The 114,678-nt window shown below is 62.6% G+C and carries 101 protein-coding genes, 1 tRNA gene, 3 pseudogenes and 1 riboswitch (1 of these 106 only partly in view); of the genes and pseudogenes, 45 read left to right on the top strand and 60 right to left on the bottom strand.

Annotated elements, in window-relative coordinates; translation table 11 throughout:
- Window positions 1-174, bottom strand: the 5' portion of a protein-coding gene (locus tag CN933_RS23195; protein ID WP_018098384.1) for a RidA family protein. 216 nt of this gene lie to the left of the window's left edge; only the first 174 of its 390 coding nucleotides appear in the window; the start codon lies at window positions 172-174; its stop codon lies off the left edge, out of view.
- Between the two features lie 116 nt (window positions 175-290).
- Here CN933_RS23195 and CN933_RS23190 point away from each other — a divergent pair, with 116 nt between their 5' ends.
- The 10 genes from CN933_RS23190 to exoP all read left to right on the top strand — a co-directional run bounded on the left by CN933_RS23190 (window position 291) and on the right by exoP (window position 12,301).
- Entirely contained in the window at window positions 291-782 is a 492-nt protein-coding gene (locus CN933_RS23190) for a hypothetical protein (protein ID WP_102762523.1), read from the top strand.
- 22 nt (window positions 783-804) lie between these two features.
- Window positions 805-2,277 (top strand): M81 family metallopeptidase, encoded by a 1,473-nt coding sequence (locus CN933_RS23185; protein ID WP_180980791.1) that lies wholly within the window; start codon window positions 805-807, stop codon window positions 2,275-2,277.
- 507 nt (window positions 2,278-2,784) lie between these two features.
- The gene (gene exoH / locus CN933_RS23175; RefSeq protein WP_018098382.1) at window positions 2,785-3,897 is read left to right on the top strand and encodes a succinoglycan biosynthesis protein ExoH; all 1,113 of its coding nucleotides are present in this window, start codon (window positions 2,785-2,787) and stop codon (window positions 3,895-3,897) included.
- 5 nt (window positions 3,898-3,902) lie between these two features.
- The gene (gene exoK, locus CN933_RS23170) at window positions 3,903-4,712 is read left to right on the top strand and encodes an endo-1,3-1,4-beta-glycanase ExoK (RefSeq protein ID WP_102762521.1); all 810 of its coding nucleotides are present in this window, start codon (window positions 3,903-3,905) and stop codon (window positions 4,710-4,712) included.
- A 95-nt stretch (window positions 4,713-4,807) separates the two neighbouring features.
- Window positions 4,808-6,019 (top strand): succinoglycan biosynthesis glycosyltransferase ExoL, encoded by a 1,212-nt coding sequence (gene exoL, locus CN933_RS23165; protein WP_102762520.1) that lies wholly within the window; start codon window positions 4,808-4,810, stop codon window positions 6,017-6,019.
- Window positions 6,016-7,008 (top strand): succinoglycan biosynthesis glycosyltransferase ExoA, encoded by a 993-nt coding sequence (exoA, locus tag CN933_RS23160; protein ID WP_102762519.1) that lies wholly within the window; start codon window positions 6,016-6,018, stop codon window positions 7,006-7,008. The genes exoL and exoA overlap by 4 nt, the downstream gene beginning before the upstream one ends.
- Window positions 7,008-7,937: a succinoglycan biosynthesis glycosyltransferase ExoM gene (gene exoM, locus CN933_RS23155; RefSeq protein WP_102762518.1), complete on the top strand. Its 930-nt coding sequence runs from the start codon at window positions 7,008-7,010 to the stop codon at window positions 7,935-7,937. Before exoA ends, exoM begins: the two co-directional genes overlap by 1 nt.
- Window positions 7,934-8,965 carry a succinoglycan biosynthesis glycosyltransferase ExoO gene (gene exoO, locus CN933_RS23150; protein ID WP_102762517.1) on the top strand — a complete coding sequence of 344 codons (1,032 nt, stop codon included), beginning with the start codon at window positions 7,934-7,936 and terminating at the stop codon, window positions 8,963-8,965. Before exoM ends, exoO begins: the two co-directional genes overlap by 4 nt.
- A gap of 15 nt (window positions 8,966-8,980) precedes the next feature.
- Entirely contained in the window at window positions 8,981-9,886 is a 906-nt protein-coding gene (locus tag CN933_RS23145) for a UTP--glucose-1-phosphate uridylyltransferase (protein WP_018098446.1), read from the top strand.
- Window positions 9,887-9,940: 54 nt separating this feature from the next.
- Window positions 9,941-12,301: a succinoglycan biosynthesis transport protein ExoP gene (gene exoP / locus CN933_RS23140; protein WP_102762516.1), complete on the top strand. Its 2,361-nt coding sequence runs from the start codon at window positions 9,941-9,943 to the stop codon at window positions 12,299-12,301.
- A gap of 48 nt (window positions 12,302-12,349) precedes the next feature.
- Here the strand turns inward: exoP and CN933_RS23135 are convergent, their stop codons facing one another.
- Window positions 12,350-12,556, bottom strand: a complete 207-nt coding sequence (locus tag CN933_RS23135) for a hypothetical protein (protein ID WP_180980790.1) — start codon at window positions 12,554-12,556, stop codon at window positions 12,350-12,352.
- Between the two features lie 103 nt (window positions 12,557-12,659).
- Window positions 12,660-13,460: a bifunctional hydroxymethylpyrimidine kinase/phosphomethylpyrimidine kinase gene (gene thiD, locus CN933_RS23130; RefSeq protein WP_102762514.1), complete on the bottom strand. Its 801-nt coding sequence runs from the start codon at window positions 13,458-13,460 to the stop codon at window positions 12,660-12,662.
- Between the two features lie 127 nt (window positions 13,461-13,587).
- Window positions 13,588-13,690, bottom strand: a riboswitch (TPP riboswitch).
- 212 nt (window positions 13,691-13,902) lie between these two features.
- Between thiD and CN933_RS23125 the strand changes: the two genes are divergently transcribed.
- A complete protein-coding gene (locus CN933_RS23125) occupies window positions 13,903-14,562 on the top strand; it encodes a peroxiredoxin (RefSeq protein ID WP_018098374.1) in 660 nt (219 codons plus the stop codon).
- Window positions 14,563-14,678: 116 nt separating this feature from the next.
- Here CN933_RS23125 and CN933_RS23120 read toward each other — a convergent pair whose 3' ends face one another.
- The 17 genes and pseudogenes from CN933_RS23120 to CN933_RS23040 form a co-directional block, all read right to left on the bottom strand.
- Window positions 14,679-15,683 (bottom strand): serine hydrolase domain-containing protein, encoded by a 1,005-nt coding sequence (locus CN933_RS23120; RefSeq protein ID WP_102762513.1) that lies wholly within the window; start codon window positions 15,681-15,683, stop codon window positions 14,679-14,681.
- A gap of 102 nt (window positions 15,684-15,785) precedes the next feature.
- On the bottom strand, window positions 15,786-17,798 hold the full coding sequence (locus tag CN933_RS23115) for a beta-galactosidase (RefSeq protein ID WP_180980789.1): 2,013 nt from the start codon (window positions 17,796-17,798) through the stop codon (window positions 15,786-15,788).
- Window positions 17,799-17,919: 121 nt separating this feature from the next.
- The gene (locus tag CN933_RS23110) at window positions 17,920-18,954 is read right to left on the bottom strand and encodes a LacI family DNA-binding transcriptional regulator (RefSeq protein ID WP_102762512.1); all 1,035 of its coding nucleotides are present in this window, start codon (window positions 18,952-18,954) and stop codon (window positions 17,920-17,922) included.
- 15 nt (window positions 18,955-18,969) lie between these two features.
- Window positions 18,970-20,673: an amylo-alpha-1,6-glucosidase gene (locus CN933_RS23105; RefSeq protein ID WP_102762511.1), complete on the bottom strand. Its 1,704-nt coding sequence runs from the start codon at window positions 20,671-20,673 to the stop codon at window positions 18,970-18,972.
- A gap of 3 nt (window positions 20,674-20,676) precedes the next feature.
- The gene (locus CN933_RS23100; RefSeq protein ID WP_102762627.1) at window positions 20,677-21,489 is read right to left on the bottom strand and encodes a carbohydrate ABC transporter permease; all 813 of its coding nucleotides are present in this window, start codon (window positions 21,487-21,489) and stop codon (window positions 20,677-20,679) included.
- Window positions 21,482-22,441 carry a carbohydrate ABC transporter permease gene (locus tag CN933_RS23095; RefSeq protein WP_102762510.1) on the bottom strand — a complete coding sequence of 320 codons (960 nt, stop codon included), beginning with the start codon at window positions 22,439-22,441 and terminating at the stop codon, window positions 21,482-21,484. The genes CN933_RS23100 and CN933_RS23095 overlap by 8 nt, the downstream gene beginning before the upstream one ends.
- 12 nt (window positions 22,442-22,453) lie before the next feature.
- Window positions 22,454-23,686 carry an ABC transporter substrate-binding protein gene (locus tag CN933_RS23090; protein WP_102762509.1) on the bottom strand — a complete coding sequence of 411 codons (1,233 nt, stop codon included), beginning with the start codon at window positions 23,684-23,686 and terminating at the stop codon, window positions 22,454-22,456.
- Entirely contained in the window at window positions 23,679-24,854 is a 1,176-nt protein-coding gene (locus tag CN933_RS23085) for an ABC transporter ATP-binding protein (RefSeq protein WP_102762508.1), read from the bottom strand. The genes CN933_RS23090 and CN933_RS23085 overlap by 8 nt, the downstream gene beginning before the upstream one ends.
- A 105-nt stretch (window positions 24,855-24,959) precedes the next feature.
- Window positions 24,960-27,986, bottom strand: coding sequence for an aminotransferase class III-fold pyridoxal phosphate-dependent enzyme (locus CN933_RS23080; RefSeq protein WP_102762507.1), 3,027 nt, complete (start codon window positions 27,984-27,986; stop codon window positions 24,960-24,962).
- Between the two features lie 13 nt (window positions 27,987-27,999).
- A complete protein-coding gene (locus CN933_RS23075; RefSeq protein WP_102762506.1) occupies window positions 28,000-28,668 on the bottom strand; it encodes an SDR family oxidoreductase in 669 nt (222 codons plus the stop codon).
- A gap of 25 nt (window positions 28,669-28,693) precedes the next feature.
- Window positions 28,694-30,343 (bottom strand): amino acid ABC transporter permease, encoded by a 1,650-nt coding sequence (locus tag CN933_RS23070; RefSeq protein ID WP_102762505.1) that lies wholly within the window; start codon window positions 30,341-30,343, stop codon window positions 28,694-28,696.
- Window positions 30,344-30,415: 72 nt separating this feature from the next.
- The gene (locus CN933_RS23065) at window positions 30,416-31,162 is read right to left on the bottom strand and encodes a transporter substrate-binding domain-containing protein (protein WP_102762504.1); all 747 of its coding nucleotides are present in this window, start codon (window positions 31,160-31,162) and stop codon (window positions 30,416-30,418) included.
- 30 nt (window positions 31,163-31,192) lie between these two features.
- Window positions 31,193-32,261, bottom strand: a pseudogene (locus CN933_RS23060) (LacI family DNA-binding transcriptional regulator).
- A 241-nt stretch (window positions 32,262-32,502) separates the two neighbouring features.
- A complete protein-coding gene (locus tag CN933_RS23055; RefSeq protein ID WP_018098360.1) occupies window positions 32,503-33,054 on the bottom strand; it encodes a MaoC family dehydratase in 552 nt (183 codons plus the stop codon).
- An 86-nt stretch (window positions 33,055-33,140) separates the two neighbouring features.
- Window positions 33,141-34,454, bottom strand: coding sequence for a TRAP transporter large permease (locus tag CN933_RS23050; protein ID WP_102762503.1), 1,314 nt, complete (start codon window positions 34,452-34,454; stop codon window positions 33,141-33,143).
- Window positions 34,451-34,963 (bottom strand): TRAP transporter small permease, encoded by a 513-nt coding sequence (locus CN933_RS23045; protein ID WP_102762626.1) that lies wholly within the window; start codon window positions 34,961-34,963, stop codon window positions 34,451-34,453. Before CN933_RS23045 ends, CN933_RS23050 begins: the two co-directional genes overlap by 4 nt.
- 171 nt (window positions 34,964-35,134) lie before the next feature.
- Window positions 35,135-36,112: a C4-dicarboxylate TRAP transporter substrate-binding protein gene (locus tag CN933_RS23040; protein ID WP_102762502.1), complete on the bottom strand. Its 978-nt coding sequence runs from the start codon at window positions 36,110-36,112 to the stop codon at window positions 35,135-35,137.
- Window positions 36,113-36,847: 735 nt separating this feature from the next.
- Here CN933_RS23040 and nirB point away from each other — a divergent pair.
- The 4 genes from nirB to CN933_RS23010 are packed head-to-tail and all read left to right on the top strand — an operon-like array spanning window position 36,848 to window position 43,417.
- Window positions 36,848-39,310: a nitrite reductase large subunit NirB gene (gene nirB / locus CN933_RS23025; RefSeq protein WP_018098356.1), complete on the top strand. Its 2,463-nt coding sequence runs from the start codon at window positions 36,848-36,850 to the stop codon at window positions 39,308-39,310.
- 3 nt (window positions 39,311-39,313) lie between these two features.
- Entirely contained in the window at window positions 39,314-39,652 is a 339-nt protein-coding gene (gene nirD / locus CN933_RS23020; RefSeq protein WP_102762501.1) for a nitrite reductase small subunit NirD, read from the top strand.
- 2 nt (window positions 39,653-39,654) lie between these two features.
- A complete protein-coding gene (locus CN933_RS23015) occupies window positions 39,655-42,312 on the top strand; it encodes a nitrate reductase (RefSeq protein ID WP_102762500.1) in 2,658 nt (885 codons plus the stop codon).
- Complete coding sequence (locus CN933_RS23010; protein ID WP_180980788.1) at window positions 42,284-43,417, top strand: siroheme synthase family protein; 1,134 nt, start codon at window positions 42,284-42,286, stop codon at window positions 43,415-43,417. Before CN933_RS23015 ends, CN933_RS23010 begins: the two co-directional genes overlap by 29 nt.
- A 24-nt stretch (window positions 43,418-43,441) precedes the next feature.
- Here the strand turns inward: CN933_RS23010 and CN933_RS23005 are convergent, their stop codons facing one another.
- The 5 genes from CN933_RS23005 to CN933_RS22985 form a co-directional block, all read right to left on the bottom strand.
- On the bottom strand, window positions 43,442-43,927 hold the full coding sequence (locus CN933_RS23005) for an NUDIX hydrolase (protein WP_102762625.1): 486 nt from the start codon (window positions 43,925-43,927) through the stop codon (window positions 43,442-43,444).
- Between the two features lie 274 nt (window positions 43,928-44,201).
- A complete protein-coding gene (locus tag CN933_RS23000; RefSeq protein WP_100670122.1) occupies window positions 44,202-44,972 on the bottom strand; it encodes a slipin family protein in 771 nt (256 codons plus the stop codon).
- A 76-nt stretch (window positions 44,973-45,048) separates the two neighbouring features.
- Window positions 45,049-46,416, bottom strand: coding sequence for an NfeD family protein (locus CN933_RS22995; RefSeq protein ID WP_102762498.1), 1,368 nt, complete (start codon window positions 46,414-46,416; stop codon window positions 45,049-45,051).
- A 177-nt stretch (window positions 46,417-46,593) separates the two neighbouring features.
- The gene (locus tag CN933_RS22990; RefSeq protein ID WP_102762624.1) at window positions 46,594-48,057 is read right to left on the bottom strand and encodes an FAD/NAD(P)-binding protein; all 1,464 of its coding nucleotides are present in this window, start codon (window positions 48,055-48,057) and stop codon (window positions 46,594-46,596) included.
- Between the two features lie 133 nt (window positions 48,058-48,190).
- Window positions 48,191-49,594 (bottom strand): FAD/NAD(P)-binding protein, encoded by a 1,404-nt coding sequence (locus CN933_RS22985; RefSeq protein WP_102762497.1) that lies wholly within the window; start codon window positions 49,592-49,594, stop codon window positions 48,191-48,193.
- Between the two features lie 562 nt (window positions 49,595-50,156).
- Here CN933_RS22985 and CN933_RS22975 point away from each other — a divergent pair.
- Window positions 50,157-51,353 (top strand): SfnB family sulfur acquisition oxidoreductase, encoded by a 1,197-nt coding sequence (locus tag CN933_RS22975; protein ID WP_102762496.1) that lies wholly within the window; start codon window positions 50,157-50,159, stop codon window positions 51,351-51,353.
- A gap of 72 nt (window positions 51,354-51,425) precedes the next feature.
- On the opposite strand, the gene CN933_RS22970 is transcribed toward CN933_RS22975, so the two are convergent.
- The 4 genes from CN933_RS22970 to CN933_RS22955 all read right to left on the bottom strand — a co-directional run bounded on the left by CN933_RS22970 (window position 51,426) and on the right by CN933_RS22955 (window position 55,094).
- The gene (locus CN933_RS22970; protein WP_033047739.1) at window positions 51,426-51,881 is read right to left on the bottom strand and encodes an RrF2 family transcriptional regulator; all 456 of its coding nucleotides are present in this window, start codon (window positions 51,879-51,881) and stop codon (window positions 51,426-51,428) included.
- Window positions 51,882-52,205: 324 nt separating this feature from the next.
- The gene (gene der / locus CN933_RS22965) at window positions 52,206-53,636 is read right to left on the bottom strand and encodes a ribosome biogenesis GTPase Der (RefSeq protein WP_018098345.1); all 1,431 of its coding nucleotides are present in this window, start codon (window positions 53,634-53,636) and stop codon (window positions 52,206-52,208) included.
- Window positions 53,637-53,754: 118 nt separating this feature from the next.
- On the bottom strand, window positions 53,755-54,423 hold the full coding sequence (locus CN933_RS22960; protein ID WP_102762495.1) for a tetratricopeptide repeat protein: 669 nt from the start codon (window positions 54,421-54,423) through the stop codon (window positions 53,755-53,757).
- A gap of 86 nt (window positions 54,424-54,509) precedes the next feature.
- Window positions 54,510-55,094, bottom strand: coding sequence for an NnrU family protein (locus tag CN933_RS22955; RefSeq protein ID WP_102762494.1), 585 nt, complete (start codon window positions 55,092-55,094; stop codon window positions 54,510-54,512).
- 159 nt (window positions 55,095-55,253) lie between these two features.
- Here CN933_RS22955 and CN933_RS22950 point away from each other — a divergent pair, with 159 nt between their 5' ends.
- On the top strand, window positions 55,254-56,258 hold the full coding sequence (locus CN933_RS22950; protein ID WP_102762493.1) for a polysaccharide deacetylase family protein: 1,005 nt from the start codon (window positions 55,254-55,256) through the stop codon (window positions 56,256-56,258).
- Between the two features lie 8 nt (window positions 56,259-56,266).
- Here the strand turns inward: CN933_RS22950 and bacA are convergent, their stop codons facing one another.
- The 10 genes from bacA to glpK all read right to left on the bottom strand — a co-directional run bounded on the left by bacA (window position 56,267) and on the right by glpK (window position 64,831).
- Window positions 56,267-57,529: a bacteroid development protein BacA gene (gene bacA, locus CN933_RS22945; protein ID WP_033047727.1), complete on the bottom strand. Its 1,263-nt coding sequence runs from the start codon at window positions 57,527-57,529 to the stop codon at window positions 56,267-56,269.
- Window positions 57,530-57,681: 152 nt separating this feature from the next.
- Entirely contained in the window at window positions 57,682-58,947 is a 1,266-nt protein-coding gene (locus CN933_RS22940; RefSeq protein WP_180980787.1) for an MFS transporter, read from the bottom strand.
- Window positions 58,948-59,116: 169 nt separating this feature from the next.
- Complete coding sequence (gene map / locus CN933_RS22930; RefSeq protein WP_102762492.1) at window positions 59,117-59,866, bottom strand: type I methionyl aminopeptidase; 750 nt, start codon at window positions 59,864-59,866, stop codon at window positions 59,117-59,119.
- A gap of 72 nt (window positions 59,867-59,938) precedes the next feature.
- Entirely contained in the window at window positions 59,939-60,982 is a 1,044-nt protein-coding gene (locus CN933_RS22925; RefSeq protein ID WP_102762491.1) for an LLM class flavin-dependent oxidoreductase, read from the bottom strand.
- Between the two features lie 173 nt (window positions 60,983-61,155).
- A complete protein-coding gene (locus CN933_RS22920; protein WP_018098337.1) occupies window positions 61,156-61,587 on the bottom strand; it encodes a DUF1801 domain-containing protein in 432 nt (143 codons plus the stop codon).
- Between the two features lie 27 nt (window positions 61,588-61,614).
- Window positions 61,615-62,082: a DUF1801 domain-containing protein gene (locus CN933_RS22915; RefSeq protein ID WP_102762622.1), complete on the bottom strand. Its 468-nt coding sequence runs from the start codon at window positions 62,080-62,082 to the stop codon at window positions 61,615-61,617.
- 10 nt (window positions 62,083-62,092) lie between these two features.
- A complete protein-coding gene (locus tag CN933_RS22910) occupies window positions 62,093-62,314 on the bottom strand; it encodes a hypothetical protein (protein ID WP_100670110.1) in 222 nt (73 codons plus the stop codon).
- A 56-nt stretch (window positions 62,315-62,370) separates the two neighbouring features.
- The gene (locus tag CN933_RS22905) at window positions 62,371-62,802 is read right to left on the bottom strand and encodes an SRPBCC family protein (protein WP_018098334.1); all 432 of its coding nucleotides are present in this window, start codon (window positions 62,800-62,802) and stop codon (window positions 62,371-62,373) included.
- Window positions 62,799-63,122 carry an ArsR/SmtB family transcription factor gene (locus CN933_RS22900; RefSeq protein WP_102762490.1) on the bottom strand — a complete coding sequence of 108 codons (324 nt, stop codon included), beginning with the start codon at window positions 63,120-63,122 and terminating at the stop codon, window positions 62,799-62,801. The genes CN933_RS22905 and CN933_RS22900 overlap by 4 nt, the downstream gene beginning before the upstream one ends.
- 215 nt (window positions 63,123-63,337) lie before the next feature.
- Entirely contained in the window at window positions 63,338-64,831 is a 1,494-nt protein-coding gene (gene glpK, locus CN933_RS22895) for a glycerol kinase GlpK (protein ID WP_102762489.1), read from the bottom strand.
- A gap of 297 nt (window positions 64,832-65,128) precedes the next feature.
- Between glpK and CN933_RS22890 the strand changes: the two genes are divergently transcribed.
- The 7 genes from CN933_RS22890 (at window position 65,129) to CN933_RS22855 (ending at window position 75,056) form a co-directional block, all read left to right on the top strand.
- Entirely contained in the window at window positions 65,129-65,905 is a 777-nt protein-coding gene (locus CN933_RS22890; protein WP_018098332.1) for a 3-hydroxybutyrate dehydrogenase, read from the top strand.
- 27 nt (window positions 65,906-65,932) lie between these two features.
- The gene (xdhA, locus tag CN933_RS22885; RefSeq protein ID WP_102762488.1) at window positions 65,933-67,420 is read left to right on the top strand and encodes a xanthine dehydrogenase small subunit; all 1,488 of its coding nucleotides are present in this window, start codon (window positions 65,933-65,935) and stop codon (window positions 67,418-67,420) included.
- 192 nt (window positions 67,421-67,612) lie between these two features.
- Window positions 67,613-69,946, top strand: coding sequence for a xanthine dehydrogenase molybdopterin binding subunit (xdhB, locus tag CN933_RS22880; RefSeq protein WP_102762487.1), 2,334 nt, complete (start codon window positions 67,613-67,615; stop codon window positions 69,944-69,946).
- A gap of 327 nt (window positions 69,947-70,273) precedes the next feature.
- The gene (locus tag CN933_RS22870) at window positions 70,274-71,173 is read left to right on the top strand and encodes a LysR substrate-binding domain-containing protein (RefSeq protein WP_164866828.1); all 900 of its coding nucleotides are present in this window, start codon (window positions 70,274-70,276) and stop codon (window positions 71,171-71,173) included.
- Window positions 71,174-71,260: 87 nt separating this feature from the next.
- Complete coding sequence (locus CN933_RS22865) at window positions 71,261-72,493, top strand: urate hydroxylase PuuD (protein ID WP_102762485.1); 1,233 nt, start codon at window positions 71,261-71,263, stop codon at window positions 72,491-72,493.
- Window positions 72,490-73,806 carry a guanine deaminase gene (gene guaD / locus CN933_RS22860; protein ID WP_102762484.1) on the top strand — a complete coding sequence of 439 codons (1,317 nt, stop codon included), beginning with the start codon at window positions 72,490-72,492 and terminating at the stop codon, window positions 73,804-73,806. The genes CN933_RS22865 and guaD overlap by 4 nt, the downstream gene beginning before the upstream one ends.
- A gap of 113 nt (window positions 73,807-73,919) precedes the next feature.
- Window positions 73,920-75,056, top strand: a complete 1,137-nt coding sequence (locus CN933_RS22855) for an alpha-hydroxy acid oxidase (RefSeq protein WP_102762483.1) — start codon at window positions 73,920-73,922, stop codon at window positions 75,054-75,056.
- Between the two features lie 290 nt (window positions 75,057-75,346).
- Here CN933_RS22855 and uraH read toward each other — a convergent pair whose 3' ends face one another.
- The 6 genes from uraH to CN933_RS22825 form a co-directional block, all read right to left on the bottom strand.
- Window positions 75,347-75,709, bottom strand: coding sequence for a hydroxyisourate hydrolase (uraH, locus tag CN933_RS22850; protein WP_102762482.1), 363 nt, complete (start codon window positions 75,707-75,709; stop codon window positions 75,347-75,349).
- A 5-nt stretch (window positions 75,710-75,714) separates the two neighbouring features.
- Window positions 75,715-76,218 carry an ureidoglycolate lyase gene (locus CN933_RS22845; RefSeq protein WP_102762481.1) on the bottom strand — a complete coding sequence of 168 codons (504 nt, stop codon included), beginning with the start codon at window positions 76,216-76,218 and terminating at the stop codon, window positions 75,715-75,717.
- 96 nt (window positions 76,219-76,314) lie between these two features.
- Entirely contained in the window at window positions 76,315-76,818 is a 504-nt protein-coding gene (gene uraD / locus CN933_RS22840) for a 2-oxo-4-hydroxy-4-carboxy-5-ureidoimidazoline decarboxylase (RefSeq protein ID WP_102762480.1), read from the bottom strand.
- Window positions 76,818-77,747, bottom strand: coding sequence for an allantoinase PuuE (gene puuE, locus CN933_RS22835; RefSeq protein WP_102762479.1), 930 nt, complete (start codon window positions 77,745-77,747; stop codon window positions 76,818-76,820). The genes uraD and puuE overlap by 1 nt, the downstream gene beginning before the upstream one ends.
- A 78-nt stretch (window positions 77,748-77,825) precedes the next feature.
- Complete coding sequence (locus CN933_RS22830; RefSeq protein ID WP_102762478.1) at window positions 77,826-78,623, bottom strand: DUF1045 domain-containing protein; 798 nt, start codon at window positions 78,621-78,623, stop codon at window positions 77,826-77,828.
- Between the two features lie 135 nt (window positions 78,624-78,758).
- Entirely contained in the window at window positions 78,759-79,889 is a 1,131-nt protein-coding gene (locus CN933_RS22825; RefSeq protein WP_102762477.1) for an NAD(P)/FAD-dependent oxidoreductase, read from the bottom strand.
- A 39-nt stretch (window positions 79,890-79,928) separates the two neighbouring features.
- On the opposite strand from CN933_RS22825, the gene mnmC2 reads away from it, so the two are divergent.
- Window positions 79,929-80,648, top strand: a complete 720-nt coding sequence (gene mnmC2 / locus CN933_RS22820; RefSeq protein WP_102762476.1) for a tRNA (5-methylaminomethyl-2-thiouridine)(34)-methyltransferase MnmC2 — start codon at window positions 79,929-79,931, stop codon at window positions 80,646-80,648.
- A 21-nt stretch (window positions 80,649-80,669) separates the two neighbouring features.
- Here mnmC2 and CN933_RS22815 read toward each other — a convergent pair whose 3' ends face one another.
- On the bottom strand, window positions 80,670-81,122 hold the full coding sequence (locus CN933_RS22815; RefSeq protein ID WP_102762475.1) for a host attachment protein: 453 nt from the start codon (window positions 81,120-81,122) through the stop codon (window positions 80,670-80,672).
- A gap of 597 nt (window positions 81,123-81,719) precedes the next feature.
- Here CN933_RS22815 and CN933_RS22810 point away from each other — a divergent pair.
- Window positions 81,720-83,234, top strand: coding sequence for a DEAD/DEAH box helicase (locus tag CN933_RS22810; protein WP_102762474.1), 1,515 nt, complete (start codon window positions 81,720-81,722; stop codon window positions 83,232-83,234).
- A 140-nt stretch (window positions 83,235-83,374) separates the two neighbouring features.
- Here the strand turns inward: CN933_RS22810 and CN933_RS22805 are convergent, their stop codons facing one another.
- The 3 genes and pseudogenes from CN933_RS22805 to CN933_RS22800 form a co-directional block, all read right to left on the bottom strand.
- On the bottom strand, window positions 83,375-83,830 hold the full coding sequence (locus CN933_RS22805) for a DUF411 domain-containing protein (RefSeq protein WP_100670080.1): 456 nt from the start codon (window positions 83,828-83,830) through the stop codon (window positions 83,375-83,377).
- Window positions 83,827-84,024, bottom strand: a pseudogene (locus CN933_RS31340) (efflux RND transporter permease subunit); the annotation flags it as partial. The gene CN933_RS22805 and the pseudogene CN933_RS31340, both read right to left, overlap by 4 nt.
- A gap of 97 nt (window positions 84,025-84,121) precedes the next feature.
- On the bottom strand, window positions 84,122-85,042 hold the full coding sequence (locus tag CN933_RS22800) for a DMT family transporter (protein ID WP_102762473.1): 921 nt from the start codon (window positions 85,040-85,042) through the stop codon (window positions 84,122-84,124).
- Between CN933_RS22800 and CN933_RS31605 the strand changes: the two genes are divergently transcribed.
- The 4 genes from CN933_RS31605 to CN933_RS22785 all read left to right on the top strand — a co-directional run bounded on the left by CN933_RS31605 (window position 85,041) and on the right by CN933_RS22785 (window position 88,598).
- Window positions 85,041-85,214 carry a hypothetical protein gene (locus CN933_RS31605; RefSeq protein ID WP_018098312.1) on the top strand — a complete coding sequence of 58 codons (174 nt, stop codon included), beginning with the start codon at window positions 85,041-85,043 and terminating at the stop codon, window positions 85,212-85,214. The genes CN933_RS22800 and CN933_RS31605 overlap by 2 nt on opposite strands.
- A 208-nt stretch (window positions 85,215-85,422) precedes the next feature.
- Window positions 85,423-86,817 (top strand): circularly permuted type 2 ATP-grasp protein, encoded by a 1,395-nt coding sequence (locus CN933_RS22795; RefSeq protein ID WP_164866842.1) that lies wholly within the window; start codon window positions 85,423-85,425, stop codon window positions 86,815-86,817.
- Between the two features lie 4 nt (window positions 86,818-86,821).
- Window positions 86,822-87,763, top strand: a complete 942-nt coding sequence (locus tag CN933_RS22790) for an alpha-E domain-containing protein (protein WP_102762471.1) — start codon at window positions 86,822-86,824, stop codon at window positions 87,761-87,763.
- A gap of 16 nt (window positions 87,764-87,779) precedes the next feature.
- Entirely contained in the window at window positions 87,780-88,598 is an 819-nt protein-coding gene (locus CN933_RS22785; protein ID WP_102762470.1) for a transglutaminase family protein, read from the top strand.
- Window positions 88,599-89,035: 437 nt separating this feature from the next.
- Here CN933_RS22785 and araD read toward each other — a convergent pair whose 3' ends face one another.
- The 6 genes from araD to chvE all read right to left on the bottom strand — a co-directional run bounded on the left by araD (window position 89,036) and on the right by chvE (window position 97,489).
- Window positions 89,036-90,775, bottom strand: coding sequence for an L-arabinonate dehydratase (araD, locus tag CN933_RS22780; RefSeq protein WP_018098306.1), 1,740 nt, complete (start codon window positions 90,773-90,775; stop codon window positions 89,036-89,038).
- 57 nt (window positions 90,776-90,832) lie between these two features.
- Complete coding sequence (locus tag CN933_RS22775; protein WP_102762469.1) at window positions 90,833-92,266, bottom strand: aldehyde dehydrogenase family protein; 1,434 nt, start codon at window positions 92,264-92,266, stop codon at window positions 90,833-90,835.
- Window positions 92,267-92,338: 72 nt separating this feature from the next.
- Window positions 92,339-93,334, bottom strand: a complete 996-nt coding sequence (gene araD1 / locus CN933_RS22770; RefSeq protein ID WP_102762621.1) for an AraD1 family protein — start codon at window positions 93,332-93,334, stop codon at window positions 92,339-92,341.
- Between the two features lie 146 nt (window positions 93,335-93,480).
- On the bottom strand, window positions 93,481-94,695 hold the full coding sequence (gene mmsB / locus CN933_RS22765; protein ID WP_018098303.1) for a multiple monosaccharide ABC transporter permease: 1,215 nt from the start codon (window positions 94,693-94,695) through the stop codon (window positions 93,481-93,483).
- Complete coding sequence (gene mmsA, locus CN933_RS22760) at window positions 94,695-96,230, bottom strand: multiple monosaccharide ABC transporter ATP-binding protein (RefSeq protein ID WP_018098302.1); 1,536 nt, start codon at window positions 96,228-96,230, stop codon at window positions 94,695-94,697. Before mmsA ends, mmsB begins: the two co-directional genes overlap by 1 nt.
- 191 nt (window positions 96,231-96,421) lie before the next feature.
- Complete coding sequence (gene chvE, locus CN933_RS22755) at window positions 96,422-97,489, bottom strand: multiple monosaccharide ABC transporter substrate-binding protein (protein WP_100670072.1); 1,068 nt, start codon at window positions 97,487-97,489, stop codon at window positions 96,422-96,424.
- A gap of 272 nt (window positions 97,490-97,761) precedes the next feature.
- Between chvE and CN933_RS22750 the strand changes: the two genes are divergently transcribed.
- Both CN933_RS22750 and CN933_RS22745 read left to right on the top strand, forming a co-directional pair.
- Entirely contained in the window at window positions 97,762-98,742 is a 981-nt protein-coding gene (locus tag CN933_RS22750; RefSeq protein WP_100670719.1) for a LysR family transcriptional regulator, read from the top strand.
- A 64-nt stretch (window positions 98,743-98,806) separates the two neighbouring features.
- On the top strand, window positions 98,807-99,259 hold the full coding sequence (locus CN933_RS22745) for a hypothetical protein (protein WP_102762468.1): 453 nt from the start codon (window positions 98,807-98,809) through the stop codon (window positions 99,257-99,259).
- Window positions 99,260-99,262: 3 nt separating this feature from the next.
- Here CN933_RS22745 and CN933_RS22740 read toward each other — a convergent pair whose 3' ends face one another.
- Complete coding sequence (locus tag CN933_RS22740) at window positions 99,263-99,505, bottom strand: hypothetical protein (protein ID WP_026168958.1); 243 nt, start codon at window positions 99,503-99,505, stop codon at window positions 99,263-99,265.
- A 214-nt stretch (window positions 99,506-99,719) separates the two neighbouring features.
- On the opposite strand from CN933_RS22740, the gene CN933_RS22735 reads away from it, so the two are divergent.
- The 3 genes from CN933_RS22735 to iolG all read left to right on the top strand — a co-directional run bounded on the left by CN933_RS22735 (window position 99,720) and on the right by iolG (window position 101,656).
- Window positions 99,720-99,974 (top strand): type II toxin-antitoxin system Phd/YefM family antitoxin, encoded by a 255-nt coding sequence (locus tag CN933_RS22735; protein ID WP_018098297.1) that lies wholly within the window; start codon window positions 99,720-99,722, stop codon window positions 99,972-99,974.
- A complete protein-coding gene (locus CN933_RS22730; RefSeq protein ID WP_102762467.1) occupies window positions 99,974-100,381 on the top strand; it encodes a type II toxin-antitoxin system VapC family toxin in 408 nt (135 codons plus the stop codon). Before CN933_RS22735 ends, CN933_RS22730 begins: the two co-directional genes overlap by 1 nt.
- A gap of 282 nt (window positions 100,382-100,663) precedes the next feature.
- A complete protein-coding gene (iolG, locus tag CN933_RS22725; RefSeq protein WP_102762466.1) occupies window positions 100,664-101,656 on the top strand; it encodes an inositol 2-dehydrogenase in 993 nt (330 codons plus the stop codon).
- 64 nt (window positions 101,657-101,720) lie between these two features.
- Here the strand turns inward: iolG and CN933_RS22720 are convergent, their stop codons facing one another.
- Window positions 101,721-104,084 carry a bifunctional diguanylate cyclase/phosphodiesterase gene (locus tag CN933_RS22720; RefSeq protein ID WP_102762465.1) on the bottom strand — a complete coding sequence of 788 codons (2,364 nt, stop codon included), beginning with the start codon at window positions 104,082-104,084 and terminating at the stop codon, window positions 101,721-101,723.
- Window positions 104,085-104,203: 119 nt separating this feature from the next.
- Entirely contained in the window at window positions 104,204-105,415 is a 1,212-nt protein-coding gene (locus tag CN933_RS22715; protein ID WP_102762464.1) for an ROK family transcriptional regulator, read from the bottom strand.
- A 385-nt stretch (window positions 105,416-105,800) separates the two neighbouring features.
- Between CN933_RS22715 and xylF the strand changes: the two genes are divergently transcribed.
- The 5 genes from xylF (at window position 105,801) to CN933_RS22680 (ending at window position 110,547) form a co-directional block, all read left to right on the top strand.
- Window positions 105,801-106,838, top strand: coding sequence for a D-xylose ABC transporter substrate-binding protein (gene xylF / locus CN933_RS22705; protein ID WP_102762463.1), 1,038 nt, complete (start codon window positions 105,801-105,803; stop codon window positions 106,836-106,838).
- A gap of 115 nt (window positions 106,839-106,953) precedes the next feature.
- A complete protein-coding gene (locus CN933_RS22700) occupies window positions 106,954-108,315 on the top strand; it encodes a sugar ABC transporter permease (protein ID WP_080636707.1) in 1,362 nt (453 codons plus the stop codon).
- 14 nt (window positions 108,316-108,329) lie between these two features.
- On the top strand, window positions 108,330-109,115 hold the full coding sequence (locus CN933_RS22695; protein WP_102762462.1) for an ATP-binding cassette domain-containing protein: 786 nt from the start codon (window positions 108,330-108,332) through the stop codon (window positions 109,113-109,115).
- A 181-nt stretch (window positions 109,116-109,296) separates the two neighbouring features.
- Window positions 109,297-109,373: transfer RNA gene (locus CN933_RS22690), tRNA-Arg, on the top strand.
- 916 nt (window positions 109,374-110,289) lie between these two features.
- Window positions 110,290-110,547 carry a hypothetical protein gene (locus CN933_RS22680; RefSeq protein WP_234841214.1) on the top strand — a complete coding sequence of 86 codons (258 nt, stop codon included), beginning with the start codon at window positions 110,290-110,292 and terminating at the stop codon, window positions 110,545-110,547.
- 47 nt (window positions 110,548-110,594) lie between these two features.
- Here CN933_RS22680 and CN933_RS22675 read toward each other — a convergent pair whose 3' ends face one another.
- The gene (locus CN933_RS22675) at window positions 110,595-110,873 is read right to left on the bottom strand and encodes a hypothetical protein (protein WP_102762460.1); all 279 of its coding nucleotides are present in this window, start codon (window positions 110,871-110,873) and stop codon (window positions 110,595-110,597) included.
- Between the two features lie 119 nt (window positions 110,874-110,992).
- Here CN933_RS22675 and CN933_RS32590 point away from each other — a divergent pair.
- From CN933_RS32590 to CN933_RS32270, 5 genes and pseudogenes are all read left to right on the top strand, one after another.
- Window positions 110,993-111,381: pseudogene (locus CN933_RS32590) on the top strand (DUF6065 family protein).
- Entirely contained in the window at window positions 111,320-111,787 is a 468-nt protein-coding gene (locus CN933_RS31335) for an amidohydrolase family protein (RefSeq protein ID WP_127709502.1), read from the top strand. Before CN933_RS32590 ends, CN933_RS31335 begins: the two are co-directional and overlap by 62 nt.
- A 259-nt stretch (window positions 111,788-112,046) precedes the next feature.
- On the top strand, window positions 112,047-112,349 hold the full coding sequence (locus CN933_RS31965; RefSeq protein WP_245425136.1) for an IS110 family transposase: 303 nt from the start codon (window positions 112,047-112,049) through the stop codon (window positions 112,347-112,349).
- Between the two features lie 70 nt (window positions 112,350-112,419).
- On the top strand, window positions 112,420-112,803 hold the full coding sequence (locus tag CN933_RS32275; RefSeq protein ID WP_280951617.1) for a transposase: 384 nt from the start codon (window positions 112,420-112,422) through the stop codon (window positions 112,801-112,803).
- A gap of 29 nt (window positions 112,804-112,832) precedes the next feature.
- Window positions 112,833-112,937, top strand: coding sequence for a transposase (locus CN933_RS32270; protein ID WP_280951616.1), 105 nt, complete (start codon window positions 112,833-112,835; stop codon window positions 112,935-112,937).
- Between the two features lie 403 nt (window positions 112,938-113,340).
- Here CN933_RS32270 and CN933_RS22655 read toward each other — a convergent pair whose 3' ends face one another.
- Window positions 113,341-114,471 (bottom strand): Fic family protein, encoded by a 1,131-nt coding sequence (locus tag CN933_RS22655; RefSeq protein ID WP_102762459.1) that lies wholly within the window; start codon window positions 114,469-114,471, stop codon window positions 113,341-113,343.
- Window positions 114,472-114,678: the final 207 nt, after the last annotated feature.

The raw sequence follows: 114,678 nt of genomic DNA, 5'->3' as shown, positions 1-114,678 counted from the left end.
ATTGCCGATCGCCTTGTGAGTCTGAGCGACGATGTTGCCGCCGACGATCTCGCCGTTTTCCATCGCCACCTGACCCGAGACGTGAAGCCAGCCGCCCGCCTCGACGGCACGTGCGAAAGGCAATGTTTTTCCGCCTGCGCCAACCTGTTCGGCACCATAGCGCTTGATCGACATCGAGGACCCGCTCTGCAAATTATTTTCTTTATCCGTTGACAAATGACCATGGAATGCGGAATTTGACCAGTGAAAATCATCATTTATGAAAAGAATTTCAATCCAGGCAAAAATACATGCGGAATCCCTTCCAGAATCCGTTTCCAGAAAGCGACACGGCCCGCCACTCCATATGGGAGATGCTGGTCACCCGCGATATCGACGCGTTCCTGGCCGCCGATTGGTCGATGGTAGCCGACGATTTCGTCGAAGAGAGCTTCATCGGCATCGACGGACGGCGGGAGGCGAACCCGGACAAATGGCGGCTCACCTTTCCCTCGCTCGCCGTCTATCGGGACGAATGGCTGCGTCAGGCGCGGGACTTCGCCGGGCAGTCCTTTGCCGAGGATCCGCGGGAAGCGATCTTCGCCACCACGACCCTGGAAGACATCGAGGTCGACGGAGAGCTTGCCCTTGCGCGCAAGAAATTCGACGGGGGGCTGAAGAAAGCGGACGGCACGTTCGATATAATGAAGTGGCAAACGGTTTACTATTGCCGCCTCCACCGGGGCCGGTGGAAAATCTGCGGCTTCACCGGCTATCTCCCCAATCCGATGGGGTCGAACTGAGTTGAGGGACAAGGCGAAGCCATTGCGCATCTTCACGGCGGCGCTCGCGACCGAGACGAATACTTTCTCTCCCATCTGCATCGACAGGCGTGCATTCGAGGCATCGCTTTACGCTCCGCCAGGAAAGCACCCCGAAACACCGACGCTCTGCACGGCGCCGATCACGGTCGGGCGCCGCGTGACCGCACAAAAAGGCTGGAAATTGATCGAAGGCACCGCCGCCTGGGCTGATCCTGCCGGTCTCGTCAATCGGCAGACCTATGAGGATCTGCGTGACGAGATTCTCGGCCAATTGCGTGCCGCCCTGCCCGTCGATGCCGTCGTTCTCGGCCTGCATGGGGCAATGGTCGCGGACGGCTGCGAGGATACCGAAGGCGACCTGCTTCAGCGCGTGCGCGAAATCGTCGGTCCGGACGTGCTCGTCTGCGCCGAACTCGACCCGCACAGCCACCTCACTGCAAGGAGAGCGGCGGCCGCGGATTTCTTCGTCTTCTTCAAGGAGTTCCCGCACACCGATTTCGTCGAGCGCGCCGAAGATCTCTGGCGGATCGCGATCGATAAGCTCGAGGGCCGCGTAGAGCCGGTGATGTCCATTTTCGACTGCCGGATGATAGACGTATTCCCCACCTCGCGCGAGCCCATGCGCAGCTTCGTCGACAAACTGATACAGATCGAACGGGACGACGCCGATGTGCTGTCATTGTCCGTCGTGCATGGCTTCATGGCCGGCGACGTGGCGGAAATGGGCACCAAGATGCTGGTCGTGACCAACGGCAAGGCGGAGAAAGGCGAGGCACTCGCCCGTGAGCTGGGTCTGGAGCTCTTCTCCCGGCGCGGCACCTATCGCATGCCGGAGATCGACGAGCGCCAGGCGGTGGCACAGGCGCTGGCGGCTCCGGCCGGGCCTGTGGTGATTGCCGATATGTGGGATAATCCAGGCGGCGGCACGGCGGGCGATGCGACGGTCGTGCTGGAGGAACTCATTGCGAAGGACGCGACCGACACGGCGATCGGCACGATCTGGGATCCAATGGCCGTGCAGATCTGCATGGCGGCCGGCGAAGGCGCCGAGATCCCCTTGCGCTTCGGCGCGAAATCCGCGCCCGGGACGGGGCGGCCGATCGATGGCATCGTCAAGGTCGTCAAGCTGGTGCGCAATGCTGAAATGCGCTTCGGCGAGAGCTTCGCTCCCTTCGGCGACGCCGTTCACATACGCGTCCACGGCATCGACATCATCCTGAACACGACGCGCGCCCAGAGCTTCGACCCGAGCCTTTTCTCCGTGATGGGCATCGACCCCACGTCGAAAAAGATCCTCGTGATCAAATCCACGAACCACTTCTTCGCCTCATTCTCCAGGATCGCATCCGAGATCCTCTATTGCTCTGCCGGAACACCCTACCCCAACGACCCGGCGAGGACTCCCTATCGGCGCGCAAGGCGCGACATCTGGCCGATGGTCACCGACCCGCACGGGTTGGAAACGACGGCCTGAGCCGAGCGCCATCACTGGAGCGGGATTCAGCCCAGGGACATGGTCTGGCTGGTGGACGAGCACAGCGATGAGGACATCAAACAAGCCGCGGCGGGTATCCCGAATCTGAGCGGGCCTCACCCCCCGACATGCGCCCCAACCTTGCCGCATTTCGCCCGGAGCCTGCCTCAATCGCGGTCAGTCCTTCAGGAAAACGCTCCCAACTTTGAAAATTCACAGTTGCGTCGTTCAACCGGCGATTGTCCCAAAATATTGCGGGGCGCAATTTCTGCAACATGCCGCGAAACCGGGATTTTTCAGGAAAGCGGGCCGCCGGCCGGCGGCCGTCTTCTTTGCGCGAGCTCGCGGCTTAGGTGCGCTGCAGCATGATTCTGTTCGCTTTTCTGCTGCAACGCCATATTTTTTCTTCGGGAGTGCCCTAGTTTCTCATCCTGCGGGCTGAGGTCTGCTCTGTTGAAACGGCTGCCGCGAGGCGCTGCCCGATAGGGAGTGACTGATATCGTGAGTATGGACGCGAATGTCTCGGCGCGCATCAACCTGATGCGTATTCTGCTGATCTCCGGCATCGTATTCGTGCACGTCCCGTACAATCCGCAGTGGAGTCCCTTTCTGGGCAACTACGGCATGTTGGACTGGATTCGCGTCTTTCTCGGCGACAGCCTCTTCCGGATCGGTGTGCCCTGCCTCAGCGCGATCTCCGGCTATCTTCTCTTTCGCAGGGGCCTTGCCGGCTTCGACTATTGGAAGACGCTGAAGACCAAGGCGCGGACCGTTCTCCTGCCGTTCCTTATCTGGAGCGGCTCCTTCTTTGTGGTGGTCTACGCCATCCAGCGCCAGGGCCTCGGTTTCGGCTATCTGCCCGACACGATCAATGCGACCCCGCGCCAGTGGCTGAGCATGGCCTTCGCGATCGAGGCAACGCCGGTCAATCTGCCCCTGTATTTCCTGCGCGACCTGATGCTCTGTATCCTGCTGTCGCCGCTTCTGGCATTGCTGGTGAGCCGTTATCCGCGCGTGACGCTCCTTGCACTGCTCGCCTATGCGATACTGCCGCTGCCAAACGGCATATTTCTCAAGAAGTCCATCCTGTTCGGCTTCTCGGCTGGAATCTGTGCGAGCCTGCATGGCGTGAACATCAAAATGCTCGATCGCTTCGCCGCACCGATCGCGGCCGGGTTCCTGGCGATCGCAGTCGTGATCGCCGTCGGCCTCTATTACACCGGCCCGGATTTCCCGCTTTGGCTCGACATGGCACTTCGCCTGACGTCGATCGCTGGCATCATCGGCTCCTGGGCGATCTCGGAGCTGCTCGTGCGCACCCGCTTCGGTGAAAGATTTGGCCGCGGGAGTGGACTGAGCTTCTGGATCTTCTGCGGCCACTATCCGCTGCTCGTGTTGTTCTGGATGATCTGGAACCGCACCGGGCTCAGCTATTACCCGCTCTTCTATTTCACCGCGCCGTTCATCGCCATTGCGATCCTCGTCGCGTCCCACAATCTCGTAGGGCGCTTGGCGCCGGATCTGCTTGGAGTGCTTACCGGCAGCCGAACAGGTACGAAACGAATGGCCACGCAGCCGCCGCAAGGCGCGCAGGCAGGCTATTCGCCCCAGCAAAGGTAACGACAATGACAATCGATCGCTACGGACGCTTTGCCCGTCTCGTTTTCATCGCAACGCTCCCTCTCGCCGGCCTTGCAGACGCTGCGGCCGCGCAGGAAGGCGCCAACGGTACCTCCTTCAAGGACGACTTCGACACTCTCGACACCCGCGTCTGGTTCGTCTCGGATGGATGGAACAATGGCGGGCATCAGAATTGCACCTGGTCGAAGAAGCAGGTGAAGACCGTCGACGGCATTCTGGAACTGACCTTCGAGGAGAAGAAGGTAAAGGAGCGCAACTTCGCCTGCGGGGAAATCCAGACGCGCAAGCGCTTCGGCTACGGCACCTACGAGGCGCGGATAAAGGCGGCCGACGGTTCCGGGCTGAACTCGGCCTTCTTCACCTATATCGGTCCGACCGACAAGAAGCCGCATGACGAGATCGATTTCGAGGTTCTCGGAAAGAACACGGCGAAGGTCCAGATCAACCAGTATGTATCGGCAAAGGGCGGCAACGAATTTCTCGCCGACGTTCCGGGCGGCGCCAACCAGGGTTTCAACGACTACGCCTTCGTCTGGGAAAAGAACCGCATCCGCTACTACGTCAATGGCGAACTGGTTCACGAAGTGACCGATCCGGCGAAGATTCCGGTAAACGCCCAGAAGATCTTCTTCAGCCTCTGGGGGACGGACACGCTCACCGACTGGATGGGCACCTTCTCCTACAAGGAGCCGACAAAGCTCCAGGTCGATCGCGTCGCCTTCACGGCCGCCGGTGACGAGTGCCAGTTCGCCGAGTCGGTAGCGTGCCAGCTGGAGCGGGCGCAATCCGAGTGAATGGCGCGTAACTGAGTCATTTATCCATTTTGTTGCAGTGCACAAAGAATTGAACTAAGCTCGGCCCCGGGCTGGGCAGGAAAACGGACGTTTTCATGCTGCAGATACTCTATCTGGCACAGGATCTTGCCGATCCCGCAGTGCGCCGGAGAACCCTGACGCTCGTCGCGGGCGGCGCACGCGTGACGCTCGCCGGATTTCGCCGCGGCGACAATCCTCTGGCCGCTATCGACGGCGTCGAGCCGATCGAACTCGGAACCACCGCCGACGGCCGTTTCGCCCAGCGAGTCGGTGCCGTCGCTCGCGCCTGCTTGTCGCTGCAACGCCAGCTCGGCCAAATCCGCAAGCCGGATGTGATCATCGCGCGCAATCTGGAGATGCTTGCCGTGGCGAGGAGAGCGGTCGCGCTCTTCGGCGGTACCGTTCCCATCGTCTACGAATGCCTCGATATCCACCGCCTCATGTTGCGCAAGGACATCGTCGGGCGGATGCTGCGCGCGGCCGAAAGCCAACTCGGCAAGAATGCGCGCCTGTTGATCACCAGCTCCCCCGCCTTCATCGAGCATTACTTCCGGCCCCTTTCCGGCATCGGCGCTCCGCCGATGCTTCTGGAAAACAAGGTGCTCGAAATCGACGGCACGGTCGAGCGGCGGACGGCCTCACCGGCCGAATGCCCGCCGCCCGGCGCACCCTGGAAGATCGGCTGGTTCGGAGCACTGCGCTGCCGCAGGTCGCTCGCCCTTCTTGCCGAATTCTCGCGAAAGATGGAGGGCCGCTTCGAGATCGTTCTGCGCGGCAGGCCCGCCTATTCCGAATTCGACGATTTCGACGGCTTCGTTCGCAACGAGCCCTTCATGCGGTTCGAAGGCGCCTATCGCAATCCTGAAGACCTGGCGGAAATCTATGGCGAGGTCCACTTCACCTGGGCGATCGACTTCTTCGAGGAGGGCCAGAATTCTGCCTGGCTGCTGCCGAACAGGCTTTATGAAGGCTGCCGCCACGGCCGAATTCCGATCGCCATGAAGGGGACGGAAACCGCTCGTTTCCTGTCCGTGCGGAACATCGGCTTCGTTCTCGAGGGAGCCGATGCCGGGAGCCTCGCCACAACTCTCGGCTCGCTGACGCCAAATTGCTATGCCGACGCCGCAGAGCGTATCAGCCGCTGCAATCCGGGATCCTGGGTGTTCGACCGGGCGGATTGCGAAACCCTGGTGCGGCAGCTGACAGCGCTCACGCTCCAGGCGCCTCAGACTGTTCCCGTAGTCGCGATGGCCGGTTCCAGCCACAACGAAGGTGGATTTCTATGAGCTCCGATGAACTGACGTCCACGTCGAGCCTTATCGTCATACCCTGCCTCAACGAGGCCTCGCATATCGAGGCACTGATCGAAAAGCTGCGCCCGTCGCTCACGCCTTTGAACGCGCGGGTAGTCATTGCCGACGGCGGCAGCACGGACGGAACTCGGGAGATCGCCCGTCGCCTTGCCGCTGAGGATCCGCGGGTGCTCTTCCTCGACAATCCGAAGCGCATACAAAGCGCGGCGGTCAATCGCGCCGTCGCCGAACTCGGCGCCGGCAGCGACTACCTGATCCGCATCGACGCCCACGGGACCTATCCGGACGATTATTGCGAGCGGCTTGTCGAGGACGCGCTGGCGACCGGCGCGGATTCGGTCGTGGTCGCCATGCAGACCGTCGGTTTCAGCACCTTCCAGAAGGCAACGGCCTTCGCGCAGAACTCCAAGCTCGGCAATGGCGGCTCGAAGCACCGCACCGGTGCCGTCGGGCACTGGGCCGAGCACGGTCATCATGCATTGATGCGCATCGAAGCCTTCGAGGCTGTCGGAGGCTATGACGAGAGCTTCAGCCACAACGAGGACGCCGAACTCGACTATCGCCTCGGAAAGGCGGGCTACCGGATCTGGATGACCGACAAGACGCGCATGGTCTACTATCCCCGTGCCAAGCTCGTCCCGCTGTTTTGGCAGTATTTCGGCTACGGCCGCGGCCGGGCAAAGAACTTCCTCAAGCACCGGGCAATGCCGGGGCTCAGGCAGATGCTGCCGCTTGCGGTGGCACCGATCGCTTTCGGCGCGCTTCTCGCGATCGTCAACTGGATGGCCGTGGTGCCGGTGGGGGTTTGGGCTGCCGCGTGCCTCGGCTATGGCGTCTGGATGGCGCTCGGCCAGCGTAATCCTTACGGACCGCTCGCAGCCGTTGCTGCCATGGTCATGCACCTTGCCTGGTCCGCCGGGTTCTGGCGGGAACTCCTCGACTTCCGCCGCAGGGTGGCCTGATGCCGAACGAAACGCTTCACATCGACATCGGCGTCTGCACGTACCGCCGGCCGGAGCTTGCCGAAACGCTTCGCTCGCTGGCTGCGATGAACGTGCCGGAGCGCGCCAGCTTGCGCGTCATCGTCGCCGACAACGACGCGGAACCGAGCGCCAGGGCTCTAGTCGAAGGGCTTCGGCCGCAGATGCCGTTCGACATCCTCTACGTTCACTGCCCGCACTCGAATATCTCGATCGCCCGCAATTGCTGCCTCGACAACAGCACCGGCGACTTCCTTGCCTTCCTCGATGACGACGAGACCGTTTCAGGCGACTGGCTGATCCGCCTTCTGGAAACGGCGCGCATCACGGGAGCCGCCGCCGTGCTCGGCCCCGTCAGGGCGCATTACGGGCCTACGGCTCCCGGCTGGATGCGCAACGGCGATTTCCACTCGACACTGCCGGTCTGGGTAAAGGGAGAAATCCGGACCGGATACACCTGCAATGCGCTGCTCAGGCGCGATGCGGCCTCGCTACATGGCCGGCGCTTCAAGCTTTCACTCGGCAAGAGCGGCGGCGAGGACACGGATTTCTTCGCCGGAATGCACAGCGCCGGCGGAATGATCGCCTTTTCGCCGGAAGCCTGGGTGCATGAGCCGGTACCGGAAAACAGGACTTCGCTTGCCTGGCTCGCGAAGCGCCGTTTCCGCTCCGGACAGACCCATGGACGCCTTCTCGCCGAGAAAGCCAATGGCTTGCGTCAGGCCTGGAATGTCGCCCTTGCCGGCGCAAAGTCCGGCTTTTGTGCAGCTGCCGCGGTCCTCTGCATTCCTTCGGCCGCAAGGCGGAACCGCTTTGCGCTACGCGCCGTACTGCATGCCGGCGTCATCAGCGGCCTGCTGGGGTTGAAGGAAATCGAACAATACGGAGCCCGCGAGGTGACCTCGGCATGAACCCTCCGGCGATCGATAAGGTCCCCGACGTCACATTCGTCGTGGCCGCCTATAATTCCGCGGATACGATCGTGCGCGCGATCGAAAGCGCACTGGCGCAGGAAGGCGTGACCGTCGAGGTCGTCGTCGTCGACGATCGCTCGGCAGATGCGACGCCCGCGCTCGTGGCGGCAATCCCGGATCCCCGGGTCCGCCTGATCGCCCTCGATCGCAACCGCGGTCCGGGCGGCGCGCGCAATGCCGGCATCGGCGCGGCGCGCGGCCGGTGGATCGCCGTTCTCGATTCGGACGACACGATCCGGGCGGACCGGCTCAGGCGGATGATCGAACGAGCGGACGCCGCCGGGGCGCAGATCGCCGTCGACAATCTCGACGTCGTCTCGCTGGACGGGCGCAGTCTCAGGATGTTCTCCGAAGCCGAACTCGCCCGGCTGCCGCAGCTCACGCTTCCCGCCTTCATCGAATCCAACGTCCTCTTTCGATCCGAGCACAATTTCGGCTACATGAAACCGATCTTCGAGCGCCGCTTCCTGGAAAACCAGCAGCTTCGCTTCGACGAGACGCTGCGCATCGGCGAGGACTACATCCTGCTGGCATCGGCGCTTGCCTGTGGCGGGCGCTGCGCGGTCGAGCCGTCCGCCGGCTATATCTATCATATCCGCGAGGGTTCCATCTCGCGTGTGTTGAGGCTCGATCATATAGACGCGATGATCGCCGCCGACGAAGCCTTCCTGCGCCGCTACCCGCTCGACGGCCTGGCGCAGAAAATGCAGCGCAGGCGCATGCGCGGCTTCCGCGAAGCTCGCTCGTTTCTGGTCCTCGTCGAGCAGTTGAAAAAGAGATCGTTGGCCGGCGCGCTCAAGACCGCGCTGGCCGACCCGCTTGCGCTCCGGCATCTCAGCATGCCGATCGCTGCCCGATTGCGCCGCCTTGCCGCGCGATTCGTGCATCCCTCCTCCCATTCGGCCCCCCGTGCCCCCATGACGGCGGCGGCTGAACGATCCCCGCTGGGCAACGACCCCCAATAAGCAAAGGATGATAAAATGGACCGTGTCAGGACCGTCAGAAAAGCAGTAATCCCGGTTGCCGGAAACGGAACGAGGTTCCTCCCGGCGACAAAGGCAGTGCCCAAGGAGATGTTGACGATCGTCGACCGGCCAGTCGTTCAATATGCCGTGGACGAGGCCCGCCAGGCCGGAATCGAGCATATCGTCTTCGTCACCAGCCGGAACAAGCAGGTGATCGAGGACCATTTCGACGACGCACCGGAACTCATCTCGTCGCTTACACGCTCTGGCAAAAGCGCGCAGATTTCCGAACTCGAGGCCATGTTGCCGGCAGCCGGCTCGGTCAGCTTTACCCGCCAGCAGGCCCCCCTCGGCCTCGGGCACGCGGTATGGTGTGCGCGTGACCTGATCGGCGACGAGCCGTTCGCGCTTCTGCTGCCCGACATGGTCTCCTTCGGCGCGCGCGGTTGCATGGCCGGCCTCATGGATCTCTATAACGAGGTTGGCGGCAACGTCGTCGGCGTCGAGCAATGCGCCCCCGAGGAAGCATCGAAATACGGCATCGTCGGCAAGGGCGAGACGGTCCGGCACGGTTTCTCCGTGACCGAGATGGTCGAAAAGCCCGCCGCAGGAAAGGCGCCCTCCAACTACTATCTCAACGGTCGCTACATTCTTCAGCCGGAAATCTTCTCGATCCTGGCCCACCAGACGCGCGGCGCCGGCAATGAGATCCAGTTGACCGATGGCATGCTGACGCTTTCGCAATCCCAGTCCTTCCACGCGCATCCCTATGAGGGCCGCACCTTCGACTGCGGTTCGAAGCAGGGCTTCATCGAAGCCAATGTCGCCTTCGCGCTCGCCCGTGCGGACATCGGCGATATCGTTTTCGAATCCGTCCGCGACATGGTTCTGTCTCACGAAAGCCGCATCCGGGCGGCATAAGCGGCGGCTTCCGGCAGTCCTTCGGGACTGCCGGAACAAGGACCGGAGAAGAAGATGAACAGAACGGCCCCCATGAAACAAAGAAGCGTTCCATTGAGCAGCATCATGCCCAGCGAAGACCAGTCAGACGGCTTTATCGACCTCGACCGACTTGTCGCCGCAGTCTTTCGTCGTGCCCGGCTCGTGGCCGCATTCGTCCTGCTCTTCATTGCGCTGGGGGTCGCTTATCTCCTGTTTGCCACGCCCTATTACACGTCGATGACGCAGATCCTTCTCGACGAAAACCTGTCCAAATACGCCGAGGAGGAACCTACCCCGGTAAACAGCCAGATGCTCGACACGCAGATTGCGAGTGCGGTCGAGATCCTGAAATCCGGCGAACTCGCATTGCGCGTCGTCGACAAGCTCAAACTCGACGAAAACGATACGATACTCAATCCGCCGCAGTCGCCCGTTGCCGTCGTCAAGGACTGGTTGAAATCGGCAACCGGGCTTTTTTCCGGCGGTCCCGACGTTACGGAAGAACAGGCGCGCAACGGACGGCGGCAGAAGGCAGCCGCGATCATACAGCAATCGCTCGCGGTCGAACGTGTTTCGCGCAGCTCGGTCGTGGCCGTTGCCTTTCGCTCAAGCGACCCCTTGCTTGCGGCGACCATCGCGCGCGGTTACGCAAGTGCCTATCTGACAGATCAGTTGAACGCCAATTTCGAGGCGACCGAGCGCGCTTCCGTCTGGCTGCAGGAACGGCTTACGGATCTTCAGCAGCGCTCGCAGGCCGCCGCGCTCGAAGTCGCGCATTTCAGGGCCGAGAACGGTCTGACGGCTGCACGGGGCGAGCTGATGTCCGAGCAGCAGATGGCCGATCTCAACAGCCAGCTCATCGTCGCCCAGGCCGATACGGCAAGTGCGTCGGCCCGTTACAACCAGTACAAGTCGATCGTCGACCAGGGACCGGAGAACGCGGTCAAGAACGCCACCATTTCCTCAAAGGAGGGTGACAATTCGGTGATCCGTGACCTTCGGACCCGCTATCTCACCGTCGGCAAGCGCGAGCGGGAAGTCTCGGATAATTTCGGCGCCGACCACCCGCAGGCCGTATCGCTCCGCGCCGAGCAGGAGGATGTCGCGCGGCAGATCTACCAGGAACTGCAGCAACTCACTGCAAGCTACAAGAACGAATACGAGGTCGCGCAGTCGCGCGAGGCATCGCTCAGGAAGAGCATTCAGGGCATTGCCGGCAAGACCTCCGACGCCAGCGAGCAACTCGTTCAATTAAGGGAGCTCGAACAGAAGGCAGCGGCTCTGAAGACGCTCTACGAATCCTATCTCGGCCGCTACGAACAGGCGACGCAGCAGCAATCCTTCCCGATCGCCAAGGCGCGCGTCATCTCCGAGGCCGGCGTGCCCGTATCGCCGTCGAGCCCCAAGAAAACCATGACTCTCGCTCTCTCGGCCGTGCTCGGCATGATGGTCGGCGGGGCTTACGCGGCCTTCCTCGAATTCCGCGAACGGACTTTCCGCCTGGAAGGCGACATCCGCTCGCTCCTCGGCCATCGCTCGCTCGGCTACGTCCCGCTGCTCGGAACGCGCATGAAGAAGAAGGCACAACTGGTCCATGCGCATTTCGGCTCGGTAAAAAGACACGACGAAGCTGTGGACGACACGATGCCGTTCCAACGACTTTCGCGCATCGTCGTCGATGCGCCGCGTTCGACCTTTGCGGAGACCTTCCGCAACGCCAAGCTTGCCTGCGACCAGATGCTCGCCGGCAGCGAAAGCCGCGTGATCGCCATTGCATCGGCCCTTCCGGACGAGGGAAAGTCGATCATTGCCGCGAACTTCGCCGCACTTCTGGCGGCGAGCGGCAAGCGGACCCTGCTCATCGATGCCGATATACGCAAGCCGGGACTGACTCAGATGATCACGCCCGCCCCGCGCACCGGGCTCGTCGAAACGCTGACCGGAGAAGCCACCTGGCCCGCCGGAATCAAGGTGGACCAGCGCACCAAGCTCGCAATCCTTCCGGCCGGCGGCGCATCGCATCAGCGGCATCAGAGCAATGAACTGCTCGCCTCCCCGGCCATGGCGAACCTCATCGAGAACGCCCGCAACGCCTTCGACTACGTCGTCGTCGATCTTGCCGCACTCGCCCCCGTCGTCGACGCCAAGGCTTTCGCGCCGCTTGCCGACGGTATTCTCTTCGTGGTCGAGTGGGGAAGGACGCCTTCGCGGCTCGTACGCGATCTGCTCAACTCGGAACCATTGATCAACTCGAAGGTGCTGGGCGTCATCCTCAACAAGACGGACATGAACGAACTCGGCAAATACAGCGACTTCGACGGGGCGGAGAAATACCGCCACCGCTACGGCAAATATTACGTCGAGAATACGATTACGGAAAACAACGCCGCTTGAGGCGACCGCGGCCGTGCCATCTGTGCGCGGCCTTTTCGCCCTTCGCCGTCAGACCTTGCGGCTATCGACGATCCAAGCGGCTGCCATTAGCGCGATGACCGCCGTAAGGGCAACGAGTGCCAGCGCATAGAAAAGCGAATATTCGACCAGCGACGGCAGCATCGAAAGACAACGCCGCACCCTGCCAGGCGACCGCCGCCAATCCGGCAGGTCGTCACGGTTGAAAGCCTCCAGCCGGCGGGTAAGAAAATGCATATCGCGAGAACCGATTGCCAATCGAAGCCATGGACGCGGTCATGCTGCTGAACAACAGTGGCGATAGCGAGGCACTTCAGCTCCCCGAGCCGTCACCCGGCAGTCAATCTTCCCACCACCGGTGGAAATGATGGACCGGACCGCGCCCCTGACCTATCTCCAGGCGGTCGGCCGCGAAGATTGCGGCATGCAGATAGGACTTGGCGGCACTCACCGCTTCGACCAGCGGCAAGCCTTTCGCAAGGCCGGCGGCAATGGCTGCCGACAGCGTGCAGCCGGTGCCGTGGTCGTTGCGCGTCTCGATCCGCGCGGCGGGAAGGCGGACAAGAGTGTCGCCGTCGAAGAAGAGGTCTGTGGCCTCCCGGGCCTTCAGGTGCCCGCCCTTGACCAGAACCGCATATGCGCCGGTCCGCATGATCGCTTCCGCCTGGCGCGCCATCTCCGCCTCGTCCTCGGCGATTGCGCGCCCGGTCATCAGCGCGGCCTCGGCAAGATTGGGCGTGGCGACGAGCGCCAGCGGCAACAGCTCTTCGATGAGCGCCGTAACGGCATCCGGCCGAAGCAACGCGTCGCCGGAGGTCGCAACCATGACCGGATCCACGACCGCCCGTTTTCCGGACCGGCGCAATCCATCGGCAATGGCGGCGATCGTTTCCCGACGCGAGACCATGCCGATCTTGACGGCCTTCACGTCGAGATCGGAGAAGACGGCGTCCATCTGCGCCGACACGATTTCAGCGGAGACATCCTCGACGGCCGTCACACCCCTGGTGTTCTGGGCCGTGATCGCAGTGATGACGCTGGCGCCGTAAACGCCGAGCGCCGAAAACGTCTTGAGGTCCGCCTGAATACCGGCGCCGCCGCCGGAGTCCGAGCCGGCGATGGTGAGTGCAATCGCCGTCATGCCCCGTCCTCCTTCGCACGAGGGCGGATGATGCTTGCGAGCGGTACGGCAGTGGACGTCATCGATCGATCTCCAGGCGGAACATCACGGAGATCCAGGAAAGGCGATGAAAAGGAGAACTTGCCGCTGGCGGCCTTCTTTCCGTTCCTACGCCGGCATGACCCGGATCAGGTTCAAGGGTCCGGCTCAACGCCATCTCAGCACCGTCTGGTGCTCCCCTCGGAATGCGCTATCTATGCGGCTGTGGCAAAGCGATGTCAACGCGCCCGCGCAAAGGCTTGTAAGACCTGGCTTTTAGGCCGGCCGGCAAAAATATACCCGCAGCCTGGCCACCTATGATGCAGTCATTCCTTCTGCCGCCGTCAATCGCTCGTTTCCTCCTCGAAAACGGCGGCGATTGCGTTATTCTTAGCAAATTTCGTCGTACAGGAGGGAGCACGCCATGAGTCTGCGCATCAACGATACCGCCCCTGATTTCACCGCCGAGACAACGCAGGGCACGATCAATTTCCATGAATGGATCGGCGACGGCTGGGCTGTCCTTTTCTCCCATCCGAAGAACTTTACTCCCGTCTGCACGACGGAACTCGGCGCCATGGCCGGCATCGAGCCGGAGTTCCGCAAGCGCGGCGTCAAGATCATCGGCATTTCGGTCGACCCGGTCGAAAGTCACACCAAGTGGAAGAACGACATCAAGGTCGCGACCGGCTTCGAGGTCGACTACCCGCTGATCGGCGACCGCGATCTGAAGGTGGCAAAGCTTTACGACATGCTGCCGGCCGGCGCCGGAGAGACGTCGGAGGGCCGGACGCCTGCGGATAACGCCACCGTGCGTTCGGTCTACGTCATCGGCCCCGACAAGAAGATCAAGCTGATCCTCACCTATCCGATGACCACCGGCCGCAACTTCAACGAGATCCTGCGCGCCATCGACTCGATCCAGCTCACCGCCAAGCATCAGGTGGCAACACCCGCGAACTGGCAGCAGGGCGAGGACGTCATCATCACGGCCGCCGTCTCCAACGAGGACGCCGTGCAGCGTTTCGGGTCGTTCGACACCGTGCTTCCCTATCTCCGGAAGACGAAGCAGCCAACGGCCTAAGCAAACCCGCTGCGAAGAGTCAGTCGATCGGGCGCGTCAATTCATCAAGGTCGACGCGCCCTTGGCGCTTTTTGCTAACATGGTTGTTTAACGCGCACAGAGCAGAACCATCTGCCTCAATCCGCTTTGGCGATGGAGATGATCTCCGCCAGAACCCCGTGCAGAGCGTCGCGATAGCCGTTGCGTGCCGAGGGGCCGCTTTCATCCGACGTCATGACCACGGTCAGGTCTAGGGACGGCACTATATAGAGCATCTGGCCGCCATAGCCCCAAGCGTAATACACATCCTCGCCGCCGATCCGGCGCGTGAACCAGCCATATCCGTAGCCGTCGCCGGTAAAACGGGAGGCCGTGCGCGGCTGCCAGGAAAGCTCCACCCAATCGGCCGGGACGACCTGCCGTCCGTCCGCGGTGCGGCCGCGGTTGCGATAGAGCTCACCGAAGGCAAGCAGCGATCGCGCGCTCATCGCCATCTGGTTGCCGCCGAGATAGATGCCCTGGGGATCCCGCTCCCAGGCACCGATCCGGAAACCTTCGACCGGATCGAGCCATTCGCGCGCAAGCGCCAGTGTCGACTTGCCGCCGACCTTGGTCAGTATTGCCGAGAGCAGATGGGTCGAGGCGGTCGAATAAAGCATCCGACCTCCGGGCTCGTCGTCGAAGGGCTGTGCCAGTGCGAAACGAACCCAGTTGCGGCTCGACACCCAGCGGCCGTAATTCGGTCCGGACATGCGCCCCAGTCCCGCTTGCATCGAAAGCAGGTTGCCGATGGTGATGTCGTTGATCCGGGGGTCGGCCTGCGACGGGAGGTCTTCCTTCAGGAGCGGCGCGATCTTCTGCTCCGGGCCGTCGAGCAGACCCTTGTCGATCGCAATGCCCACAAGTGCGGATACGATCGATTTCGACGCCGACTTGATGTTGGTCGACTCCGAGGGAGTGTGGCCGCGATAACCCTTCTCGGCAATCGTCTCCCCGTCCCTGGCAACGACCACGGTCTTCAGCGGGTTCAACTCTTCTCTGGTCGCCAGGGCCGTCAGCAAGGTGGTGACGGACTGATCCTGCGCGGCTGCCGCCGAGTGGAAACCGAAGAGCGCAAGGAACGTAACAACGAGCATAGTCATGCGTTCGACCTAGGGCGAATGGCACGACAAGTCATCAAGTGCAGTCCAAGCTCACGACGATGTGACCTTGCCTGAAGGTCGGCTACATCGATGCTCCGGGGTTCATTCCCTCCAGATCGCAACATCGACGGGTTTCAGCGTGCGGCCCCCCAGGTAGAACTCGGCCGACGGCCCTGCGGGCACCTCCGCGGAGGTCCGGCCGAAATTGAAGGCGAAACGGAGATTGCCGCGGCGCGTCACGCGAAGATCGCCGAGGTCGGGCAGGCTTTCCTGTCCAGCCCAGCCGAGCGCATCGCCGATCACCTTGTCGAGCAATGCGCCGTTGGCCGCAACGGCCAGATAGCGTGCCTTGTCGTTGCCGACGAGCGCCGGAGCGCCGTTACGATACTCCCCGTCGAAGCTTGCGAGAACGGTCTCGTTCGTCCTGACCGTCTCGCGCCAGCCGGCCGCCTGATAAGCCTCGTTGCCGTAGAGAACGGTCTCGCTATGAAACTCCGGCAACGACTCGACCCGCGAGACGCTGACATCGATGAGCTTCGCCAGCGGTCCCGGCGGCAATCCCTCGGGGATGTGCATGTCCTTCGTCTTGCTGCCGCTGCGCGCGCCGAAGACCACCTTGGCGTCCGCTCGCGCGAGCCGCTCGACGAAAGCCTCCTCGGCAATGACGAGATCCGGCGCGAGGATCAGCTTGTATCCGTCGAGGTCCGAGTGCTGGCCTATGAAATCCACATCGACGCCCAGACGCGCCGCCGTCGAATACCAATCGAGCGCAACCGCCGAAGCGGAATAGCTCCGCCCCTGCGGCAGGACGCGTGTCGCCCAGCGCGATTCGTAGTCGAGAAGGATCGCGACTTGCGCCTTGCCACGCACCTCTCCCTCGGGCAGGCGCTTCATTTCCGCGACGACTTCGGCGACTTCAAGATAGCCCTGATCCGCCTCGCTGTTTGGAAGAAGGAGGCCCGCGTGAAACTGTTCCTGCGCGAAAGGCGCCTGGCGCCAGCGGAAATAAGAGACCATGTCGACCCCATGGGCATAGGCGAGCCAGGTCCAGAGCCGAACCATGCCGTCGGCCGGCGACTGGTTGTGCGCCGCCCAGTTCACGGGCCCCGGCTGCTGCTCCATGACCCAGACGCGGCCGCGGCCGACGGCTCGGTAGAGGTCGTGGTTGAAGGCCGGCTGGTCGGGATCCCCCACCCGGAGATAATGCTCCTTGTCCTTCGCTGCGAGCCGCCCGTTGAGCAGGCCGCCCATCGGGTAGACGTCCCAGGAGGCAATGTCGATGTCCTCGCCGACGGAGTAATGGTCGAAATCGGTATTCTGCGACATGAAGTTATGCGTCACCGGACGGCCGGGGGAATGCGCCCGGATAATGTCGACCTGGGCCTTGTTGAAGCTCTTCACCTGATCGGAAGAGAAGCGGATGAAATCAACACCGTGGGTCGGGCTCGGCTCCTCCACCAGGCTGTTCGGCAGATCGATTTCCTCAAAGCTGTTGTAGTTCATCGACCAGAACGAGGTGCCCCAGGCGCGGTTCAGTTCCTCGATCGAGCCGTAGCGTTCGGCCAGCCACAGGCGGAACGCCCTGACCGCTTCGGCGGAATAGCTGTAGATCGTGTCGTGGTCGCCATATTCATTGTCCGTCTGCCAGGCATGGACATAGATGTGTTCGCCATAGCGGCGCGCCATCGCCTCGGTGATGCGCGCCGCCTCGGAGCGGTAGCGCCGGCTCGAGAAGCAATAGTGGCGTCGCGCGCCGAATTTGCGGACCGCCCCCGTCGCGTCCACCGGCAGAATGTCGGGATAGCGGTCCACGAGCCATTTCGGCGGGGCCGCCGTCGGCGTGCCGAGGATGACCTTGAGGCCGGCCTTGCCCAGAACGTCGATCGCTTCGTCCAGCCATTCCCAATGAAATTCGCCCGACCGCGGCTCTATCTTCGCCCAGGCGAATTCGCCGATGCGAACCCAGGAGAGGCCGAGCTCGACCATCCGCCCGGCGTCTTCCGCCCATTTTTCGCGCGGCCATTGTTCGGGATAGTAGCACACGCCGAGTTCGAGCCTGTCAGGCGTCCGAAAGTCGGAGTTGAAGCGATTGGGGCTCGTCAGCGGCATGTGCAAGGTAAAGTCCTTTGTGGTTTTTCTGGATTGGCGGCGGACGCACGTGGCGAGCAGGCGCGACGGGGCCGGATCGAACTTAAACGTTTATATTAACCGGCGACCTCGATGGAGGATTGGTCGCTCATAGCTTCGGCCTCAGTCGGTCGTCCGAGCGCTCGATGAGATCCGGCATCAGGAGCGTCTGCAGGGCCTCGGGTGGTTCTCCCTCCATCCGCCGCAGGATGAATTTGCCGAGCAGCGCGCTCGGCTCGCCGATCGGCAGGTAGTAGCTCGTGATCGGCGGTGCGAAATACTGGCTGACGTTCAGGTCGTCGGTCGCATTGATGACCGCGTCATGCCCATGCACCAGCCCGCGCGCGTGGAAGCCGGAAAAGGCGCCGAGCGCAGTGGCTTCGTTGGCACAGATATAGGCGGTGGGCGGATCGGCGAGCGCAGACATGGCCACCACATTCTCCCTGCCGAATGCGGGCGTCAGCCGACCATGGGCGACGAGCGCGGCATCGTAGGACAGGCCTGCCTCTTCGAGCGCTTTGCGGTAGCTTTCCAGGCGAACGACACCGTAGGTGAACTGCTCTTTCGGATTGAGCAGCGCGATGCGCCTGTGGCCACGCTCGATCAGCCGCGCCATGGACAGGCGGATCATCTGTGCGTTGTCGGCGTCGACATAGGCGTGCGGCGCATTGTGGATGCTCATGCCGTAGGTCACGAAGGGGAACTCCGCTTCCTGCATCAACCGGATACGCGGATCGTCGGCGCGCGTGCCCGAAATGATGATGCCGTCGGCCTTCTTCATCGCAACGATCTGCCTGATCGTTTCCTGGCTTTCCTCGAAGTCGCGCACGGCGTAGAGCGAGACGCGATAGGGGCTTTCTTCCAGCGCCCAGGAAATACCGCTGAGGAGCTGCGCATATTCCACGCCCTCCCATTCGTTTTCCTTCGGGCCCGGCGCCGTCATGATGGCGGCAACCTGATAAGTCTTGCCGGTGCGCAGCTGCACGCCATGAAGATTGAGCTCGTAGCCCACGCGCTCGGCCGCATCGAGCACGATGGCCCTCGTCTCCGGGCGAACCTGCGGAGAATGCTTCAGAGCCTTGGAGACCGTCGCAATCGACAGTCCCGTCTCCCGCGCTATCGTCTTTATGGTCGGTCGCTGCATGACGGCTTCAACTCTTCACCGGTTTTCGTCGCGGAGGGATTGCGCCAGCAGCAGGTAGACTGCGGACGTCCAGGCGAATGCCCGATCCCGAAGGCCCCTGCCCGAGCGCGCGTCGAAGTTTTCGGCCATACCGTGTGCATTGGCAAGTGCACAGAACCTCTGCGCGATTTCCCGGGCCAATGCACGCTCCCCCTGGCGGCGCAGTCCGTCCCAAAGGAGATAGGTCGTCGGCGCCCAGATAGGCCCGCGCCAATAGCCATCGTCCTCGTAATAGGAACTCCGAGGGCTCTCCGTCGCCGGGCCCCAATCGGTGATGAATGCGCCTTCCACCAGCCGGGCGACGAGCTGGCGGCACATCGCTGCCGGCAAGCGGGAGCCCAGCAGCAGCGGCATGAACTGGATCAGACTATCCCCAGGGAGAATTCGTTCTGGGTCGGCGGCAAGACGCGCGGCAAAAGTCTCGCCGGTCCAGAGCGTGCCGACGAGGAGCGCTTGAAGTTCGTCTGCGGTGCGAAGCCAGCGGGCTGCCTTTTCCGGATCGTCCTCCAGCAGGTTGGCAAGCGCCTCGCAGGCCAGGATGAGGAAGACCGGAAGGTCGGGTGACAGAACCGGGCCGCCTTCGGCAAAAAAACTCGCGTTGTCCCAGCCGCTGTCATTGCCGTGGAAGTAGCTCGGCAGCACGCCGCCGCCCGCGCGGCCGTGGGTCAGCCAGTAGGAGACCTGCCTGCCGATCGCATCGCGCAGATAGGCCCGTCGCTCCGGTGTCAGGAAGGCGGGATTTTCGCGCGCCAGGCAGGACACGGCCCAGCCGTGAACCGGGGGCTTGGTGAAGGCGAAGAGCGCTTCGCGGTCGTTCACGTAGTCCGGCAGCAGGCCGGAAGCGTCCTGATGGTCGAAGATCGCTGCGAACTGGTCGAAGGCGAGCTCTTCGTCGAAGGCGGCCACGCCAAGTGCCGAGAAGGCATTGTCCCAGCTCCAGATGTTGATCATGGCGTTTTTCGACATGTAGATCGCCGGTCGGGTCAGCACGCCTTCGGCCGGCACGGTATTTGCCCAGAGGAGATAGGCCGCGAGCCGTTGCGCTTCCTCCTGTCCGGGGACACCCGCCGGGATCGATCGATACCAGGCGCCGAACTTGGCTGCGACGGTTGCATGCGCCTCCTCGAAGCTGCCGGGGCCTTTCGGCGGCGGGAGGGCGCGAAAGAAATCGACATTGCCCTCGAATGTCCCCTCGCCCGAGAGCGTGAAGGAAACGTCGGTGGACCGGTCCCTGTCCCATTTGCCGGAAACCGCCAGATCACCGAGACAGGCCCGCGGAATGAGTTTCACGTTCTCGCTTGCTGCCACGAGACAGTATTCGCCGCCGGGCGTGCGGTAGACATAATCGTAACGCGATCCTTCGACATGGAAACGCACGCCTGCATTTTCGCCGCGAATGTGCAAGCGTTCGCCGTCTCCGATGACGAAGCGGACGATGCCCTCGCCGGTCCGCGCCACAAGCTGGTCCGGCGACAGTTCGAAGCGCGCCGCCGCCGGTCGGCCGTTCCCGTCCAGCAACTCGACCCGACACAGTCGTCCAAGCGAAGGACGCTCGTCGCCGCCGCTGACGCGTCTGAGATAAAGCGCACGCTCGCCGTCGCGCCCGGGAACACGCATCGTCGACAGCGTCAGGAAGCGCCCCTTTCGGCTGAAAGGAACATGGTCGATATCGAACAGCATCGCCTATCCCTTCACCGAAGAGCCGACGGCTCCATCCATGATATAGCGCTGCGCCAGGAAGAAGAGGGCGAGCGGCGGCAGGCAAAGGATGACGGTGATCGCCGCGATCGAGGTGACGTCGATCTCATGCAGGCCCTTGAACATCGAAAGCCCGAGGGTGAGCGTGTATTTCGACTGATCGTTGAGGAAGATCAATGGCCCCAGATAGTCGTTCCACGCATTCATGAAATGGAAGGTACCGACCAGCACCAGGGCCGGCAGCATCAGAGGCAGATGGATGCGCCAGTAGATGTCGAAACTGTTGGCACCGTCCATGCGGGCAGCCTCGTCGATCTCCATCGGTATCGTCATGATGTATTGGCGGAGCAGGAAGACGAAGAAGGCGTCGGCGAAATAGGCCGGCACGATCAGGGGTTTAAGCGTGTTGATCCAGCCCAGCATGTTGAATTCCATGTAGAGCGGGATCATCTTCACGTCCCAGGGTATCATCATGGTCGCGAGCAGCAGCACGAACAGGGCGTCGCGTCCGGGAAACCGGAAGCGGGCGAAGCCGAAGGCGACGAGCGAGCTCGACAGAAGCTGGCCGAGCGTCGAAAGGACGACGACGATCAGCGAGTTCGAAAGATAGGTGCCGAAGGGCTGCTTGTTCCAGGCGGCTGCGAAATTCTCCCAGTGCCACTCGGACGGCCAGAGGACCGGTGGGAACTGATATAGCTCCGCCGTGCTTTTGACCGCCGTCATGAAGGTCCAGTAGAACGGCGCGATGAACAGGGCGGACAGCAGGATCAGCGTCGCATAGAGGACTGTCTTACGCATCGCGGTCTCCATCGGCCGGCCGGACCTCGCCCTCGTAATAGACCCATGCGGCGGACCAGCGCATGACGACCAGGCTGAGTGTCAGCACGATCGCGAACATCACCCAGGAGCCCGCGGCGGCATAGCCCATGTCGAAATATTTGAAGGCGTTGTCGTAGATGTACATGGCAAAGAAATAGGTGGAGCCGAGAGGGCCGCCCTTCGTCAGCAGAAGCGCTATCGTCAGCTGCTGGAATGCGGAGATGATCGAGGTGATGAAGGTGAAGATCAGCATCGGCCCGAGCATCGGCAGGGTGATGAACAGCATCTGCGCCCAGCCCGGAACGCCCGAGACGGTCGCGGCCTCATAGAGCTCTTTCGGAATGGCCTTGAGACCGGTCAGAAGGATCAGCATCGTACCGCCGAGGCCCCAGAGGCTTGCGACGATGATGGCGACGAGGGCCAGGCTGGGATCGCCGAGCCAGTTCGGTCCATCGATGCCGACGAGCGACAGCATGAAGTTCAGCAGCCCGTATTCCCTGCTGTAGATCCAGCTCCAGATCGTCACAAGCGCAACGCCCGAGATCACGCTCGGCAAATAGAACACCGTGCGAAAGAAGCCGCTGGCGAAAGTCGCATGGTGCAGCAACAGCGCCAGCAGAAGCGACATGACGATGTTGAACGGCACGTAGATCGCCGCGAACTTCACCGTGATCCAGAGGCTCTCCCGGAATTGCGGGTCCTCCATGAACATGGAGCGGTAGTTGTCGAGTCCGACGAAGGTGCGCTCGCCGACGACGGGCCAGTCGAAAAAGCTCATCGTCAGCGAGAAGCAGAGCGGGCCGAGGGTGAAGAAGAGGAATCCGAGGATCCATGGGGAGATGAACAGGAAGGGCGCAAGATGCCGTCCGGCATTCACTCGTCTGCGCCGAACGACCTCCACCTTCGGTCCAGCATGGGCAGCCATGTCCATCCCCCGCACTCCTTACTTCAGCAGGCGCTTGGAGCGCTTGACCGCATCGTCGAGATGGGCCTTGGCATTGCCCTGCTCGATCATCGTCGCCTCGATGGCGCGCGCCAGATTGTCCTGGATCTTGCTCCAGTTGGCGTTCTTCAGATAGGCGTGCCTTTCGGTGTTGGAGGTGGCGAGAATATCGAAGAAAGGCTTGTAGACGGGGTCCTTCGTCATCCCTTTCGCCTCGGCCACGCTCTTGCGCACCGGCAGGTCGTTGACACGCATCGCGACCGACTCGGGCGAGGAGAAGAATTTCACGAATTCCCAGGCGAGGTCGGGATGGGCGGCGTCCTTGGCGATGGAGATCGCCGAAACGCCGAGTGCCGAATGGGCGGGGCGGTCGCCGAATGTCGGCAGCGGTGCGACGCCATAGCTGAAGCCGGCGGCATCGATATCTGCCTTGTCCCACATGGCGCTCTGGAACATGGCGATCTTGCCGCCCTGGAACAGCGTGTCACCCCCCGTTTCGTCTCCGAGGTGCAGTGTCACGGCTTCCTCTTTCCGGGCCATGTCGGCGAACATGCCGAGCACCGCGGCAGCCGCGTCGCTGTTCATGTAGCCGTCGATCTCCTTGCCGTCGTCCGAGATGTATTTCGTGCCGTTCGACCAGAGGAACTGCTCGAAATCATAGGGGTCCGGCTTGGCGTCGACGGCGAACCCGTAGACCTTGCCGGCCTCGTCGCGGAACTTGGCTGCCTTGGCGCGCAGATCGTCCCAGGTCCAGCCCTCCTTCGGCTCTTCCACACCCGCCTTTGCGAACATCTCCTTGTTGTAGAAGACCACCTGGGTGGTGAAACCCGAGGGCATGCCGTAGGTCTTGCCTTCGATACGCGCCGTGTTCATCAGGCCTTCCGGAAAATCGTCCGGCTTGATCTCGGCCGAGTCGCGCGCGATCAGCTCATCGAGCGGCATCAGCGACGTGTAGTATTGCGGGAAGTTCCACATATACATGACATCGGGCGGATTGCCCGCGCCGAAGGCGGCGACGAGCTTCTGGTCGTAGCCCTCGGCATAGGGCTCGACCTGAACCTTCACGCCCGGGTGCTTCTCTTCGAATTTTTTGGCGATGGCCTGCTGGATGGCAAGGCTCTCGCCCGTGTCCCAGGTCGCGAAACGCAAGACCTCCTCTGCGCGCGCAGTCGCCGCACCGGCAACCGACAGGGCCACAAGCGATCCGATGATCGTCGTTTTCATATCAGGCATGTCTCTCCTCCAAAACCGGCGCACGCGCGCCCCTTGCCTTCTCGTTATCGATAAGTGCCTTCGTCTCCGGATCGAGCCGCCTCGCGATCGCCGTGCCTTCTGCATCGAACAGATGGCAGTGCTCGGGGGGAAGGCGGAGATGAACTTGATCTCGGCTCGCGACGGGATGGGTGCCGCGCACCACGGCGGTCAGATCACCACCGCCCTCGACACGGATGTGAACGTGACTTTCGGTGCCGAGCCGCTCGACGAGCCTCACCGTGCCGGCGAGATGCGCCTCCTCCGGCGAGGTCAGTTCGAGTTTGTCGGGGCGAATTCCCAGGGTGACCGGACGAACCCGGTCGATCGGTTCGGGCGAACACGTATCGAGCGTCACCGGCCGCGATAAGCCGCCTCCGGCAAGCGTCACGCCGGTTGCGCCCTGCTCCGCGACACCCGCCGGCAGGAAATTCATCCGCGGCGAGCCGATGAAGCCGGCGACGAAGATATTTGCCGGACGGTAGAACAGTTCGAGCGGCGTGCCGAACTGGCTGACGCGTCCCTTGTCGAGCACCACGACCCGGTCGGAGAGAGTCATGGCCTCGACCTGGTCATGCGTCACATAGATCATCGTGACGCCGAGGCGTTCGTGCAGCGACGCCAGTTCGACGCGCATCGTCACCCGTAAGCCGGCATCGAGGTTGGAGAGCGGCTCATCGAGCAGGAAGAGCTTCGGCTCGCGCACGATCGCTCTGCCGATCGCCACACGCTGGCGCTGGCCGCCGGAAAGCTGGCGTGGCTTGCGGTCCAGGAGCTCCGTGATCCTCAGAATTTCGGCCGCATTGTTGACACGCCGCTCGATCTCGTTTCGCTTCATGCCGTTCAGCGCAAGGCCGAAGGAAAGATTCTTGCGCACGTTCATATGCGGATAGAGCGCGTAGTTCTGGAAGACCATGGCGATGTCGCGCCTGGCGGACGGAAGATCGGTGATGTCGCGCTCGCCGAGGCGGATCGATCCCCCGTCGAGATTTTCAAGTCCCGCGATCGAGCGCAGGAGCGTGCTCTTGCCGCAGCCGGACGGCCCCAGAAAGCAGACGAACTCGCCGCCGGCGATCTCGAGATCGATGCCCTTCAGAATTTCATGCGAGCCGAAGGACTTGCGAAGATTGTCGATGCGAATAGCGGCCAAACTCTCCTCCCGACAGGCGGCGGATCAACCGCCTGCTCGTCAGCCTGTTAAACGTTTTTTTCAGAGATAAAAACGTTTAACTTAGTTGTAAAGGGAAAACTTTTGTCAGCCGGCCTCTACCCGTGCCAGCACCGCGTCGAGGGCATCGAGGAAACGGTCGCAATCGTCCGCGCTGAAGGGCGCGGGCGGCTTGATCTTCAGTACGTTGTGCTGCGGTCCCTCGCTCGACAGCAGGATGCGGTGCCTGTCCTTCATCTCGGCAATGACGAAGTCGAGCTCCGCTGCGGCCGGTTCGAGGGTGTCGCGATCGCGCACGAGCTCGATGCCGTTGAAGAGACCATAGCCGCGCACGTCGCCGATGATCGCGTGGCGGCTGGCGAGTTCGCGCGCTCCATCCATCAGACGGTTTCCGACGACCGCGCAATGGTGCATCAGGCGCTCGTCGCGGATGACGTCGAGTACGGCGAGGCCGATCTCGGCCGATACCGGATTTCCGCCGAAAGTGTTGAAATATTCCATTCCGTTTGCAAAGGCCGCGGCAATCGCCTCGGTGGTCACCACAGCCGCCATCGGGTGGCCGTTGCCGATCGGCTTGCCCATGGTGACGATGTCGGGCACGACTCCTTGCGTCTCATGCGCCCACATGTGACTGCCGACACGGCCGAACCCCACCTGAACCTCGTCCGCGAGGCACAGACCGCCGGCCGCACGCACATGCGCATAGGCCTCTCTGAGATAACCTTCCGGCAGCACCAGTTGACCGCCCGTGCCGAGAATGCCCTCGCTGAAGAAGAGCGCGGGTTTGCGCCCGTCCGCCGCCAGCGCATCGATCTGCCGCTGCACATCCCCGGCATATTTGCGCCCCGCGTCCGTATCGCCATAGCGATAGCGTCCCCGATAGAGGTCCGGCATCTCGGCAACCCGCACATGCGCCGGCCGCCCTTCCCCGCCCTTGCCCGCGAATTTATAGGGACTGACATCGATCAGGCTCGTCAGATGGCCGTGATAGGCGTGATCGACGGTGATGCCGTCGCGGTTGCCGGTATAGGCGCGCGCCAGCCGGATCGCGAGATCGTTGGCTTCGCTGCCGGAATTGACGAAGAAGCAGACGTTCAGCGGATCAGGGAAGAGCGCCGCAAGCCGTCGGGAATATTCCACCAGACTGTCATGCAGATAGCGCGAATTGGTATTGAGCCGCGCCATCTGCATCTGCGCCGCCTTCACGACGCGTGGATGGCAATGGCCGACATGGCAGACATTGTTGACCATGTCGAGCCAGCGCCCACCCTCGTCATCGATCAGGTAGGCGCCCTCGCCGGCGACGATCTTCAGAGGCGCCGCGCCGTAGGCGATGCTTAAGGAACGACCGATGCGGCGCTGGCGTTCGCGCACCAGGAACGCCTTGTCGCGCTCGACGATCACCGACGCCGGAACGGAAAGGCCGAGCACGACGCTCGGATCGGGGCTGATCTCCCGCCAGACCTGCCACTGCTCTCTGACGCCGACGCCGTGCATGCGGCCCTCGAGGCCGAGATGATCGGTGACTATCTGGAAATGCAGGTGCGGAACCCAGCCGCCGTTTTCGGCGCGATCCCCCAGGGTCGCGAAAGCTTCGCCCCTGGCGACCGGCTGGCCGATCGAAAGCCGTGAGGCGCTTTCACGGGAGAGATGCCCGTAGAGCGTCCAGAACGTGTCGCCCTCGCACGTCGTGTGTTCGAGCAGAATTGTCGGCCCGAAACCGTAAGGGACCGCGTCGTCATGGTAGAAGGCGACCTTGCCGGCGCAGGGTGCATGCACCGGCTCGTTGGCGGGAGCGAAGAGATCGATGCCGAGGTGAATCGTGCGCCGCAGGCTTGCAGTCGCCTGGTAGGCGTCACCCTTGTAGACCGCTCTGTCCTCCCCGTAGAGGCCAAGGCCGAAATCCGCCCCCTCCGCCTGAATATGTGCTTCGATGCGCGCTTGCGCCACGTCCTTGTCGAGACCTAGCCAGTTCTCCGAGCTGTTCGCCGAGAAATCGAAGACGGCTGCCTTCGGTCTTGCAATGCCCGGCTTGATGACGCCCGAAAAATCATGCGCATTGCGCTCCAGCCACCGCACCACCCGTGCGGCCCTCGGGATGGGTGCAAAGCCGCAGGCGTCGCGAAGGCGGGCGATGGCGAACGAGCGGTTCTCTTGCTCGAGGCGTCTCAGTTCGCGCCAGACGTCCTCCTGGCTGACGAGCAGATAGGCGTTCTCGGGGTTGTCGCGGATCTGCCTTGCCGCCATGCACATGCTGACGGCGTAGCGGGTGCGCACGAGATCGAAGATCAGCTCGGCCTCCGTTTCGCCGAGCCGATTGACGCCGTGATAGGCACCCGCCAGCCGCGCGATGGTGCCGATCGGATCCGGCGAACCGATCAGCGCATAGGCTGAGGCGACGGCCACTTCCACCACCCGATAGCTCTCGACCATATCGCCGAAGTCGAGCAGTCCGCTGACGCAGCCGTCGGCGCCGACGAGCACGTTATAGTCATTGGCATCGTTGTGGATGACCTGCCGGGGGCACGCCGCAAGGCGCGGCAGCACGGTGGAGACGAAGTGATCGAGGATCGCGCGAACCGCGCTCCGCTTCTCCACATCCTCGATCAGATCGACGTTGGCGAGGTGCATTTCCGCCCGGGCGATATCCCAGGCGTACTCTCTCCTGGCGCCGGGATGAGAGAAACCGGCGAGGCTGCGGTCGAGCTTGCCGAGCAGCGCCCCAAGGGTCTCGACGCTGTTGCTCGAGCGGTTGGCGGCTCGTGCCCAGATCTCCCCGGGCAGCCACGTCAGCAGACGTGCGACACGCTCTCCTTTGAATTCGACGCGGGTGAACGAGGCGCCGGAGCGGCTCGGCAAGGCCTTCGAGACGGGCAGATCCGTCGCCTCGCGCGCGAGATGGTCGAGAACTGCAATCTGCATGTCGAGCTCCTCGGGCGCGCCGAGGGCATGCAGTTTCAGGAGGAACGCGCGACCGTCGCTCGCCTGAATACGGAAATTGAGATCGTGCTCGCCGGGCAGCGCCACGGTTTCTCCCGCGACGCCGTATTCGCGGGCAAGCAGCGCTTCGATTGCTTCGATTTCCTGCACGTTCTTGAACTCGCTCGTCGTCATCGTCCCACTCGCTTCACCACGATACCGTTCTTCCGTCGAAGGCCCGGAAGCTGCCGCTCTCGGCGAGCCCGGCCCTGTCGATGATCGCCTTCAGGCCGGCGGCGCTTTCCGCAACCGGCACGCTCGCCTGATGGCCGCCCATATCGGTTCTGACCCAGCCGGGGTGGAGCGACAGCACGGTGACCCGGTGGGGATGCAAATCCTGCGCGAGCTTGACCGTGGCCATGTTCAGCGCCGCTTTCGAGCAACGATAGGCATAGTCTCCTTCGTCATCGTCGAGCGTGCCCTCGGCGAGCGATCCTGCGCGGCTGCTGATATTGGCGACGATGCGATCGCAGCCAGCGAGGAGATTTCCCAGCAGCGCCTGCACGACCAGGATCGGCGCCAGTGCATTGACGCGCATGACCTCCAGGAAATCCTCGGGTCTGACGGTCGACAGTCCGCCTGTGTCGCCGCGGACTCCGGCATTATTGATGAGGACATCGATCGGCTGCTCGCCGAGGCTTTCGGCAAGCGCCGCCATCGACCTCGCGTCCGTGACATCGAGTATCCGACGTTCGATGCCGGTTTCCCCATCCCTCGCCGACGGTTGGCGGACGCAGGCGATCACCTGCCAGCCGGCGGCTGCATATTGCCGTGCAAGTTCCTGACCCAGGCCCCGCGATGCACCGGTGATCAGCACCGTGCGCGGCCCCTCTTCCCGTCTCCTATCGATGCTTGATGTCATATTTCCGCTCGATCATGTTGATGAGGCTCGCCGCCGCGAGCGTCAGGAAGATGTAGAAGATGGCTGCCGAGTTATAGGGCGCAAAGGGCAGGAAACTCGCCGACTGGAACTCGCGCATGCGCTGGGTGATGTCGCGGATCGACAGAATCGACAGGAGCGACGTGTCCTTGAGGATCGCGATCAGCTCGTTGCCGAGCGGTGGAATGATGATCCGGAACGCCTGCGGCAGGACCACCAGCCGCGCCGTCTGCCACCGGTTGAGCCCGATGCTGCGCGCCGCTTCGATCTGGCCGACCGGGATGGCGTTGATGCCGGAGCGGAAGATTTCCGCCAGATAGGCGGAATAGGCAAGCGCCATGGCGGCGATGCCGCGCATCAGATTCGGCGGATCGAGCACGCCCTGCGTCACATCCTTCAACGCCCCGCTCAAGGGCAGGCCGACATAGAGCACGATCACCAGCATCGGAATGCCGCGGATCGTATCGACGACGAATTCCGAGCCGATCGCCAGGGGATGACGACGGTGCAGATAGCCGCCGAAGGTGAGCAGACCGAGGATGATTGCCAGGACGGCGAAAGTGATGCCTGCGGCCCGGTCTCGATCGTTCAGAGCCGCCGTTTCCCAAAGGAGCGGCAAGCCCCCGGGCACGGCTTCCGCCGGCAGAAGCGCGGCCCTCACCTCGTCCTTTTCCATCGCCGCGACTGCCTCCGCCGGGCCAAGGAAGGTTCGTACGGCCGCCTCTTCAGCGGGCGCGCCCGGATATTGGCCGAAGCGCACCGCGCCTATGAGGCCGGACGGCGTGTTGCTGACGATCGCGACCCTGCCGTCGAGCCGCCCCGCAAGCACATAGGCCGTGCGAGGCTGCAACAGGAACCAGGCGGCGACGAGCACCAAGCCGAGGGTCGCGAGCGCGAAGAAGAGGCTGGTGCGCGCCGTATAATGCAACTGAAGCAATCCGACCCAGATGAGGCCGATGATCGCAGCGAGAAGATAGGCGGCAATGGCCGCGCGGACCGTGGTCGCCACGCCGGCGGCAAAGGCGATATGCGCAAAGAAGAGGATGAACAGGAGCCCCGTACCGTTGACGAGGCCGATGCTCCACGCTCCTGCGCGATGCAGGATGCTTTCCCGCGTAGACGCCTTGCCGGCACCGAAGAAAAGCATGGAGCTGAACAGGGTCAGCGCGAAGTAGGCCGGCAAAAGCACGGCTTCGATGCCGCGCAGGGTCATGTCCGCGGCGTCCGTCAATCGCCGGGGGCTAAGCCCCTTCACGACGAGATCGGACGTGAAGGGATCGACGGCATTGGCGACGACCGACGCAAGGTAGGGATGAACGGCGTCGCTCAGAAGCAAGATGGCCGCCGCAGCGAGATTGAGCACGGCGGCAGCGAGCGCCAGCCGCGGCCGCGGCGCCTTGGCGCGCGAAAAGACGAGAACGGCGATACCCGAGCCGAAGGCGACGAGCAGGGCAAGGAAGCCAGGTACGAAGGCGGACGAGCCGTTCTCGACTCCGAGAATGGCTCTCAGCGAACGTTGGTAGTCACCGGAGGAGGCGAAAAGATAGATGATGAACGGCAGCGCTGTCAGAATGATCAGATTGCTGGGCCGCACGCTTCTCAGGAACGACATTCATCCCTCCGGGGATTCTGCGCAGAAATTCGGCCCCGGAGCGCAGAACCGCTCCGGGGTGCTCGGATGAGGTTACTTCACGCCCCAGTATCTGTTGACGAGCTGATCCAGCGTGCCGTCGTCGCGGATCATCTTCAGTCCTTCGTTGAAGGCGGCGACGTTGGCATCGCCCTTGCGGAAGACGAGGCCGAGCGGATCGGATTCGAGGTCCCGGATCGCGACCACGAGTTCGCCGACGAACTCGCGTTCGTAAGCGGCAGCATTGGCCCCGTTGATGACGACGCCGTCGACATCTTTGTTCTTGAGCGCGATGATCGCGGCGCTGAAGCTGTCATAGGCGACGACGTTTTCTTTGCCGACCACCCCTTCGGCGACCTGCGCATCCGTGGTGTTGGCCTGAGCGGAGAGCTTCTTCCCCTTCGACTTGAAGTCTTCCAGCGACACGCCCTGGTCCTCGACCCGCATCAGCACCGCCTGGCTGTTGACGATGTAGGGATCGGAGAAATCCATGGCCTTCTTGCGTTCCTCGGTGATCGACACGCCCGAGGCGACGAGATCGAAGTTGCCCTGATCGAGCGCTGCGAAAATGCCGTCCCAACCGGTGGTCACGAATTCCGCCTGGCAGTTGATCTTTGCGCAGATCGCATTCACCACGTCGATATCGAAACCGACGATCTGGCCTGTCGCGGGATCGACGCTCTCCATCGGCGGCGAGGTCGTGTCCGAGCCGACCTTCAGCAGCTTCCCCCCGAGATCGGCGGCCGACGCGCCGCCTGAGGCGAGGGCCGCGATCGCAAGTCCAATTACAAGTGTTTTCACCTTGGTTCTCCTCCGTTGTGAATTCTTTTCCTACGCCGACTGCGCCAGGCGCCCGCCGAGATTGTCGGGCTGCCTCTCGATCAGCGTTGGCCTGAAAACCTGCTTCAACGTTTGCGCGTCCTCTCCCGCCATGCGCCGCAGCAGAAACTCCCCGAGGGTTCGCCCGAGTATCTCGATGGGCTGATAGAAGGTCGTGATCGGCGGCGTGAAATAGGCGCTGACATTGATGTCGTCATAGGCGACCACGTCGACATCGACGCCGATCCGCCGTCCACGCGAGCCCAGGCCCGAAAGCACGCCGAGCGTGGTCGACTCGTTGCTGCAGACGAAGGCCGTCGGCGGCCGCGCCGCGTCGAGAAGACCGAGCGCGCTCTCGCGGCCGAACTGGGTAGAGAGATCGCCTTCGGCGATCAGATCGTCGGACGGCGCTAGCCCCCGTCTCGCGAAAAGCCCGCATGAAGCCGTCCACCCTGTCCTCGGCGTAGGAGAGATGCCTGAGCGGATTGACGAGCGCGATCCGCCGGTGTCCGCCGGCGATCAGCCGGGCGGTCGCCGCATGGGCCGCCCATTCGTTGTCGATGTCGACATGTGCGTAATCGAGGGGCTTCCGACAGCGACCGAGAGAGACGAAGGGAAATCGGCTCTCGACCAGAAGATCGATGCGCGGGTCGTCGGCGTGTATGCCTGAGAATATCAGTCCGTCCGCCAGACCCTCATCGATGACCCGGCGCGCCGCCTCGCAGCCGTCCTCCACATTGCGCACGACATGGACCGACATGCGATAGTCGCTGCCTTCCAGCGCCTGACTGATGCCGCTGAGGATCTGGGTATATTCGACGCCATCCCATTCATAGTCGCGCGCAGCCGTTACCGGCATGAGCACGGCAGCCTGGCAGGTCCGGCCGGTCCTCAGCGCCATGCCGCGGGCGTTGGCACGATAGCCGATCTCCGTAGCGGCACGATGGATGAGCGCCTTCGTGGCTGGGGCAACCATGGGAGAGCCGTTGAGCGCCTTCGACACGGTCGCAATGGAATAGCCCGTAGCCTCGGCCAGAGCCTTGATCCCCGGCCGTGCGCGCGGCGACTGCGTGTTTTCCATGATCGGCCTCCCGACGAAAGCCGTATCAGCTGATAAAAACGATTTCAACGAAAAATATAAACGTTTTTATTCCGTGTTCGCATGAGTACATGCGATTGATGGAATATGTCGGCCAACGGAATTTTGGATAAAGGTTGCGCTACGAGACCCGGCGGTGCAACAGGATGCGAGGGAAAAACGAGCTCATGCCGATTACGGCGACGCCGGCAAGCGAACGCTCGTTTTCTTCGGTTTCTGTTTTCTACTTCTCGGTCTTGCCGGCAAAATCCGCCGGGTTCTTGTATTTCACCGTTTGCAGATGCTCGCAGTAGAGCACCAGCTCGCCCTCGTTCTTGAAGACCTGGTAGCTGGCGCGAATGAGCCCGAGGTCTTTGTAGCGGGGCGTTTTTTCCATGTTGGTCCGGATCGTGTAGATGGTGTCATCGATGAAGACCGGCTTGATGAACCGGAGCTTGTCGTAGCCATAGGAAAAGGCGTTGACGCAGTTGGTGGCGACGAGGCCGAGACCGGCCGAGAACACGAAGGCGCCGGCAACGAGGCGACGGCCGAAGATGCCTTCCCGCTCCGCAAACATCTGATCCTGGACATAAGGATGGATGTCGACGACCAGGGTATTGAAGAGGTGGCTATCGCTCTCGCCAATCGTGCGGCGTAACGACCGGATGCGCTGACCGACGGGCCAATCCTCGTAGAACCAGTTTTCGGCGTTCCAGACTGGCAAGGCGGCATGGTCTTCCGGCATGTCGGCGGGACGTGTCGAAGAAACTCCGACGGTGGGCGTGAACTCATCCATGGTCAGTACCTGCGTAAGAAGTCGGGATTATCCGAGCCGTTTCCGGCCTCTGCGCCACCATGGCGCAGAGGCCGTATTTCGTCGCGCTATTGGACCGCCGTCGTCCCATAGACCAGGTTCGGCAGCCAAAGCGACAGCTGCGGGAACATGCTCAACATGACGAGAATGACCATCATCATCGCCAAGTATGGCAGCACCTCGCGGGCATAGGCCATCATCGGCACTTTCAGCACCATGGACGAAATGTACATCAATCCCCCGACCGGCGGCGTAATGCCGGCGATGGTCAGGTTCGCGATGAACACGACGCCGAAATGCACGCGATCGATGCCGACGCCATCGATGATCGGAATCAGCATCGGCGTCAGAATGATCAGTGCCGCCGACCCCTCGATCGCCGTGCCGATGACGATCAGCAGGACGTTGATGAGGAGCAGCATCAGGAGCGGATTGTCGGTGGCTTCGCCGAGCCAGCCGGACATGGCCTGCGGCACCTGCTCCCAGGCGAGATAGAAACCGAAGGCTGCCGCCGCGCAGATCATGATCATGACCACGGCCGAATCGCGCACGGCCTCGGCAAGCACCTCCGGGATCTGGCGGAAGGTGAATTCGCGGTAACCGAACACGGCGACGAAGAGCACATAGACGACGACCACCGCACCGGCTTCGGTGGTCGTGAAAAGACCGTATCGCGTACCGGCGAAGATCACCACCGGGATCGACAGCGCCCAGAGCCCGTCGATCAGCGCCCGGATGCCCTCCGCGCGGGTGGCGCGCTCCTTGCGCAACGGCTTGTAACCGCGTTTGCGGGCGATGAAATAGGTGGTGACCATGAGCCCGGTCGCCAGCACGAGGCCAGGCAACACACCCGCTGCGAAGAGCCGGCCGATGGACGTCTCCGCGAGAAAACCATAGACGATAAGACCGATCGACGGCGGAATGAGGCTCGTGATGATGGCCGCCGACGATGTGATGACCGCGGCGAAGGCCCGGCTGTAGCCCCGTTGCGACATCTCGACGCCGAGCGTCTTGGCGAGCATCGCCGCATCGGCGTTGGCAGATGCGGTAAGTCCGCCGAGCAAGGTACCGAGCACGGTACACATCTGCGCCAGCGCGCCCGTCATGTGGCCGACAAGCACGTCCGCAAGCGCCAAAAGGCGCCGGGTGATGCCCGACGCGTTCATGATGCAGCCGGCAAGAACGAACAGCGGCAGCGCCAACAAGGACACGGACTGGCTGCCCTCCGCCATTTCCTGGGCGAAATTGGCGAGCGGGATCATGTCCATATTGATGAGGAAGAAAGCGAACGCTCCGATCGCCATGGCCCAGGTGATCGGCGTCGACAGCAAGAACAGGACGACGACGAGAAGCGAGGGACCGGCCAAATGGAACAGGGTCATATCAACGATTCCAAATTGCGATGCTGACGGACGGTCCAGGGCCTCTCGACGATCAGATGCTGGACGAACATCCCGGCAGAGGCGAGCGCCAGAGGCGCATAGGACAGGCCGCGCGACAGATCGAGTGCGATCGTATGCACATTGCGTGAGATCCAGGCCTGCCACGCGAAGAGGATGGTCATGACGATGAAGAAGACTGCCAGCAGCAGATAGTTGAACCAGGCGACGGCTTTTCGCCAGCTGTCCGGGAGAGCCGCGACAAGCACGTCGATCGCCGCGTGCGTGCCGAGACGGACGCCGGCGACGGCACCGAAGAAGACGAGATAGGCGAAGGCCATCATCGCCAGCTCATAGGTCCAGGCGGCCGGCTGCGGGAAGACATAACGGCTGACGACCCCCCAAAGGATCGAGAAGACGATGACGAGGAGCGCCACGACGCCGATTGCCTCATCGGCGCGGCGCAGGCTGATGAGAGGAATTATCTCCTCCGGCGGGCGTGAGCTTTCCATGATGCCTCGATTGTTGAGGGGCAATCCGAGCTGGCGTCGATGCAGGCCCCACATTCGGGGCGCGATCCGGCCGGCGAAGGCGCGCCCCCGCGGCAGCAGCGTCGAAGAGCGGGATGACGTGTATGCGGTCTTTCCGCCCGCATCCCGCTCCAACTCTCGAAACGGCGTCGCCTACTCTGCCATCGCCTTTTGCACCTGATCGTAGATGCCGGGCGTGATGTTCGGCACCTTCTCATAGGCTGCACGCGAGGCCTCGATGAATGCCGGAATGTCGACATCGGTCACAATCTCGACGCCGGAGGCGGCGAGCTGCTTTGCATAGGCATCGTCCGTGTCCAGCGTCATCTGCGTAAGCTCTTTGGCAATTGTCTGCCCTTCCTCCAGAAGAATCTTCTGCAGGTCTTCGGGCAGGCTGTTGAAGAGCTGGCTGGAAGCCACCCAGGCCGTGAACATGATCTGGTGGCCGGTTTTCGAAATGACCTTGCGGGTCTCGTTCAGCTTCGCTCCGGCTATCGAGCCGAAGGGGCCTTCGGCCGCGTCGACAACCCCGGTCTGCAACGCATTGTAGACGTCTCCCCACGGCAATTCCGTCGGCCTTGCACCGTAATTGCCGAAAGTCGCCATCATGATCGGCGACGAGGGCACGCGAATGGTGACGCCGGCCAGGTCCGCGGGTGAGCGAACCGGCTTGTTGGCGATGATGTGACGGTAGCCGAACAGGCCGTTCGGCATGATGATCTTGATGCCCCGCGCCTCCAGCTTGCTGGAAAGGTCCCGGTAGAGATCCGAAGCGAAGAGACGGTCCGTCGCCGCCAGATCCGGATAGACATAGGGGCCGGCGAGGATCGAGAGATCCGGCACGAACTGGCCGAGCTGACCATAATCGGTGGCGCTGAGCAGGCTTGCGCCGCTCATGACCATCTCGTTGACCTTTTTCTGCGCGCCGAGCTGATCGCCCGTCATCACGGTAATGGCGATGCGTCCGCCGGAGCGCTTACCGACACGCTCGGCATAGGTTTTCATGGCCTTGATGATCGGCTCGTCCGGATTCACCTGCGAGGTCGAAAATCGCAGGCTGTATTCCTGCGCGTTGGCAATGCCGCAGAACGACAATGCAGCCATTGCGGCCGCAGCGATCAAGGTCTTCATGCTGTCCTCCCTATTCCGGACTCCGCCTCCGGACTCCACAAGTTTGAATAATATATTCACAAATGAACGAATGGCGTCAAGCCGTGAATCGTCGCTCAAAGGCCATGAGGACAAAGAAAACCTTGAGGCTTTTCACATCGCCAGAATTCCAGATTGCGCGAACAATCCATTCCCAAATAAATTTTTCGGACCGTCGGAATCTGGAGCGCCTGCAGTCAATCCTTCCGCAGCCCGCGATCCTCCGGCTTCTCGCAGCGTCATCCTTGACCAAGGTCAAGCCGAAGAATGACGGCGTTAGGCAAGAACGGGCGCGGCGAGACCCGTGCACAATCGGCTGATCAAGGCGAGCCGCACAAAATTTCATCACTGCACGCAAACGGCTTATTTTTAAATCAACGGGCTTACTTCGAAGATAAAGGGCGTTGTCCGCCTTTTGCAGATTTTTCAAGGAGATGGCCGGAAGGCGGATATCTGGCACGGCACTTGCATTTCTACACCTGCTTCGGTCAACGGCGATTGAAGCGAGCCAGGCGCCACATACGCCTGCCGAAGACACCGACGTCGCAAGGTCTTTGCCTCCGTAAGGGTTTCCTCCCGGTCCCGGAGCGCAAATTTCCGAGCGGCGTTTTTTATGCCGGTTTTCGGCCGGCCAAATCGAACCGACCTGAACTGCCGCGAAGCACTGCTCGAATTCTTCTATGAGCGGCCGCTTCGTAAAAGCTGCGGAGTGACCACATGACTGAAACTGCACTCGAAAAACTCGTCATCGTCGGCAACGGCATGGCTCCGGGCCGGATGCTGGAAGAGCTCTTCGAAAAGGCGCCCGGGCGTTATGCCGTGACGATCTTCAACGCCGAGCCGCGCGTCAATTACGACCGCATCATGCTTTCGCCGGTGCTATCCGGCGAGAAGGAGTATGAAGAAATCATCATCCATGGCGACGGATGGTACATCAAGCACGGCATCACCCTCTACAAGGGCCACAAAATCGTTGCGATCGATCGCGACGCCAAGACCGTCACCTCCGACCACGGCGTCACGGAAAGCTATGACAAGCTGGTGATCGCCACCGGTTCGGTGCCCTTCATCATCCCTGTGCCGGGCAAGGAACTGCGCGGCGTCATCACCTATCGCGACCTCGACGATGTGCAGGCGATGCTGCTCGCGGCGCAATCGCGCGAAAAGGCCGTCGTCATCGGTGGCGGCCTGCTCGGGCTGGAGGCGGCAGCTGGTCTTCAGGCGCGCGGCATGGACGTCACCGTTCTGCATGTCATGCCGACACTGATGGAACGCCAGCTCGATCCGGCCGCAGGCTACCTCCTGCAGAAGGCCGTCGAAGAACGCGGCATCAAGGTCGTCACCAAGGCGAACACGAAACGCATCCTCGGCGAGGAGAAGGTCCAGGGGATCGAGCTCGACGATGGCCGGATCATTCCGGCGACGCTGGTGGTGATGGCTGTCGGCATCCGGCCGAATGCCGGTCTTGCCAAGGAGGCCGGGCTGGCCGTCAATCGCGGCATCGTCGTCGACGCCGGAATGCAGACGTCCGACGGGGACATCATGGCGCTCGGCGAGTGTGCCGAAGTCGGCGGCATGGTCTACGGCCTCGTCGCGCCCCTTTACGAAATGGCGCGCGTCGCCGCCTCCCACCTCGCCGGCGACCGCCGCGCCGCCTTCGCGCATTCCGACACACCGACGAAATTGAAGGTGACGGGCATCAACCTCTATTCGGTCGGCGACTTCGCCGATGCCGACGGACGCGAGGAGATCGTGCTGCGCGATGCCACCGCGGGCATCTACAAGCGGCTCGTACTGAAAGACAACCGCATCATCGGTACCGTGCTCTACGGCGACACCGCCGACGGCGCCTGGTTCAACGATCTTTTGAAGCGCGGCACGGACATCTCCGAAATGCGCGACACCCTTATCTTCGGCCAGGCCTATCAGGGGGGATCTCCGCTGGACCCTACGGCGGCCGTTGCAGCCTTGCCGGATGATGCGGAAATCTGCGGCTGCAACGGCGTGTGCAAGGGCAAGATCGTCGGAGCGATCGTCTCCAAGGGCCTGACCTCGCTCGACGACGTGCGCGCCCATACCAAGGCTTCCGCCTCGTGCGGTTCCTGCACCGGCCTGGTCGAGCAGATCATGTCGCTGACGCTCGGCGACACCTACAATCCGGCTGCGGTGCAGCCGATGTGCACCTGCACGGATCTCGGCCATGACGACGTGCGGCGCCTGATCAAGGCGAAGAAGCTGAAATCCATTCCCGCCGTCATGCAGGAACTGGAATGGAAGACCTCCTGCGGCTGCGCAAAGTGTCGCCCGGCGCTCAACTACTATCTCGTCTGCGATTGGCCGGACGAATATGCCGACGATTACCAGTCGCGCTTCATCAACGAGCGTGTCCACGCCAATATCCAGAAGGACGGCACCTATTCCGTCGTACCCCGCATGTGGGGCGGCGTCACCAATGCGAAGGAACTTCGCGCCATCGCCGATGTCGTCGACAAGTTCAACGTGCCGCTGGTGAAGGTAACAGGCGGTCAGCGCATCGATCTGCTCGGCATCGAGAAGGAGGATCTGCCCGCCGTCTGGGCCGATCTCGGTCAGGCGGGCTTCGTTTCGGGTCAGGCCTACGCCAAGGGGCTCAGAACGGTGAAGACCTGCGTCGGCTCCGATTGGTGCCGCTTCGGCACACAGGATTCGACGGGCCTCGGCATCCGCATCGAGAAATTCATGTGGGGCTCCTGGACGCCGGCCAAGCTGAAGATGGCCGTCTCCGGCTGCCCGCGCAACTGCGCGGAGGCGACCTGCAAGGACGTCGGGGTCATCTGCGTCGACTCCGGCTTCGAGATCCATTTCGCAGGGGCCGCCGGCCTCGACATCAAGGGCACCGAGGTTCTGGGTCTGGTCAGGACCGAGGACGAGGCGCTCGAACATATCGTCGCGCTGACGCAGATGTATCGCGAACAGGCCCGCTATCTCGAGCGCATCTACAAATGGGCAAAGCGCATCGGACTGGACGAGATCCGCCGGCAGATCATGGAGGATGCGGAAAAGCGCAGGGCCTATTTCGACCGCTTTGTCTTCAGCCAGAAATTCGCCCAGGTCGATCCCTGGTCGGAGCGTGTCTCCGGCAAGGACAAGCACGAGTTCCGGCCGATGGCGACGGTCGGCTTCAATCAGGCAGCGGAGTGACCGATGAACATGAACTGGATTGCAATCGGCGACATCGACGATATCCCGCTGCGTGGGGCCCGCTGCGTCAGGACGCCCAACGGCAAGATCGCCGTCTTCCGGACCGCCGAGAACGAGGTCTTTGCGATCGAGGACCGTTGCCCGCATAAAGGGGGCCCTCTTTCCCAGGGCATCGTGCACGGCACGGCCGTCACCTGCCCGCTGCACAACTGGGTGATCTCGCTCGAGACCGGCAAGGCGCTCGGTGCCGACGAGGGCGAGGTGCGCACGATCCCCATCCGCAACGACAATGGCGCGCTGTTCGTCGCTCTTGAGAGCCTCTCGCTGGCAGCGGCGGAATAAGCATGGCGCAAGAGGTCAAGACCACCTGTCCCTATTGCGGTGTCGGTTGCGGCGTCATTGCCCGCGTGGGTGATGACGGTGCAGTGAGCGTCAAGGGCGATCCGGAACATCCGGCCAATTTCGGCAGGCTCTGTTCGAAAGGGTCGGCACTCGCCGAGACCCTCGATCTCGACGGCCGCCTCCTTCACCCGGAAATCGGCGGCCGTCGCGCAGGCTGGAGCGAGGCGCTCGATCTCGTTGCCGAACGCTTTTCGCACAGTATCGCCAATCACGGTCCCGATTCGGTTGCCTTCTACGTCTCGGGACAATTGCTGACGGAGGACTATTACATCGCCAACAAGTTGATGAAGGGTTTCATCGGCTCGGCGAATATCGATACCAACTCCCGGCTCTGCATGTCCTCCTCCGTCGCGGGCCACCGCCGGGCCTTCGGTTCCGACACCGTGCCGGGCGTTTACGAGGACCTGGAACTCGCCGATCTCGTGGTGCTGACGGGCTCCAATCTCGCCTGGTGCCACCCGGTGCTCTATCAACGCCTCTCCGCAGCCAAGGCAAACCGCCCGGAGATGAAGATCGTCGTCATCGACCCCCGCCGCACGATGACGGCGGACATCGCCGACATGCATCTGGCGATCGCATCCGACGGAGACGTCGCCCTCTTCAGCGGGCTGCTTGCCCATCTCGCCGCAAGCGGTGCGGTCGACCGGAACTACGTTTCGAATTACACGGGCGGCTTCGACGAGGCCGTCGCGGCCGCATCGAGGCTCGATCCCCCGTCACTTTCCAAGGCGACCGGGCTGACGCCGACGCAGCTTCATGCATTTTTCCGTCTTTTCGAGACGACCGAAAAGGTCGTGACCTGCTATAGCCAGGGGGTTAACCAGTCCGCTGCCGGGACCGACAAGGTCAACGCCATCATCAACTGCCATCTTGCGACCGGGCGCATCGGCCGGCCGGGCATGGGGCCCTTCTCGCTGACCGGGCAGCCCAATGCGATGGGCGGGCGGGAGGTCGGGGGCCTGGCAAACATGCTTGCCGCCCATATGGACATCGAAAAATCACTCCACCGGGACAAGGTACGGCGCTTCTGGGGCGCGCCGGCAGTCGCGAGCAGGCCCGGCCTCAAGGCGGTCGATATGTTCCGCGCCGTCGCCGACGGGCGCATCAAGGCGCTGTGGATCATGGCGACCAACCCGGTCGTCTCGATGCCCGACGCCGATGCCGTCGAAGCGGCGATCAAAGCCTGTCCCTTCGTGGTCGTCTCCGACATCATGAGAGACACCGACACCGCCCGGCACGCCCACGTGCTCCTGCCCTCGCTCGGCTGGGGCGAGAAGGACGGTACGGTCACCAATTCCGAGCGCCGCATCTCGCGTCAGCGCGCCTTTCTCGCAGCTCCCGGCGAAGCGCGGCCCGACTGGTGGCAACTCGCCGCAGTCGGCAGGCGCATGGGCTTCGCCGCGGCCTTCGCCCATGTTTCACCAGCCGAGATCTTCGCCGAGCATGCCTCGCTTTCGGGCTTCGAAAACGACGGACGCCGCGACTTCGACATCAGCGCCCACGCCGAGATCGAAGGCCCTGCCTATGACGGCCTGAAGCCGTTTCAGTGGCCGCAGCCCAAGGGCAGCGCGCCGCACGAAAGGCGGTTCTTTGCCGAGGGCGAATTCTATCATCCGGATGGCCGCGCGCGCTTCGTCGCCGTCGAGGTGCCACTGCCAAGAAGCGCCGTTGATGCCTTCCCCTTCACGCTCAACACCGGCCGGGTGCGCGACCACTGGCATACCATGACGCGCACGGGCAAGAGCGCCAGGCTGTCGGGTCATTTCGCCGAGCCCTTCGTCGAGATTCATCCGGGTGACGCACAGGCGCTCGGCATCAGCGACGCCGACCTCGTCACCCTGGAAAGTCCGCACGGCGCGGCGATCGTCCGGGCGCTGGTCACCGACCGGCAGGCGGAGGGCAATCTCTTCGTGCCCATGCATTGGAACGACCAGTTCGCCTCCAGGGCGCGGATCGATGCGCTGGTTGCGCCGGTAACCGACCCGGTCTCCGGCCAGCCTGCGTCGAAGAACATGCCGATCCGCGCGAGCCGCTTTGCGGCTGCCGCCTATGGCTTCGCGGTATCGGCGCGTAAACCAAAGGAACTCGACGCCGCCTATTGGGCGCTCGCGAGAGCCGAGGGCGGGTGGCGGGTGGAACTCGCCTTCGCCGAAACGAATGCCGACTGGCTCGACTGGTGCCGGAAGACTTTTGCGATCGCCGCCGAGATCGAACCGATCGGCTATACGGACCGCACCTCCGGCGAGCTTCGCCTGGCCTTTTTCGAAGGGGACCGGCTGCTCGCCAGCCTGTTCCTTTCTCCGCGGCCGGTCGCCGTGGCGCGCAGCTGGGCGGTATCGCAGCTCGGCGCTTCGCACCACAACCTCGCCAAGCGCTTTGCGGTCACCGCCGGCCGCCCGGGCGCCGACACGCCCGATCCGGGCGCGACCGTCTGCTCGTGCTTCAGCGTCGGAGTCAACCAGATCACTGCGGCCGTCCGCGACGGTTGCCATAGCGTCGAAGCGGTGGGCGAGAGGCTCAGCGCCGGCACCAATTGCGGCTCCTGCCGCGCCGAGATCAGGGGGATCATAAATGGCTGCCTCACCCTCGCTGCGGAGTGATCCAGCCCAAAAGCCTCAGCGCGTGACCGCACTCGCAACGCTGCCGCTCTTCTGGCCCCTGAACGGCAAACAGGCCGTTGTCGCCGGCGGCAGCGATGCGGCCGCCTGGAAGGCGGAACTGCTGGCGGCCTGCGGCGCGGAAGTTCACGTCTACGCGCCGCGGACGTCGCTGAGCGATCTCTTCCTCGAACTCCTCGCCCGTGGGCCCGCGCATGAACACGGCTTGCTCGTTCACCACGACCAGGCGTGGCATGAGGGTGTTTTTCGCCATGCGGCAATCGCCATTGCCGATTGCGACGACGAGGCCGACGCAGAAGCATTCTTTCGAGCCGGTCGGAGCGCCGGCGTGCCCGTCAACGTCATCGACAAGCCGGCTTTCTGCGCGTTTCAGTTCGGATCGATCGTGAACCGCTCGCCCGTGGTCGTTGCTATCTCGACGGATGGCGCGGCACCGATCCTGGCACAGGCGATCCGCCGGCGGATCGAGGCCCTGCTGCCGCCGGCACTCAAACGGTGGGCAACGGTGGCGCAGGCGATCCGCGACCGCGTGAACGCGCGCCTGAAACCCGGTGCCGCGCGCCGCGCCTTCTGGGAGCGCTTCGTCGACAAGGTCTTTCTGGATACACCGGAGGAGGGTGTAGAGACGCGGCTGATGGCGGAGGTGGATCGTCTGGTCACGCGCCCCTCCGCCGTCGGCCGCGTCACCATCGTCGGCGCCGGCCCCGGCGACGCGGAACTCCTCACCTTGAAGGCGGTTCGCGCCCTGCAAGCCGCCGACGTGATCCTCTTTGACGAATGGATTCCTGACGACGTCCTGGAACTGGCGCGCCGGGAGGCAAGGCGCGTCCCCGTCGCGCCGAGCGCCAAGGGTCGAAACAGAGACATCGCGGCTCTCGTCGGGGAAGGGAAACGCGTGGTGCGCCTTCGGTCCGGGAACCCGATGGCGCTTGCCGGTGCCGTCGAGGAGATCGCAGCGCTTGAGAGCCTAGGAATTCCTGTCGAGATCGTGCCGGGTGTCGAGGCGGCACCTTGCCGTTCCGACGTAATCCAGGTGGCCTTCCGCAGGAGGGAAGTCTCGCAGCCGGGCCTGCGCGCTGCCCATTGATGCAGATCGGGCGTACGCAACCGCTCAGGAGGCGGAACCCGCGGAGCGGTTGGCGTTCCGCGAAGCCTCCAGCCGATCGATGAACGGGCGTTGGGAAACATTTATCTTGCCGCGCGCCTCTTCGAGCGTGAACCATCCGGCGCGGTCGACCTCCGGGAAGACCTGCATCCTGCCGCTCCGTGGCGGCCACTCTGTCTCGAACACGTTGCTGCGCAGGCTGGCAGCGTCGAATTCGCTCTCATGCGCATAGGCGGTGACGAGCTTGCCGCCCTTCTGGCGCTCCTCGCCGAGAAGCTCCAAGGGGCCGGTTATCGCAATGCCGGTCTCCTCGAGGAACTCCCGGCGCGCAGCGGCTTCCGGCTCTTCATCGGCATCATACTCACCCTTCGGGATCGACCAGGCGCCGAGATCCCTGTTCATCCAGAAAGGCCCACCCGGATGGACGAGCAGAACCAGGAGGTTGCCCGCCTCGTATCGATATAGCAGAACGCCCGCACTTCTCTTCGGCATCTTGACCTCTGTCTGAAGCGGCACCGTGCGCCAATCCATGTGTCCATTGATTGTAGCCGATCAATGGACAAAAGCATGCAGCAGCTCAAAGTGCTACAGCGACCTGCAATCTCTCCGCCCCTCATCCTGTGCTCGTCACAGGGATCCAGCAGCGCCACGTCTGCGGCGCGGGAAGCGTTTCTTTCAGCCCAAGGACTTGGTCTGGCGGGATTCCTGTGACAAGCACAGGAATGAGGCGATCAACAAGCCGCCGCGGGTCTGATCTCGACAGGCACTAGGAGGAACCCTCCTTCTTCGTCGCCAGCATGTCGGCGATCTCCATCGGGAACGGGAAGATTATCGTCGAGTTCTTTTCGCCGGCGATGACATTCAAGGTGCTGAGATAGCGCAGCTGCATGGCCTGGGGCTTCCGGGCGAGAATTTCTGCCGCTTCCAGCAGTTTCGCCGCGGCCTGCTGCTCGCCCTCGGCATTGATCACCTTGGCGCGCCTTTCGCGTTCGGCCTCGGCCTGGCGCGCAATCGCCCGGATCATCGATTCGTTGATGTCGACATGCTTGATCTCGACGGTAGCGACCTTGATGCCCCATGCGTCCGTCTGCACGTCGAGGATCTTCTGAATGTCCTCGTTCAGACGGTCGCGCTCCGCCAGCATCTCGTCCAGATCGTGCTTGCCGAGCACGGATCTCAGCGTCGTCTGGGCGAGCTGGCTCGTCGCGGCCATGAAATCCTCGACCTGGATCGTCGATTTCTCCGCGTCGATGACGCGGAAATAGATCACGGCGCTGACCCGCACCGAAACATTGTCGCGCGAGATCACGTCTTGGCTGGGCACGTCGAGAACACGGGTCCTGAGATCGACGCGCACCATCTGCTGCACATAGGGGAGGAGCAGGATCAGCCCCGGTCCCTTGACGCCGGTGAAACGGCCGAGCGTGAAGATCACACCGCGTTCATATTCCCGGAGGATCCTGATCGCAAAGGCGATGACGATCAGCAGGAACAGGAGCGCGGCGACAAAGGGCGCAAGATTTCCAAGCCAGGTCATGAGCGGTCTCCTTTTCCCCCGTGGTCGATTGGGGAGTTGGTGCGGGACGCGGGCGGCAAACCGCGCATGCTTTTCATCATCCCGCTCCAGCCGGTTTGCGCGCCACCTTGAGCGTGAGGCCGTCCCGGCCGACGACCATGACGTCCTCGCCGGGTCCAAGCGGTTCACTGCTGACGGCTCTCCACCGCTCGCCGTGGGCGATCACGTAGCCGTCCGCTCCCGCCCAACTGTCGACCTTGCCGGAAATACCGATCATTTCTTCCGCGCCGGTGGCGACCCTGTGCCGGCGCGAAACAAGGGCGAGACGCGCGACCAGCAGGCTGAACGCCAGGCTGGCTATCGCAATACCGCTCAGTGCAGGCCAGGACACCTGCAGTCCGGGCATGTCCGTGTCGAAGAGAATGGCAGCGCCCAAGACCAGGGCCACGGTGCCGCCGAGGCCGAGCACGCCGAATGACGGCGCATGCGCCTCCGCCACCAGCAGTCCCGCCCCAAGGAGGATAAGGCCCACGCCGGCATAGCTCACCGGCAGCACCCCAAGTGCGTAGAGACCGAGCAGGAGGCTGATGCCGCCGATTGTACCCGGCACCACTGTGCCGGGCGCGAGAAACTCGAAGATGAGCCCGTAGATTCCGACCATCATCAGGAGGAGGGCGACGTTCGGGTTGGTGATCACCGACAGCAGCCGCGTCCGCCAATCCGGCGGAAGATCCTCTATGGCGAGCCCGGACGTATCGAGCCGAACGTCGGATTGGCCGATGCGGACGGGGCGGCCGTGGGCCTGCTTCAAAAGGTCGTCGACGCTAACGGCGGTGAAGTCGATGACCTGCTCGCGCGCGGCTGCGGCGGAGGAAAGGCTCGCAGCCTCGCGCACGGCGCGCTCCGCCCAATCGACGTTGCGGTTGCGCAATTCCGCCAGGCCGCGGATATAGGCGACCGCATCGTTGATGAGTTTCGCTTCGCCGGCATTGGCCGGTTTGCGCGGTTCGGGCTCGTCCGGCTTGCCCGTCTTTTCCTCGCCTTCCTGCTCGTCATTGCCAAACAGTCCTCCGCCGATGGCGATCGGCGTCGCTGCGCCCAGATTCGTCCCCGGGGCCATGGCCGCAATGTGGCTCGCATAAAGGATATAGGTGCCGGCGCTTGCTGCCCGCGCTCCGCTGGGCGCAACGAAACTCGCGACCGGCACGGGCGAATCGAGGATGGCGCGTATGATGTCGCGCATCGACGTATCCAGTCCGCCGGGCGTGTCCATCTGCAGGACCACCAGCGCGGCACCGCGATCCCTGGCCCGTTGAAGACCGCGCGTCACATATTCTGCCGCGGCGGGACTGATGGCTCCGTTGACGTGCAGGACAATTGCCGTGCGCTCGGCTCCGGGCACCGGCGTGACAGGAAATGCGAAGGCCGACAGGAGACTTAACAACAGGATGAGGATGCGGGCCATTCGCCGTCGATACCTCACGGCTTCTCGTCTGCGGGCGCTGGCGGATAGCTGCAAACCACCTCGCCCGCTCCACCTTTCGTCGAAATCGACACATCCTAATATAGTGCAGAATCGCGGAAAGCGTAAGCGATGCCGCATGCATGCTGCCGCAGAAGTTGCATCGTCCTCGCCGCTGGGTCAGCGGGCCGGCGCCGCGGCCGAGCGCGGAGGCGCGCGCGGGTGCACTCGGCGCGCCTGCGCCAGCGCGGCTATCTGCGCCGCCACGAAAATGGCGTGGTCGTTGACCTGCGGCAGGCCCATAAGTTCGCCAAAGGTGCCGCGGGCGAGAGGACCGGCGACGAAGAGGTCGTCCACCTCCCTGCTTTCGCTGTCGAGCGCCCTGCTCGTTTCGCTGCAGGCGAGGCCCAGCCCAACCGTATCGGGGCGCAGGTAACCTGCGGCTCCGAGCGAATTCAGCCAGGATTGGCTTTGCAGGATCGACCGGTGCGCCGGGCCGGTGGTGATCACCACGGCGTCGAATTCCCCTTCTTCCGTTCCGCCAGCCCGCCGCTTCCGGAAAGTGACCGCGACATCCTCGCCGACGCGCGCCATGTGAGCGATCGAGCCGGCGAGGACGCGTATATCGCCGTCCCTCAACCCCGCGCTCACGACCGCATCGATTTGCGGAGCTACACGAAAACGGTGCACGTCCCAGAAAGGCCGCACGTGACGGACAAGCCGCCGCCGCTCGCTCATCGGCAGATTGCGCCAGATCTCGCCGCCTTGTGCTCTGAGGGCATCGAGGACGGCATGCCATGTAAAGCCCGCGGCTTCCGCATCGAGGATCGTCCGGCGCACCTGGGAGAGCAACGCCGCGGCCGATCTCCAAGGCCGTGAGATGAAGTCGCCATAGGGGTCCTGCGCCCGGTCGGCATGTCCACGAGAACGCAGACCCCGCCGGGAAAAGGCGGTGATCGGCCCCTTATGCCCGCCTCTGCGCAGGGTGGCGATCACGTCGGCCGAAGTCAGCCCGGTACCGATGATCAGCACGCGGTCACCGGCCCCGATTCTGTCGAGCGCGCCGGGCTCGGTCGAATCCGGCACGTAGCGGGGGTGCCCCGTCAGGATGGCGCCTACGCCTGCGGGAGCCTCCGGAGCCGGGTGCGTCGTCGCCACCACCAGCACGTCGGCGCGGCTTAGCGTCCCGCCGTCGCCGCGAACCGCCCAGGCCGCTCCCTGACGCTCGACGGATATCACTCTCTCCCGATGGTGTGCGATGCGCCCGTGTTCCAGGAACGGCGCGACCGTCTCGGCGACATAGCGGCCGAAGAGCTGCCGGGCGGGATAGAGATGGCCGTCGCAGGCAAGCGCCTCGGGATCGTCGCGCGGTTCGCTCCGAAGCTCGAGCCAGCGCATGAAATGGTCGGGATCGCCCGGATCGATGCTCATGCGTGCGGCCGGGACATTGACGCGATGCGCGGGCTCCGCGGTATCATAGGCGAGGCCGCATCCCAGCCGCTCCCGCGGCTCGAAGACGGAAATCTGCCAGCCATCCATGGCGCGAGCCCGCGCCAGGTGCGTCGCGACCACGGCACCGGTGAAGCCGCCGCCGATGATTGCGACGGTGGGGCGCGTGAGGTAATGGCCGACGGCATCCGTCATATCGAAGACCTGCTGCGCAGCGACGACCCTGTCGTCGTTGAGTCTACCGTTTGAATTTGCCTGACCGCTACTTTCTGCAGCGGGCCGGATGACCGGCATTCGTCGGCCGCCATTCCGGCCGCCGCGGTCCTGTCTATCCGGCTTTCAGCGCCAGCCGCTTGCCTGTCGCGATAAGCCGTGCTGCCGCATAGGTCTGGGTAACGATCTCAGGGACCAGGTCGATGTCGGGCAGGCTTCCCAATCCGAGCGGACCGATCGCGAAGAGGTTCGGCGTGCGTCCGGACGGGCTCAAGACTTCTCCCGTCGGACTGACCGCGATGCCGAGCTCGAGTTCATCGGGTTCGGCAAGCCCACCCGCAAAAAGACTCCTTAGCAAGGGCGTATCAAGCTCCGGGGCGGAACAGCGGCAATCGATCACCTGATCTGCCCTGAGCAGTTCCTCGGCATGCCGACCCGCCCAGCGCACCATGATGCCTTCCGGCAGGCGCCGCCCAGCCCGTCCGCGGCGAAGCACGGTCCGCCCCTCGGCAAGTTCCTGCTGCAGCCGCGCGTGGACAGCCGCCGGGAGGCGATTTCTGTGGCTGTCGTAGATGGCCCGCAGGTGGCGGTTGAACTGCCGCTTTTCCTGCGCCGAGAGCGATTGCCAGAGCGAGCGCGCCCGCCGGCGCAGGCCGTTCATGGCCGACTGCCAGCTTTGCCCCTTCGCCTCGGCTTCGGCGCAGGCCTGACGCACGAACCGAACGATCCGGCGCAGGCCTTGCGGCATCGGATCGACCGGGAAACTCGGGGCTGCTGCGAGCTGCGTATGCGCCTGCGGCAGGAAGCCGTGGCGCGAAACGAGCGTGATTTCTCCCGCATAACCGTTATCGCGCATCTGGAAAAGCTGGTCGACCACGCGAATGCCGCTGCCGAGCAGGACCGCGTGGCGCGGGTCGACGAGGCGGCGCGTCCGCACAAGCGGTCGCTCCTCGTCAGAAACCTCGAGGTCGCGCGGATGCACGCCGAAGCCCGTTGCAAGAATGACGATGTCGCATGCGTCATGTCCGCCGTCACGCACAAGACTGAAGCGACCGCTTGCGAGTTGGCGCAAACCTGTGACCTGCTCGTGGGAAAACCTCACCGTGATGTCGGAACGTCGGGCAAGCGCCTCGGAAAAGCGTTGATGCACGTAGTCGCTGAAGATTCCTTTCGGCACGAAAATCTGCCGAAAGCCGGGAATGGCCGCCGGAACGGCTGTTCGGAACTCATCATTGGCGCAAAGCCAGTCGTTGAAATCGTCGGGCTGGCCAGCCGCGACCGAGAGGTCGCGCACCCGGCTGTTGAGGATCTCGCAGCGCTGCGCCGCGGAAAAAGCCTGGCCGCCGCTGATCGATGGATGCGGGTCGTACATGGTGAGGTGAAAAGATCCCCGCATCGACTTCATCAGCGCGATCGCCATCATGATGCCGGAAAATCCACGGCCGACGATTGCAATTTCCGGCTGCGAGGACGAGGCGGCCGCCGCTGACCTGCCGGCAAACAATCCACGAACGGTCATGTGAGCTCCTTTCGCGAGCTGGCTGTCGCTCCGTGGTCGGGGCAACTCTTAAGCAGGACTTCGAGACACACAAAAGCTCTGGTGAATTTCACGGGCTCGTATACCGCTCGCCCGTCGGGATTTCCGGGGCGACGCTCCAGCCAAAGAACGCCTTGCGCCGCCTCCCTCCCGCTTCAAGCGAAATAAAACTCCGGTCGAATACCGCCTAGCGCGCGCAATGACCGCTGCAGGACTTCCAGTTCTTGCATGTTGTACCCTCAAATCGGCTCCGACGTAAGAAACATGCAGCAGCGTTTCGGCCAGATGGTCATCCTTTTCGGAAGTAGTCTATAATTTTTGTATTCTATTGCAAATGCCCCCAACGGCAAGCTATTTTTCTAAAGGTAACGGCAATGGCGCGCCGTCGTTACGCACAACTCATTGATACTCTTGGCATTTTTCATATTAAAAGCGATTCCCCTACCGGGCGTCCACCTGCGCGACCGCCTCCGGGAGGGACTGGAAGAAAATAGCGCCTGCTCCATACTAAAGGGCGGCGGCAATGCTCCACGGAGGGACAAGGATGGGGAACATCTCGCAATTCGCCGGAAAGACCAACCCGACGCCGCACCGCATCGAGAGCGAGGAAGAGGCTCTGGCGATTGCAAGGGAGCTGGCGCTCCGGTTCTCCGACCGCGCCATCGAGCGCGACCTGGAGCGCGTCCTTCCTCACGACGAACTCGACCAGTTCGCCCAGTCGGGACTGCTGGCGATCAGCATTCCATCGGAATACGAGGGCATCGACGTCTCCAACGTCGTGCTTGCCGAGATAACGGCGATCCTGGCGGAGGCAGACAGCTCCATTGGTCAGATCCCGCAAGGCCACTTTTACGTCCTCGAGGCGCTGCGCCAGCATGCCACCGAAGAACAGAAGCGGTTCTTCTTTGGGCGCGCCATGGCAGGCGACCGCTTCGGCAGCGCACTTTCGGAAAGCGGCGACGACAAAGCCCGGATCACTGGGAATGGCGCCGGCTACCAGATCAACGGCCGGAAGCAAAACTCCACGGGCGTTCTCTTCGCCGACTGGCTCGCCATCTCCGCGCTCGATCCCGCCGACCGCATGACCATGTCGTTCGTTCCGCGCGCGACTGACGGCGTCCGGATCATCGACGATTGGGACAGTTTTGGGCAGCGCGTCACTGGCAGCGGCACGGTGGTCCTCGAAGACGTTCACGTGGATCTCGGTTCTGTCGTGCCGCATCACCGCGGCTTCGGGCGACCGAATACGATCGGTTCCGTCGGCGAGATCATCCATGCCGGCGTCGATCTCGGTATCGCGCGGGCAGCGTTCCGAGAGACCCTCGATCTCGTCCGCAACGCGGCAGCAACCAAGAGCGATGTGCTGGAGCGGGCATCGGAGGATGCTTTGACGATCGCAAGGGTCGGCGAAGTCGCAATACGCATCGAGGCCGCCACCGCGCTCATCGAGCATGCCGGTCGCAAGGTCGATACCGCTCAGGTCGATCCGACCGAGGAACACGCGGTCGAAGCCAGCCTCTCGGTTACCGCCGCCAAGGTCCTAGCCGCCGCGGCCGCGCTGGAGGCAGCCAATGCGCTTTTCGATCTCGCCGGCTCCGCCTCTGCGAAAGTCGCGCTCAATCTAGACCGCTATTGGCGCAACGCCCGCGCTCACACGCTGCAAGACCCGGTGCGCTGGAAACATCATCTTGTCGGCAACTACCACCTCAAGGGCGTAAAGCCGCGCAGCGGGTCACTGTGAGGATGAACGCTCGCATTGATGAGGAACGGACGTACACCTATGTCTGCCGCGGGGGGACCGCACCCTCGGCGCTCAGCCCGCTTCGCTGAGAAGCGGCGCTACGGCGGCCTCTCTCTCGCTTGCTGCAAATTGCGCGAGCGTCATGTTGTCGAGAATGTCGGCCACGGCATCGCGCACGACGATCATCGAACGGCGCACGTGACAGGTTTCCGGATCCGAACAGTCATCGCAGACTTCATAGGCGGTGCGGCTCGCACAACGGATCGGCGCCAGCGGCCCGTCAAGCGTGCGGATCACCTGACCGACGCGGATCTCGGATGCGGGCCGTGCCAGCGCGTAGCCGCCGCCGGGGCCTTTCTTCGAGCGAAGAAAGCCGGCATTCCTGAGTTCGAGCATGATCGTGTCGAGAAACTTCTTCGGCAAGTTGTTACGAACGGCGATTTCCGTGATGAAAGCCGTTTCGCCCGGCTGAAGCTGGGCAAGATCGACCATCGCCTTCAAACCGTACTTTCCTTTTTTTGTCAGCATGAGAACATCGCTTTCGAGACGGATCGCGGCAAACGAGAAAAGCACGCGACCTTCATCCGCGACCGCGCCCCAGACACATCGATCCCGACGACGCGGATCGTCCAATTCTCGCAGAGCCAAGTGCCGTTTCCCAGCCTGCCGAGCCAATCTGCCACGGCTCGCCAACGTCGGCATCCTAGGATTCAGTTATAGATCAAGCCTAATTTGGCGGCAAGGAAATCAATTCACCTGCTACATAGATTTACTCTATTAGAGCGGTAGATGGCATCAAAAAGCGCCGCATTGCGAAACGAATCGTGAGTTCTTTTGCTGCCGCCGGAGCTCTCAGCGCCTTTTGCGCGCCTTAGACTCGAAAGGATTCTCCGACGCGCGGAAATGCACGCGGATCGGCACGCCCGGCAGGTCGAAGTCGTTTCGCAAGCCGTTGATGAGGTAGCGGGTGTAGGACTCCGGCACCGCCTCCGGACGTGTACAGGAAATCATGAAACCCGGTGGCCGCGCCTTGACCTGCGTCATGTATTTAAGCTTGAGGCGGCGGCCCGAGACGGCCGGCGGGGGATGCTGCACCTGCTGCGTTTCCAGCCACCGGTTGAGGCGCGCCGTGGAGATGCGCCGGTTCCAGACCTTGTCCGTTTCGATGATGGCCTGCATCAGCCGGTCGAGGCCGTAGCCGGTGTGCCCGGAAATCGGCACTGCACGGATGCCGCGCGCCTGCGGCAACAGCCGCTCGGTCTTTTCGCGCAAATCTACAAGCAGTGCCTGCCAGTTCTCGACCAGATCCCATTTGTTGAAGGCAAGCACGGCTGCACGCCCCTCGCGCAGCACCAGATCGACGATCTGCAGGTCCTGCTTCTCGAAAGGGATCGTGGCGTCGAAGACGATGACGACGGTCTCGGCGAAGCGGATCGCCCGCAGCGCATCCGCAACCGAAAGCTTTTCGAGCTTCTCCTGAACCTTCGCCTTGCGGCGCATGCCGGCCGTATCGAACATCTTTATGGTGCGGCCGCGCCAGTCCCATTCGACAGAAATGGAGTCGCGGGTAATGCCCGCCTCCGGCCCTGTCAGCAGCCGGTCTTCGCCAAGGAACCGGTTGATCAGAGTCGATTTTCCGGCATTCGGCCGGCCCACGATCGCCACCCGAAGCGGCTTGGTCTCGTCATAGGCGGGCTCGACCTCCTCGTCCTCGGTACCTTCACCGGCAACGGGGCGGATATCCACATTCGTCTCGGCAACGTCTTCCGCCGGCGGGAACGCCCTCTCCTCGCCGAGTGCGGCGACGATCGCGTCACGCAGGTCGAGCATGCCCTGGCCGTGTTCGGCCGAGATCGGGCAGGGTTCGCCGAGGCCGAGCGTGAAGGCGTCGTAGAATCCGCCTTCGGAGCCCCGGGCCTCGGACTTGTTGGCGACGACGACGACGGGCTTGCCCCGGCGGCGCAGCATCTCGCCGAGCGTTTGATCTGCCGGTGTCAGGCCGGCCTTGGCATCGACGACGAAGAGCGACAGATCCGCCTCGTCGATGGCCGCCTCCGTCTGCGCCCACATCCGCCCCTGCAGGCTGTCGGGTGACGATTCCTCGAGACCGGCCGTATCGATGATGCGGAACTTGAGGTCGACCAGCTTCGCGTCGCCCGGACGCCGGTCGCGGGTAACCCCCGGCGTATCGTCGACGAGCGCCAGCTTCTTGCCAACCAGGCGGTTGAACAAGGTGGACTTGCCGACATTGGGGCGCCCGATAATGGCGACGGTGAAGCTCATCTTGACATCCGTGCTAAAGCGCCTCGCGTGCAGTGGTCACGCGACGCGCTTCAAGTTTCTGTTTTTGTGCATGCCGTTACCCCAAAACCGCTGCGCACTTTTGGGCGACATGCCTGCGTCAGGCCTTGCCTGTCGACGCGATCACATCCAGCAGCATCTGCGCCCGGTTCATGATGCCGCGCGGGCTTTGCGCATCGTCGACGATCTGCTGGAACCAGCTCTTCGCCTTGGCATAGTCACCGGCCTTGTAGGCCGAAAGGCCAAGCGCCTCGCGCGCCGAATGACGCATGGCGTTCTGCGGAACGGCCAGTTGCTCGACCTCGGAGGACACCTGCTCGTAGGATCCTGCGTCGATAAGCAGATAGGCCGCACGCAGCCGGGCCGCATCGCGGAGGGCAGCCGGAATACGCGTATCCCTGCCGATCTCCGAGAACGCCGCGACTGCCGCATCCGTTTCACCCTTTTGCGCCTGCAGCGTCGCAAGGCGCAACTGCGCCAGAACCGGATAGGATCCGTAACCGTCCTTTTCGAGCTCGGTCAGAGCGGCGAGCGCCTCGTCCGACTTGTTCTCCCGGGCAAGGTTGAGCGCCGCGAGGAAGGTGTCGCCCGATTGCGACGAGGAGGCCTCCTGCCAATAATCGTATCCGACCTTGCCGACGGTGCCGAGCACGATCAGAACGGCAACCCCGATGATGATACCGCCGAAGCGCGTCCAGACGGCCTTCATCTGGTCCGAACGGAGTTCGTCATTGACCTCGCGGATAAAGCTGTCGTCCTGGTTTACCATGTCCCGTCCCGGCCGCCCGGCCCTGATCTGAAGAAGTTGGCGCGTTCTACCCGATTTTACGCCTGATGTAAGGGGGAGATCGACATTTAGAGAACGACCGGCTGCACGCCTATCAGAAGCTCATGCAGCTTCCAGACGAAGAGCACAAAGGCGACGAGGCCGATAAGAACCGCCAATACGTCGTTGCGCGTCGATTTAAACACGGGAAGCACCTTCTCACCGGCGCGCTCGCGCCGTTTCAACGAGATGCGCAGGATCACCGCCCAGGCGAGAAAGGAACCGAAAAGCAGGACCGAGGACCTCTCGCTATTCGCAAGGAGGTGCGCCAGCGCCCATATCTTGATCGAGAGGACCTGCGGATGCTTGAGCGCGACGGCGATGCGGCCAGCCGGCAGGAATCCGGCGGCAAGCACGATGAAGGCGACGAGCATCAACAGAAGGGCGATATGGCGCAGGAATATCGGCGGATCGTAGAGCATGCCCGTTTCGCCACGCGCCTGACCAAAACCATAGATGATCAGACAGAGGCCGACGAGGCTGACGATCGTATAGAGCCCCATCCAAGTGCCCTTGCCGCGGCTTTCGATAATGCCGGCACGAAAGCCGGGCGCAACCACGCGGACGAGGTGCATGCCGAGAAATATGATGATGCCGAGAACGAGTATGGCCATGGGTCACCGCTTGTTCGAGATGTCGGACCGCTACAGCGCCGCGCTTTGCCGATCCACCTGACTACGCACTACCTTCGATAGCGCCTGTTTTCCAGCCCAATCAAAGGATTGCCGCAATTTCCGGACAACTGCGACGAAACCAAACGTCACAGTTGAAACATGATTCGTATTTTCCTGGCTTTATCACTCGCTCTTTTTCCCGCTCTCGCCCTCGCCGATCCGCCGCCGGCACCCCCGTCGCCGAACGGCAAACAGCTCGTCGTCATCTCCTTCGACGGCGCGCACGACAATGCGCTTTGGGAAAAAAGCCTTGCCCTGGCAAGGCGAACGGGCGCGCATTTCACCTATTTCCTCTCCTGCACCTTCCTGATGACGAAGGTCGACGGGAAGCAGATCTACCGGGCGCCCGGACAGAAGCAGGGACGCTCGAATGTCGGCTTCGCACAGAGCCGCGAAGAGATCGCGATCCGCGTCGACCATATCTGGCAGGCGCATCGCGATGGTCACGACCTCGGCAGCCACGCCTGCGGCCATTTCGACGGCAAAGGCTGGAGCAAGGCCGATTGGGAGCGGGAGTTTTCGGCTTTCCGCGCGGCGCTCGCCGAAGCCTGGAAGAGGGCCGGCAAGCCGGAAGCCGAGCCGGAAGGCTGGGCCGATTTCGCGAAGAACGGGATAATGGGCTTTCGCGCCCCCTACCTGTCACTCAGCGACGGCCTGGTGCCTGCACTCGAAGCGTTCGGCTTCAGCTATGATGCGAGCCTCGTCACCAAAGGGCCCGGCTGGCCCAGCTTCGCCGACGGTCTGCCGCGCTTCGGCCTGCCGCTCATTCCCGAAGGCCCTTCCCACCGGCCGGTTATCGGCATGGACTACAATCTCTTCGTGCGCCATTCGATGGGAGTCGAGAACAGAAAGGACAGCGTCCGCTTCGAGGAGCGGACGCTTGCGGCGTTCCGCAATGCCTTCCTGAAGGAATATGAAGGCGAGCGGATCCCTCTTCAGCTCGGCTTCCACTTCGTCGAGATGAACGGCGGCGCCTATTGGCGGGCGCTCGATCGCTTTCTCTCGGAGACCTGCAACAAGCCGGACGTCGCCTGCGTCAGCTATGCCGAGGCGTTGCCGATGATCGAGGCTGCAAGAAAGAAGGCGGATCGCTCCGCCTTCTGATGCCGCCGTTACAGAGCCAGCTCTTCCTGACCGCCAGCGTCGATGAACTGCCGGTCGATCTCCGGCAGCGGCTCGTCGACCAGCACCGCCTCGAAGGCTTTGAGGCGTTTGTAGATCGACAGCAGCTCGACGATGGTCGTCCAGGAATTGACGAGATACTGGAATGACTCCCGCACCTGCCCGAACACATTCAGCACCTGGTTCATGACGCCGAGTGTGAGCTTTCCCGCCACGATTGCCGGGACCAGCACGAAAGTGCCGAAGAGATTGTCGGCCTGCAGGTAGAAAATGCGGGCAATATTGAAGTACATGTAATGGAAATACAGGCGAAAATAGTTGCGCCTGACGTTGTCGAAGAGCTGCGCGAGCGTTATCGGATCGGCGCGGTCTTCATGGTCCTCGCCATAGACCAGTTCCTTCCGGTATGCGGCTTCGACGCGCTGATTGCGAAATTCCAGTCCCGGAAGCTTGATGCCGACTGCGGCCAGGAACACCGTACCAAAGACCGACCAGAATACGGCCGCCCAGACAAGGGCGTGCGGTATCTCGCCGACAATGGGCAAGACGTTCACCTGTTCGGAAAACTTGAAGAGAACCGGGAGAAAGGCGATCAGCGTCATGATAGAACTGACAAGACCGACACCCAGCCTCTCGACTGTGCTGGAGAAGCGCATTGTGTCCTCTTGCACACGCTGCGATGCGCCTTCGACGTGGCGCAGTCTGGGCCAATGCGCGACATAAAATTCGTTCATCGCCGTACGCCAGCGAAAGATGTAATGGCTGACGAAAAAGAGGTTGAGCACACCGACCGTCACCGCCACGAAGGCAATGCCCGAAAATCCGACCATTCCCGAATAGAGCTGCCCTGCGGTGACCGGCGCCGTACGCGCCAGCGCCTGCTGGATCAAATCATAGAACGGGCCGTACCACGCGTTGATCGCGACGCTGACCTGAACCGAAAAATAGGTATTGAAAATGATCAGCGCCGTGCCGAGTACCGACCAATACTGCCACCGATGCGGGCTGTAGGCGAACCAGAACGCGGCGAACAATCCTGAGACCACCGCATAATAGATGTAAAACCAGAGAAAGGGGGTCGACCAGAAAACGGAAACGCCGATGACGGGTTCCTGTCCTGGAGGAAGCGGCGGCAAGCCCACGTAGGCGCCAATGTCCCGCCCCCCGGCATACCAGGCAAGGACGGCGAGCAGGCTCCAGACGGCGGAAGATATGAAAAACAGCTTCGGCTTGGGAAAGAAGGATTGGAACAAGGGACGGCACTCTCGTTTCGGGGAGGTCAAGGACTTGCCTCCTGATGCGCCGAAACTAGGGCAAATCACATTGCGCAACAATTACGGAATGCGAATGTTACTGTTATTTCATGTGGCTGCCGACGCGGCCTGCCCGGATCAGTGAGGACCCGTCATCGTGCAAGAGCTTCACTTATCCGGCGCAATTCGGCGAGGACGACGATCCCGCAGATCATGAGAACGACGGCGGCGACCAGGGTCGGCAAAGCGTAGCTTCCGGTGCGCTCGGCGAGCCAGCCGGCGACCAGCGGCCCGACGATCTGGCCGACCCCGAAGGCAGCGGTCATGAAGGCGAGGGCCCGGCGCGGACTTTCGGGGGCGAGTTGTCGTCCGATCTGCAGTCCATAGGCCGTGACCATCATGAAGGTGGCGCCCAGCATCAGCCCGCCGACGAGCGGCGCAAAGGGGGAAGGCAACGAAACCGTCAGAATGAGGCCTGCCGCCTCGACCAGCAATCCGGCCGCATAGACCCCGGCCAATCCGAGACGCGGCACGGCGAAGCGCCAGAGATAAACCGACAGGGCGGCGCTGACTCCGGTGATCAGCCAGGAAAGAAACTCGATGCTGTGGTCGCCGCTCGCGTCGCGGGCCATGGCGACGAGGAACGTGGCAGTGATCACGTAGCCGAACCCGAAAAGGCCGTAGGTCAGCGTCATCGTCATGAGCGGCCGAGATCGGACGAGCCGCGCCTCCGGTGGACCGCCGATGGCGGCGTGACGGCTCGACGGCAGCATCGCGGCCACCAGAACCGTACCCGCCAGCGCGACCAGACCGCCAGCGAACCAGTCGGCCTGCGATTTCGAAAGGGCCGCGATGCCTGCGAGCGGCGCGATCCAGACCACGACGGAGGAAAGCGCGATGCCGAAACCGACGCCGCCGAAATGCACCGAAGGCACGTGCTCGGATCTGGCAGCGAGCCCCTGCCCCAGCACTATCCCCGAGATGAAGATCATCGCAAAGGCGCTCGCCAGACCCGCAAGAAAGCGGATGATGGAATAGGCAAGCACCGAGGACGTAAGTCCCATGGCGGCAAGCAGCACGGTCGTCGCGACGAGAGCCGCGAGGCCGACCCCGCGCTCGCGGCCCTGCGCCCAGCCATAGCCGGCAAGCACCGCGCCTGCGAGATATCCGATGAAATTCGCCGAGGCGACCAGGCCTGCATCAGCAGGAGAAAGGCCGGTGTCGATCATCATCGCCGGCAGGATGGGCGTATAGGAGAACCGGCCGAAGCCCATGGCCACCGCCATGGCGACCGCACCGGCGATCGCGGTCGCTGCGAGACTTCCGCTCGAGCCGCTGCCGGCGGACTCGAAGCCGCTCGGCTCTGTCGAGTGCCTGGGCGCCGGTTCGCGGTCGTGCCGTCTCTGGAGAGTGCTCATGCCCCCTTATTGCATCGCAGCAAGAGAGCGGCAAATCATTATAATTGAACGGTTCATTGATGGAATCGAATGATCTGCGCTGAGAAAAGCGGGAGCGGGTGTGATACCCCCCTCTGCCCTGCCGGGCAGAGGGGGAGAGCCTTCCGTCGCACACCTGTCCTAAGTCCCCCTAACCCGGCAGCGTCACGACCAGCGGCCCGCTGCGGGTGACGACCACCGTGTGCTCATATTGGACAGTCGGTGCGCGCGGTTCGCTGTAGAGGGTCCAGTCGTCGTTGCCTCCTTCAGCCCATTGCGCGCCCATCGACAGGAAGGGTTCGACCGTGAAGACCATGCCCTCGGTCATCCGCCGCCGCTCGGACGGGTCCGGCCAGGTTGCAATTTCGCTCGGTTCCTCGTGCAGCGACCGGCCGATGCCGTGGCTCGCCAGATTGGCGACGAGGGAGTAGCGGTTCTTGCGCGCGAACTCGCCGATCGAATTGCCGATCGCGGCAAGCGACTGGCCTGGCTTGACCTGTTTCAAACCCACCCACATCGCCCGCTTGCCGTCGCGGCAGAGCCGGTCGATCTCGGTCTTGACCGGCGGCACGGGAAAGGACGCCCCCGTATCGGCGAAGAGCCCGCCCTTTTCGGCGGAAACGTCGATATTGACGAGATCGCCCGGCTGGATCACCCGGAGGCCCGGTATGCCGTGGGCGATCTCCTCGTTGACGCTGATGCAGGTCGCGCCGGGGAAATCATAGCAAAGCTCGGGTGCCGAACGGGCGCCTGCCTCCTCCAGCACCTTGCGGCCGATCGCGTCGAGCTCGGCCGTGGTAATGCCGGGTTCCAGCGCCTCGCCCATCGCCTGTAGCGCATTGGCGCAAATCCGGCCGATTTCCTTCAGCCTCTCGAGGTCTTCGTCGTTGTTGAGGGTCATGGATGTCTCGCTTTCGCGGCCACATTTAGCGCTACGACGCCGCATATGCCAGTGCCGACGGAAGCGGCCGGCTTAGGAAGCGCGCTCCTCCGCCAGCATCTCGCGTACCAGAGGCGCGACCTTGGTGCCGTAAAGTTCGATGCCGTGCAGGATCCGGTCATGCGGCATCGGACCGATCGCCATCTGCAGCAGGAAGCGGTCGTTTCCGAAGAGCTTCCGATGCGCAACGATCTTCCTGGCAACGGTTTCCGGATCGCCGAGGAAGAGATTGCCCGTCGGGCTGATCGCCTGATCGAAGTGGGCGCGGCTGGTCGGCCCCCAGCCGCGTTCGCGTCCGATGCGGTTCATTACCTCGGCCTGCGGCCCATAGAACTGATCTGCAGCTTCTTGCGTGCTATCGGCGATGAAGCCGTGGACGTTGATGCTCGTCTTCAGCTTCGACGGATCCTGCCCCGAACGGCGCGCAGCTTCGCGGTAGAGCTGGAAGAGCGGCGCAAACCGTGCCGGTTCGCCGCCGATGATGGCAAGCGCCATCGGCACGCCGAGCGCACCGGCACGCGCAACCGACTGCGGCGTTCCGCCGACCGCAATCCAGAGCGGCAGCGGGTCCTGCAGCGGGCGCGGATAAACGCCCCGATCATTGATCGGAGATCTCAGCGCACCCGACCAGGTGACCCTTTCACGATCGCGCAGCGCCAAAAGGAGATCGAGCTTTTCGGCGAAAAGCTGGTCGTAATCGTCCAGCGACTGGCCGAAGAGCGGGAATGATTCGATGAAGGAGCCACGTCCGGCCATGATCTCGGCGCGTCCGTTCGACAGGAGGTCGAGGGTGGCGAATTGCTGGAAGACGCGGACGGGATCGTCGGAGCTCAACACCGTGACCGCGCTCGTCAGCCGGATGCGGCTGGTGCGTGCGGCGGCCGCCGCGAGGATCACCGCCGGTGCCGACGCCGCATAGTCGGGCCGGTGATGTTCGCCGAGGCCGAAAACGTCGAGACCCACCTGATCGGCAAGCTCGATCTCCTCCAGGAGATCGGCCAGACGCCGGCGCCCCTCGGCTCCCTTGTCGGCTGCGTTCGGATCGACGTCGGCGAATGTATAGAGTCCGAGTTCCATGACTGGCTTCCTGCGAGGTCTGCGCGCGATGAGGAAAAGTGTGTGAGGCTCCCCGCCCGCATTCCGCGCCTCAACTTATTGGATCTAGCGTGAGGCTAGAGATAATCGGCGCAGGACCAGGTCGCAAATGCGCCTTTGGGAAACGCACTGTTTCCCGCTGATGTCCGCTGGGGTCAGGCGCTCTTCGGCTTCTTCTGCGAACGGGCGCCTGTGCGTGCTGATGTGTTCAGCGCCACCGCGGCACGAACGAGCGCGATGAACGCCTCTTCATCGATCTTCTCGCCCTCACGGAAATCGATCGCGCGCCGCGTATTGCCTTCCAGGCTGGAGTTGAAAAGGCCCGAAGGGTCTTCCAGCGAGGCACCTTTGGCAAAGGTCGTCTTCACGACCGCCTTGTAGACTTCGCCGGTGCAGATTATCCCGGCGTGTTCCCACACGGGGACCCCTCTCCACTTTACTTCCTCGATCACATCCGGGTCGGCCTGCTGGATGAGTTTCCGGATCCTGGCGAGCGTCTCGCCGCGCCAATCGTCAAGAGCATCGATTTTAGCATCTATCAGTTTGGAGGGAGTCGCTTCGTTCGAACCGCTCGTCCTGTTCTCCATGGTCTGCACTTTCCTGATGGTTGTGGCTTACATACGTTCGCCGGGCAATCGGCTGGCTTGCCTTACCCAGGCGGAGAATTGAGCTTCGTCGAGTTGCCCCTCGTAAACATCGAGGTAGCGTACTTCCGGATATTTGGACTTGCCGGGCGGGACAGGATCGAGCGCAGCGCCGCGGAAGAACGTCACCTTGATGTATTTGGTGAAGCAGTGGAAGCTGAGAAACCAGGCATTGTCCTCGACACCGTAGAAAGGCGAGTTCCACTTCACCGCCTTGTGCACGCCGGGAACGGCCTCAACAATCAGAGCATCGAGGCGCCGCCCGACATCGCTCTTCCAGCCCGGCATCGCCGCGATGTAGGCCTGCACCGGAGCATCGCCATAGCCCTTCGCGATCTGGGGGTTGCCGCCCGAGAGCAGGGTCGGCCGTCCAGAGACCGGCTCGGCGGCGGCCTTCTTCGCAACATTCCTGCTCTTCCCGGGCGTCTTGCCGACCATCGTCTTCACCTCATTGCGCCGCGGGCCGGCCGCTGCGCCTCCTCGCGGCATAGGGTAACACGAACATATAGAGGCCGGTGAAAAGCAGCAGGAAGAGCGGCAGCAGCGGGGAATAGACCACCCATGCAGGAGGTTCTCCCAATCCCATGGCCGCGAAGTTGGCGATGACGGTTACCGTGAAGACGATGGACAACCACCGGTGGATCTGACGAATCCAGGCGTTCCATTCCATTGAAGATCTCCCATTGACATGAAGCGAGCGAGCCCGCACCGGCCCGACGTCGGGTTTCAGTTCATACCCGCGAGAACGCGCTCCAGATTTTCGAAGAACTGCTGCCATCCGGCCCTGGCGCCGCCATAGGCCTGCCGCTGATCCGGCCGGAATCCAACCTGCTCCATGCGCAGCTGGGTTCCCGTGCTTGTCGGGACGAGGGTGAAGGTCACCACGCTCTTCAAGTCGTAGGCCGGATCCTCATGGGCGAAATTCCAGGCGTAGCTCAGTCTTTTGTTCGGTTCCACGACGAGGACCTCGCAGTCCAGCACGCCACCCCACTCGCCGCGCAGGTTGAAACGGTGCCCGACGACAGGACTGAAGTCGTTCTTCATCAGCCACTCCTCCATCAGGTGTGGTTGGGTGAGCGCGCGCCAGATCTTCTCCGGCGGATGAGCGATCTCCCGCTCGACGACGACGGAACGTGTTTCGCTCGACGTTTCGTTCATTGGTCCATCCTTTTCAATAGGTCTTCGAGATCGTCGAAGCGGCTCTGCCAGAACCCGGCCATCTCACGCGTCCAGTCGACCAGCGGAGCAAGCGCACCGAGTTGCGCGCTATAATAGGTGTGGCGGCCTTCGTGGCGGTCGCGCACCAATCCAGCCTGCTTCAGGACGCCGAGATGTTTGGAGACGACCGGCTGCGAGACACCCGCGCGAGCCGTCAGAGCCCCGACCGTCCTCTCCCCTTCGCGGCACAGCCGCTCGAAGAGAGCCCGCCGAGTGGGATCGGCAAGCGTTCTGAAGAGCATGTCGTGCGTGTCGGACATCTGGGATATATACCCGGTTGGCTATGGATTTATCTATAGCCAACGAGCTATGAATGAGTCAAGGGCGTTCGTTCGAAACTTTACCCAGCTTACCACGGAGCACCGGAAGCAATACCCTGATAGCGATGCGTTGAATTGTGATCGATATCCTACCCCTACCCTGCCGGGCAGAGGAGGGGTGCCGCCTTCGCATCGTAGACAGACAGCGGCCTATCTCAAGCCGCAATCAGCGTCCGCTTGACCGCGCTGCGCCAGCCCTTGAGCTTCACCTTGCGCGTGGCCTCGTCCATATCCGGTTCGAAACGGCGGTCGCGGGCCCAGGACTTGGCGAACGCCTCCTGGTTCGGCCAGACGCCGGCGCGGCTGCCCGCAAGCCAGGCGACGCCAAGCGCCGTTGTTTCGAGAATCACCGGGCGGTCGACCGGAGCGTCGAGCAGATCCGAAAGGCGCTGCATCGTCCAGTCGGAGGCGACCATGCCGCCATCGACGCGCAGGACCGTATCATTGCCGTTGCGGCGCCAATCCTTGTGCATGGCCTCCAGCAGGTCGCGGGTCTGGTAGCAGACCGCCTCCAGTGCCGCCCGCGCGAACTCTGCCGGCCCGGTATTGCGCGTCATGCCGAAGATCGCGCCCCGCGCATCCGGATCCCAATGGGGCGCTCCGAGGCCGGTGAAGGCCGGCACGAGATAGACCTCCTGCGAGGGATCGGCGCTTTCGGCAAGCGAGCCCGTATCGGGGGCCGCCTTGATCACCTTGAGCCCGTCGCGCAGCCACTGTACCGCAGCACCGGCCACGAAGATCGAGCCTTCGAGCGCGTAGGTCGTTTCGCCGTCGAGGCGGTAGGCAATGGTGGTCAGGAGACGGTTCTTCGAGCGGACCATGTCCTTGCCGGTGTTGAGCAAGGCGAAGCAGCCCGTACCATAGGTCGATTTCAGCATGCCCGGCTTGAAACAGGCCTGACCGATCGTTGCCGCCTGCTGGTCGCCGGCAACGCCGAGGATCGGGATCGCGGCGCCGAAGAGGGAGGGCTCCGTGACGCCGAAGTCGGCCGCGCAGTCCTTCACTTCGGGCAGCATCTCCTTCGGCACGCGCAGAATGTCGGTGAGCTCCTCGTCCCAGGCATTCTCGGCGATATTGTATAAGAGGGTACGCGAGGCATTCGTCGCGTCGGTGCAGAAGCACTTGCCGCCCGTCAGCCGCCAGATCAGAAAGGTGTCGATGGTGCCGAAGCAGAGTTCGCCCCTGGCGGCACGCGCCTGCGCGCCCTTCACATTGGAAAGCAGCCAGTTGAGCTTCGTTCCCGAAAAATAGGGATCGAGCAGCAGGCCGGTCTTCTTGACGAAGGTCTTTTCCAGTCCCTTCTTCTTGAGCTTGTCGCAGAAGGCGGCAGTACGGCGGTCCTGCCACACGATGGCATTGTGTATCGGCTTGCCGGTCTCGCGATCCCAGACGACCACAGTCTCCCGCTGATTGGTGATGCCGATCGCGGCAATATCGTTGGCGGTGATGCCGGCCTTCTCGATCGCCTCCTTGACCGTGCTGACGACCGTCTGCCAGATCTCCTCCGGGTCGTGCTCCACCCAGCCCGATTTCGGAAAGTGCTGCTTGAACTCTTTCTGCCCGACGCCTGCGATTTTCTGGTTGCCGTCGAAAACGATCGAGCGCGTCGACGTCGTGCCCTGATCGATCGCGAGAATAAATCCGCCCATATGCCCCTCCTCGGCACGCGATTGAAAAGGCCGACCGGAATGCGAGCGGAAGCCTGCATACGCTTTCCTTATACCGCCCCCTCGCCCTTTCTCGAGGGCGACATTCGAACGACTTCAATACGATAGAAAAACGAATGTCAAACGAAAACAAAACGCAACTTTTGCCAAGTGCTCCCGCGGACAGGGACTCTGCTTCGCCGGGCGGAAAAACACAATTGTCACTGCCGCGCATTTGCGCGTAGGCTGATGCTGTTGCGTCGCAATAACCTGTGCGGCATCAGGACGGAGAGAGCGGGAATGACCAGAACTGCGGTGATAACGGGTTCCACGAGCGGCATCGGATTGGCGATCGCCCGGACCCTGGCAAAGACCGGCGCCAATATCGTCCTGAACGGCTTCGGTGCACCGGACGAGATCAGGACCGTCACGGACGAAGTCGCAGGCCTGAGCTCCGGTACGGTGCTTCATCACCCGGCCGACATGACCAAGCCCTCCGAAATTGCCGACATGATGGCGACGGTTGCCGATCGCTTCGGCGGCGCCGATATCCTCGTCAACAATGCCGGCGTGCAGTTCGTCGAAAAGATCGAGGATTTTCCGGTCGAGCAATGGGACCGGATCATCGCCGTCAACCTCTCCTCCTCCTTTCACACTATTCGCGCCGCCATTCCGCCGATGAAGAGAAAAGGCTGGGGCCGGATCATCAATATCGCGTCCGCACACGGCCTCGTGGCCTCCCCCTTCAAGTCCGCCTATGTCGCCGCCAAGCATGGTATCATGGGGTTGACGAAGACCGTGGCGCTGGAGGTGGCGGAGAACGGCATCAGTGTGAACTCGATCTGCCCCGGCTACGTTCTGACGCCGCTCGTCGAAAAGCAGATACCGGATCAGGCGAGAACGCGCGGCATCACCGAGGAGCAGGTGATCAACGAGGTGATGCTCAAGGGACAGCCGACGAAAAAGTTCATCACCGTCGAACAGGTTGCCTCCCTGGCGCTTTATCTTGCAAGCGACGATGCCGCCCAGATCACCGGCACGCATGTCTCGATGGATGGCGGCTGGACGGCGCAGTAATCGACGGCTGAGGGACAAGGAAGTGGCATGGCACAGGCATCCGACAGCATCCGCTTCATCCTGAACGACACCGAGATCGTCCTTTCCGACGTGGCGCCGACAGCGACGCTGCTCGATTTTCTGAGGCTGGAGCGGCGCCTCACCGGCACCAAGGAAGGCTGCGCGGAGGGCGATTGCGGCGCCTGTACGGTGCTCATCGGCCGGCTTTCGAGCGACGGCAGCGGAGCCGAAAACCTCGTCTATGAAAGCGTCAACGCCTGCATCCGCTTCACAGGATCGCTGAATGCCACGCATGTGGTGACGGTCGAGCACCTGGCCGCCGCAGACGGCGCGCTTCATCCGGTGCAGCAGGCACTGGTGGATTTTCACGGCTCCCAATGCGGCTTCTGCACTCCGGGGATCGTGATGTCGCTTTACGGGCTCTGGCTTACCACTGAAAAACCAAGCCGCGGGGCGATAGAAAAGGCGCTGCAGGGCAATCTCTGTCGCTGTACCGGCTACGAACCGATCGTGCGCGCGGCGGAAGCCGCGGCGGCGGAGCGCCCGGCCGCTCTCTTCGACCCGATCACCCGAACGCGGGAAGCGGTTACGGCGCGCCTCCAGGCGCTGGGGCAAACGGAGAGGATCGTCGTCCGCAGCGGCGCGGACTGTCTGATCGTGCCCGTGGATGCTGCGGATCTTGCAGTCGTTCTCTCGGATCATCCCAGCGCGACGATCGTCGCCGGTTGCACCGATGTCGGGCTCTGGGTGACGAAGCAGATGCGCACGCTCAATCCGGTGGTCTTCATCAACGGCATCGCCGAACTGCAGCGGATCGAACGCTCGAAAGCAGGGCTGACGATCGGTGCAGGCGTAAGCTATACGGCGGCGCACGAGGCCCTTTCCTCAGCCTATCCGTCCTTCGGCCGGCTGCTCGACCGCATCGGCGGCGACCAGGTGCGCAACATGGGCACGATCGGCGGCAATATCGCCAACGGCTCGCCGATCGGCGACAGCCCGCCGCCCCTGATCGTTCTCGGCGCGACGGTTACCCTGCGCTCGAAGGACGGTCGGCGCACGCTTCCGCTCGAGGATTTCTTCATCGCCTATGGCAAGCAGGATCGCAGGCCCGGAGAATTCGTCGAGAGCCTCTTCGTCCCGGCTCTGCCCGCGGACGAGCGTTTTGCCGCCTACAAGATCTCGAAGCGCCGCGACGAAGATATTTCCGCCCTGCTCGGCGCCTTCCGCATCTCGTTCGACGGCGACCGGGTGAAAGCCGCAAGAATAGCCTTCGGTGGCATGGCGGCAACGCCGAAGCGGGCGAAGACCGTCGAAGCCGCCCTTGTCGGTCAGCCATGGAACGAGGAGACGATCCGCAAGGCGCAAGCCGCCTTCGAGACCGATTACCAGCCGATCACCGACTGGCGCGCCACCGGCGCCTATCGCATGCTGGCGGCGAAGAACCTGCTGATGCGCTTCTTTCTCGAGAGTATGGGGGAAACGGTGCAGCTTCAGCGGTTCGAGGAGGTGGCATGAGCGCCTGTCGCGATATTGGCGAGTCGAGATTGCCCCTCACCGGTTGGTGGGAATGGCCCCTCACCCTAATTCTCTCCCCGCAGGCGGGGAGAGACGAGGGCGGCGCGGCAACGTCCCTTCTTCCCGTCGAAACGGCGAGAAGGCGGCCGGCTGGCCGGATGAGAGGCCTCTCCATGCATGGGAGCTCGCGGCATGGATAAGTCCACCCTCGAAGTCAGCACCATCACCGGCCCGATGCACGCACCGCTCCGTCACGACAGCGCCCACAAGCATGTGGCGGGCACCGCCGATTATATCGACGACATGCCGGAACCCGCCGGCACGCTGCATGGCGCGCTCGGCCTCACGGACCGGGCGCATGCGGAAATCCTGGAGATGGACCTCTCCGACGTCGCCGCAGTGCCCGGCGTCGTTTGCGTGATCACCGCCGGGGACATGCCGCATTCCAACGACATCAGCCCCACCCATCTGCACGACGAGCCGGTGCTAGCCGACGGGCGGGTGGAGTTTCATGGCCAGCCGGCCTTCGCGGTCATCGCCGAAACGCGCGACATCGCCCGCCGCGCCGCGCGGCTCGCCATGATCACCTATCGTGACTTCCTGCCGGCGATCGATGTCATCGATGCGGTGGCAACCGGCGGCGAGCTGGTGACCCCCCCGCTGACACTCGAGCGCGGCGACGCCGAAGGCGAGCTGGAGCGCGCGCCCCGCCGCATCCAGGGGCACATGCGAATCGGTGGCCAGGAGCACTTCTATCTGGAAGGCCATATCGCGCTCGCTATTCCCGGCGAGGATGACGAAATGACAGTCTGGGTGTCGACGCAGCATCCGAGCGAAGTCCAGCGTATGGTCGCGCAAGTGCTTGGCGTTCCATCCAACGCCGTTACGGTGAATGTCCGCCGCATGGGCGGCGGCTTCGGCGGCAAGGAGACGCAGGGCAATCAGTTTGCGGCACTCGCCGCCGTCGCCGCGCGCAAGCTTCGCCGCGCCGTCAAGTTCCGCCCGGACCGGGACGACGACATGACCGCCACCGGCAAGCGGCATGACTTCCTGGTCGATTACGATGTCGGCTTCGATGAGGTGGGACGCATCCAGGCGGTCCAGGCGAATTATGCCGCGCGATGCGGCTTCTCCGCCGATCTCTCCGGCCCGGTCACCGACCGCGCCCTTTTCCATGCGGACAACGCCTACTTCTATCCGCATGTGAAGCTCACCTCGCAACCACTTAAGACCAATACGGTCTCCAACACTGCCTTTCGCGGCTTCGGCGGGCCGCAGGGCATGCTCGGCGGCGAGCGGATAATCGAGGAGATCGCTTACGCCCTCGGGAAGGACCCGCTCGAAATCCGCAAGCTGAACTTCTATGGCGACGCGCATTCCGGCCGCAACGTCACGCCCTATCACCAGAAGATCGAAGACAACATCATCGGCCGGATCGTCGATGAGCTGGAAGCGAGCGCCGACTATCAGGCGCGCCGGGCGGCGATCATCGAATTCAACAGATCGAGCCGCGTGATCCGCAAGGGGATTGCGTTGACGCCGGTGAAATTCGGCATCTCCTTCACCCTCACCCATCTGAATCAGGCCGGCGCCCTCGTCCACATCTACACGGACGGTTCGGTCCACCTCAACCACGGCGGCACCGAAATGGGTCAGGGCGTCTATACGAAAGTGGCGCAGGTCCTTGCAGACAGTTTCCAGATAGACATCGACCGGGTGAAGATAACCGCGACGACGACCGGCAAGGTGCCGAATACGTCTGCGACCGCCGCCTCCTCCGGCTCCGACCTCAACGGCATGGCTGCCTTCGACGCTGCGCGTCAGATCAAGGAGCGGCTCGTCGCCTTTGCGGCCGAGCGATGGCAGACGACGGCCGAAAACGTCACCTTCATCGCCAATCATGTCAGGATCGGTGACGAGCTCGTGCCGTTTGCACAGTTCGTGCAAGAGGCCTACGGTGCACGTGTCCAGCTCTCCGCCGCCGGCTTCTATGCGACGCCTGGCATCCACTGGGACAGGGCCGCCGGCCGCGGCACACCCTTCTACTACTTTGCCTATGGCGCGGCCGTTTCCGAGGTCTCAATCGATACGCTGACAGGCGAATACATGGTCGATCGCGTCGACGTGCTGCATGACGTGGGCCGTTCACTCAATCCGGCGATCGATCTCGGCCAGATCGAGGGCGGCTTCGTCCAGGGGATGGGCTGGCTCACGACGGAAGAGCTCTGGTGGGACGAGAAGGGACGGCTGAGGACGCATGCGCCCTCGACCTACAAGATACCCCTTGCCTCGGATCGGCCGAAGATCTTCAACGTGCGCCTCGCCGAATGGTCGGAAAACGCGGAAAAGACGATCGGCAGGTCGAAGGCCGTGGGAGAGCCGCCCCTCATGCTGCCGATCTCGGTGGTCGAGGCCCTGTCGATGGCCGTCGCCAGCGTCGCCGACTATCGCGAGTGCCCCCGGCTCGATACGCCGGCAACGCCCGAGCGTGTCCTGATGGCGGTGGAGCGGCTTAGAGGGACCTGAACCACCTCGAGGATATTCCCCCTATCGCAGGATTTCATCGTCGGGCCGCGGTTCGCGACCATCCATGAAGCCCAAATCTCTCTTCATGTAATCGGATGTCGATTCCAGATCGAGCCGCGCGCTGCGCCCTCGCACCCGCCGCAGGGCGGATGCGGCAAGCCGCATCGCTCCGTTCAACGAGAGGAGCGGTTTTCTTTCAGTATATTCCAATGTATCGCAAGACATCTGAGCACCCTTTGCAAGCGGTGAAGTTTACTTGCAGGATGCCGGGAAAGATGCTCGAATTCCAATCGAACATCCGTCTGTATGCATCAAGAGACCTTATCCATGAAGATGTCGAAGCAGTTCCCGCTGAATGCGCTGAGGGTCTTCGAAGCCGCCGCCCGGCTCGGCAGCTTCACCAAGGCCGGCAACGAGCTCGGCATGACCCAGACGGCCGTCAGCTACCAGATCAAACTCATCGAAGAGAGCGTCGGCGAGCCGCTGTTCCTGAGGCGTCCCCGCCAGATCGCACTGACCGAAGTCGGCCAACGCCTGGCGCCGAAGGTGACGGAAGCCTTCGAACTGATGCAGGAGGCGGTCGCCTCCGCGCGCGGCGACGCGGCGTCCTCCCTGCTCATCAGTTCGACTGCGACCTTCGCCTCGCAATGGCTCGCCCGCCATATCGGCACCTTCCAGCTCGCCCAGCCGAACATGGCCGTTCGGCTGTCGGCGAATGATGCGATGATCGACTTCAGCAAGGAGGCAGTGGACGTCGCAATCCGGTCCGGGTTGGGCGTTTGGCCGGGTCTCGTCAGCCATCGGCTGATGAAAGTGGAATTTACGCCGATGCTCAGTCCCGCGCTCGCCGCGACGATCGGCGGCGTGAATGAACCGCGGGACCTCCTGAAGCTGCGCATCATCGACCCTCAAGACCGCTGGTGGCCGCAGTGGTTTCGCGCTGCCGGCGTCCACGACGCGGACCTCGACGGTCGGGTTCCGACACGGCTCGGCGCCCAGTCCTTCGAAGCAGGCGCCGCGATCGCCGGGCAAGGCGTTGCGATCCTCACTCCTCAATTCTATACCGATGACGTCGCGCTCGGTCGGCTTTATCAACCCTTCGATTTGCGCGGCAGCGATGGCCACGACTATTGGCTGGTCTATCCGCATGCCCGACGCAATGTCCCGAAGATCCGCAATTTTCGCGACTGGATTCTTTCGGAGTTCAATCAGGATTGCGGCGCCTGAACCTGCAGAGTGGATTGCCGAGAACGCCCCTTTCCCGTTTCGGCTTTTTCTCGCAAGCTGCGTCAACGGAGAGAAAAGGGACCCCGAATGTATGAATTCGCCATTGCCTGGGAATGGCTGGCCTTCGCCGTCCGCTGGCTGCATGTCGTCACCGCCATCGCCTGGATCGGCTCGTCCTTCTATTTCATCGCGCTCGATCTCGGTCTCGTAAAACGCGATCATCTGCCTCCGGGCGCCTATGGCGAGGAGTGGCAGGTCCACGGCGGAGGCTTCTACCACATCCAGAAATATCTCGTGGCGCCAGCCGCCATGCCGGAGCACCTCACCTGGTTCAAGTGGGAGTCCTACGCGACCTGGCTCTCGGGCTTCGCCATGCTCTGCATCGTCTATTACGGGGGCGCCGACCTCTTCCTCATAGACCGGCATGTCCTGGACATTTCGGCCACCACCGCCATCCTGATCTCGCTCGCCTCGCTCGGTCTCGGCTGGGTCCTCTATGACCTTCTCTGCAAATCGCCGATCGGGAAGAGCACCTGGGGACTGATGGCGCTGCTCTATCTGGTCCTGGTCGCCATGGCCTGGGGCTATACCCAGGTCTTCACCGGCCGCGCGGCTTTCCTGCATCTCGGCGCCTTCACCGCCACCATCATGTCGGCCAACGTCTTCCTGATCATCATCCCCAACCAGAAGATCGTGGTCGCCGACCTGATCGCCGGCCGCACGCCGGATCCACGGCTCGGGGCGCAGGCGAAGCAGCGCTCGCTGCACAACAACTACCTGACGCTCCCCGTCATCTTCTTCATGCTCTCGAACCACTATCCGCTCGCCTTCGCGACAGTCTTCAACTGGATCATCGCGGCGCTCGTCTTCCTCATGGGCGTGACGATCCGTCATTGGTTCAACACCACGCATGCGCGCAAGGGCAAGCCTAGCTGGACCTGGCTCGTCACCACACTCCTGTTCATCCTGATCATGTGGCTCTCGACGGCGCCGAAAATACTGACGGGAGAAGAACGAGCCGAGACGGCACCGGCCTTCCGGCGCTTTGCGGAAAATGCGCATTTCCCCGCAGTCCGGGAAACGATCTCGACCCGCTGCAGCATGTGCCACGCGGCCGATCCGGTCTATGAAGGAATCGTTCGGGCTCCCAACGGCGTCATGCTCGAAAGCGACGCCGAAATTGCTGCCCGTGCGCGGGAAATCTATATCCAGGCGGGGCGCAGCCATGCCATGCCGCCCGGCAACATAAGCGACATGACGGTGGAAGAGCGCAGGTTGGTGACGGCCTGGTTCGAAAGCGCCGTCGGGGAGACACGATGACATCCACCCTCATTCGCGGCCGCCTGCTGAGCTTCCATCGCGAACCTCAAGGCATCGAAGACAGTGCTGCCTATGCTTACGAAAGCGACGGCGCCCTTCTCGTCGAGAACGGCGTGATCATGGCATCCGGCGCCTATGCAGCGGTCAAGGCGGCAGCGCCCGAGGATGTCTCCGAGCTCGATCACCGGCCGCATCTGATCGTGCCGGGGCTCATAGACACGCATCTGCATTTTCCGCAGATGCAGGTAATGGCTTCTTACGCGGCCGATCTGCTCGAATGGCTGAACACCTACACCTTTCCCGAGGAATGCCGCTTCGTCGAAACGGCGCATGCGGAGCGGATCGCCCGCCATTTCTTCGACGAGATGATCCGCCACGGCACGACGACGGCGACGGCCTATTGTTCGGTGCACAAGACTTCCGCCGACGCCTTCTTCGCCGAGAGCCTGAAGCGCGGCATGTGCATGGTTGCCGGCAAGGTGATGATGGACCGCAATGCGCCTCAGGGCCTGCTGGACACGCCGGAAATGAGTTATGACGAGACCCGCGCCGTCATCGCCGACTGGCATGGCAAGGGCCGCAACCATGTGGCGATCACCCCCCGTTTCGCCATCACCTCGACGCCGGAGCAGATGGAGGTCGCAAAGTCGCTCGTCGGCGAGTTTCCCGACCTGCATGTGCAGACGCATCTCTCGGAGAACCGCGACGAAATCGCCTATACCTCGCAACTCTATCCGGAGGCGACCGACTATACCGACGTCTACGCCCGCTATGGTCTGCTGGGACCGAAAAGCCTGTTCGGTCATTGCATCCACCTCTCCGAACGCGAGGCGGATGCGATGAGCGAGACCGGCTCTGTGGCCGTCTTCTGTCCGACGTCCAATCTTTTCCTCGGTTCCGGCCTGTTTCCGCTGCGGGCGCTGAAGCGCCGCCAAAAACCGGTGCGCGTTTCCGTCGCCTCGGACATCGGCGGCGGCACCAGCTACTCGATGCTGAAGACGCTCGACGAGGCCTACAAGATCCTGCAGTTGCAGGGCGAAAGGCTGAACCCCTTCGACAGCTTCTACATGATGACCCGCGGCAATGCCGAGGCACTGTCTCTCGCCGACCGCATCGGCACGCTCGAGCCCGGATCCGATGCGGACCTTACGGTGCTCGACATGGCGGCGACGCCCGCAATGGCGCTCAGGGCCGAAGTGGTCAATTCGCTGGCCGACGAGCTCTTTCTGCTGCAGACGATGGGCGACGACCGCGCCGTGGTCGAGACCTACGTCGCCGGAAGACCTTGCAAATCAACCCTTGGCGCAGATTGAGCAGCCCTGAAACAAGAGGTAATATTTTTTGACCTCTTGTTTTCTGCGTCTATTACAAGTCCTCCGAAATCATGATAAGGGCTCGCCTGTCATTCACTCGATGAGGCCGATCCATGACGCAGATTCTCGAAATACGGGACCTCAAGGCCCTGGCCAGACGGCGCGTGCCGAAGCTTTTCTTCGATTATGCGGACAGCGGCGCATGGACGGAGGGAACCTACCGCGCCAACGAGGAGGATTTCGCCGGGATCAAGCTGCGTCAGCGGGTGCTGGTCGACATGTCCGACCGGTCGCTCGAAACGACGATGATCGGCCAGAAGGTCTCGATGCCGGTCGCGCTCGCCCCCACCGGCCTGACGGGCATGCAGCATGCCGACGGCGAGATGCTGGCGGCCCAGGCGGCCGAGGCTTTCGGCGTCCCGTTTACGCTGTCGACCATGAGCATCTGCTCGATCGAGGACGTCGCCTCGGTGACGACGAAGCCGTTCTGGTTCCAGCTCTATGTCATGCGCGAGCGCGAATTCGTGCTCAATCTGATCGACCGGGCCAAGGCCGCCAAGTGTTCCGCGCTGGTCCTGACGCTCGACCTGCAGATCCTCGGCCAGCGCCATAAGGACCTTCGCAACGGCCTGTCCGCGCCGCCGCGACTGACGCCGAAACACCTCTGGATGATGGCGACGCGGCCCGGCTGGTGCATGAAGATGCTCGGCACCAACCGCCGCACCTTCCGCAACATTCTCGGCCACGCCAAGAGCGTAACCAACCTCTCCTCGCTTCAGGCCTGGACGAACGAGCAGTTCGACCCGCAGCTTTCCTGGAAGGACGTCGAGTGGATCAAGGAGCGCTGGGGCGGTCCGCTGATCCTCAAGGGCATTCTCGATCCGGAAGACGCGAAAATGGCGGCTAAGACCGGCGCCGACGCGATCATTGTCTCTAACCATGGCGGCCGTCAGCTCGATGGCGCGCATTCCTCGATCAGCATGTTGCCGCGCATCGTCGACGCCGTCGGCGACCAGATCGAGGTACACCTCGACGGCGGCATTCGTTCCGGCCAGGACGTCTTGAAGGCGATCGCGCTCGGTGCGAAAGGCACCTATATCGGCCGCCCGTTCCTCTACGGCCTTGGCGCGCTCGGCAAGGAAGGCGTCACGCTCGCGCTCGACATCATCCGCAAGGAGATGGATACGACCATGGCGCTCTGCGGCAAACGCCGCATCGCGGAGGTCGGCCGCGACATCATCGCCGAGTAGCAGGTGCAGGAAGCGTGCGGTCCGTCGGGAGTGCGTAGCTTCAAAGACTTAGGGCGGAACCGCACGATCAGCAGTTGGGCAATATCATCAGAAAGCCTATGTCACCTGCCTTGACCCCGGCGAAGCCGGAGCCCTCTTCACCCGGGGCCGGTTGATGGCGTGACCCTCGAACCTCGCGCCATCGCTCCATTGAAGCGCAAGCCAATGCGCAAACGGCGCCCATCGTAGCGGCGCCCACCTCCAGCTACATCAGCCGCTCGGTGGCAGCGAGCTTATCCGCCGACGCGTTATCAACTGCCGCGATAGGTGGAATAGCCGTAGGGCGAGAGCAGCAGCGGCACGTGGTAATGGCTGTCGGCATCTGCAATGCCGAAGCGCAGGGGAACGAGCTCGAGAAAGGCGGGATGCGGAAGCGTCACGCCGGTTGACCTTAAATAGTCGCCGGCATGGAAGACCAGTTCGTAGGTGCCGGTCGCAAACCCGCCCCCCGTCATGAGCGGCTCGTCGACGCGGCCGTCACTATTGGTATGGACCGTACGGATCAGGTGCCGCGCATCGCCTTCGAGCCGGTAGAGATCGATCTTCAGTCCGTGGGCGGGTCTGCCGAGCGCGGTGTCGAGAACATGGGTCGTCAGACGGCCTGACTTGCTCATCGCGTTCACCCTTTGGATGGATCGGGAATGACGAAAGCCTCGTCGTAATGGAACTCTTCCAGGTTGTTGCCCGGCCCCTCGCGGTCGACGACCATGAACTCGCTGACGGCGCCCACTGACATCAACGGATGATGCCAGACATTGCGGCCGTAATTGACGCCCTGGCTGCCATTCGCGAGGAAGACCCTCGGCCGGCCGGGACGGTCGCCTTCATCCTCGGCGACCACAACCAGCCACGGCCGGTCCCGAAGCGGCGAAAAGCTCTGGCTGCCGAGCGGGTGGCGCTCCATCATCGTCACGGAATAGGGAAATGCCCGGGGCTGCCCGCGAAAGATGTTGATGATGACGCCGGCGCCCTCTCCCGCCGCATCGACACGTGCGAGCGCGTGAAACCGCTCGGTATTGCCGCCGTTGATGAAGCGCATCGAGGCCGGGTCGGCCTCGATGATGCTGCCGAACGGCGCGAAAGCCTCCCTGGTCAGAGGCTCGATCGAAAGCATATGCGACATCAGCCTGCCGTTCCGGCTCTCTGTGCGCTGGCGCCCGAAGGCTCGGACGCTGAACGCGTCATCCCCGTCGCGCGGTCGGACAGATCAGGAATGGTGTCAGGCATTGTCGTCTCCCGGAAGCATGGATCGGAGCCGCAGGCGGGCGATCCGCTCCACCTCGGCACAGGCCGTTTCAAATTCCTCTTCCTTGGAATTGTCAATGCGCCTCTCGAAAGCGGCGAGGATGTCTTCCTTGGTCAGCCCCTTCACCGCGATGATGAAAGGAAAGCCGAATTTCCTGGTGTAGGTCGTGTTCAGCCCGGTGAAGCGCGCATGCTCTTCGGCGGAGAGCCGGTCGAGACCGGCAGACGCCTGCTCGGCTTTCGAATCGGCCGTGAGCTCGCCGGCCACCGCGAGCTTGCCTGCGAGATCGGGATGAGCCCGCAATACCCGGAGTCGTTCGGCCGGGGAAGCCGCACGGAATGCGTTGCAGAGCGCCGAATGGACATTGCCGGCGGTCAAGCCGGAGGAAGCCGCACGATCATAGGCGCGTTCCGCCACCCAGGGCGAGTGCTCGAAGATGCCGCCGAAGCGTTGGATGAAATCATCGCGCCCCGACATCAGCGCGTACCGTTGGGTTTGTGATGTTCGTACCAGTGGCGCGCGATGTCGATGCGGCGCGGCACCCAGACCTTGTCGTGGGACATCACATAGTCGATGAACCGCGCGAGCGCCGCAGCGCGACCGGGACGCCCGACCAGGCGGCAGTGCAGGCCGATATTCATCATTTTCGGGCTGCCTTCCTTGCCCTCCGCATAGAGCACGTCGAACGTGTCCTTGAGATAGGTGAAGAACTGGTCGCCGGAGTTGAAACCCTGATTGGTCGCGAAACGCATGTCGTTGGCGTCGAGCGTATAGGGAATGATGAGATGCGGATTGCCCGGCGTCAGTCCGGGGACCCAATAGGGAAGCTCGTCGGCATAGGAATCGCAGGAATAGAGGAAGCCGCCCTCCTCCAGTACGAGCTTGAGCGTGTTTGCCGAGGGCTTGCCCTGATAGATGCCGAGCGGACGCTCGCCGGTCAGTTCGGTGTGCAGCCGCACGACCTCGCGGATGTGCTGGCGCTCGATGTCTTCGGGAACGTCCTTGTATTCGAGCCAGCGCAGGCCGTGGCTGGCGATCTCCCAGCCGGCCTCCTTCATGGCGGCGACGGCTTCCAGATTGCGTGCCATGGCGAGCGTCACGCCATAAACCGTCAGCGTCACGCCCCGGCTCGTGAACATCCGCCACAACCGCCAGAAGCCCGCGCGGGCGCCGTATTCGTAGATCGACTCCATATTGAGGTTGCGCTGTCCAGCCCATGGCTGAGCGCCGACGATCTCCGACAGCAGACATTCGGACGCCGGATCGCCGTCGAGGATGCAGCTTTCGCCGCCCTCCTCATAGTTCAGCACGAACTGCACGGCGATATTGGCGTCGCCCGGCCAACGCACCTCAGGCGGCCTGCGTCCATAGCCGACGAGGTCGCGCGGATAGGAATTCTCGGACATGATTTCACCCTTCGACTTTTCCGGAACGGTAGCATCCCGCACCGGATTGTCGAGATGGGAAAAATGGCGATTCCGAAGTTACCGCCCGCCGGGAAGCGAGGCGGTCAGCGCGACCGGCGGCGTGGCCCGAGTGTCGGGGCCGGGGCGCTGCCCGATCGACAGTCCTGCCTTGGCGCGCGGGCGCGCGGAAATCTTTCCAAGCGGATGCTGCGAATGCACGCGCATCGGCGCTCCGGGCTCGTGCTCGATGAACAGAGCGAGGCTGCCGATCAGGAGCGGTTCGGTCAGCAGCGGTTCGAACAATCCGCGCAAGGGGGCCTCAACCCGCCGCCCCACATCGGCGTTCAGGGGGCCGGTCAGCGGCATGTGGAAACGATATTCGTCCATCACATGGGGATCGCCCCAGCGATGCAGATTGGTGAATTGCGGAGCCGTGAGCCTGTCCGGGTCCGCCCGCTCGATATCGTCTTCACTCAGCGGAGCGCGGAACCGGTCCAGCGCCTGCAGGACGCGGGCGGCGAGCAGATGCATCGACTGGCTGGGCACCTCCGGCATCAACCCCCAGCACTGGCTGAGGCGTGCAACCTCCAGCCGCTCGATTTGAAACGGCGTCTCCCCGCTCGTGAAGAGCATCATCGCCTTGAGCAATTGCGCTTCGTCCATATCCGGCTTCAGGCGGAAGGGCGCCATGATCATCGCATGAAAGCCGAAGCGGCGTGGAACGGCCGTGTAGAAGGCCATCTCCGAAACGGCGAGGCCGGCAATCGACGGCAGTTCCACGGCCTCCCCGGAATAGACGCTGCGGCCGAGCCAGCTGGCAGCCGCCGCAGAAAGCGGGTCTCCCATCGGCGGGGTGAAACAGATCGCATAGCGCATGGCGCAAGCTCCGGAAGTCCGTGAAGGCGGAATGGCCCGCATCCCGTTCGAGGTCCAATGGCGGCGTGTTAAGTGATTTGCGTGACAGATTGACGAATTTGGCCGGCCGTAACGGGGTCGTGAAGCCTGCCTCGCCTATCGCAATGCCGCGATATGGTGCGCACAATGGAACGTATCCGGAAGCGCGACGGCTGGACGGCCGGCAATCTCGTCGACCACGGATCGCGCCAGAGCATGCGCCAATCCGAAGCTCACCTTGAAGCCGCCCGTCAACACGAAGACCCTTTCGTGATCGGGGTGACGGCCGACCATGGGTTCGCGCCCCGTAGATCTGGGGCGCAGGCCCGCCCAGCGCTCGACCACCGGAGCGCCGCGCAATGCGGGCGCAAGAGCCGTTGCGCGGGCAAGCAGTGCATCGAGCTGGCCATCGGTGGAAAAGGGTTCCTCGAATCGGTTCTCGCTGGTGCTGCCGACCGCCACGTGGCCGCTTTCATGCGGGACGACATAGAGACCGTCGGCAAAGATGATGGGCAGGGCCGGATCGATGTCGGCGCGCAACAGCGCCGCCTGTCCTTTGACCGCACCGCCGCTCGGCGCCAGCCGCGGCTGGGTCAAACCGTCGATGAAGGAGAAGCTTTCGACGCCCGCGGCGAGGATCAGGCGCTCAAAGGCCAAATCGCGCCCGTCGGCTAGCGCAAGCCGGCCGAGCGCCGGGTCGAGCGAGACGACTTCCGCCCCTTCCTCGCATCGGACATGCGGAAACTGGTCCAAGGCAGCCCGCAGCATCGCAAGCAGGCTGCGCGGCGCCAACCGGGCGGCCAGCGTGTCATTGACGACACCGAAGGGCGCCGCATCGGCGGCCGGCCAACCGACTGCATCGGCATCGCGGACTTGCCAATGGAACGGGCGTGCCGGAGTATGCCAATTCTGCGCCGCATCCTGCTCGCGACCAAGGGCGATCTCCCGCAGATGCGGCTTACCGAGGGGCATGACACGGCCGCAGCGACGATAGCCTGCCGAGAGGCCCGTGGCTGTTTCAAGCTCGGCAATCTCGCCTTCGAGCGACACCAGGGCATCGAACTGGAACTGCTTCTTCTCGTTCCACCGGTCGGGCATATGCGGCATGAGCGCGCCGAGGAGACCGCCACTCGCGCCGGAACCGATCAGCCTGCGCTCGAGGAGCCGCGTCGCGAACCCGGCGCGGGCGGCCATCACGGCGGCCCAGAGCCCCATGACGCCGCCGCCCACGATCAAAACTTCGCACATCGATTGACCTTCCCGGGCCGGAGAATTATCGGGTTCACCATGACAGGAACCGATCCCGGCCAGAGCCCTTCACCCTCGCGGCAAAACCTCGAATGGCACGAGGGCGATATGCCCTATTCGAAGGAATTTGGCGATCACTTTTATTGCCGCACCGACGGACGGCTCGAATGCGGCCACGTCTTTCTTGCCGGCAACCGGCTGCCGGAACGCTGGCAGGCGGGCGGCCCGTTCACGATCGGCGAACTCGGCTTCGGCACGGGGCTCAATTTCTGCGAAACCTGGCGCCGCTGGAAACAATCGCCGGCCGCGGCCAGGAGCCTCCATTTCGTTTCCTTCGAGCGCTTTCCCATGCAAGCGGTGGAGATCGGCCGGGCGCTGGCGCATTGGCCGGAAATCGACGAAGAGCGGCAGGCGCTCGTTGCCAATTGGCCCACGAACCCGGCCGGCCAGATCGACATCGCATTCAGCGAAGAGGTTCGGCTTACCGTGGTGATCGGCACGGCGTTCGACGGCGTGTCAGCCTCCCCTCCGGACTTCGACGCCTGGTATCTCGACGGTTTCGCACCCTCTCGCAATCCGGACATGTGGTCGGAAGAACTCATGCGGCTGGTATTCGACAGGACCGTCTCAGGCGGCAGCTTCGCGACCTATGCCGCAGCCGGCTTCGTCCGCCGCAACCTGGCGGCGGCGGGTTTCACCGTCGAACGTCGTCCCGGCTTTGCCGGCAAGCGGGAGATGCTGCGCGGTGACAAAGCCTGATTTGCCCGAATCCGGACGTGCTTATCCGGGGAAGACTACGGACTTGACCGTCGCGATCAACTGATCGGTCGGAACGGCGACGCAATTGCGGTCGATCTCGGCAAGGGTCTTTTCCTTGACCTGGTGAGAGAGCAGCTTCCTCAGGTCGCCGAGCGTCCTTGGTGCCGCGCAGATCACGAGATTTTCGAAGGCCTGGTCGTGGGCATAGTGGTCGAGCTTCCCGGCGATTTCCACGGCGAAGCGATGTTGCTCCTCGCGTACGGGGTCGCTGCTATATTCCATTGCCGAACGGCCGTGACCGACGGACGAATGGCTGCGTCCGGGTTTGTCGGCCATGATGTCCTGGCGACGCTTGGTCTCGATTTGAAATGTCTCCTCCTCCGGCTGCTGCCTGCCATCCTTCAGCAGGTTGACGTCCTTCACGATGCGCGCCGTGTTTCCATCGGCTGTCAAAATCCAGATCCGGTTCCGCACTATTGTCTCCCCGTGTAGATGGCAGATAGGTTGGCGAGGTTCACGGACAGAACGGCTGAGGCCGCGTCAGGTTCCTTGCCGCCGAATATCTGCGCATGCCGTGTCGCGCGGCCCGCTCGCATCACCAGCCCGTCAGCAGCCGACAATCGGCGAGGTCAAGCGGCTAGATTGTACGCTCAGGCCCTTCTTCTGCAAGGGGAACATAGGTGACGTGCTGCTTCTTTGCCGGCTGTCGCCGCGGATGCCGGCGTGTGGTCCATGCCCTTTCGCCGGGGGCGACGTTTCGCCTGCCGGCGCGACGAGACGGCATGCTTTCGCACCTGCGAAAAGATGCAGCTTGACTTTCCGGCGCAAAACAACGATCTAAGGCCTGCGTCACCTTCCGGCCGCCGCGTGAGCGCGCCCTCGGCATCACTTCGAAGCCGTGAAGAAGGAAAAGCGCGAAACATCGCCGCCCTCCGCGGCAGCACAGGCGCCTGACGATTTTCTATTAACCCACAAGTTCCCAATTCACGCGGGGTTCTTGACGCCAGATGACACCGGAACCGCATCCTGCTGTTCCGGCGAGAGCGTTTGGCGCCCCGAAAGGTATATGCATTGACCACTTTCAAAGAGCTTGGGCTCTCCGAGCACATTGTGGCGACACTCTCCGCCAATGGTTTCGAAAAGCCGACGCCCATCCAGGCTCAAGCCATTCCGCTGGTCCTGAAAGACCATGACCTCATCGGCCTTGCGCAGACGGGCACCGGCAAGACCGCTGCATTCGGCCTGCCGATGATCGAAAAGCTCGTCGCCGATGGCAGACGCCCCGATCCGCGCAACATCCGCGCGCTCGTGCTTGCCCCCACGCGCGAACTGGTGAATCAGATCGCGACCAACCTGAAGCTTTTCGTGAAGAAGAGCCCGCTGAAGATCGGCCTCGTCGTCGGTGGCGTTTCGATCAACAAGCAGACCGAACAGCTCGCCCGTGGCGTCGACATTCTCGTCGCGACCCCTGGCCGCCTGCTCGACCTCGTTTCGCGCAAGGCGGTGACGCTGACCCAGGCTCGCTATCTCGTTCTCGACGAGGCCGACCAGATGCTTGACCTCGGCTTCATCCATGACCTGCGCAAGATTTCCAAGCTGGTGCCGAAGAACCGTCAGACGCTGCTCTTCTCGGCAACCATGCCCAAGCTGATTGCCGAGCTTGCCGGCGAATACCTGACCGACCCGGTCAAGGTCGAAGTCTCGCCTCCGGGCAAAGCCGCCGACAAGGTCGAACAATATGTGCATTTCGTCCCCGGCAAGGACCTGAAGACGACGATCCTGAAGCAGACTCTGACTGCCAATCCCGATGGGCTGTCGCTGATTTTCAGCCGCACCAAGCATGGCGCCGAGAAGTTGATGAAGCATCTCGACCATGTCGGCTTCAAGGCCGCCTCGATCCATGGCAACAAGAGCCAGGGTCAGCGGGAGCGTGCGCTGAAGTCATTCCGCGACGGTGAGATCCGCGTGCTCGTGGCGACGGACGTGGCCGCCCGCGGGATCGACATTCCGGGCGTCACCCACGTCTACAACTACGACCTGCCGGAAGTGCCCGACGCCTATGTGCACCGTATCGGCCGTACGGCCCGCAACGGCCGCGACGGCATCGCGATCGCCTTCTGCGCGCCGGACGAAATCCGCCTGCTCCGTGACATCGAAAAGCTGATGGGCATCCAGATCGCTGTCGCCAGCGGCGAAGCGCCGGCCGACCAGGCCCGCCCCTCCAAGGGCCGTGGCGGCCGCGGCAACGGTCAGCCTCGCGGTAACGGCCAGCCTCGCGGCAATGGCGCAGGACAGCGCCAGGGCGGACCTCGCCGCGATCGGCCGCAGCGCCAGGCGGCAGCGGGCGGATTCGCCGGCGGCGACCTGCTGCGCGACGAGCGCTCGCACGAGCGCCGCGACCAGCGCGCTGCCGGGCATGGACCGGCGGACGGAAGGCCGGAAGGCCACCGCAATCACAAGGCGCAGAAGCACCATGGGCGGCCCGGACCGCAGCAGGCCGGCCGCCGCGGAAGCGAACAGTCCGGCGAACGTAATGGCGGCGGCAATCGACCGCAGCGTGCCGACGGTCGCGGCCATCAGCGCTAGAGCACTTCGAGGATAAGTGCGTAGCGTCAAAGACTTAGAATGTTTGGTGCTTCAATGCATTGGACGCTCTTAGGCGCCAAGCGTCGTCGAAACGGCGGGTAGATCCCCGCCGTTTCGACACCCTGCATCACCTGCGCCGGTCAGCCCTTGGGCCTGACGGACTGGTAGATCGCGCTGGTGCCGTCCCTGTTCACCGCGAACACGTCATAGGATGCGCGAGGGTCGTCTCCCATGCCTAGCGATCCGACGGGCATGCCCGGGACCGCGATGCCGGCAATGTCTGGACGCTCGGCGAGAAGCCTTTCGACGGCATCGAGCGGCACGTGGCCCTCCACGTAATAACCGCCGACCACGGCGGTATGGCAACCCTGCATCTCATCCGGGATCGCATGGCGCTGCTTGATCGCAGACAGGTCGTCGACGTTCTCGATCTTTACCTGGAAGCCGGCTCCCTTCATCGCCGCGGCCCACTCATGGCAGCAGCCGCAATTGGGGTCCTTGTAGACGACCATTTCACGCCCGGCTGCCAAGGCTGGCCCGATCATCCAAACCGACGCGGTCGCGGCCGCGGAAATCAGAAACGCTCTTCTTCTCATCGCTGCTCTCCATTGTACGCGTGTTGTGCGGCATTGAAATGGTCGGCTTTCGTCGATGCACCCGGTGAGGGCAGCCGCCAGCCCTTCACGACGCCATAAACGGCCGGAATGACCACCAAGGTGAGGATCGTTGAGGATACCATTCCGCCGATCATCGGGACAGCGATCCGCTGCATGACCTCCGACCCGGACCCGGCCGGACCCGTTCGACCGCCCCGACCATGAGTTGCGGCCGACGATACCGGGCGGTGCGATCGACAGGGCTTCGAGTGCACCCCGTCATCGCGTTCGTCAAACCGCCTGCGCTTCCTTTGCGCTGTCGCTCGCGGCTGTTCCGTTGGCCGGCTTGCGGTTGGTGAGATAGACCCCTGTGACGGCAATTACCGTGCCGATGATCATGGGCCAGGTCAGCGCTTCTCCGAAGAACAGGGCCGCCTCGCCGGCGGCAAGCGGCGGCACCAGATAAATCAGCGATGCCGCGCGCGATACCTGCCCGCGCCGAATGAGATAGAGCAGGAGTGCGATCGCTCCCATCGAGAGGCCCAGCACCGACCAGGCGAGCGCCGCGACAAGTTCGATATTCCAGGTGACCCGCAGGTCCTCGAGCATGAGCGCCAGAGGGATGGTCACGAGGAGCGCTCCCACGTATTGCAACGCTGCAATCGACCGGATGTCGCCAGTCTGCAGGTACCGTTTCTGATAGAGCGTCCCGTAGGTGACGGCGGCCATGCCGAGAACGTTGACGGCCAGCGGCAGCAGGTGGATCGGCGTTGCGGCCGAGTCGATCGCCAGCATTTTCGGCGCAACCGCAAGCGCGATGCCGCAAAAGCCGAGGATAAGGCCCAGCTTCTGCTGGCCCGCCAGCTTCTCGCCGATCAGCCAAGGCGCGATCGCAGCCGTCATCAGGGGTTGCAAGCCGGCAATGATGCCGGAGATCGCCGCGGGCACACCCTGCCCGATCGCCCACCATACGGCACCGAGATAGAGGCCGTGGAGAAAGACGCCGGACACGACGGCATGGCCGATCGCCGTCGCCGAGCGGGGCCAGCGCGCGCCGCTCAGGAGACAGAAGCCGATGAAGAGCAGAATGGCGAAGCTATAGCGCAGCGCCAGGAAGGTCAGCGGATCGGCGAAGATAGCCGCATATTTTGCAACGACCCAGCCTGTCGACCAGAGCAGCACGAAGATGGCCGGGGCCAGGCGGGCGAGCATGAAATCGTTCCTGAGCAAATGGATAGGGGACGATCCGGGCAGGATCGCCGCTGCCGCGATAGAGCGGCGACAGCGCCCGGTCAAAGGAATTTTTCTGATCGATACTATCAGCGAATCGGAATGGCCGCTCCACAACCTGCTGAACGCGTTTTCGCGAATACCATGGGCCTAAAATCCGGGCATCAGCCTGTTTTTTCTGCGCAGCCCGAAGTCCGGGCTGTGCGTGCCGCTGCCCCGGTTTTCGCCCGGAAACGCTGAAAACGGCCGCGCCGCCACCCGCCAAATTCTTCGATCGCAAATGTGCACGCTTCTTGCATTGCACTCTGCGTTGTATTCAAATGGTCGAAAATAAGGGGATCACGCCTTTGGTATTTGACGAAATGATCAATGCGGACAGCAGTCCGCGCCAGCCATATTCGACCTATCATCAATGGTATGCCAGTCAGGACAGAAACCGGCTCATCGCGAAATCGAAGGAAGCCGAAAAGATTTTTCGCAAGACGGGCATCACCTTCGCAGTCTACGGACACGCGGATTCCTCCGAAAAACTGATTCCCTTCGATCTCATACCCCGCATCATCTCCGGGCGCGAATGGCGCCGGCTCGCCCAAGGCATCGAACAGCGCGTCATCGCGCTCAACGCCTTTCTCGACGACATCTATCACAAGCAGGAGATCATCCGCGCCGGTCGCATCCCGCGCGAACTGATCGAGAAGAACGACGCCTTCCTCCCGCAGATGATCGGCTTCCGGCCGCCGGGCGGCGTCTACACTCACATCGTCGGGACCGACATCGTACGCACCGGCGAAGACCAGTACTATGTTCTGGAGGACAATGCCCGCACGCCCTCCGGCGTCAGCTACATGCTGGAAAACCGCGAAACCATGATGCAGATGTTTCCGGAGCTGTTTCACCAGAACCGCGTGCGGCCGGTGGAGAATTATCCCAATCTGCTTCGCCAGAGCCTTTCCTCGCTCGCTCCGGCCGGCTGCGAGGGCAAGCCGCGCGTTGCCGTCCTCACGCCCGGGATCTACAACTCGGCCTTCTACGAGCACGCGTTCCTGGCGGATATGATGGGCGTCGAACTGGTGGAGGGCTCGGACCTGCGCGTCATCGACGGCAGGGTGAAGATGCGCACGACGCGCGGCTACGAGGCGATCGACGTACTTTACCGGCGCGTCGACGACGATTTCCTCGACCCCCTCACCTTCCGCCCGGATTCCGCCCTCGGGATACCGGGGATCATGGATGTCTATCGCGCCGGCAACATCACCATCGCCAATGCCCCCGGCACCGGCATTTCCGACGACAAGGCGATCTATTCCTACATGCCGGAAATCGTCGAGTTCTATACCGGCCGCAAACCCCTGCTCGAGAACGTGCCCACCTGGCGCTGCTCGGAACCGGAGAGCCTCAAATACGTGCTCGAGCATCTCGCCGAGCTCGTCGTCAAGGAGGTTCACGGCTCCGGCGGCTACGGCATGCTCGTCGGCCCGACCGCGACAAAAATGGAATGTGCAGCCTTTGCCGAGAAGCTCAAATCCCGCCCCGGCAACTACATCGCCCAGCCGACATTGTCGCTCTCGACGGTGCCCATCATGGTCAAAAAGGGCATTGCGCCGCGCCACGTCGATCTGCGTCCCTATGTGCTCGTCTCCGACAAGGTTCAGATCATTCCGGGCGGCCTGACCCGCGTGGCCTTGAAAGAAGGCTCCCTGGTGGTGAATTCCAGCCAGGGCGGCGGGACCAAGGATACCTGGGTGCTGGAGGACTGAGGCCATGCTGGGAAGGACTGCGAACGGCCTCTACTGGATGTTCCGCTATATCGAGCGCGCGGAGAACAGCGCCCGCCTCATCGATGCCGGATTGCGCATGTCGCTCACGCGCAGCGAATCGGCCGAAGACGACTGGGACGGGGTGCTGCAAAGCGCGGACGTGCGAGAGCTCTATGACCAGATCCACGAAGGATTGACCAGCGGCGACGCGATCGACTTCCTCCTGCGTGACCGCGCCAACCCGTCAAGCGTGATGTCGTGCATCGAGGCCGGGCGCAACAACGCCCGCATGGTCCGCACTGCGCTCACGCGCGAGACATGGGAAGCGATCAACGAATGCTGGATCGAAATGAAGGGGATCCTCGCCAGGAGGGCAAAGACCACCGACATGCCGGAGATCATCGATACGATCAAACGGCGGGCCGGGCTTATCCGGGGCGCCTTCCACGGCACGATGCTCAGGAACGAGATCTTCAACTTCTCTCGCATCGGCACCTTCATCGAGAGGGCCGACAACACCGCACGCATCCTCGACGTCAAATATTACGTGCTACTGCCGGCAGTCTCCGCGGTCGGATCGTCCATGGACAACGTCCAGTGGGAATCGATCCTGCGCTCGGTCTCCGCACACCGCTCCTATGGCTGGGTCTATGATGCCGAACTCAGGCCCGCAAATATTGCCGACTTCCTGATCGCAAACGGCCGCATGCCGCGCTCGCTGGCCTATTGCTACGACAAGCTCGTCTCCAATCTCGGTTATCTCGCGCGCGAATACGGCGAGCGGCACGCGGCCCACGAGACCGCCGAGCAGACGCTCGGCTTGCTGCGCAGCCAGTCGATCGCGGAAATCATGGATCAGGGGCTACACCAATATCTCAAGGAGTTCATCAGCCAGAACAATCGCCTCGGCCGGGAAATCTCAGATGGTTACCGGTTCTATCAATGAGCTTCAGGGGGCGTAGATGTATCTGAAAATCAGCCACACGACCGAGTATCATTACGACCAACCGGTACAATACGCATTGCAGCGACTGCGCCTTACGCCGGTGAATCTGCCGGGCCAGACGGTGCGGAACTGGAAGACGCTGGTGGACGGGGCAGCCATCGAAGTGAGCTATGACGACCAGTTCGGCAACCGCACGCATCTCGTCAGCGTCGACGCCGATCGAACGACCCTTTGCGTAGAGGCGAGAGGCGAAGTCGAAACGGAAGACCGGGCCGGCGTATTCGGCGCTCACCAGTCCTATGTACCGCTGTGGCTCTACGCCCGCGAAACCCCGCTGACCAAGCCGGGCAAGCGGATCCGCGAGCTCGCGAAAGCCGCCGGAGGCGCCACTGAACTCGAGCGCATGCACGCGCTTATGGCGATCATTCACGAGACCGTACGCTACGAACCGGGCGAGACCCAGGTCGGGACCTCCGCCGAGGAGGCGCTGGAGCGCGGCAAGGGCGTATGCCAGGATCATGCCCATATCCTGATCTCCGCCGCGCGCACCCTTGGCCTGCCGGCACGCTACGTCTCCGGCTATCTCATGATGGAGGATCATCCGCAGCAGACCGCAAGCCACGCCTGGGCCGACGTGCACATTGCAGGCCTTGGCTGGGTCGGGTTCGATCCCGCCAACAAGGTCTGCCCGGACGACCGCTATGTCCGCATCGCCTCGGGACTATGTTACCGCGATGCTTCGCCGGTTTCGGGACTGGTGCACGGTACAGGCACCGAGACCCTGAAGGTGGCCGTGACGGTCGAGCAACAAGGACAGAGCCAAGCTCAGAATTGAAGCGGCCCTTAGAGCACTTCCGGGAGAAGTGTGTAACGGGATTTCCGTCCGCAAGTGCGTCGATCAAAATGGATAGAGCATTTCAGTGTTTCCATTGAAATGCTCTGTTGTGGAAGTACCTGGATCATTTCCCGTTTCATTGAACGCGGGAAAGGATCCAGGCAGGCCTCCAAGCTCCACTTACCGCGATGCAGTCGACTGCAGGATCCGGCAAAGAGCGACCAGTCCCCGGTCATAGCCGCCACTGACGACATCACGGCAGCGCTTCAGTACCGTGCGCCGCTCGTTGGGGGACATGGCGTTGAAAGCTGCGATCGGAGTTTGGCCGGGGTGCCCATCCCACAACTTGTCGAGGCGGCGCAGTACGCAACCGCCCCGTTCGGTGATGAGGTTGCGGCGGAGACTCGTACCCGAACGCTCCGCCGCGGTTCATCGCATCAGTGGCTGTCGCGCTCGACCACCGATCCACGCGCGCCGACAAGGAAGTCCAGATCGGCGCCGGAATCCGCCTGCATTACGGTCTTGAGATAGAGACCGCCATAGCCGCCCGTGAGCGGTTTTACCGGCGATACCCAGGCCGCACGGCGTCGTGCAAGTTCCTCGTCGGAAACATGGAGATGCAGCGTGCGGTTCGGGATGTCGACCTCGATCATGTCGCCATTCTCGACGAGCGCCAGGGGTCCGCCTTCCGCAGCTTCCGGCGCGGTATGAAGGATGACGGTGCCGTAGGCCGTACCCGACATGCGCGCATCGGAAATGCGGATCATGTCGGTGATCCCCTTCTTCAATACCTTCGGCGGCAGGCCCATATTGCCGACCTCGGCCATGCCCGGATAGCCCTTGGGACCGCAATATTTCAGTACCATGATGCAGGTCTCGTCGATGTCGAGATCCTCACGGTTGATGCGTGCGTGATAGTCCTCGATGCTTTCGAATACGACCGCACGGCCCTTGTGCTGCATAAGGTGCGGCGAGGCGGCCGAAGGTTTTAGAACAGCACCGCGCGGCGCCAGATTGCCGCGCAGGACGGCGATGCCGCCCGATTTCGTCAGCGCCTTTTCCCGCGGCAGGATCACGTCCTCGTTGTAGTTCACGACGGCCTTGACGTCGTTCCAGATCGTGTCGCCGCTGACGGTGATGGCATCGTTGTGCAGGAGGCCCATCTCCGCGACCGCCTTGATCACGACCGGCAGACCGCCGGCATAATAGAACTCCTCCATCAGATATTTGCCGGAGGGCTGCAGGTTAACGATGGTCGGCACATCGCGGCCGAGCCTGTCCCAATCGTCCAGCGAAAGATCGACGCCGACACGGCCCGCAAGCGCGAGCAGATGCAGCACCGCATTGGTCGAGCCGCCGACGGCGCCGTTGACGCGGATCGCGTTCTCGAATGCCTCCTTGGTCAGGATGTCGGAGGGCTTCAGGTCCTCCTTGACCATTTCGACGATGCGGCGGCCGGTAAGCTGCGAAATCACCCGGCGGCGCGCATCGACCGCGGGAATGGCCGCATTGCCGGAAAGCGTCATGCCGAGCGCTTCGGCCATCGACGCCATGGTCGAGGCCGTGCCCATGGTCATACAGCTTCCCGCGGAACGGGCCATGCCCTGCTCGGCGTCCATGAACTCCTCCAGCGACATCTCGCCGGACTTCACCATTTCGGAAAACTGCCAGATCGCCGTGCCGGACCCGACGTCCTTGCCGCGCCACTTTCCATTGAGCATGGGTCCGCCGGATACGACGATCGCCGGAATGTCCACGCTTGCCGCACCCATCAACAGGCTGGGCGTGGTCTTGTCGCAGCCGCCGAGCAGGACGACGCCATCGACCGGATTGCCGCGGATCGATTCTTCGACATCCATCGCCGCCAGGTTGCGGAACATCATCGCCGTTGGGCGCAACGTGCTTTCACCGGTCGAGAAGACCGGGAATTCCACCGGGAAGCCCCCCGCCTCGTAAACCCCGCGCTTCACACGCTCGGCGAGGTCGCGCAGATGCGCATTGCAGGGCGTGAGCTCGGACCAGGTGTTGCAGATGCCGATGATCGGCCGCCCGTCGAAGGTGTCGGCGGGAAGCCCCTGGTTCTTCATCCAGGAGCGATGCATGATGGCATTCTTGCCAGTACCGCCGAACCACTCCTGCGAACGGAGCTTGCGCGGCCACTCAGCTTTCTTCTTCATTTCTTCCTTCCTTGCGCCCTGCGCGGGCTGGACATGCCGGCTTTACGCCCGGTTTCTTCAGGCAAGCGTGTAGGCTGTCTTGACGTTGGTGTAGAACTCTGCGGCGTATTTGCCCTGCTCGCGCGGGCCGTAGGAGGAAGCCTTGCGGCCGCCGAACGGCACGTGGAAATCGACCCCCGCCGTCGGCAGGTTGACCATCACCATGCCGGCTTCGGCATTGCGCTTGAAGTGCGTCGCATGCTTCAGGCTGGTGGTGGCGATGCCCGAAGACAGGCCGAACGGCGTGTCGTTGGCAACAGTGAGCGCCTCGTCGTAATCCTTGACGCGGATGACGGCCGCGACCGGCCCGAAGATTTCCTCGCGCGAGATGCGCATCTGGTTGGTCGCCTCGGTAAACAGCGCCGGCTGCAGATAGAAGCCGGGCGTGTCGCGCGAGATCACCTCGCCGCCGAAGGCGAGCTTGGCGCCCTCCTGCTTGCCGATGGCGATATAGTCGGTGTCCTGGTTGAGCTGGCTCTGATCGACCACCGGACCGATATGGGTGCCGGCCTTCAGCGCGTCGTCGACGACGAGACCCTTGATCCGCTCACCCATCGCGGCGACGAACCGGTCGTGAATGCCCTCGGTAACGATGATGCGCGAGGAGGCGGTGCAGCGCTGGCCGGTCGAGAAGAAGGCGGAGTTGACCGCCGCTTCCACGGCGACGGACAGATCGGCATCGTCGAGCACGACGAACGGGTTCTTGCCGCCCATCTCCAGCTGGTACTTGCGGTTATGTTCGACCGAGGCGACGGCCACCCGCTTCCCGGTGGCGGTCGAGCCGGTGAAGGTGATGGCGTTGACGTCGGGGCTGTCGAGCATTGCCTGGCCGACGACGGAGCCCTTGCCCATGACGAGGTTCAGGACGCCCTTCGGCAGACCCGCGCGATGGAGGATATCGACGATCGCCCACGAACAGCCCGGTACCAGCTCTGCCGGCTTGAAGACGACGGTGTTGCCGTAAGCCAAAGCCGGGGCGATCTTCCAGGCGGGAATGGCGATCGGGAAGTTCCAGGGCGTGATGATGCCGACGACGCCGACCGGGTCGCGGGTGATCTCGACGCCGATCCCCGGCCGGACCGACGGGACGACCTCACCCGCAAGACGCAGGGTTTCCCCGGCAAAGAACTCGAAGATCTGGCCGGCGCGCACCGTCTCTCCGATACCTTCGGCGAGCGTCTTGCCCTCTTCTCGAGAAAGGAGGCGCCCGAGCTCGTCCTTGCGCGCCAGGATCTCGTCGGCGGTCTTCTTCAGGATCGCATGGCGTTCGAGAATGCCGGAGCGCGACCAGGCGGGAAAGGCGGCCTTGGCCGCGGCGATCGCGGCTTTCGCGTCTTCGGCGCTGGCGCGTGCATATTCGCCGACGACATCATCGGTGTTCGACGGATTGATGTTCGCAACGCCGTCTCCGCCGACCCATTCGCCGGCGATCAGGTTCTGGTGAAGTGTCATGGGCTTCAGCCTCCTTGTCTTCTTGCCGCAAGCGGCCGCGGTCACTGCCTCGCGCTTGCCATTGGAGATATGTCAGAGCTGGTGGACAGCGACCTCTTCCTCCGCCGCGATCGCCAGCGGATTGCGCAGTGGCAGGCCGAATTCCTTGGCTTCGATCTCGAATACGTCTCCCTCCTCCGTGCGGATGCCGTCGCCGAAAGAGAGCGTCGCCGTGCCGAACATGTGGACGTGGATGTCTCCCGGTGCACGGAAGAGGCCGTACTTGAAATGGTGATATTCGAGATTGGCGAAGCTGTGCGACATGTTCGCCTCACCGGAAAGGAAAGGCTTCTCCCACAGCACCTTGCCGCCCCGAAGGATGCGCGATGCCCCGCGAATATCCTCTGGAGCCGCGCCGATGCGGATTTCCGGTCCGAAGCTCGCCTGTCTGAGCTTCGAATGTGCGAGCCACAGATAATTGACCCGCTCGGTCTTGTGATCTGAGAACTCGTTGGCAACCGCAAAGCCGAGCCGGAAGGGTTCGCCCTTGTCGGAGATCACATAGATGCCGGCCATTTCGGGCTCTTCTCCGCCATCCTCGGCAAAGGACGGAGACACGAGCGGCTCGCCGGGGGCCACAGCCGTGGTACCGTTGCCCTTGTAGAACCATTCCGGCTGCACGCCCTTCTCACCGGACTTCGGCTTGCCGCCTTCGAGCCCCATGCGGAACATCTTCATCGAGTCGGTCAGCGTTTCCTCGGCGGCTTCCGTCGCCTTCTTGTGCATCGCGTCGCGGGTTGCAGCGGAGCCAAGATGCGTGAGCCCGGTCCCCGTCAGATGCAGATGGGCGGGATCGGGATGCGTGATCGGGGAAAGCAGCCGCCCCTGGGAATAGGCTTCCTCGAGATCGATCGTTTCGCCAAGGCCCTTGGCGTCGACGACGTCCCTGAGGCTCCTGCCGCTATTGGCCGCTTCCATCGCCAGAGCATAGACGCTCTCCGCTCCCCTGACGGCACGCGCCGTCTCGCCCGGGGCCCGCACGGCGACGATAACCGAACCGTCTTCTTTCCTGACCTGAGAAATCAGCACGTTCTGTCCTTCCTGATGAATTGGCTCCCACAATGCCTTCCCTTGCGGAAAAGCAACGCTTCGCCCGAGAGGGGCTTACGCCACCCGGTTACGGCAAACATGCCGCGTTTTTCTGTTGCGATCATCGGGGGCCGAGCGGAAGCCGGTCAGCCCTTGCCCTTGTTCTTGTTGTAAACGTCGAAGAACACGGCTGCGAGCAGCACGAGGCCCTTGATCAATTGCTGGTAGTCGATGCCGATGCCCATGATAGACATGCCGTTGTTCATCACGCCCATGATGAAAGCGCCGATCACCGCACCGGTGATCTTGCCGACGCCACCCGAGGCAGACGCCCCGCCGATGAAGCAGGCCGCGATCACGTCGAGTTCGAAGCCGACCCCGGCCTTCGGGGTCGCCGAATTCAGACGCGCGGTGATGATCATGCCGGCAAGCGCCGCGAGCGCGCCCATGTTCACGAAGGCGTAGAAGGTCAGCCGCTCGGTATTGATGCCGGAGAGCTTGGTCGCCTTCTCGTTGCCACCCATCGCGTATATCCGCCGGCCGATCGTCGAGCGCGTGGTGACGAAGGTATAGACGGCGATCAGCACGCCCATGACGACCAGGACGTTGGGCAGGCCCCGATAGGTCGAAAGCTGGAAGCCGAGGAACAGGGCCACCAGGCTGATGACCGCCATCTGGATCGCGAAGAAGGCGAACGGCTCGTTCTCCGTGCCGTGCTGGTCGTTGATCCGGCGGTTGCGAATCCCGGCAAAGATCGCATAGCCGACGAGCAACAGCACGGCGACCAGCGCGACCATGTTCTTGATCGTCTCCGGGCTCGGGTTGAGGAAATAAAGGAAGTCGGGAATGAATCCGGTCGAGAGAATCTGGAAGTCCTTCGGAAACGGTCCGATCGGGCGGCCGCCGAGGACCACATAGGTCATTCCCCGGAACACCAGCATGCCGGCCAGCGTGACGATGAAGGCCGGAATCTTCTGATAGGCGACCCAGTAGCCCTGCGCCGCGCCCATGATGCCGCCGACGATCAGGCAGGCGGGAATGACCACGAAGGCAGGCAAGCCCCATTTGACGAGCATGATCGCCGAAATCGCGCCGATGAAGGCCACGATGGAGCCGACCGACAGATCGATGTGCCCGGCAACGATGATCAACAGCATGCCCAGCGCCATGATGACGATGAACGAGTTCTGCAGCACCAGGTTCGTGATGTTGACGGGCCTGAAGAGGACGCCGTTGGTGACGAACTGGAAGAACAGCATGATGATGACGAGCGCGACCAGCAGGCCGTATTCGCGAATGTTGTTCCTGAGGTAGTCACCGATCGACGGTTTGGTGGTTTCGGTGCTCGTATCGGCGACCATTAGTGTTTCTCCCCTGAACGCATGATGGCGCGCATGATCGATTCCTGGCTTGCTTCCTCCTTGGAAAGCTCGGCCACTATGCGCCCCTCGTTCATGACATAGATGCGATCGCAGGTCCCGAGCAGCTCCGGCATCTCCGACGAGATCATCAGGATGCCTTTGCCCTCGGCCGCGAGCTGGTTGATGATGGTGTAGATCTCATACTTCGCGCCGATATCGATACCGCGCGTCGGCTCATCGAGTATGAGGACTTCGGGGTTGGTGAACAGCCACTTGGACAGGACGACCTTCTGCTGGTTCCCGCCGGAGAGATTGACCGTCTCCTGATAGATCGAATGGGAACGGATGCGGAGCTTCGAGCGATACTCGGCGGCGACCTTGCGTTCCTTGCGCTCGTCGATGACGCCGTTCGATGCGACCGCGTGCAGGTTGGCGAGCGTGGTGTTGTGCATGATGTTGTTGATCAGCACGAGACCGAGCTGCTTGCGGTCCTCCGTTACATAGGCGAGACCGGCCTTGATGGCCTTGGGAATCGTGCTCACGTCCACCGGCCGGCCATGCATCGTCACCTCGCCGGTGATCTTGTGGCCCCAGGACTTGCCGAAGAGGCTCATCGCCGTCTCGGTGCGTCCGGCGCCCATCAGTCCGGCGATGCCGACGACCTCGCCGGCGCGCACCTTGAAGCTGACGTCGTGCAGAAACTGCCGGTCGCGGTGATGCTGATGATAGACGTTCCAGTTCTTCACCTCGAGCAGCGTGTCGCCGATCTTCGGTTCGCGCGGCGGATAGCGGTCTTCCATGGCCCGGCCGACCATGCCGTTGATGATCCGGTCCTCGCTGATGTCTTCCTTATGACAGTCGAGCGTCTCTACCGTTCCGCCGTCGCGCAGGATGGTGATCTGATCGGCAACCTTCTTAATCTCGTTGAGCTTGTGAGAGATGATGATCGACGTCATGCCCTGGCTGCGGAACTCCATGAGCAGCTTCAAAAGCGCGTCGGAGTCGTTTTCGTTGAGGGATGCGGTCGGCTCGTCGAGGATCAGCAGGCGGACTTTCTTCGAAAGCGCCTTGGCAATCTCCACCAGCTGCTGCTTGCCGACGCCGATGTCGGTGATCAGCGTCGTGGGAGACTCGTTCAGGCCCACTTTCTTCAGGAGTTCCTGGGTGCGGGCAAAGGTCTGCGGCCAGTGAATGACGCCCTTTTCGGCCACCTCGTTGCCGAGAAAGATGTTCTCGGCGATCGAAAGCAGCGGAACGAGCGCCAGTTCCTGATGGATGATGATGATGCCGAGCTCTTCGCTGTCCGAGATCGTGCTGAACCGGCGAGGCTCGCCGTCGTAATGGATCTCGCCCTCATAGGTACCGGCCGGATAGACGCCGCTCAGCACCTTCATCAAGGTCGACTTGCCGGCGCCGTTTTCCCCGACAAGCGCGTGGATCTCGCCTTCGCGGACCTTGAACGAGACATTGTCCAGGGCCTTGACGCCCGGAAACGTCTTCGTGATGCCCCGCATTTCAAGAATGATATTGTCCATACTCAGCCATTCCAGCTGCAGTCGGAGAGACTGCAGGCGCTCTCCCGTGCTGCGCGGTTCTTTCGACCGGCTCCGATACGAAATAAAACCACGCGGCGGGCCAAAGTGCTACAGCGACATTGCGACGAGACGCATGCCGCCTGGATTAAGAGGGTGCGCGAGCTTGTCGCGCACCCTCCCGGTTCGCCGCATCAGTTGTTGAGCTGATCTTCCGTGTAGTAGCCGGAACCGACGAGAACCTCCTTGGCATTGGACTTGTCGACGGAAACGGGCTTCAGGAGGTAGGACGGAACGACCTTGACGCCGTTTTCGTAGGTCTTCGTGTCGTTGACCTCAGGCTCCTTGCCATCCATGATCGCGTTGACCATGTTGACGGTGACCTTGGCGAGTTCACGGGTGTCCTTGAAGACCGTGGAATACTGTTCGCCGGCGAGGATCGACTTGACCGACGGCAGTTCGGCGTCCTGACCGGTGACGATCGGCATCGGCATGTCGCCGGAGCCGTAACCGACGCCCTTCAGAGCCGAAATGATGCCGATCGACAGACCATCATAGGGCGACAGAACGCCATCGACCTTCGCGTCGGTATAGGCGGACGACAGAAGATTTTCCATGCGGGCCTGGGCCACGGCGCCGTCCCAGCGCAGCGTGCCGACCTGGTCCATGCCCATCTGGCCGGACTTGACGACGATCTTGCCGCTGTCGATCAGAGGCTGCAGAACGGACATCGCGCCGTCGTAGAAGAAGAAGGCGTTGTTGTCGTCCGGCGAGCCGCCGAAAAGTTCGATGTTCTTCGGCTCGGTGGCACTGTCGAGTTTCAGGCCTTCGACGAGCGAGGTCGCCTGCAGCACGCCGACCTGGAAGTTGTCGAAGGTGGCGTAATAGTCGACATTGCCGGAATCGCGGATCAGGCGGTCATAGGCGATGACCTTGACGCCGGCATCGGCCGCCTTCTGCAGGATGTCGGAGAGCGTCGTGCCGTCGATGGCGCCGATGACGAGAACCTTCGCGCCCTTGGTCACCATGTTCTCGATTTGCGCCAACTGGTTCGGAATGTCATCGTCGGCGAACTGCAGGTCCGGCGTATAGCCGGCTTCCTTGAACAGCTTCTCCATGGTCTCGCCGTCGGAGATCCAGCGCGTCGACGTCTTGGTCGGCATGGAGATGCCGACCATGCCCTTTTCCTGGGCGACTGCCGGCGCGGCGAAGCCAGCGACCGTGATCGCCGCAGCCGCGAGAAGCGAAGTAAAGAATTTCATCAGATCTCTCCCTGAGTGTTGAACCGGCAGGCACGGGGCCTCCGTCTATGCGCAGCGACCACCGTCGCGAGCGTGACCCCCGGCGGTGGTTCAAGATAAAGGAAGCCCTCCCCGTCTTATCATACTCCCGCATGCGCTGGCGCATATGCTGGGAAACTGGAATCAATTGCCATAACTGTCAAATACAATATCGCTTTGCATGCATACCAAAATTGATATATCGCTCTAAAAGAGTGTGATTTTTGAAACTCTTGAAAACGGAACCCAATGCGATGCTCGATGGCAGGCAGAATGCAGCCGGGCTTACGGGAGAACTGCTGGAGACGGGGCTTTTCCGCTCCGGCTTGAAGATCAACCACTTGCGGCTCATCCTGGCGATCGACGACCATCGGCGCATCAGCGCCGCGGCCGACTCGCTTGGGATTTCGCAGCCGGCAGCCTCACGCATGCTGGCGGAGATCGAAGCGATCGTGAAGGCGCCGATATGCGAGCGGGTGGCGCGCGGCGTCGAACTGACCCGCTACGGCGAGGCGCTGGCACGCCGGGCCCGCACCATCTTCCTCGAGTTGCGCGAGGCTGCGCGCGAGATCAACGAGCTGAAGACCGGCAGCGGCGGGTCGGTTTCGCTCGGATCGGTCACCGGCCCGGGGCTCAATCTCGCAGTGCCGGCGATCCGCCAGGTGTCGACGGCCTATCCCGGCATCGAGATCAACGTTCAGATCGACAACAGCAACGTGCTGACGCGGGAGCTTCTGGCGGCGCGGCACGATTTCATCGTCGGGCGGATCCCCGACGACCTCAATCCGCGGCTGTTCAACCTGGTCGAAATCGGTTTCGAGGAGGTCTGCCTCATCGTCCGGGAGGGCCACCCGCTGTTGGACAAGGCGTCGGCCAGCGCCCACGACCTCCCAGGCTACGACTGGGTGTTCCAGCCGCCCGGTACACTGCTTCGACGCGCGGTCGAAGACAGTTTCGCTTCCGCCGGCGTCCGGCTTCCGGCGACGGTCATCAATACTTCATCGACCATCCTGACGCTGTCGATCGTGCGGAACACCAATGCGATCGCTCCCGTTGCGCTCGACGTCGCCAGGCTGGTCGCGGGCAACGGCACGGAAGCCGGCGAGATCCGGATTTTGCCGACCGAATTTGCGATCCGCATCAAACCCTATGGGCTGATCACCGCCGAAGGTCGGGCCCTCCCCCCGAGCGCAAAGCTGCTTTACGATCTGATCCTGAAGCAGAGCAGGGCGTGATCAGGTCCGCATAATCTTGATATCGCAAGCTCCGGCCAACTCAGTGCCTGTCCGGAGAGACTTGATGTTCGGCATGTCGGTATTCCACTCGGTGCTCGAGCGCCTCAAGGCCGAGCAGGACGACGGGCTGTCGGACGAGGCCAGCGACGGATGGCGGGGCACCGCCATCGGCGCGGCGCCGGGCTTCGTTGCCGAAAACGCGGCCCACACCTGGGCATCCCGCAGCGCGGTGGAGCAGGCCTATCGCGCAGTGGCGGCGGAGGAACGATCCGAACCGTTCTCCATGCCCGATCATCTGAAGCGCACAGGCCTTGCGGAGGTCGCCTCCGAGCTCGCGCTGGGCGAAACGGAAACCGCGCTGACGCTCGCCGCCAAGCGGAGGCGTTTCGCCGCGGCGAATCATCCCGACAGGCTGCCGGTGGAAGCGCGGCTCAATGCGACCTTGCGCATGAAGCTTGCTAACATGCTTATCGACGAGGCTTTGAGGCGGATCGAAGGGCGGAAGGTGACTGGATAAGCGTCAGTTCGTTCCGTCGGTGGTGTCGCCGGCGGCTTCGCCTTTGCTCTGGCTCTCCTCCTTCGGTCGGTAAAAGAGGAGAAGGGACGCGCCCGCATAGGCGGTCACGACCATAAAGATCGTCCCCCACATCACCTGCCCGCCGTAGAATTCCACCGCCGTCCACACGGCGCAGAACACGATGATCAGCAGCCGGATCCACAAGGGACGATAGAAGGGGTGATCCGGATCGATGAATTTGATCATCCTGGTTCCTCTGGGAGACTTGATATCGAATTCATCTACTGCACATTTCCGCAATGAGAGCAAATGCAGCAAAAGCGCGCAGAGATCTGCCGTTCGGCGGCGCAGAACGAAGCGGACGATTTCCGCATTTCCGCTGCTCGTAACAGAGCGGCACTTCAAATCGTTGGCAAACGGGCCTATAAGCTAGACAGGCTAGCTAGGTTGGAGCAAAATAATGGATTGGCAGCTGCAGGACGCGAAGAACCACTTCTCGAAAGTGGTGCAGAAGGCGCGCAACGAAGGGCCGCAGATCGTCACGCTGCGTGGCGAGCGCACGGCCGTGGTGCTGTCCGCCCGCGACTATGACGCTCTGCGCGCCGGCCGGCCGACCCTGGTCGACGATCTGCTTGGCGGTCCCCCTTGGGACGATGAGCTCGCCGATGCCATCGAAGCGCGCGCCAAAACGCCGAGTCGCGGCGTGGCCTTCTGATGTATCTGGTTGACACCAACATCGTTTCGGAGGCGCGACGCGGCACGCCGCAGGCGCTGTCCTGGTTGCGTTCCGTCGATCCGCTCAGCATCCATCTGAGTGCCCTGACCCTTGGCGAGATCATGCGCGGCATCGCACTGAAACAGAAGTCGGATCCGAAGGCTGCCGCTCACCTCACCGAATGGCTGCGCAAGCTGCGCCACGACCATGGCGACCGCATCCTTCCGGTGACCGACCAGATCGCCGTCGAATGGGGCCGCATCGCCGCGATTCGGTCGCGTGGCGATATTGACGGGCTCCTCGCCGCGACCGCGATCGTCCACGATCTGATCCTCGTCACGCGCAACGTCAGGGATTTTGAAGACACGGGCGCGTCCGTGATCAATCCTTGGGAGACACCGGCGTGAGCGGCTCGGCAACGGGCCGCCCGCAACCGCCAGAAGCCGGTCTCTCCCGGCCGGACCTCTTTCGCTCGATCAGGGCCGGGGTGAGGACTTGGGGCCGGACCGGTGAACCGACCGCGGTTGACACTTGACGGCGCCAAGCCGATTGGAATAAATATTCCGCATAGGCAATAATTAGCCGTTTCATTCCAGTTCCTCCGCGGATGGCCCGCGACGCCTTTGCGCGATGAGCGTCAATCATCGTGTGCCAACCCGGTCGCGCACCGGAATTCAAGGACGACAGTGATGACAGTGAGATTTGGTCTTCTGGGCGCCGGGCGTATCGGCAAGGTTCATGCGAAAGCCGTCAGCGGCAATGCCGATGCCCGCCTCGTCGCGGTGGCGGATGCCTTTCCGGCCGCCGCGGAAGCGATCGCCGGCGCCTATGGCTGCGAAGTCCGGACGATCGATGCGATCGAGGCCGCCGGCGACATCGACGCCGTGGTGATCTGCACGCCGACGGATACCCATGCCGATCTGATCGAGCGCTTCGCCCGTGCCGGCAAGGCAATCTTCTGCGAGAAGCCGATCGATCTCGACGTCGAGCGCGTCAGGGGCTGCCTGAAGGTCGTATCCGAGACCAAGGCCAAGCTGATGGTCGGCTTCAACCGTCGTTTCGACCCGCATTTCATGGCCGTACGCAAGGCGATCGACGACGGGCGCATCGGCGAGGTCGAGATGGTGACGATCACCTCGCGCGATCCCGGTGCGCCGCCGGTCGACTACATCAAGCGTTCGGGCGGGATCTTCCGGGACATGACGATCCATGATTTCGACATGGCGCGTTTCCTGCTGGGCGAGGAGCCCGTTTCCGTCACCGCGACTGCGGCCGTGCTCGTCGACAAGGCGATCGGCGAAGCCGGCGACTATGACAGCGTCTCGGTCATCCTGCAGACGGCATCCGGCAAGCAGGCGATCATCTCGAACTCGCGCCGCGCCACCTATGGTTACGACCAGCGTATCGAGGTTCACGGCTCCAAGGGCGCCGTCGCCGCTGAAAACCAGCGCCCCGTTTCGATCGAGATCGCGACCGGCGAAGGCTACACGCGCCCGCCGCTGCACGATTTCTTCATGACGCGCTACACGGAAGCCTACGCCAACGAGATCGAAAGCTTCATCGCCGCAATAGAAAAAGGCGCCGAGATCGCCCCGTCGGGCAAGGACGGCCTTGCCGCGCTGGCGCTCGCCGATGCGGCAGTCCGCTCCGTTGAGGAAAAGCGCCAGATCAGCATCGCCTGACGACCTGCCGCCCTATTGAAAAGACAGGCCGGGCGGTGCCCGGCCCTTTTCGTCTCATCGCGCTTCAGGCCCCCATCCGATGCGGCACCGTGGAGGATGATGAGGCCGCGTCCACGCTCGGTGCCAGCCCGGGTCGGCCGGTCAGAAAGCCCTGGATGTGCCGGCAACCCTCGTCGACGATGATCTGTCTCTGCCGCTCCGTTTCGACGCCTTCGGTGACGACCGGAAGGTTGAGGCTGTGGCCGAGCGCGATGATCGCGCGGATTATGGCATGGGCTGCCGGGTCCTTGTCGAGCGAGGCGGTGAAGCTGCAGTCGATCTTGAGCTTGTCGAATGGAAACGTCTGGAGATTGCTGAGCGAGGAGTGCCCGGTGCCGAAGTCGTCCATCACGATCCTGGCGCCAAGGAGGCGCAGCCGGACGAGAGTTGCGAGGACGTCGTCGCGGTTATGCATCAGCGCGGCTTCGGTGATTTCCAGTTCGAGCCGCCTCGGCTCCAGCCCCGTCCGCAACAGAATGGATTCGATCCGGTCGAAAAGGTTCGGGAGGAGGAATTGCACCGGTGAGACATTGACCGAGACCGGCAGCGGCTGGTGCCAGCGCACCGCCTCCATGCAGGCCTCTTCCAGCACCCATTCGCCGATCTGAATGATCGAGCCGCTCTCTTCGGCAATAGGAATGAACACATTCGGGCCGACGAGACCGCGATCGGGATGGCGCCAGCGCAACAGCGCCTCGTAACCGACGATCCGGTCGTCCCGCACATCGACAAGCGGCTGATATTCGAGGAAGAGCTGCCGCCTGACGACCGCATGCCTCAAATCGTTCTCGATCTGCCGGCGCGTGCGCACGGCTTCGTCCATTTCGGCGTCGAAGAAGCAGGCAATGCCCTTGCCGGTCTGCTTGGCCCGATAGAGCGCCGTATCGGCATTGCCGTAGAGCCGCTCCGCGGTGGTGCCGTCGCCCGGACAGATCGCTACGCCGATGCTGACCCCGACCGCCATCGGATCGCGCCGCGTATCCATCTCTTCCGAAAAGAGCTTGAGGATACGGTCCGCCAAGAGTCGCGCGGCTTCCGGCTGCGCCGCTCCGCTCTGGACGATGGCGAACTCGTCGCCGCCCAGTCGCGCGATCGTGTCGGCCTCTCCTGCCGCCGCCCGGAGGATATCGGCCACCTTCCTGAGGATACGGTCGCCTTCCCCGTGGCCGAAAATGTCGTTCACGGCCTTGAAGCGATCAAGGTCGAGACACAGGACCGCCAGCGCTTCATTGTGGTGGACGGCGGCGGCCAGGGCCTGTTTCAGGCGGCGGTCAAAGGAGCTTCGATTGGAAAGATCCGTCAGCGCATCGTGGTGAGCGAGGTGTTCTATCGTCCGTTCGGCATCCTTGCGCGCCGTCAGATCCCGCACGAAGATCACATCGCATTGCCGGCCCTTGTATTCGATCGTTCGGCAGACCCTTTCGACGGGCACGTATCCGCCGTCCGCGTGAAGGAGCTCTCCCTCGCTTGCCCCCTCTCCGGCGCCAAGGTCGTGCGGGCTGCGTCTTCCGGGCGCTTCGGCGAACAGCTCCCGCCGTTGCCTGCCGATGAGCTCGGCGGGCTTTCGACCACAGAGAGTGACGAATCGTTCGTTAACTTCGATGACCTCGCCGCCGCGAAGGATCACCATGCCCTCCAGCGAGGCATTGGCGAGCCCCTTGAGGTCCGTCAGGTGCCTGTCGACGAAGAGAGCGCCGAAGGCCATGAGAATGAGCGTGGTTGATGCGGCGATGACACCCCCCGCGAGCCAGAACGGATCGAAGACGTCCGTTGCCGCGACGCTCGGGTCGGGGATCAGGACGACGCCGTTCATCGACGTGAAGTGCAGGACGCATATCGCCACCACCAGAAGCAGGATGGATGCGGCGAGCCCGCGCACGCCGCGCAGCGCCTCGAACGAATGCAAGGCGAGCGTGGCGATCGACGTGCCGAGAAGAACGGCGGCGAAACTCGTTTCCGGATCGAATGCGACCCGTCCCTGCACCTCTATGGCACGCATGCCGGCCACGTGCATGGCGGCGATTCCGAGCCCGAGCAGCAAACCGCCCACGGCCGGAGCATGGCGCGAGCCTCCGGCCAGGCCTACCGAGAAGGCAATCCAGGACGCCGCGATCGCGACCGCGATGGAAAAGCTCGTGCCTTTGGCCCCATAGGCGATGGGGATTCCCCCGTCATAGGCGAGCATCGCGATGAAATGCGTCGACCATACGCCGATGCCGCAGGCAAAGGCGCAGACTGCAATCCAGAGGCGCCGCTGACTGCCTGCGCTGCGCCGGGCGCGCTCGAGAAGCAGCATCGTCGCGACGCTGCCGGCCAGACAGACGACCGTCGCCACCACGATCAGGCGCCAGTCATGATCATCGCGTATGCATGCAATCACTGAAAACATCGCCGTCCCCCACGCGGAAGACAGCTTGGCAACGAGACTCTAAATAACCGTAAATTGAAGTCTGCACAGCACTCGCGTCTGCCGGAACTCTGCGGCGCCGACCCGGCAGACCCGCCGCCTCACGGATGTCCTGCTGCTGCAATGTCGCCGTCGATCGCGCCGAGCGCCCGATCGATATGACCGTCGAAAACGAGCCGCTGCTCGTCCGGGACCACCCTTATCTGCGGCATGCCCTGCAGGCGGACCTGCAGTGATTGCGCGAGGCCCTCCTCCAGTCCCTTCTCCAGAAGATCGAAATAGCGCGTGCCCGGCCCCGTCACGAAGATCGGCATCGGCTCATAGAGACTGAGCATCCGCGAAATGCCGTTGCCGAGCGCCAAGCCGGCCTGGCGGAAGGCATAGCCGGCCATCCGGTTTCCCTGGCGCGCGCTCGCGGCGATCTTGTCCATCTCCGAAGGCGGAACGAACTTCGCCGGTATGGTGTCGGAGGGCACCTCGAAGGCCGTGCGCAGTATCCCGTAGAAGCCCGCTGCCGCCTCGATGCAGCCATAGCTGCCGCAGCGGCAAAGCCCCGCGGACGGCTGATGCAGCATGTGACCGAAATTCGGTGCCGAGACATCGAGCTCGCCGGACCTGCCCCTTCTGGCAAGCCCGAGGCCGATGCTGTGGCCGAGCGAAACGGCCGCAAGCGCATGGAAGCCGCTCTCGCTTTCCTCTTCTCTTACCGCGAGGGCGTGCGCCACCAACAGCGACTCGTTGCTGAGCATGATCCGCGCGCGCCAGGCGGGCCGGAGCAGTTCCACGAAGTCGAGTTGCTCGTTGCCGAAAACCGGCGACCAGATGAGCCGCGCGCCGTCGCCGGCCACGAGCCCCTTGCTGCTGATCGAAATGGCAAGCACCTCGTCCTTCGATATATTCGAGCGGACGAGCAGGCGTTCGAGCGCTGCTGCCAGAACCTCCCCGAAAACGGCGGTGCCGCGGAGGTCGTGGCTGCGCGGATCCTCGAAACGGTCGAGCAGGATGCCGCCATAGTCCGCAAGCGAATATTGCACGACGTCGGAGGAAATGCGCACGACGACCACGTAGCCGCAGCCGCGTCTCGGCTCGAAGAGAACCCGCGGGCGGCCGCGGCCGACCTGGACGTGCTGCTCGGTCTTGGCGATGATCCCGGACCGCTCCAACTCAGCGGTGATGACGGAGATCGTCGCCGAGGCAAGACCCGTCTGTGCCGCAATCTCCGTGTGGGAAAGTGATCCTTTACGGCGGAGCGCCGAGAGAACCAGGGCACTGTTCTGCTGACGCACAAGCTCGGTGCTGGATTTGGTCAGCATCGTTTACCCTTGCAGCGCCGCGCGCCCGACGAGGCGCTCGAAGGGCGCTGTCGCTCTTCAGGGTGCCGCATGTTCAATCCCTGAACCTGCGCGATCAATCGAAACATGCATCAGCGGTAGCGGGTCCCTCGAAGACATGCCCTTCCCAAAGCATTTGGCGGCCTGCAAGACAAGGCGCGTTCATGATTTACGCAGCGATTTCAACGTGCTGTGGCAATGATTCACACGCTGCGGCGGCCTTGTTGACAGCTTGCGGAAACTCTGACATTTATTTTCTCGACTGTCGAGAAAAAACGCGGCGACGCGATAGCGACAGCATCTGGAGGCTCGTCGGGGATGCGTGCGGGAGGTTCGTGCGCGCGGCCGGGCCATTTGGGAGGATAGGATGAAATCCATTTTGAAGCTGTTGGCGGGGGCTGCCATCATAACGTCCATGCATTCCGCGGCGATCGCCAAGGATCTGGTCATCGGCGTTTCGTGGTCCAATTTCCAGGAAGAGCGCTGGAAGACCGACGAGGCAGCCATCAAGGCCGCGCTCGAAGCTTCCGGCGACAAATATATCTCGGCCGACGCGCAGTCTTCCGCCGCCAAGCAGCTCACCGACATCGAGTCGCTGATCGCCCAGGGCGCCAACGCGCTCATCGTGCTTGCGCAGGACTCCGACGCAATCGGCCCGGCCATCGAGAAGGCAGCCGCCGAGGGAATTCCGGTCGTCGGCTATGATCGCCTGATCGAAAATCCCGACGCCTTCTACATCACCTTCGACAACAAGGAAGTCGGCCGCCTGCAGGCGCGCGAGGTATTCAAGCAGAAGCCGGAAGGCAACTTCGTCTTCATCAAAGGCTCCTCCGCCGATCCGAACGCCGATTTCCTCTTCTCCGGGCAGTTGGAAATCCTGAAGGAGGCGATCGACGCGGGCAAGATCAAAAACGTCGGCGAAGCCTATACCGACGGCTGGAAGCCGGAGAACGCCCAGAAGAACATGGAGCAGTTCCTGACCGCCAACGACAACAAGATCGACGCGGTCGTGGCCTCCAACGACGGCACTGCCGGCGGCGCGATCGCGGCACTCGACGCCCAGGGCCTTGCCGGCTCGGTTCCGGTTTCCGGCCAGGATGCCGACAAGGCTGCGCTGAACCGCGTGGCGCTCGGCACGCAGACGGTTTCGGTCTGGAAGGACTCCCGCGAGCTCGGCAAGAAGGCAGCCGAAATCGCCGTGGCGCTTGCCGGCGGCAAAACCATGGACGAAGTCGAAGGCGTACAGACCTTCAACGGCGGGCCGAAGGGCGTCGCCATGAAGTCCGTCTTTCTCGCGCCGCTGGCGATCACCAAGGACAATCTGAACGTCGTCATCGACGCCGGCTGGATTTCCAAGGAAGAAGCCTGCCAGGGCGCCAAGAGCGACGTTGCTGCCTGCAAATAACCGCAACGACATGGCCGATCTCTGATCTTCAAGAGCGCCGCAACGCACACCGTTGCGGCGCTCTTGCAAGGTGCGAAGCGGACCGAACGACATCGACAGATAAGTGGGGGATGGCATGGCCATGGCCGACATCACAAAAGCCAACCAGACAGGGGCCGATCAGATACCGGGCACGCAAGCCGGCCGCGCCCGCACGACGGACGAAAACCCGGTGAAACGCTTCTTCCGTGCCACCGAAATCGATACCCGGCTGCTCGGCATGGTCGGCGCGTTGGTCATCATATGGCTCGGTTTCCAGGTGATGACCGGCGGACTGTTCGACGGTCTGTTCCTCAAGCCGCGCAACCTGTGGAACCTGACCGTCCAGACCTCGTCCGTCGCCGTCATGGCGACCGGCATGGTGCTGGTCATCGTCACCCGCAACATCGACCTCTCGGTCGGCTCCGTGCTCGGCTTCTGCGGCATGATCATGGGCGTCCTGCAGGCGCAGGTCCTGCCGCAATATCTCGGGCTCGGCCATCCCGCCATCTGGGCGATCACCCTTGCCTGCGGCATCGCGGTCGGCGGCGCCATCGGCGCGCTTCACGGATCGATCGTCGCCTTCCTCAACGTTCCCGCCTTCATCGTGACGCTCGGCGGCCTCCTGGTCTGGCGCGGCGCCACCTGGTTCGTGACAAGCGGCCAGACGGTTGCCCCGATGGACGCCACCTTCCGTCTCATGGGTGGCGGCACCGAGGGCTCCATTGGCGCGACGGCCAGCTGGATCGTCGGCTTTCTCGCCTGTATCGCCATCGTCGGCGCCATTTTGAATTCGCGCAAGCAGCGCAAGCGCTTCGGCTTCCCGCTGCGCCCCGTCTGGGCCGAGTATTTCCTGGCAATCCTCGGCTGCGCTCTGGTGCTTGGCGCCGTTGCCGTGGCCAACCATTATTACTGGCCGGTGAATATCGCCCGCAGATATGCCGATGCGAACGGCATCGCCTGGCCGGACGGCGGCCTGCAGATCTCGCACGGCATCGCCATTCCCGTTTTGGTGGCGATCGTCGTCGGTATCGTCATGACCTTCATCGCCACCCGCCTGCGTTTCGGCCGTTACGTCTTCGCGCTCGGCGGCAACCCCGAAGCGGCCGAGCTCGCCGGCATCAAGACGCGCTGGGTCACCGTCAAGATCTTCACGCTGATGGGCGTGCTCTGCGCCATTGCGGCGGCCATCTCGACGGCGCGCCTCAACGCCGCGACCAATGCCCAGGGCGAACTCGACGAGCTCTACACGATCGCTGCCGCCGTCATCGGCGGGACCTCGCTGGCCGGCGGCGTCGGCACCATCGCCGGCGCGATGATCGGCGCGCTCGTCATGCAATCCCTGCAGTCGGGCATGGTCCTTCTGGGAATCGATACGCCCTTCCAGCGCATCGTCGTCGGCGTCGTGCTCGTCACCGCCGTCTGGCTCGACACCGTCTACCGCGCCCGCGCAAAATAATCAGGAGTTCGAACATGACTGAACAACGCACTCCGCTCGTGGAAATGAAGAACATTTCCATCTCCTTCGGCGGCATCCATGCGGTGGACGATGCCTCCGTCGACCTCTATCCGGGCGAGGTGGTCGCCCTCCTCGGCCATAACGGCGCCGGCAAGTCGACGCTCATCAAGATTCTCTCCGGCGCCTACAAGCGCGATGCCGGCGAGATCCTGATCAACGGCGAACCGGCCGAGATCAACAATCCGCGCGACGCCAAGAAATACGGCATCGAGACGATCTACCAGACGCTCGCCGTCGCCGACAACGTCGACGCTGCCGCCAATCTCTATCTCGGCCGCGAACTGCGCACCCCCTGGGGCACGCTCGACGACGTGGCGATGGAAGCCAAGGCCCGCGAAGTGATGGGCCGGCTCAACCCCAACTTCCAGCGCTTCAAGGAACCGGTGAAGGCGCTCTCCGGCGGCCAGCGGCAATCGGTGGCGATCGCCCGCGCCATCCTCTTCGACGCCCGGATCCTGATCATGGACGAGCCGACCGCGGCACTCGGGCCGCAGGAAACCGCGCAGGTCGGCGAGCTCATCAAGCAATTGAAGCGCGAGGGCATCGGCATCTTCCTGATCAGCCACGACATCCACGACGTCTTCGACCTCGCCGATCGCGTCTCCGTCATGAAGAACGGCCAGGTCGTCGGCCACGCCCGCACCGAGGACGTGACCAAGGACGAGGTGCTCGGCATGATCATCATGGGCAAGGTACCCCCCAAGGCCGTCCCCGGCCCCGGCGCCATGCAGATGGCGTGAGGTGGTACAAACCCGCCAATGCCGCGTCGACGGGCGCGGCATTTTCTTCGCAAAAGCCGCCTCCCCCAGGCACCAAACGCAAATTTCCGCTGCAAACCCCGTCAATCACCATTGAAGCGGCGCGCAAGCTAGGCTAAGAACCGCACACAGCCTGCTTCGGCGGCCCTGCCGCCAAACGGATGCACCCGTAGCTCAGCTGGATAGAGTGTTGGATTCCGATTCCAAAGGTCACAGGTTCGAATCCTGTCGGGTGCGCCAATCTTTTCAACCCCTTAGGGAAGATTTGCAGAACTATAATAAAGCGCAGGAAGCACCGGCAATCGCCTGAGAACAAGCTCATCTCTAATGACATCGGAGATGACGAACTCATTTCTCTCTCAAAGGCCGCAGAGATTTTCTTCCGGGGGGAGCTAACATAATCCTCTCTTCGAACGGAAGCCCGCAAGGGTAATCTGGAAATCGTTCGCATCGCGAACAAGGACTTTGTCATGCGGAATGCCATCAGGCGCATGGTCGAGCTGTGCAAGCTACCTTCTCCAGCGAGCTCGACGGCAACACCGCAAACCATCTCTGCGAAAGAGGCTGCCCGGCTCCGGCTCGCAGCACTAAAGCGGCAATGAGTAGGCGCGTTCAGACAAGCCGACCTGGAGCGGATTCTTCAGACGGCCAAGAAGGCCGGCGCTGTTGTTCAGGTCCACTTGAGGACGCTGCAGGTGAAGATTTTGCCGGCATCCGACGGAGCATTATCTGTCAACGACGGATTCGCGCCGGACGGAAAGGAGAACTGGAATTGACTGTTGAACCGGTTGCTCCCCCGCACCTCAGCAATGTCATCGCGTATTCTTCGTTCTCGGTATCGTGTATTTCGCTCGCGAGCTATGGGCACCCGCCGCCGCTTTTAACTGGTGGGTGCGGGTGGTTTGGCTCATTTGGATAGCCGTATGGGGCGGCTATCATCTTATCAGAACCATGCGAGCACGGAACGAACCGACCGTGTGAACCGACTTGATCGGCAAGCGCACTCCATTCACGCGATTGTTTTCTCCCGTCACACGTGAAGGTATAGACCTCGCGAGGTAAATACCCTAATTTTTTACGGGTGAAATGTTGCGGGAAGCCCTATCGGGTTTGGAGACGGTGCCAATTGATCACGTTGTCGTACGGAACTCTCGCGTTGAGCCTGCTTGGCACGGCGCTGTTGACGGTAATTCTCTTCAACAGAGTTTTAGGGAAGAAGCATAAAGCAATCCAAGAGCGCCTTGACGTGCTTTCCGAAGAGCTTTCCGAAAGCAGGGCTCAGATTGAGGGGCAAAAAGAAGAGTACGCCCTCTTGTCCAAGATAGCGAAGGAAAGACTTCATATCATCGATGAGTACCAAGACACGATCAACGAGTTGACGAACAGCAGTAGAGTGTTGAAGAGCAGCACTTGAAATGATTGGCGATTACCGCTCATAGCTCCCGGCTTCGGGGGCTTTATTTATTCCGTGACCAGCGCAACCAATTTGCGCTCAACGACACAAGCTTCGATGGAGCTAGTTTCCTCGTTCAGAATGCGAAGCAACGTTTGCTGATCGGGCATCCGCACCAAACAGCGGTAAATTGCCATGGCTTCATGCTCGTCGTCGGGATCACCCTCTTTCAATTCTTGACGTTGCTCCAACGCGGCGGCTCGGCATTCCTCAAGCGTTTCCGCAAAGTAGAGCAACTGGTCATTTGGCGGTGAAATCTGATACGCGTACAACGTTACATCTTCCATTCGAAGCGATACCTCTTTCAGTAATCACGCGCGCAGGTATAGTCCAAATGTGGGCATTGGAAATTGTTGAATCCTACAATTAGCACGGGCTGAAATATGAACCGCGCCGTAGTATCGATATGAGAATACGCCGCCTTAGAAGGGAAGCGTCTCAGCCTCTAACGCCCTACACCTTCACGATGAACTGGCAGTTCACCCGCGCGGCGCAGCGCGTCTATTTCGAGGAAGGCGAACCGTTCTGCCACGTCTTTCGGTGGCGCGACGGGAACTCGAAAACCTCGATCCGCGGATGGCTAGGCTCTCGGAGAACCCTGAGCTCGAGGCCGAACACGCGGCATGGGCGGCCGGCCGCTTCCAGTTCAACGCTACGCTGTCCAATCCGGATTCCGAGGCGGCGAGGAAGAAGTGGCAAAAGACCTATTTTCGAGGGAAGTATCCCTCGGGCGATGATGCGCCCGACGACCATCGAAGCAAGCTTCGGCTGGCGCCGTTCAGGGCAAAACGATAGGCACGGTGGAACCGGAGGATCAGGGCGATCGATCATCTGGAGAAATTCTCCTATTTTTCAGCTGGCGAAGAAGTACAGGCTCAAGACAGCTTGGGGCACGGACATTCTGTCCAACCCCACGATGACCAAACATCAGGGCGCCATCCTCGCCACGATGTCCCGTTGGTATTCGAATGACGAGATCCTCACTATGGCGACCAGCTCGAATGCCGCATTGCTGGCGATGTCCTGCCCGCGCAATCCTTATCCCGGTAGGATCGGTGTGATCGAAGCGGATGCTTATGCTGATATCCTCCTCGTCGACGGCGACCCGATCGCTGACATCAAACTGATCGCCGATCCGGATGCGAACCTGAAGATTATCATGAAGGATGGACGCATCTATAAGAATACGCTGACAGCATAATGGGAGCTGCGCGGATCAGGTGTCCCTGATCGCAATTGAGAAGCGGCCCTGACCCTCTTCAGCAAATGTGTCGCCGGCGACATCCTTATGGTCTTGGGTGGGCCCCCGGCCAATGCCGGAGAGCACGGCGACCAAGCCGTCATCTACACCACACCACCACATAGCGTAATCGCTCAGGGCCTAGCCTTCGAGGCGGCGGCTCTCCACACTGTCCCTTGTCAACTGTGTTCAGTGTGCCGAAGCGATGAGGAGAACCGCCATGAAGTATTATGCCGGACTGGATGTCAGCCAGCAAACGACCTCAATCTGCATCGTTGATGAGGAGGGCAAGACTGTTGCCGAACGGAAGATGGCATCGTGCCCAGAGGCGATTAGTGAAGCGCTTGAGCCGTTCGCGGTAACCCGTGCAGGACTGGAAACCGGTCCCCTGTCGGTCTGGCTATGGAATGGATTGAAGGAACGCGGCGTTCCCATCGTCTGCATGGATGCTCGCCATGCCAATGCGCCCTTAAAGATGATGCCTGCCAAGACGGACCGCAACGACGCCATTGGCCTGGCGTAGATCGTTCGTACGGGTTGGTGCAAGAGCGTTCATATCAAGTCAACGGCAAGCCACGAAGCTCGGGCACTCCTTGCCACTCGTAGCCAAATTTGTGCGAACCCGCTGCGACCTGGAAAACCAGATCAGAGGTGTCCTTCGCACCTTTGGTATCCTGTTTGGCAAACGGGTTGGTGGGTTCGTCAAGCGTGCCGAGGAAATCATCGATGGCGAGCTCGATGCGTCGCCAACAATCCAGGCTGTCGTGGAAGCATTGATGCGGGCACGTGCCAACATCCTTGAGCAGATCCGTCATCTCGAGGCGAAGGTTCGCTTGATAGCGCGGCAGAACAAGGTCGTCAGACGGCTGATGTCGGTTCCTGGTGTGGGAGTTATCACTGCGCTCGGCTTCGCCGCAACCATTGATGATCCGACACAATTCAAACGATCGTCCAGCGCCGGGCCTACCTTGGTCTAACACCTCGCATCTATGCCTCCGGTGAGACGATGAGATCCGGGCGCGTTTCGAAACGGGGCGACGACTTTCTCCGACGCAGCCTGTATGAGGCAGCCAATGCGCTGCTGACGCGTATTCCGCGGTCCTCGCTTTGAAGAGCTGGGGGTTTCGCATCGCGCGGCGTGGCGGCTATCGAAAAGCTAAGGTAGCTGTAGCCCGAAAGCTGGCCGTGATCCTTCACGCAATGTGGATATCGGGTGAACCCTTCCGTTGGTCATCGCAAGAGCCGGGCGATCTGGCATCATTACAGTGATGTCCATGATTAGCTGAGATCAGCGAGATCGTCCGGTCAGGACGATGGCGCGGTCAAGACCGATCCCAGGAATGCGATGCTGTCTGATACAGGCAACCGCGAACAACACATTGGTCGACCGAGCCTATCCAACGCCATGATGAGGCGGCCAAAGTGCCGACCTCGAAGAGAACCATGAGCCTGACCTGTGACGCCCTCGGCGATCAACTTGACAACCGCGATTAGAGAACTCCCGGGACACGATCTCATCGTGAGCCGACCTCCTCACTATCGGCATCGATATTGAGGTGGTAGCGCGTGTAGCGGCGTTCTCCCGTTCTGGTCAGTCCGCCGATTTCCACCAACTCGTGCAGATCACGCGTGGCGGTCGCGCGTGACGCCTTGGTGATGCTGATGTAATTTTCAGCGCTCAGCCCACCCTTGAAACCGTTGATCCCCTCGCGGAACATGCGGGCAATCGCTTTGCTTTGCCGCTCGTTAAGTTGGCCGCCAAGCCGCCCGTAAAAATGTGCTTTGGCAATGTAGAAATTGACCCGCCGCATCGTGGTCTGTTGGGCTTCCAGAACCGTTTGCGCAAAATAGACGAGCCAGTCGGTTATTTCCGTGCCTTTGTTACTCGCCTCAAGCATATCGTAATAACGCTTTCGGTTCCGCTCGATGGTAAAGGCCAGAGAAATCAGGCTGGGTTGCCCTAGGCTTTGCGCCAGAGCCTTTTCAGAGAGCGCACGCCCTATTCGGCCATTGCCGTCCTCGAACGGATGAATGCTCTCGAAATAGATATGCGCCATCCCGCTGCGGATCAGAGGCGATAGTGGTGCATCCCCATCAGGTGCCGTCCGATTGAACCAGGCAATGAACCTCTCCATCTCGGTCGGTATCTGTTTGGATGGCGGTGCTTCAAAATGGATTTTGGGCCGGCCGATACTACCCGATATCACCTGCATCGGGTCGCTATGGGCGCGGTACGCCCCGATGGTTTCAATGCGCCGCTCCCCGGCCATGACCATCCTGTGCCAGGCAAAAAGCGCCTCGTCGGAAAGCGGATTGGCAAAACCTTGATAGAGATCGACCATCATTTCCGCGATACCGCGCTCTTGCGGCGGAATATGCTGGTCATCGATACCGAGACCAAATTGATTACGGAGTGAGGATTGCAGGCTGTCGCGATTGAGCATCTCACCCTCGATTTCCGAGGTTTTCAAGGCTTCATCGCTGATAAGCTCGATGCGGAGCATGTCTCGCTCATCCGGTCGGATATGCCGATACGCACCAATGAATTCGCCCGAGCGCAACAGGAATTGCTTTTCGAGCGGTTCAATCGCTGCCGCGTCAAACGTGAGTTTTGGCCAATTGACCTGCTGCCAGTTCCAGATCATGAGTTATAGGGCGCCTTTTTATAACTCACAATACCAACAATATTTGAGTGATAGCAAGCTATTCTATCGCTCAACGGTGTTAGCATTACAGTTGCATATTTATCTATGATCTGAATCCATGGGTCTCCATGATTCGGAGGTCATGGATGGCAGGTGCATCAATCGAGACGACGCTTGAGCTTTGGGCATCATCGTTGCGCGACGTGA

Source organism: Sinorhizobium sp. M4_45, assembly GCF_002885915.1.
Classification (GTDB): Bacteria; Pseudomonadota; Alphaproteobacteria; order Rhizobiales; family Rhizobiaceae; genus Sinorhizobium; species Sinorhizobium meliloti_A.
The sequence above is the reverse complement of the archived record's forward strand: the minus strand, read 5'-3'. Positions and strand labels throughout refer to the sequence as shown.

Excerpts from the sequence above, each read along its gene's own strand:
- CN933_RS23190 (WP_102762523.1), top strand. The coding sequence starts at position 291 with ATGCGGAATCCCTTCCAGAATCCGTTTCCAGAAAGCGACACGGCCCGC.
- exoH (WP_018098382.1), top strand. The coding sequence starts at position 2,785 with ATGGACGCGAATGTCTCGGCGCGCATCAACCTGATGCGTATTCTGCTG.
- exoK (WP_102762521.1), top strand. The coding sequence starts at position 3,903 with ATGACAATCGATCGCTACGGACGCTTTGCCCGTCTCGTTTTCATCGCA.
- exoL (WP_102762520.1), top strand. The coding sequence starts at position 4,808 with ATGCTGCAGATACTCTATCTGGCACAGGATCTTGCCGATCCCGCAGTG.
- exoA (WP_102762519.1), top strand. The coding sequence starts at position 6,016 with ATGAGCTCCGATGAACTGACGTCCACGTCGAGCCTTATCGTCATACCC.
- exoM (WP_102762518.1), top strand. The coding sequence starts at position 7,008 with ATGCCGAACGAAACGCTTCACATCGACATCGGCGTCTGCACGTACCGC.
- exoO (WP_102762517.1), top strand. The coding sequence starts at position 7,934 with ATGAACCCTCCGGCGATCGATAAGGTCCCCGACGTCACATTCGTCGTG.
- CN933_RS23145 (WP_018098446.1), top strand. The coding sequence starts at position 8,981 with ATGGACCGTGTCAGGACCGTCAGAAAAGCAGTAATCCCGGTTGCCGGA.
- exoP (WP_102762516.1), top strand. The coding sequence starts at position 9,941 with ATGAACAGAACGGCCCCCATGAAACAAAGAAGCGTTCCATTGAGCAGC.
- CN933_RS23135 (WP_180980790.1), bottom strand. The coding sequence starts at position 12,556 with ATGCATTTTCTTACCCGCCGGCTGGAGGCTTTCAACCGTGACGACCTG.
- thiD (WP_102762514.1), bottom strand. The coding sequence starts at position 13,460 with ATGACGGCGATTGCACTCACCATCGCCGGCTCGGACTCCGGCGGCGGC.
- CN933_RS23125 (WP_018098374.1), top strand. The coding sequence starts at position 13,903 with ATGAGTCTGCGCATCAACGATACCGCCCCTGATTTCACCGCCGAGACA.
- CN933_RS23120 (WP_102762513.1), bottom strand. The coding sequence starts at position 15,683 with ATGACTATGCTCGTTGTTACGTTCCTTGCGCTCTTCGGTTTCCACTCG.
- CN933_RS23110 (WP_102762512.1), bottom strand. The coding sequence starts at position 18,954 with ATGCAGCGACCGACCATAAAGACGATAGCGCGGGAGACGGGACTGTCG.
- CN933_RS23105 (WP_102762511.1), bottom strand. The coding sequence starts at position 20,673 with ATGCTGTTCGATATCGACCATGTTCCTTTCAGCCGAAAGGGGCGCTTC.
- CN933_RS23100 (WP_102762627.1), bottom strand. The coding sequence starts at position 21,489 with ATGCGTAAGACAGTCCTCTATGCGACGCTGATCCTGCTGTCCGCCCTG.
- CN933_RS23095 (WP_102762510.1), bottom strand. The coding sequence starts at position 22,441 with ATGGACATGGCTGCCCATGCTGGACCGAAGGTGGAGGTCGTTCGGCGC.
- CN933_RS23090 (WP_102762509.1), bottom strand. The coding sequence starts at position 23,686 with ATGCCTGATATGAAAACGACGATCATCGGATCGCTTGTGGCCCTGTCG.
- CN933_RS23080 (WP_102762507.1), bottom strand. The coding sequence starts at position 27,986 with ATGACGACGAGCGAGTTCAAGAACGTGCAGGAAATCGAAGCAATCGAA.
- CN933_RS23070 (WP_102762505.1), bottom strand. The coding sequence starts at position 30,343 with ATGTCGTTCCTGAGAAGCGTGCGGCCCAGCAATCTGATCATTCTGACA.
- CN933_RS23055 (WP_018098360.1), bottom strand. The coding sequence starts at position 33,054 with ATGGATGAGTTCACGCCCACCGTCGGAGTTTCTTCGACACGTCCCGCC.
- CN933_RS23050 (WP_102762503.1), bottom strand. The coding sequence starts at position 34,454 with ATGACCCTGTTCCATTTGGCCGGTCCCTCGCTTCTCGTCGTCGTCCTG.
- CN933_RS23045 (WP_102762626.1), bottom strand. The coding sequence starts at position 34,963 with ATGGAAAGCTCACGCCCGCCGGAGGAGATAATTCCTCTCATCAGCCTG.
- CN933_RS23040 (WP_102762502.1), bottom strand. The coding sequence starts at position 36,112 with ATGAAGACCTTGATCGCTGCGGCCGCAATGGCTGCATTGTCGTTCTGC.
- nirB (WP_018098356.1), top strand. The coding sequence starts at position 36,848 with ATGACTGAAACTGCACTCGAAAAACTCGTCATCGTCGGCAACGGCATG.
- nirD (WP_102762501.1), top strand. The coding sequence starts at position 39,314 with ATGAACATGAACTGGATTGCAATCGGCGACATCGACGATATCCCGCTG.
- CN933_RS23015 (WP_102762500.1), top strand. The coding sequence starts at position 39,655 with ATGGCGCAAGAGGTCAAGACCACCTGTCCCTATTGCGGTGTCGGTTGC.
- CN933_RS23010 (WP_180980788.1), top strand. The coding sequence starts at position 42,284 with ATGGCTGCCTCACCCTCGCTGCGGAGTGATCCAGCCCAAAAGCCTCAG.
- CN933_RS23005 (WP_102762625.1), bottom strand. The coding sequence starts at position 43,927 with ATGCCGAAGAGAAGTGCGGGCGTTCTGCTATATCGATACGAGGCGGGC.
- CN933_RS23000 (WP_100670122.1), bottom strand. The coding sequence starts at position 44,972 with ATGACCTGGCTTGGAAATCTTGCGCCCTTTGTCGCCGCGCTCCTGTTC.
- CN933_RS22995 (WP_102762498.1), bottom strand. The coding sequence starts at position 46,416 with ATGGCCCGCATCCTCATCCTGTTGTTAAGTCTCCTGTCGGCCTTCGCA.
- CN933_RS22990 (WP_102762624.1), bottom strand. The coding sequence starts at position 48,057 with ATGACGGATGCCGTCGGCCATTACCTCACGCGCCCCACCGTCGCAATC.
- CN933_RS22985 (WP_102762497.1), bottom strand. The coding sequence starts at position 49,594 with ATGACCGTTCGTGGATTGTTTGCCGGCAGGTCAGCGGCGGCCGCCTCG.
- CN933_RS22975 (WP_102762496.1), top strand. The coding sequence starts at position 50,157 with ATGGGGAACATCTCGCAATTCGCCGGAAAGACCAACCCGACGCCGCAC.
- CN933_RS22970 (WP_033047739.1), bottom strand. The coding sequence starts at position 51,881 with ATGCTGACAAAAAAAGGAAAGTACGGTTTGAAGGCGATGGTCGATCTT.
- der (WP_018098345.1), bottom strand. The coding sequence starts at position 53,636 with ATGAGCTTCACCGTCGCCATTATCGGGCGCCCCAATGTCGGCAAGTCC.
- CN933_RS22960 (WP_102762495.1), bottom strand. The coding sequence starts at position 54,423 with ATGGTAAACCAGGACGACAGCTTTATCCGCGAGGTCAATGACGAACTC.
- CN933_RS22955 (WP_102762494.1), bottom strand. The coding sequence starts at position 55,094 with ATGGCCATACTCGTTCTCGGCATCATCATATTTCTCGGCATGCACCTC.
- CN933_RS22950 (WP_102762493.1), top strand. The coding sequence starts at position 55,254 with ATGATTCGTATTTTCCTGGCTTTATCACTCGCTCTTTTTCCCGCTCTC.
- CN933_RS22940 (WP_180980787.1), bottom strand. The coding sequence starts at position 58,947 with ATGAGCACTCTCCAGAGACGGCACGACCGCGAACCGGCGCCCAGGCAC.
- map (WP_102762492.1), bottom strand. The coding sequence starts at position 59,866 with ATGACCCTCAACAACGACGAAGACCTCGAGAGGCTGAAGGAAATCGGC.
- CN933_RS22925 (WP_102762491.1), bottom strand. The coding sequence starts at position 60,982 with ATGGAACTCGGACTCTATACATTCGCCGACGTCGATCCGAACGCAGCC.
- CN933_RS22920 (WP_018098337.1), bottom strand. The coding sequence starts at position 61,587 with ATGGAGAACAGGACGAGCGGTTCGAACGAAGCGACTCCCTCCAAACTG.
- CN933_RS22915 (WP_102762622.1), bottom strand. The coding sequence starts at position 62,082 with ATGGTCGGCAAGACGCCCGGGAAGAGCAGGAATGTTGCGAAGAAGGCC.
- CN933_RS22910 (WP_100670110.1), bottom strand. The coding sequence starts at position 62,314 with ATGGAATGGAACGCCTGGATTCGTCAGATCCACCGGTGGTTGTCCATC.
- CN933_RS22905 (WP_018098334.1), bottom strand. The coding sequence starts at position 62,802 with ATGAACGAAACGTCGAGCGAAACACGTTCCGTCGTCGTCGAGCGGGAG.
- CN933_RS22900 (WP_102762490.1), bottom strand. The coding sequence starts at position 63,122 with ATGTCCGACACGCACGACATGCTCTTCAGAACGCTTGCCGATCCCACT.
- glpK (WP_102762489.1), bottom strand. The coding sequence starts at position 64,831 with ATGGGCGGATTTATTCTCGCGATCGATCAGGGCACGACGTCGACGCGC.
- CN933_RS22890 (WP_018098332.1), top strand. The coding sequence starts at position 65,129 with ATGACCAGAACTGCGGTGATAACGGGTTCCACGAGCGGCATCGGATTG.
- xdhA (WP_102762488.1), top strand. The coding sequence starts at position 65,933 with ATGGCACAGGCATCCGACAGCATCCGCTTCATCCTGAACGACACCGAG.
- xdhB (WP_102762487.1), top strand. The coding sequence starts at position 67,613 with ATGGATAAGTCCACCCTCGAAGTCAGCACCATCACCGGCCCGATGCAC.
- CN933_RS22870 (WP_164866828.1), top strand. The coding sequence starts at position 70,274 with ATGAAGATGTCGAAGCAGTTCCCGCTGAATGCGCTGAGGGTCTTCGAA.
- CN933_RS22865 (WP_102762485.1), top strand. The coding sequence starts at position 71,261 with ATGTATGAATTCGCCATTGCCTGGGAATGGCTGGCCTTCGCCGTCCGC.
- guaD (WP_102762484.1), top strand. The coding sequence starts at position 72,490 with ATGACATCCACCCTCATTCGCGGCCGCCTGCTGAGCTTCCATCGCGAA.
- CN933_RS22855 (WP_102762483.1), top strand. The coding sequence starts at position 73,920 with ATGACGCAGATTCTCGAAATACGGGACCTCAAGGCCCTGGCCAGACGG.
- uraH (WP_102762482.1), bottom strand. The coding sequence starts at position 75,709 with ATGAGCAAGTCAGGCCGTCTGACGACCCATGTTCTCGACACCGCGCTC.
- CN933_RS22845 (WP_102762481.1), bottom strand. The coding sequence starts at position 76,218 with ATGTCGCATATGCTTTCGATCGAGCCTCTGACCAGGGAGGCTTTCGCG.
- uraD (WP_102762480.1), bottom strand. The coding sequence starts at position 76,818 with ATGTCGGGGCGCGATGATTTCATCCAACGCTTCGGCGGCATCTTCGAG.
- puuE (WP_102762479.1), bottom strand. The coding sequence starts at position 77,747 with ATGTCCGAGAATTCCTATCCGCGCGACCTCGTCGGCTATGGACGCAGG.
- CN933_RS22830 (WP_102762478.1), bottom strand. The coding sequence starts at position 78,623 with ATGCGCTATGCGATCTGTTTCACCCCGCCGATGGGAGACCCGCTTTCT.
- CN933_RS22825 (WP_102762477.1), bottom strand. The coding sequence starts at position 79,889 with ATGTGCGAAGTTTTGATCGTGGGCGGCGGCGTCATGGGGCTCTGGGCC.
- mnmC2 (WP_102762476.1), top strand. The coding sequence starts at position 79,929 with ATGACAGGAACCGATCCCGGCCAGAGCCCTTCACCCTCGCGGCAAAAC.
- CN933_RS22805 (WP_100670080.1), bottom strand. The coding sequence starts at position 83,830 with ATGAGAAGAAGAGCGTTTCTGATTTCCGCGGCCGCGACCGCGTCGGTT.
- CN933_RS31605 (WP_018098312.1), top strand. The coding sequence starts at position 85,041 with ATGAAATCGTTCCTGAGCAAATGGATAGGGGACGATCCGGGCAGGATC.
- CN933_RS22800 (WP_102762473.1), bottom strand. The coding sequence starts at position 85,042 with ATGCTCGCCCGCCTGGCCCCGGCCATCTTCGTGCTGCTCTGGTCGACA.
- CN933_RS22795 (WP_164866842.1), top strand. The coding sequence starts at position 85,423 with ATGATCAATGCGGACAGCAGTCCGCGCCAGCCATATTCGACCTATCAT.
- CN933_RS22790 (WP_102762471.1), top strand. The coding sequence starts at position 86,822 with ATGCTGGGAAGGACTGCGAACGGCCTCTACTGGATGTTCCGCTATATC.
- CN933_RS22785 (WP_102762470.1), top strand. The coding sequence starts at position 87,780 with ATGTATCTGAAAATCAGCCACACGACCGAGTATCATTACGACCAACCG.
- araD (WP_018098306.1), bottom strand. The coding sequence starts at position 90,775 with ATGAAGAAGAAAGCTGAGTGGCCGCGCAAGCTCCGTTCGCAGGAGTGG.
- CN933_RS22775 (WP_102762469.1), bottom strand. The coding sequence starts at position 92,266 with ATGACACTTCACCAGAACCTGATCGCCGGCGAATGGGTCGGCGGAGAC.
- mmsB (WP_018098303.1), bottom strand. The coding sequence starts at position 94,695 with ATGGTCGCCGATACGAGCACCGAAACCACCAAACCGTCGATCGGTGAC.
- mmsA (WP_018098302.1), bottom strand. The coding sequence starts at position 96,230 with ATGGACAATATCATTCTTGAAATGCGGGGCATCACGAAGACGTTTCCG.
- chvE (WP_100670072.1), bottom strand. The coding sequence starts at position 97,489 with ATGAAATTCTTTACTTCGCTTCTCGCGGCTGCGGCGATCACGGTCGCT.
- CN933_RS22750 (WP_100670719.1), top strand. The coding sequence starts at position 97,762 with ATGCTCGATGGCAGGCAGAATGCAGCCGGGCTTACGGGAGAACTGCTG.
- CN933_RS22745 (WP_102762468.1), top strand. The coding sequence starts at position 98,807 with ATGTTCGGCATGTCGGTATTCCACTCGGTGCTCGAGCGCCTCAAGGCC.
- CN933_RS22740 (WP_026168958.1), bottom strand. The coding sequence starts at position 99,505 with ATGATCAAATTCATCGATCCGGATCACCCCTTCTATCGTCCCTTGTGG.
- CN933_RS22735 (WP_018098297.1), top strand. The coding sequence starts at position 99,720 with ATGGATTGGCAGCTGCAGGACGCGAAGAACCACTTCTCGAAAGTGGTG.
- CN933_RS22730 (WP_102762467.1), top strand. The coding sequence starts at position 99,974 with ATGTATCTGGTTGACACCAACATCGTTTCGGAGGCGCGACGCGGCACG.
- iolG (WP_102762466.1), top strand. The coding sequence starts at position 100,664 with ATGACAGTGAGATTTGGTCTTCTGGGCGCCGGGCGTATCGGCAAGGTT.
- CN933_RS22720 (WP_102762465.1), bottom strand. The coding sequence starts at position 104,084 with ATGTTTTCAGTGATTGCATGCATACGCGATGATCATGACTGGCGCCTG.
- CN933_RS22715 (WP_102762464.1), bottom strand. The coding sequence starts at position 105,415 with ATGCTGACCAAATCCAGCACCGAGCTTGTGCGTCAGCAGAACAGTGCC.
- xylF (WP_102762463.1), top strand. The coding sequence starts at position 105,801 with ATGAAATCCATTTTGAAGCTGTTGGCGGGGGCTGCCATCATAACGTCC.
- CN933_RS22700 (WP_080636707.1), top strand. The coding sequence starts at position 106,954 with ATGGCCATGGCCGACATCACAAAAGCCAACCAGACAGGGGCCGATCAG.
- CN933_RS22695 (WP_102762462.1), top strand. The coding sequence starts at position 108,330 with ATGACTGAACAACGCACTCCGCTCGTGGAAATGAAGAACATTTCCATC.
- CN933_RS22675 (WP_102762460.1), bottom strand. The coding sequence starts at position 110,873 with ATGGAAGATGTAACGTTGTACGCGTATCAGATTTCACCGCCAAATGAC.
- CN933_RS31335 (WP_127709502.1), top strand. The coding sequence starts at position 111,320 with ATGATGCGCCCGACGACCATCGAAGCAAGCTTCGGCTGGCGCCGTTCA.
- CN933_RS31965 (WP_245425136.1), top strand. The coding sequence starts at position 112,047 with ATGAAGTATTATGCCGGACTGGATGTCAGCCAGCAAACGACCTCAATC.
- CN933_RS32270 (WP_280951616.1), top strand. The coding sequence starts at position 112,833 with ATGAGATCCGGGCGCGTTTCGAAACGGGGCGACGACTTTCTCCGACGC.
- CN933_RS22655 (WP_102762459.1), bottom strand. The coding sequence starts at position 114,471 with ATGATCTGGAACTGGCAGCAGGTCAATTGGCCAAAACTCACGTTTGAC.